The sequence below is a fragment of the Mycoplasma zalophidermidis genome (assembly GCF_024742155.1).
Taxonomy (GTDB): domain Bacteria; phylum Bacillota_I; class Bacilli_A; order Mycoplasmatales; family Metamycoplasmataceae; genus Mycoplasmopsis; species Mycoplasmopsis zalophidermidis.
The window spans coordinates 1-115343 of sequence record NZ_JANSFS010000003.1; the positions used below are offsets into that span (position 1 = coordinate 1).

General features: G+C 30.1%; 96 protein-coding genes, 1 tRNA gene and 1 other RNA gene (1 of these 98 running past the window's edge). 43 read left to right on the forward strand and 55 right to left on the reverse strand.

The genetic code is table 4. From position 1 onward, the window contains the following. Positions 1-2288 precede the first annotated feature (2288 nt). From NW238_RS01800 to NW238_RS01845, 10 genes are all read left to right on the forward strand, one after another. Positions 2289-2717 carry a hypothetical protein gene (locus NW238_RS01800; protein WP_216505494.1) on the forward strand — a complete coding sequence of 143 codons (429 nt, stop codon included), beginning with the start codon at positions 2289-2291 and terminating at the stop codon, positions 2715-2717. Continuing rightward, positions 2705-3469 carry a F0F1 ATP synthase subunit A gene (locus NW238_RS01805; protein WP_216505493.1) on the forward strand — a complete coding sequence of 255 codons (765 nt, stop codon included), beginning with the start codon at positions 2705-2707 and terminating at the stop codon, positions 3467-3469. The genes NW238_RS01800 and NW238_RS01805 overlap by 13 nt, the downstream gene beginning before the upstream one ends. 9 nt (positions 3470-3478) lie before the next feature. Further along, positions 3479-3712, forward strand: a complete 234-nt coding sequence (gene atpE / locus NW238_RS01810; RefSeq protein ID WP_171110806.1) for an ATP synthase F0 subunit C — start codon at positions 3479-3481, stop codon at positions 3710-3712. Position 3713: 1 nt separating this feature from the next. Continuing rightward, the gene (gene atpF / locus NW238_RS01815) at positions 3714-4259 is read left to right on the forward strand and encodes a F0F1 ATP synthase subunit B (RefSeq protein ID WP_258451704.1); all 546 of its coding nucleotides are present in this window, start codon (positions 3714-3716) and stop codon (positions 4257-4259) included. Further along, a complete protein-coding gene (atpH, locus tag NW238_RS01820) occupies positions 4259-4807 on the forward strand; it encodes an ATP synthase F1 subunit delta (protein ID WP_216505492.1) in 549 nt (182 codons plus the stop codon). The genes atpF and atpH overlap by 1 nt, the downstream gene beginning before the upstream one ends. A 1-nt stretch (position 4808) precedes the next feature. Then, positions 4809-6392: a F0F1 ATP synthase subunit alpha gene (atpA, locus tag NW238_RS01825; protein ID WP_216505491.1), complete on the forward strand. Its 1584-nt coding sequence runs from the start codon at positions 4809-4811 to the stop codon at positions 6390-6392. A 2-nt stretch (positions 6393-6394) separates the two neighbouring features. After that, positions 6395-7246, forward strand: a complete 852-nt coding sequence (gene atpG, locus NW238_RS01830) for an ATP synthase F1 subunit gamma (protein ID WP_216505490.1) — start codon at positions 6395-6397, stop codon at positions 7244-7246. 9 nt (positions 7247-7255) lie between these two features. Further along, complete coding sequence (atpD, locus tag NW238_RS01835; RefSeq protein WP_216505489.1) at positions 7256-8710, forward strand: F0F1 ATP synthase subunit beta; 1455 nt, start codon at positions 7256-7258, stop codon at positions 8708-8710. Beyond that, positions 8685-9125 (forward strand): ATP synthase F1 subunit epsilon, encoded by a 441-nt coding sequence (gene atpC, locus NW238_RS01840; RefSeq protein ID WP_216505488.1) that lies wholly within the window; start codon positions 8685-8687, stop codon positions 9123-9125. The genes atpD and atpC overlap by 26 nt, the downstream gene beginning before the upstream one ends. Before the next feature lie 106 nt (positions 9126-9231). Then, the gene (locus NW238_RS01845; RefSeq protein WP_216505487.1) at positions 9232-9627 is read left to right on the forward strand and encodes a hypothetical protein; all 396 of its coding nucleotides are present in this window, start codon (positions 9232-9234) and stop codon (positions 9625-9627) included. Positions 9628-9648: 21 nt separating this feature from the next. Here NW238_RS01845 and NW238_RS01850 read toward each other — a convergent pair whose 3' ends face one another. The 27 genes from NW238_RS01850 to NW238_RS01980 all read right to left on the reverse strand — a co-directional run bounded on the left by NW238_RS01850 (position 9649) and on the right by NW238_RS01980 (position 35615). After that, entirely contained in the window at positions 9649-10083 is a 435-nt protein-coding gene (locus NW238_RS01850) for a hypothetical protein (protein ID WP_216505486.1), read from the reverse strand. A 129-nt stretch (positions 10084-10212) separates the two neighbouring features. Beyond that, positions 10213-10286 (reverse strand) — tRNA-Trp (locus NW238_RS01855). Positions 10287-10304: 18 nt separating this feature from the next. Beyond that, on the reverse strand, positions 10305-11405 hold the full coding sequence (ychF, locus tag NW238_RS01860) for a redox-regulated ATPase YchF (protein WP_216505485.1): 1101 nt from the start codon (positions 11403-11405) through the stop codon (positions 10305-10307). Between the two features lie 193 nt (positions 11406-11598). After that, positions 11599-11877: RNase P RNA component class B (gene rnpB, locus NW238_RS01865), an RNA gene on the reverse strand. Between the two features lie 99 nt (positions 11878-11976). Beyond that, positions 11977-12930, reverse strand: a complete 954-nt coding sequence (holA, locus tag NW238_RS01870; RefSeq protein WP_258451707.1) for a DNA polymerase III subunit delta — start codon at positions 12928-12930, stop codon at positions 11977-11979. A 108-nt stretch (positions 12931-13038) separates the two neighbouring features. Further along, positions 13039-13398: an HNH endonuclease signature motif containing protein gene (locus NW238_RS01875; RefSeq protein ID WP_258451709.1), complete on the reverse strand. Its 360-nt coding sequence runs from the start codon at positions 13396-13398 to the stop codon at positions 13039-13041. Positions 13399-13675: 277 nt separating this feature from the next. Further along, positions 13676-14512, reverse strand: a complete 837-nt coding sequence (gene whiA, locus NW238_RS01880) for a DNA-binding protein WhiA (protein WP_258451710.1) — start codon at positions 14510-14512, stop codon at positions 13676-13678. A 7-nt stretch (positions 14513-14519) separates the two neighbouring features. Next, the gene (locus NW238_RS01885; protein ID WP_258451711.1) at positions 14520-15305 is read right to left on the reverse strand and encodes a thermonuclease family protein; all 786 of its coding nucleotides are present in this window, start codon (positions 15303-15305) and stop codon (positions 14520-14522) included. A 5-nt stretch (positions 15306-15310) separates the two neighbouring features. Continuing rightward, entirely contained in the window at positions 15311-16732 is a 1422-nt protein-coding gene (pyk, locus tag NW238_RS01890; RefSeq protein ID WP_216505475.1) for a pyruvate kinase, read from the reverse strand. Between the two features lie 148 nt (positions 16733-16880). Further along, positions 16881-18401, reverse strand: coding sequence for an MAG1430 family protein (locus NW238_RS01895; protein WP_258451712.1), 1521 nt, complete (start codon positions 18399-18401; stop codon positions 16881-16883). Positions 18402-18416: 15 nt separating this feature from the next. Continuing rightward, positions 18417-19019: a ribosome biogenesis GTP-binding protein YihA/YsxC gene (gene yihA, locus NW238_RS01900; RefSeq protein WP_216505473.1), complete on the reverse strand. Its 603-nt coding sequence runs from the start codon at positions 19017-19019 to the stop codon at positions 18417-18419. 2 nt (positions 19020-19021) lie between these two features. Beyond that, positions 19022-19456 (reverse strand): pantetheine-phosphate adenylyltransferase, encoded by a 435-nt coding sequence (coaD, locus tag NW238_RS01905; protein WP_216505472.1) that lies wholly within the window; start codon positions 19454-19456, stop codon positions 19022-19024. Then, positions 19456-20643 carry an acetate/propionate family kinase gene (locus tag NW238_RS01910; RefSeq protein WP_216505471.1) on the reverse strand — a complete coding sequence of 396 codons (1188 nt, stop codon included), beginning with the start codon at positions 20641-20643 and terminating at the stop codon, positions 19456-19458. The genes coaD and NW238_RS01910 overlap by 1 nt, the downstream gene beginning before the upstream one ends. A gap of 1 nt (position 20644) precedes the next feature. After that, positions 20645-21631: a phosphotransacetylase gene (locus tag NW238_RS01915; RefSeq protein ID WP_216505470.1), complete on the reverse strand. Its 987-nt coding sequence runs from the start codon at positions 21629-21631 to the stop codon at positions 20645-20647. A gap of 210 nt (positions 21632-21841) precedes the next feature. Then, complete coding sequence (locus tag NW238_RS01920; RefSeq protein ID WP_216505469.1) at positions 21842-22702, reverse strand: bifunctional 5,10-methylenetetrahydrofolate dehydrogenase/5,10-methenyltetrahydrofolate cyclohydrolase; 861 nt, start codon at positions 22700-22702, stop codon at positions 21842-21844. Continuing rightward, positions 22690-25194, reverse strand: coding sequence for a valine--tRNA ligase (locus NW238_RS01925; RefSeq protein ID WP_258451717.1), 2505 nt, complete (start codon positions 25192-25194; stop codon positions 22690-22692). Before NW238_RS01925 ends, NW238_RS01920 begins: the two co-directional genes overlap by 13 nt. 177 nt (positions 25195-25371) lie before the next feature. Beyond that, on the reverse strand, positions 25372-27801 hold the full coding sequence (locus NW238_RS01930; protein ID WP_258451718.1) for an MAG1360 family OppF-related protein: 2430 nt from the start codon (positions 27799-27801) through the stop codon (positions 25372-25374). A 177-nt stretch (positions 27802-27978) separates the two neighbouring features. Then, a complete protein-coding gene (gene rplQ, locus NW238_RS01935; protein ID WP_216505466.1) occupies positions 27979-28341 on the reverse strand; it encodes a 50S ribosomal protein L17 in 363 nt (120 codons plus the stop codon). Then, positions 28341-29360, reverse strand: coding sequence for a DNA-directed RNA polymerase subunit alpha (locus NW238_RS01940; RefSeq protein WP_171110754.1), 1020 nt, complete (start codon positions 29358-29360; stop codon positions 28341-28343). Before NW238_RS01940 ends, rplQ begins: the two co-directional genes overlap by 1 nt. A 24-nt stretch (positions 29361-29384) precedes the next feature. Further along, a complete protein-coding gene (gene rpsK / locus NW238_RS01945; protein ID WP_216505465.1) occupies positions 29385-29783 on the reverse strand; it encodes a 30S ribosomal protein S11 in 399 nt (132 codons plus the stop codon). A 12-nt stretch (positions 29784-29795) separates the two neighbouring features. After that, positions 29796-30161 carry a 30S ribosomal protein S13 gene (rpsM, locus tag NW238_RS01950; RefSeq protein WP_171110750.1) on the reverse strand — a complete coding sequence of 122 codons (366 nt, stop codon included), beginning with the start codon at positions 30159-30161 and terminating at the stop codon, positions 29796-29798. 8 nt (positions 30162-30169) lie between these two features. Next, entirely contained in the window at positions 30170-30283 is a 114-nt protein-coding gene (rpmJ, locus tag NW238_RS01955; protein WP_216505464.1) for a 50S ribosomal protein L36, read from the reverse strand. Positions 30284-30292: 9 nt separating this feature from the next. Next, positions 30293-30508 (reverse strand): translation initiation factor IF-1, encoded by a 216-nt coding sequence (infA, locus tag NW238_RS01960; RefSeq protein ID WP_171110746.1) that lies wholly within the window; start codon positions 30506-30508, stop codon positions 30293-30295. Next, a complete protein-coding gene (gene map / locus NW238_RS01965) occupies positions 30509-31258 on the reverse strand; it encodes a type I methionyl aminopeptidase (protein WP_216505463.1) in 750 nt (249 codons plus the stop codon). A gap of 157 nt (positions 31259-31415) precedes the next feature. Next, positions 31416-32075, reverse strand: coding sequence for an adenylate kinase family protein (locus NW238_RS01970; protein WP_246526083.1), 660 nt, complete (start codon positions 32073-32075; stop codon positions 31416-31418). Next, positions 32069-33544: a preprotein translocase subunit SecY gene (gene secY, locus NW238_RS01975; RefSeq protein WP_258451719.1), complete on the reverse strand. Its 1476-nt coding sequence runs from the start codon at positions 33542-33544 to the stop codon at positions 32069-32071. The genes NW238_RS01970 and secY overlap by 7 nt, the downstream gene beginning before the upstream one ends. Positions 33545-33656: 112 nt before the next feature. Beyond that, complete coding sequence (locus tag NW238_RS01980; protein ID WP_216505461.1) at positions 33657-35615, reverse strand: thiamine pyrophosphate-binding protein; 1959 nt, start codon at positions 35613-35615, stop codon at positions 33657-33659. 238 nt (positions 35616-35853) lie between these two features. Here NW238_RS01980 and NW238_RS01985 point away from each other — a divergent pair, with 238 nt between their 5' ends. From NW238_RS01985 to NW238_RS01995, 3 genes are read left to right on the forward strand one after another with little or no spacing between them, the layout of a single operon-like run. After that, the gene (locus tag NW238_RS01985; RefSeq protein ID WP_216505460.1) at positions 35854-36657 is read left to right on the forward strand and encodes an energy-coupling factor transporter ATPase; all 804 of its coding nucleotides are present in this window, start codon (positions 35854-35856) and stop codon (positions 36655-36657) included. Continuing rightward, positions 36642-37616 (forward strand): energy-coupling factor transporter ATPase, encoded by a 975-nt coding sequence (locus NW238_RS01990; RefSeq protein WP_216505459.1) that lies wholly within the window; start codon positions 36642-36644, stop codon positions 37614-37616. The genes NW238_RS01985 and NW238_RS01990 overlap by 16 nt, the downstream gene beginning before the upstream one ends. Further along, positions 37616-38494, forward strand: a complete 879-nt coding sequence (locus NW238_RS01995) for an energy-coupling factor transporter transmembrane component T family protein (protein WP_216505458.1) — start codon at positions 37616-37618, stop codon at positions 38492-38494. Before NW238_RS01990 ends, NW238_RS01995 begins: the two co-directional genes overlap by 1 nt. A gap of 18 nt (positions 38495-38512) precedes the next feature. Here the strand turns inward: NW238_RS01995 and NW238_RS02000 are convergent, their stop codons facing one another. After that, on the reverse strand, positions 38513-39319 hold the full coding sequence (locus tag NW238_RS02000; RefSeq protein WP_258451720.1) for an alpha/beta hydrolase: 807 nt from the start codon (positions 39317-39319) through the stop codon (positions 38513-38515). Between the two features lie 93 nt (positions 39320-39412). Between NW238_RS02000 and ligA the strand changes: the two genes are divergently transcribed. From ligA to NW238_RS02055, 11 genes are all read left to right on the forward strand, one after another. After that, positions 39413-41386, forward strand: a complete 1974-nt coding sequence (gene ligA, locus NW238_RS02005) for an NAD-dependent DNA ligase LigA (protein WP_216505456.1) — start codon at positions 39413-39415, stop codon at positions 41384-41386. 34 nt (positions 41387-41420) lie between these two features. Then, a complete protein-coding gene (gene tpiA / locus NW238_RS02010) occupies positions 41421-42167 on the forward strand; it encodes a triose-phosphate isomerase (protein WP_216505455.1) in 747 nt (248 codons plus the stop codon). 165 nt (positions 42168-42332) lie between these two features. Continuing rightward, positions 42333-43517 carry a phosphoglycerate kinase gene (locus NW238_RS02015; RefSeq protein WP_258451723.1) on the forward strand — a complete coding sequence of 395 codons (1185 nt, stop codon included), beginning with the start codon at positions 42333-42335 and terminating at the stop codon, positions 43515-43517. A 196-nt stretch (positions 43518-43713) separates the two neighbouring features. Continuing rightward, positions 43714-44340, forward strand: coding sequence for a uracil phosphoribosyltransferase (upp, locus tag NW238_RS02020; RefSeq protein WP_216505453.1), 627 nt, complete (start codon positions 43714-43716; stop codon positions 44338-44340). Further along, positions 44340-45026: an MPN527 family putative ECF transporter permease subunit gene (locus NW238_RS02025; RefSeq protein ID WP_216505452.1), complete on the forward strand. Its 687-nt coding sequence runs from the start codon at positions 44340-44342 to the stop codon at positions 45024-45026. The genes upp and NW238_RS02025 overlap by 1 nt, the downstream gene beginning before the upstream one ends. A 12-nt stretch (positions 45027-45038) precedes the next feature. Beyond that, positions 45039-47384 (forward strand): class I tRNA ligase family protein, encoded by a 2346-nt coding sequence (locus NW238_RS02030; protein WP_216505451.1) that lies wholly within the window; start codon positions 45039-45041, stop codon positions 47382-47384. Positions 47385-47502: 118 nt separating this feature from the next. After that, positions 47503-50310, forward strand: coding sequence for an endopeptidase La (gene lon / locus NW238_RS02035; protein WP_216567867.1), 2808 nt, complete (start codon positions 47503-47505; stop codon positions 50308-50310). 36 nt (positions 50311-50346) lie between these two features. Next, on the forward strand, positions 50347-52242 hold the full coding sequence (locus NW238_RS02040; RefSeq protein ID WP_216505449.1) for a M13-type metalloendopeptidase: 1896 nt from the start codon (positions 50347-50349) through the stop codon (positions 52240-52242). Positions 52243-52497: 255 nt separating this feature from the next. Continuing rightward, a complete protein-coding gene (gene rpsB, locus NW238_RS02045) occupies positions 52498-53400 on the forward strand; it encodes a 30S ribosomal protein S2 (RefSeq protein ID WP_216567868.1) in 903 nt (300 codons plus the stop codon). A 2-nt stretch (positions 53401-53402) separates the two neighbouring features. Continuing rightward, entirely contained in the window at positions 53403-54284 is an 882-nt protein-coding gene (gene tsf / locus NW238_RS02050) for a translation elongation factor Ts (RefSeq protein ID WP_216505447.1), read from the forward strand. A gap of 278 nt (positions 54285-54562) precedes the next feature. Then, on the forward strand, positions 54563-55072 hold the full coding sequence (locus tag NW238_RS02055; protein ID WP_258451727.1) for a hypothetical protein: 510 nt from the start codon (positions 54563-54565) through the stop codon (positions 55070-55072). A gap of 37 nt (positions 55073-55109) precedes the next feature. On the opposite strand, the gene NW238_RS02060 is transcribed toward NW238_RS02055, so the two are convergent. From NW238_RS02060 to NW238_RS02100, 9 genes are all read right to left on the reverse strand, one after another. Next, a complete protein-coding gene (locus NW238_RS02060; RefSeq protein ID WP_216505445.1) occupies positions 55110-55982 on the reverse strand; it encodes a DegV family protein in 873 nt (290 codons plus the stop codon). 61 nt (positions 55983-56043) lie between these two features. After that, positions 56044-57717 (reverse strand): MHO_4530 family protein, encoded by a 1674-nt coding sequence (locus NW238_RS02065; protein ID WP_216505444.1) that lies wholly within the window; start codon positions 57715-57717, stop codon positions 56044-56046. Then, on the reverse strand, positions 57717-59906 hold the full coding sequence (locus tag NW238_RS02070; protein ID WP_216505443.1) for an ATP-dependent helicase: 2190 nt from the start codon (positions 59904-59906) through the stop codon (positions 57717-57719). The genes NW238_RS02065 and NW238_RS02070 overlap by 1 nt, the downstream gene beginning before the upstream one ends. Beyond that, positions 59899-60570, reverse strand: coding sequence for an RDD family protein (locus NW238_RS02075; protein ID WP_216505442.1), 672 nt, complete (start codon positions 60568-60570; stop codon positions 59899-59901). The genes NW238_RS02070 and NW238_RS02075 overlap by 8 nt, the downstream gene beginning before the upstream one ends. Beyond that, positions 60570-61583, reverse strand: a complete 1014-nt coding sequence (locus NW238_RS02080) for a glycosyltransferase (RefSeq protein WP_216505441.1) — start codon at positions 61581-61583, stop codon at positions 60570-60572. The genes NW238_RS02075 and NW238_RS02080 overlap by 1 nt, the downstream gene beginning before the upstream one ends. A 9-nt stretch (positions 61584-61592) precedes the next feature. Next, complete coding sequence (gene asnS / locus NW238_RS02085) at positions 61593-62954, reverse strand: asparagine--tRNA ligase (protein WP_258451729.1); 1362 nt, start codon at positions 62952-62954, stop codon at positions 61593-61595. A 222-nt stretch (positions 62955-63176) separates the two neighbouring features. After that, positions 63177-64619, reverse strand: coding sequence for a magnesium transporter (gene mgtE, locus NW238_RS02090; RefSeq protein WP_216505439.1), 1443 nt, complete (start codon positions 64617-64619; stop codon positions 63177-63179). A 1-nt stretch (position 64620) separates the two neighbouring features. Next, complete coding sequence (locus tag NW238_RS02095) at positions 64621-65214, reverse strand: diadenylate cyclase (RefSeq protein ID WP_216505438.1); 594 nt, start codon at positions 65212-65214, stop codon at positions 64621-64623. 2 nt (positions 65215-65216) lie between these two features. Continuing rightward, the gene (locus NW238_RS02100) at positions 65217-65516 is read right to left on the reverse strand and encodes a hypothetical protein (RefSeq protein ID WP_216505437.1); all 300 of its coding nucleotides are present in this window, start codon (positions 65514-65516) and stop codon (positions 65217-65219) included. 193 nt (positions 65517-65709) lie between these two features. On the opposite strand from NW238_RS02100, the gene NW238_RS02105 reads away from it, so the two are divergent. From NW238_RS02105 to NW238_RS02130, 6 genes are all read left to right on the forward strand, one after another. Then, positions 65710-66201, forward strand: a complete 492-nt coding sequence (locus NW238_RS02105; protein WP_258451730.1) for a deoxycytidylate deaminase — start codon at positions 65710-65712, stop codon at positions 66199-66201. A 385-nt stretch (positions 66202-66586) separates the two neighbouring features. After that, positions 66587-71965, forward strand: coding sequence for an SGNH/GDSL hydrolase family protein (locus tag NW238_RS02110; protein WP_258451732.1), 5379 nt, complete (start codon positions 66587-66589; stop codon positions 71963-71965). Positions 71966-72102: 137 nt separating this feature from the next. Then, positions 72103-72336: a YneF family protein gene (locus NW238_RS02115; protein ID WP_171112014.1), complete on the forward strand. Its 234-nt coding sequence runs from the start codon at positions 72103-72105 to the stop codon at positions 72334-72336. A gap of 181 nt (positions 72337-72517) precedes the next feature. Next, the gene (locus tag NW238_RS02120) at positions 72518-74584 is read left to right on the forward strand and encodes a hypothetical protein (RefSeq protein WP_216505434.1); all 2067 of its coding nucleotides are present in this window, start codon (positions 72518-72520) and stop codon (positions 74582-74584) included. Position 74585: 1 nt separating this feature from the next. Continuing rightward, positions 74586-75599, forward strand: a complete 1014-nt coding sequence (locus NW238_RS02125) for an MAG5150 family histidine triad lipoprotein (RefSeq protein ID WP_216505433.1) — start codon at positions 74586-74588, stop codon at positions 75597-75599. A gap of 201 nt (positions 75600-75800) precedes the next feature. Continuing rightward, positions 75801-77720, forward strand: coding sequence for a coiled-coil domain-containing protein (locus NW238_RS02130; RefSeq protein WP_258451733.1), 1920 nt, complete (start codon positions 75801-75803; stop codon positions 77718-77720). Positions 77721-77846: 126 nt separating this feature from the next. On the opposite strand, the gene NW238_RS02135 is transcribed toward NW238_RS02130, so the two are convergent. Genes NW238_RS02135 through trpS form a run of 3 tightly spaced genes read right to left on the reverse strand, consistent with a single transcriptional unit; the run spans position 77847 to position 80990 of the window. After that, the gene (locus NW238_RS02135) at positions 77847-78245 is read right to left on the reverse strand and encodes an MAG3450 family membrane protein (protein WP_216505430.1); all 399 of its coding nucleotides are present in this window, start codon (positions 78243-78245) and stop codon (positions 77847-77849) included. After that, positions 78238-79986 (reverse strand): threonine--tRNA ligase, encoded by a 1749-nt coding sequence (gene thrS / locus NW238_RS02140; protein WP_216505429.1) that lies wholly within the window; start codon positions 79984-79986, stop codon positions 78238-78240. Before thrS ends, NW238_RS02135 begins: the two co-directional genes overlap by 8 nt. An 8-nt stretch (positions 79987-79994) precedes the next feature. Then, complete coding sequence (trpS, locus tag NW238_RS02145) at positions 79995-80990, reverse strand: tryptophan--tRNA ligase (RefSeq protein ID WP_216567923.1); 996 nt, start codon at positions 80988-80990, stop codon at positions 79995-79997. A 272-nt stretch (positions 80991-81262) separates the two neighbouring features. On the opposite strand from trpS, the gene NW238_RS02150 reads away from it, so the two are divergent. Next, positions 81263-81622 carry a PTS sugar transporter subunit IIA gene (locus tag NW238_RS02150; RefSeq protein WP_216505427.1) on the forward strand — a complete coding sequence of 120 codons (360 nt, stop codon included), beginning with the start codon at positions 81263-81265 and terminating at the stop codon, positions 81620-81622. A 91-nt stretch (positions 81623-81713) separates the two neighbouring features. Here NW238_RS02150 and NW238_RS02155 read toward each other — a convergent pair whose 3' ends face one another. The 7 genes from NW238_RS02155 to topA all read right to left on the reverse strand — a co-directional run bounded on the left by NW238_RS02155 (position 81714) and on the right by topA (position 91329). After that, positions 81714-82760: a ZIP family metal transporter gene (locus NW238_RS02155; protein WP_216505426.1), complete on the reverse strand. Its 1047-nt coding sequence runs from the start codon at positions 82758-82760 to the stop codon at positions 81714-81716. Further along, a complete protein-coding gene (locus tag NW238_RS02160; protein ID WP_216505425.1) occupies positions 82753-83322 on the reverse strand; it encodes a hypothetical protein in 570 nt (189 codons plus the stop codon). Before NW238_RS02160 ends, NW238_RS02155 begins: the two co-directional genes overlap by 8 nt. A gap of 2 nt (positions 83323-83324) precedes the next feature. After that, complete coding sequence (locus NW238_RS02165) at positions 83325-85232, reverse strand: MAG3240 family lipoprotein (protein WP_258451736.1); 1908 nt, start codon at positions 85230-85232, stop codon at positions 83325-83327. Next, positions 85222-87381 (reverse strand): OppA family ABC transporter substrate-binding lipoprotein, encoded by a 2160-nt coding sequence (locus tag NW238_RS02170; protein ID WP_258451737.1) that lies wholly within the window; start codon positions 87379-87381, stop codon positions 85222-85224. Before NW238_RS02170 ends, NW238_RS02165 begins: the two co-directional genes overlap by 11 nt. Next, entirely contained in the window at positions 87374-88465 is a 1092-nt protein-coding gene (locus NW238_RS02175; protein ID WP_216505422.1) for an ABC transporter permease subunit, read from the reverse strand. Before NW238_RS02175 ends, NW238_RS02170 begins: the two co-directional genes overlap by 8 nt. Next, positions 88453-89298, reverse strand: coding sequence for an ABC transporter permease subunit (locus NW238_RS02180; protein ID WP_216505421.1), 846 nt, complete (start codon positions 89296-89298; stop codon positions 88453-88455). The genes NW238_RS02175 and NW238_RS02180 overlap by 13 nt, the downstream gene beginning before the upstream one ends. Positions 89299-89517: 219 nt before the next feature. Continuing rightward, on the reverse strand, positions 89518-91329 hold the full coding sequence (topA, locus tag NW238_RS02185) for a type I DNA topoisomerase (RefSeq protein ID WP_258451739.1): 1812 nt from the start codon (positions 91327-91329) through the stop codon (positions 89518-89520). Between the two features lie 316 nt (positions 91330-91645). On the opposite strand from topA, the gene rpsF reads away from it, so the two are divergent. The 3 genes from rpsF to rpsR are packed head-to-tail and all read left to right on the forward strand — an operon-like array spanning position 91646 to position 92886. Then, a complete protein-coding gene (gene rpsF / locus NW238_RS02190) occupies positions 91646-92071 on the forward strand; it encodes a 30S ribosomal protein S6 (RefSeq protein ID WP_216505419.1) in 426 nt (141 codons plus the stop codon). 24 nt (positions 92072-92095) lie between these two features. Continuing rightward, positions 92096-92608, forward strand: a complete 513-nt coding sequence (locus NW238_RS02195; RefSeq protein WP_216505418.1) for a single-stranded DNA-binding protein — start codon at positions 92096-92098, stop codon at positions 92606-92608. A gap of 8 nt (positions 92609-92616) precedes the next feature. Beyond that, complete coding sequence (gene rpsR, locus NW238_RS02200; protein ID WP_171111979.1) at positions 92617-92886, forward strand: 30S ribosomal protein S18; 270 nt, start codon at positions 92617-92619, stop codon at positions 92884-92886. A gap of 70 nt (positions 92887-92956) precedes the next feature. On the opposite strand, the gene NW238_RS02205 is transcribed toward rpsR, so the two are convergent. The 6 genes from NW238_RS02205 to NW238_RS02230 form a co-directional block, all read right to left on the reverse strand. Continuing rightward, a complete protein-coding gene (locus NW238_RS02205) occupies positions 92957-93415 on the reverse strand; it encodes an L-threonylcarbamoyladenylate synthase (RefSeq protein WP_258451741.1) in 459 nt (152 codons plus the stop codon). A 16-nt stretch (positions 93416-93431) separates the two neighbouring features. Then, on the reverse strand, positions 93432-95801 hold the full coding sequence (locus NW238_RS02210; RefSeq protein WP_258451742.1) for a UU173 family protein: 2370 nt from the start codon (positions 95799-95801) through the stop codon (positions 93432-93434). Further along, a complete protein-coding gene (locus NW238_RS02215; RefSeq protein WP_216505415.1) occupies positions 95770-96615 on the reverse strand; it encodes an MAGa7180 family putative nuclease in 846 nt (281 codons plus the stop codon). The genes NW238_RS02210 and NW238_RS02215 overlap by 32 nt, the downstream gene beginning before the upstream one ends. A 159-nt stretch (positions 96616-96774) precedes the next feature. Continuing rightward, a complete protein-coding gene (locus NW238_RS02220) occupies positions 96775-98130 on the reverse strand; it encodes a hypothetical protein (RefSeq protein ID WP_216505414.1) in 1356 nt (451 codons plus the stop codon). Between the two features lie 159 nt (positions 98131-98289). Continuing rightward, positions 98290-98727, reverse strand: a complete 438-nt coding sequence (locus NW238_RS02225) for an MAG0130/MAG3770 family membrane protein (RefSeq protein WP_216505413.1) — start codon at positions 98725-98727, stop codon at positions 98290-98292. Then, the gene (locus NW238_RS02230; protein ID WP_216505412.1) at positions 98720-100258 is read right to left on the reverse strand and encodes a TrkH family potassium uptake protein; all 1539 of its coding nucleotides are present in this window, start codon (positions 100256-100258) and stop codon (positions 98720-98722) included. Before NW238_RS02230 ends, NW238_RS02225 begins: the two co-directional genes overlap by 8 nt. Positions 100259-100349: 91 nt before the next feature. Between NW238_RS02230 and NW238_RS02235 the strand changes: the two genes are divergently transcribed. The 9 genes from NW238_RS02235 to NW238_RS02275 all read left to right on the forward strand — a co-directional run bounded on the left by NW238_RS02235 (position 100350) and on the right by NW238_RS02275 (position 107459). Then, complete coding sequence (locus NW238_RS02235) at positions 100350-101027, forward strand: potassium channel family protein (protein ID WP_171111964.1); 678 nt, start codon at positions 100350-100352, stop codon at positions 101025-101027. Between the two features lie 175 nt (positions 101028-101202). Beyond that, positions 101203-101634, forward strand: coding sequence for a division/cell wall cluster transcriptional repressor MraZ (mraZ, locus tag NW238_RS02240; protein ID WP_216505411.1), 432 nt, complete (start codon positions 101203-101205; stop codon positions 101632-101634). Beyond that, on the forward strand, positions 101634-102536 hold the full coding sequence (rsmH, locus tag NW238_RS02245) for a 16S rRNA (cytosine(1402)-N(4))-methyltransferase RsmH (RefSeq protein WP_216505410.1): 903 nt from the start codon (positions 101634-101636) through the stop codon (positions 102534-102536). Before mraZ ends, rsmH begins: the two co-directional genes overlap by 1 nt. Before the next feature lie 21 nt (positions 102537-102557). Beyond that, complete coding sequence (locus NW238_RS02250; protein ID WP_216505409.1) at positions 102558-103712, forward strand: MAG3720 family protein; 1155 nt, start codon at positions 102558-102560, stop codon at positions 103710-103712. 12 nt (positions 103713-103724) lie between these two features. Next, positions 103725-104834, forward strand: a complete 1110-nt coding sequence (locus NW238_RS02255) for a cell division protein FtsZ (protein ID WP_216505408.1) — start codon at positions 103725-103727, stop codon at positions 104832-104834. A 135-nt stretch (positions 104835-104969) separates the two neighbouring features. Next, entirely contained in the window at positions 104970-105674 is a 705-nt protein-coding gene (locus tag NW238_RS02260; protein ID WP_216505407.1) for a 16S rRNA (uracil(1498)-N(3))-methyltransferase, read from the forward strand. Positions 105675-105678: 4 nt separating this feature from the next. Continuing rightward, complete coding sequence (gene mutM, locus NW238_RS02265) at positions 105679-106509, forward strand: bifunctional DNA-formamidopyrimidine glycosylase/DNA-(apurinic or apyrimidinic site) lyase (protein WP_216505406.1); 831 nt, start codon at positions 105679-105681, stop codon at positions 106507-106509. Further along, positions 106499-106732 carry a Smr/MutS family protein gene (locus NW238_RS02270; protein ID WP_216505405.1) on the forward strand — a complete coding sequence of 78 codons (234 nt, stop codon included), beginning with the start codon at positions 106499-106501 and terminating at the stop codon, positions 106730-106732. Before mutM ends, NW238_RS02270 begins: the two co-directional genes overlap by 11 nt. A gap of 133 nt (positions 106733-106865) precedes the next feature. Further along, the gene (locus NW238_RS02275; protein ID WP_258451748.1) at positions 106866-107459 is read left to right on the forward strand and encodes a variable surface lipoprotein; all 594 of its coding nucleotides are present in this window, start codon (positions 106866-106868) and stop codon (positions 107457-107459) included. Between the two features lie 88 nt (positions 107460-107547). On the opposite strand, the gene rpoC is transcribed toward NW238_RS02275, so the two are convergent. Continuing rightward, the gene (gene rpoC, locus NW238_RS02280) at positions 107548-111948 is read right to left on the reverse strand and encodes a DNA-directed RNA polymerase subunit beta' (RefSeq protein ID WP_216505403.1); all 4401 of its coding nucleotides are present in this window, start codon (positions 111946-111948) and stop codon (positions 107548-107550) included. Then, positions 111941-115343: the 3' portion of a DNA-directed RNA polymerase subunit beta gene (rpoB, locus tag NW238_RS02285; RefSeq protein ID WP_258451749.1), read on the reverse strand. The gene runs 221 nt beyond the window's last position; only the last 3403 of its 3624 coding nucleotides appear in the window; its start codon lies beyond the right edge, outside the window — the gene reads right to left on this strand; the stop codon is at positions 111941-111943. The genes rpoC and rpoB overlap by 8 nt, the downstream gene beginning before the upstream one ends.

Genomic DNA, 115343 nt, shown 5'->3' on the forward strand with positions numbered 1-115343 from the left:
GGCTGGATGTGTAAGCATAGCGATATGTTGAGCTGACCAGTACTAATAAATCAATAGGTTTAAAAGTAATGTGTATTTTATACATTTCAATGAGTTTTAAATTACTATTCAGTTTTCAGAGAATAATACTCCGGAGGGAGTTTTTTTTATATTTTTTTTAGGGTGCAGAACAAAATTTGTTTTAAAATCCTTAGTGAGTCAAACTCTTAAATTCAAGCTAAATTTAGCATGGGCCAAAAAGGTTTGTTTGTAGGTAGTTTGATTGTTATTTATAAAAATATAATAAAGCAGCTACGCGACATGCGTGGCTATTAAAAACAAAATATCAAGCAAATTTATGCTACGCTCGATATTCTAAATTAAATACCTTTTAGATACTGTTAAAAACTTAACTCTAATTAAACTAAACTGTTCAAATATAGTTTCGACATAAGTATTTGATGATTTAAATTTGTTCATTGTTTAAACTGCAGGTTTACGTTCGTAGCCTTATACATTCATTATCAAAACTAATATTAAATCTAATTAAAGTCGACTTGAAAGTATATCAACATAAATAACGTTTCATAGTTTTGATAAAGAACAATTACATAACATATACAATTAATAAACTTCAATTAATTTACTCCCCCGCGAGCATGACAACTATTTCATTATCCAATGGGTTCATTTTAGTGTGAGAATATCTCGTTTTATCTCTATATTCTAATTCTTGTTATGATTTGTAACATTCATTAGAATGTCAGCGAGCATAAATATTATCAATAATTAGCAACCAATCTATGTGTAATATCTATTTATCTATCTTATTTTTTTATATTTTGATATCAATTTTGCCAGATTTAAGTCACTCGTTTGTTTTGATCTAAGACAACTTGCGTGAGTAATTGTAAAATTGTCCATTTCTGGACTATCTGCTTCGTTTAATTTATAAGGTAATATATGGTTGATATCGATACCACTAAATTCGCAATCTATTTTTCTCCATATAAAAAATAACATTCGTTTTGGTTGTTATGTAATTTGTTAATTAATTTGGTTTTGTTGCTGGAAATACTACTTAAATAATCATCTTTTCTACTATTCATGAAACAATTTCCTTTTATAACTCTTTTTCTTATTCTCGTCATCATTCTTATCTTCATCATTTACAATTACAATTTTTTAGGTTTATTCTTAAGAGTACGAATATATAATATACCAAAGATTGCAGTAATTATAATAGCAGTGGTTAATATTAGAGGAATAATTATGAAAACCAGAATTATCAATGTATTTCGGCTATTTATTTTTTAATCTAGTTGAAAGAAATTGTTATTCTCTGACAAATATAATTAAATACTTCTTCGTTATTTTCTCAATATATTAACTGTATTTTATTTTAATAGTCAAATATGTATATTTTTGATTTCTTTAAAACACAGTGTTTTATATTATATCAATATACAAATTTTTAAGCTTTCTACTTTTTGTGTAAAATCTTATACCATCTTCTTCGATTAATGGTACATCATTGTATAAATGCATCAAATATAATCATGAAATTGTGAATCCAAAGGCAAAGCACATCTAAACTCAGATAAAATTACAGCTAATGGCTTAGGTAATTTTAGAATTTTATCGAATATTGGAGTAAATGCCATAACAATCCCTAAAATAAGCGGATAAACTATTATAGTGCTCACAAGTTAAAGTCAGAATCAAATAACTGGTTTATATTTTTTATATTTTATATTCATGTTTTTTGGGCAAAGGCCTTTCTTGTTTTGCTCTTTTTGTAAACTTAAAAAAAGAAAACAAAAATACATTTTCGGCCTTAATATTAACAATTTAATGGAAGATTCCAGTTTTTCTTTTAAATTCTCTTATTGAATTTTAATGTCTAATTTGATTACAAGTATCTTAAATTTATAATAATTTCTATATTTGAGTGCATATTTTTTGTGAATGACTTTAAATAAAATTTAAAATAGCGAAACATTATTATTTAAATAAGATTATTTTTTTAAAAATAAATTTTAATACCGGAAAAAAAGCTAGTTCTATGAATAAAACCTATTTAATTAATATTTATTTTTAAAAGTTTAATAATAGACAAAAAATCACCTAATACGGTATTTTTTGCTATAAAACTCAATTATTGGTAAATAGTTATTTTGCTAATAAATAAAAGATTATTCAAAAATAAAAAAACTTTTAAAAAATCTTGTTTATTTTCTTTTTTGTCTGGCTTATAGTATTAAAATAAAAGAAGTATTTAATACTAAGGTAACATATTAAGGAGCAAGATGCAAGATAGATTTCTAGGCAGGATTTACATATTGCACTGAAGTCTTTTCGCTGTTTTGACAGTTATCTTTAGTCTATGCTGTTTTTTTTATCAACCAACTTTGGTATTAGGATACGTAATCGGGGCTTGTGGTGCTTATCTTTGTTTTGAAATTAGACAGGCGTTTTTGACAAATTTATTTGCTAATAAACGCAGTGCAGTTTCAAATGCATTAGTAAATTGAGTGCTTTCAATTGCTCTGGTTGGGGTTTTAGTTGCGTCAATACTTGTTATAAACCATTATTTTGGTAGTAAACATTCAATGGCGCTATTCCCTATCAATGTTTTTACATTTTCTTTAGGTTTAAGCAATATAATGGTTGCTGTTATATTGAGCATGTTTTTTAATATACCTAAGAAAAGGAAAGGAGGTCCATGCAAAAGATAATTGAAGCATTTAGTATGTGGAATCAACCTCAACTATTTTCCTTGGCAGTGACGGTACTAATTATATTTATTGTTAGTTTGGTTGTGTTTATTAAGATTAAAAAACATTCCAAACCAAATAAAGCACCGGTTGCTACTGTGTTAATAGCTGAAAACTATGTCACAACTATTGATAACGCCTACGACGATACTGCTAGTGGTAAATTGCCAATTGCTCGTTTTTATATATTTGGTTTAGCAACATTCCTATTAGTGGGTAATATGCTTGGTTTAATTGGTTTAGAACCAATTGCCACATCATATTCAATAACATTTACTCTTGCAGCAGTTACGTTTATTGGAATCTATTTAGTTGGTTTTTGATATCAAAAACTTAGATTCTTTTTACGTTACATTAAAAATCCAGCCGAAATTCTTGGGCAATTCTCACCTTTAATTTCTTTAGGTTGTCGTATGTTTGGTAATATCACTGGTGGCGCTGTTATTGTTACTGCTGTCTATTTTGCCGCAGGTTGATTATGGGGGTTGATTTTCCCTGGTCCACAACTTTATTTCTTCGCATGTATTGTTACACCGTGAATGCACATGTTCTTCGATATCTTTGGGGCCGTCATTCAAGCGTTAATATTCACAGTATTAACAACTATTTATTGAACAAATGAAGTTGAAATACATACACGTAAAAACAAAACTTCTAAAAAACAACTTAAAAATCAACAAAATATTATAAATATATCTAAAAATATTTACTAGGAGGTAACTATGGATAAACAAGGATTAATCGCTATTGGTGCCGGTATCTGTATGCTTGGATGCTTTGGTACAGGTTTAGGGCAAGGTCTAGCTAGCGGTAGAGCCGCTGAAGCTGTTGGTCGTAACCCTGAGGCAGCAAGTAAAATCAGAACCATTATGATTGTTGGTATGGCTTTAGCTGAAACAGCCGCTATTTATTGTTTCTTAATCGCTATTCTACTTCTATTCGTTTTTGGAAACTAATATGTCAATAAATAACGTTATGCTATCTAGTGGCCCTTCAATTACTGAAGCTTTCACTGAGAAATTTGAAAAACTTTTCCCATCATGACCTATGTTTGTGGCAACATTGGTTTCACTTGTATTGGTGCTGATTATCTTGTGATACTTTTTATACAAACCAGTCAAAAAAGCTATTAAGCAACGTCAAGAATATATTCAAAGTAATATAGACCAAGCTGAACAAGCTAATGTCTCTTCACAAGAATTGTTGGCCAAAGCTAACATGAAATTATTAAATGCCCACGACGAGGCCAGAAATGTTGTTAAAGATGCTAAACACGAAGGTGAAAAAGTTTTAGTAACATATTTGGAAAAAGCAAAACGCGAATCTAAACGAATCATAAACGAAGCAAAAGCTGATGTAAAACTTCAAAAACAAGAACTACTTGAAGAGAACCAAAAACGTATTGCTGCAGCAGCAACGATGTTAAGTCGTAAAATTCTAAAAGAAGAAGTCAATAGTGATATCGAAAACAAAATTATTGACGAATTTCTTAAAGGTGAATAATGTATCAAAAAGCTAATATTGATGGTTATGCCATCGCATTATATGAGTTAGTCTCAGAAAATAATGAACTAGCACAAGTACATCAAACACTAAGTCAAATCTGACCAGTTTTTGAAGAAGAACAAAATTTCTTAAAATTACTCGCAAATCCTAATATTGAGAAGGAAACAAAATTTGATTTTATCGATCAAACATTCGCAAATATACCTAATACAGAATTACTGGCAAAGTTTTTTAAAGTTGTTGTGCAACGTCGCGCCACAACTTTGCTTGGTCGAATAATCAAACAATTTTTCCGTCTTTCTAACCAAACATTGGGCATCAAATTTGCGAAAGTTTATACTGCCTTTCCTTTATCTGAGGGACGTATGAACAAAATTAAATCTTTTTTAGAAAAGAAATATAATTCAAAAGTTGAACTAAATTACATTCTAAAACCCGAACTTTTATCAGGTTTTAGAATTGAAATTGATAGCGATGTCATTGAACAAAACATCGCATTAGATTTGGAGAAACTTTCATCATTAATCATAAAGAAAGGAGTCTAATATGAATAGTTATACAGAAGATATCAGTAAAATCATCAAAACTAGAATCAAAAACTTTAATTCTAGCGTTGATTATTCCGAAGTTGGACAAATCATTACTATCGGTGATGGTATTGCTCTAGTTAGCGGTTTAGATAACGCTAAAAATGGTGAAATTATTGCTTTCAAAGATAATATTTACGGTATGGTTTTAAACCTTGAAGAAGAAGTTGTTGGTATCGCTATCTTTGGTGATGCTGAAAAACTATCTGAAGGTGACGAATGTAAACGCACTGGAGAAGTTATTTCTGTTGGCGTTGGTGATTCATTGATTGGTCGTGTTATTAACGTTTTAGGACAACCAATTGATGGCAAAGGCCCTATTAAGACTGAAAATAGACGTGAAATCTTTAAAGTTGCGCCAGGTGTTATGACACGTCAAGAAGTTAATGTAACTTTAGAGACTGGAATCGTAGCTATTGACTCAATGATTCCAATTGGTCGTGGTCAACGTGAATTAATTATTGGTGACCGTCAAACTGGTAAAACAGCTATTGCAATAGACACAATCATTAACCAAAAAGGTAAAAATGTTAAGTGTGTTTATGTTGCTATTGGACAAAAAAACTCAACTGTTGCGCAAATTGTACACAAATTGGAAGAAACAGGGGCTTTGGAATACACAACAGTTGTTGTTTCTGCTGCTAGTGAATTAGCACCCCAACAATACATTGCACCTTATACGGGTGTTACTATTGCTGAAGAATGAATGGCAAGTGGTGAAGATGTGCTAATTGTTTACGATGATTTAAGTAAACATGCTGTGGCATATCGTACGCTTTCATTACTTTTAAGACGTCCGCCTGGACGTGAAGCATACCCTGGAGATGTTTTCTACTTGCACTCGCAATTACTTGAAAGAGCTGCACGTGTTAATAAAGAAAATGGTGGTGGTTCAATTACGGCTCTTCCTATAGTCGAAACACAACAAGGTGATATTTCAGCATATATTCCAACCAATGTAATTTCAATTACCGATGGGCAAATTTTCACAAGAGAAAACCTATTCCACTCAGGACAACGTCCAGCAGTTGATGTTGGTTTTAGTGTTAGTCGTGTTGGTTCAGCTGCGCAAATTAAAGCTATGAAGAAAGTTTCAGGATCCCTAAAACTTGAACTAGCTCAATATAATGAAATGTTAGCTTTTGCTCAATTCGGTTCTGATTTAGACTCATCTACTAAAACTATTTTGGAACATGGTGCAAAAGTATTTGAATTCCTAAAACAAGGCCAGTATCAACCAATTAATATGTATGCACAAGTAGCAATTCTACTCGGAAACAAAGAAAGAATTATCAACCCTCTACCTAAAGAATCAATATTAAAATACCGTGAAGACGTAATTAAATTTATGAATTCAGCTGAAGGTAACATTATTATTGATGAAATCATTCATGCGAATAATGATTTAACTGATGAAATCAAAGATAAATTAACTACTAAATTAGTAAAAATTGTGAAAGATATTGTGGCAGGTTTACCAAACTACAACCCTAACGATCACGCTCAAATGCCTGAAAAATATCGCCCCCAATATGAAGCTTAATTATGGCCAGTTTACAAAAAATTAAATCTCGTATTAACACAGTTGAATCTATTCGTAAAATTACTCACGCTATGGAACTTGTTTCGACATCAAAAATGCGTAAAGCACGTGACTACTTCAACTCAGTAAAATTATATGAGCAACAAGTTAGCGACATTTTTGGTGGATTCTATTCTTATTTGAGTGCTGAAGATTTAAGGGACTATTTTGCAGCCAAAACCAGTAAAAAACGTTTGTTTTTAGTCATAACCAGCGATTTAGGTTTGGCCGGAAGCTACAATTCAAACGTTTTGAAATTAGTTAAAAATATAATTACAGACCAAGATGAATTAATAGTATTGGGCAGTAAAGGTATTTCGATTTTGGAAGCTAAATATAAAAATCAAATTATTAAGTCTACAAGTTGAGCACATTGTGAAATTAAAAACATTGCTCAAAAATGCACTAAAGTCATGGTTGAAAAATACCGTAAAAATGAAGTTGGTGAAATTCATGTTTTATACAATGAATTTATTAATAACCTAGTCCAACAAGAACAAGATTCAAAACTCTTGCCTTACGAATATGACTTTAAAAAGAATCAACAAAAAAAACTTAATCAAGTTATTGAATTTGAACCTAGCGCAAAGGAAATTTTAATAAATACTGTGCCTTTATACGTGTCAGCTAAAGTAAACAAATGTTTAGCCTCAGCAGTTATTAGCGAATACGCTTCGAGACGTGCTGCAATGGAAACAGCAACTGATAATGCTGACGAATTAATTGACGATTTGAATCTAGAATACAATAGAAAACGTCAAAGTAACATCACCCAAGAATTGAATGAGATCGTGGGTGGGGCAAATGCAGTTTAAGGAGATATTATGAATAAAAATAATGGAACAATTGTACAAATTTTAGGTCCTGTCGTAGACGTTAAATTCCCTAAGGGAAAATTACCAAATCTACTAAACGCATTGGTTGCTGAATTCGATGGGGTTAAATTTACTTTGGAAGTCGCTCAACACATTGGTGACGATACAGTTAGAACAATTTCAATGGTTTCAACAAACGGGTTAGCTCGTGGGGTTAAGGTTGCTGATACTGGAGCACCTATTTCAGTACCAGTTGGTGAAAAAGTTTTAGGCCGTATGTTTAATGTTTTAGGTGAAGCTATTGATAATGGTGATGAACCAGATACATTAAAAATGCCTATTCATGCAAAAGCACCAAGCTACGAAGAACAAAAAACTGCTAGCGAAATTTTAGAAACAGGAATTAAGGTTGTTGACCTATTGATTCCTTACGCTAAAGGTGGAAAAATTGGTTTATTTGGTGGGGCCGGTGTTGGTAAAACAGTTCTTGTTCAAGAATTGATTAATAACATTGCTACACAACACGGTGGACTTAGTGTTTTTGCCGGTGTTGGAGAAAGAACTCGTGAAGGTAATGACCTTTACTATGAAATGAAAGCATCGGGTGTTCTTGACAAAACAGCACTAGTGTTTGGTCAAATGAACGAACCTCCTGGGGCACGTATGCGTGTTGCTTTAACTGGTTTGACTATGGCGGAATATTTCCGTGATAAACAAAACCAAGATGTGCTATTATTCGTTGACAATATTTTTAGATTTACTCAAGCTGGTTCAGAAGTTTCAGCACTTCTAGGGCGTATGCCAAGTGCCGTTGGTTACCAACCAACATTAGCTACTGAAATGGGACAATTACAAGAAAGAATCACTTCAACACACAAAGGTTCAATTACTTCGGTACAGGCTGTCTATGTTCCAGCTGATGACTTAACTGACCCTGCTCCCGCTACAACATTCAATCACTTGGACGCTAAAACAGTTCTAGACCGTAATATTGCAGCACTTGGTATCTATCCGGCTGTTGACCCTCTAGAATCAAGTTCTAAGTTGTTAGACCCATTAGTTGTTGGACAAGAACACTACAATGTTGCCTATGGCGTAGTTTCAATCCTACAAAGATTTAAAGAATTGCAGGATATTATTGCAATTTTAGGTATGGGGGAATTAAGTGAAGAAGATAAATTATTAGTTTCACGGGCAAGAAGAATTAGAAACTTTCTTTCTCAACCATTTACAGTTGCTGAAAAATTCTCTGGTAAACCAGGTGCTTATGTTAAATTGGCAGACACTATTAAGAGTTTTAAAGGAATTTTGGAAGGTAATTATGATGAAGTGCCTGAAGATTTATTCCTTTATGCTGGAGATATCAGCGAAGTTGAACAAAGATATGATGAATACAAAAAAGCTAATAACATTCAAGAAAATGTAGAGCAAACTGAAGATGAATCAAACAACAGAGAAAAATAATTCAAATCAAGTTGTAAGATTAAGTATTTCAACTTTAGAAGGTATATTTTATGAAGGGGATGTACGTTCAGTTAACCTTTCAACAGTAACTGGTGGAGCTATTATGCTTCAACCTAACAGAACTCCTTTCATCAGCAATATCGCAGTAGGTAAGTTATCAATTAACGAACCTAACGACCCCGACTACAAATTATGCGTAATTGGCGGTGGTGTTGTGTTTGCTGATAGCAAAAGAATCAAAATAATTACCGACGATATTATTGACAGTAAAGACATTGACATTAATAGGGCAAAACGCGATCGTGAAGAAGCGTTAGCTCATCTTAAAGAAACAGACAAAGATGATAAAGCGAAATTTGAATTACAACTACGTAAAGCAATTGCTCGGATTAACATCTCAAATTCTAATAAATAGCCTGTGGGCTATTTTTTTCTTATATACACATATTTGTGTATGTTACGTAATTTTAATATATGTTATTCATTTAAATAAAATTAGTATAATATGAAAAAGGAGAAACATGGAAAAAAATAAATTTGTAAAATATAAACCTCATGTAAGACCTTACTTTTGGACTGTGACGATATCATCAATATTAGCAGTCTTATTGGTTATGGGATGAAGTCAAAAATTTATCCCTTTTAAGGTAGATGTTAAGGTTGGTCATTTAGATTTTTGAAGTGTGATGTATTTATCTTTTACCATTTTCTTTGGCCTGATAGGCATCTATTCTTTGAGCGTAATTTTAGTGATTAACTCATTTGTTTATAAACTAGAAAGAATGAAGGAATTATGACAAGAAAAAGACCGTGAAGCGCTTAAAAAACGCATTAATCGCCAAGCAATTATTTTAGACATGTTTGCATTGAATAAATCTTTATCGTACAATTTATATCAAACTAGTAAAATTGAGTAAAAAAATCGCGTCTAGCGATTTTTATAAATTGGTTTTATCTAATTCAAACACTGGGTTATCTTGTTTAGATTCGTTATTATCATTATTATTGTTTATTGGTTTAACAACATATTTTTTTGTAAGTACCATTATTACACCTACAAGCGAAACGATTGGAACAACGAAACCAACAATTAATAAAATCATTATTGTTTGATCAAATTTACTTGCCTTAACTGCTAATATTATTTGTAAAACAACTCCAGCAATTCCACAACCTCATAGAAGTAATTGTAAAAATATTGTGTAAACACTTTGATATGTAACACCAAGATTATTGCTTTTATTTGTTGATGGTTGGGTATCCATCGCAAGCTTAATAACTAAACTATAAGCAATTATTCCTAAAATAACAGCAAGAATTTGTAACACCAATAGTGGAATAGCAATTTTCTTTGCTTTTTCTAATTCTTTCATTTTTCTCCTCGTCATAATTAACTCTTTTATTATAACATAAATAATAAAATTACTCAGCTGCGCTTAGAACCGCCATTATTTTATAAGTAAAATATAGAAAAAAAGCTGTTCTCACAGCTTTTTGTCAAATGGCAGGGGTTAAAGGAATCGAACCCTTGCAAGCAGTTTTGGAGACTGCAGTACTACCATTATACTAAACCCCCATTTAGCCTTAAGGCTAATTATTTTCCGAATTTAAAGTGACAAATGTCGCCATCTTTCATAACGTAGTTTTTTCCTTCAGAACGGATTTTTCCAGCAGCTTTCACGGCTTGTTCTGAACCTAATTCGACAAAATCTTCATAAGTTATTACATCAGCTTTAATAAATTTATTTTCAAAGTCGGTATGGATAATTCCTGCACATTGTGGTGCTAACATTCCATCATGAAACACTCATGCTCTAACTTCGATTTGTCCGACAGTGAAATATGTTTTAAGTTTCAATAAATCAAATGCCTCTCTAGTTAATAAATCTAATCCACTAAATTTAATTTCATATGTCTGTAGTCACTCTTGAGCTTCGTTTTCATCTAATTGTGATATTTCACTTTCTAATTGAACGCAAATTGGCAGGATTTTTTCTTCACTTGAACATGATGCTTTAAACATTTTAAATAATGTAGCATTTTCATAATCTGCAATTTGTTCGGCTGACATATTAGCTACGTAAATCATTGGCTTAAATGTTAAAAGGTGATAGCCTTTTAAAATTTTGGCCTCTTCTTCATTAATATCTTTTAATTCACGGGCTGCTTTGCCTTGTTCCAAAAGTTCCTGAATTTTTAAACAAAGATTTTGCTCAATAAGAGCTGTTTTATCTCCGGATTTTGCCTTTTTAGATATCCTGTTTAGCACGTTTTTAATTGTGTCTAAATCAGCTAAATTTAATTCCATATTGATAACATCTTTATCGTTTACAGGATTTACTTCATTTGCAACATGCATGATATTTTTATCGTCAAAACAACGTACAACATGAATAATTGCATCAACTTCGCGGATGTTACCTAGAAATTTATTTCCAAGTCCTTCGCCTCTTGAAGCGCCCTGAACTAGACCCGCAATATCAACAAAATCAAATGTTGCGGGCACAATTTTATTTGGATTTACCAGTTTTGCTAATTCGTATAATCTTTTGTCTTTTAAAGGTACTGAACTAACATTTGGCTCAATTGTGGTGAAGGCGTAATTACTTGCCTCAACTTGATATTTAGTTAATGCGCTAAATAAAGTGCTCTTACCAACATTTGGTAAACCTACTATCCCAGCTTTTAATGACATGAGACCTCCTTGATATATTGTTAATTTAAATTTTACCAAAAACTTAATTTTGCCTGCTAAAATCACTAAAAAACATAAATAAATTTTAATTTTCATAAGTCAATATTTAAACTAATTGTGTCAACGATTTTACGAATACACACATTTTTGTGTAATTTTGGTGCAAAAAAATATGCGTAACCGCATATTTTGCATCTATAAGCCACGTTTTGTTCCTTATAAATAATAAGGCGCCAACAATTTATCTAACCAGTAAACTGGTTTTCTCTCTTGATTCAATTCTCTCGAGAAAATTCCCCTACCAAAATTTGGGTTTCTAGCTCATGGAGTTTACCGCGTTTCACAATTCTCGTCTCTGTGGCACTAGTCGTCTAGGCCTAAGCTTATTGGGCTTAGCATGAACACTACTTTCATCGCAGAAAGTGCTAGCGTGGACTTTCCTCTACTTTAATAGCAGCTGTTGGCCAATGCGATTAGATTATATAACAAAATTTAAATTAATATAGTATCTTGTTAAAGATGAAATTCAAATAATTAGCTTAATCTTTTTTTGATTTTGAAAAGTGAATAATTATCTAAAATAATTAATCAAGAAACGTTCAAAACCAATTTCAGGATCAGTTTGCCCAGATTTAATTTCACGATCTAATTTAGCTAAATGCTTAATCATTGATTGTATACGTTTAATGCCTAAAATTGTGAGTAGTGAATAAACTTTTTTAACACGATAAAAATTTAATTTAAAGTCATCGGCTAAGTCGTTTAAATTCTTCTTAGCTAAAGAGTAACAGTATATTTCATTAGCTAAAATAAATAACTGACTTGCTTGAGCTATTAGCAATGATATATCAACGCCTTCGTTGATTTTTTCCTTATATTTAATTCAAATAAGATTAAAATTATTTGATTCAAAACTATTAGAAAAGCCAAACACATCCTCATTGAATGTTTCACCGATTGTTTGTTCAATCATATCAACTGTTATTATTTTATTTAAATTAACAAGTTTGATTAATTCTAAATTTATTAAATATAAGTCATTTGGAACTTTTCTTAATAAAGCATTGATTGAAATGTTATCTATTTGTCCGCCTAAATCATGTACAATTTGATTTATTTTTTTTGTTAAATCTGAACCTGTCAGTGTATTCGCAAACAGTAATTTGGGATTCAATTTCATTAAATATTTCGTAAAAATATTATTAGCAATTTTTTCTTGCTTTACTATGTTGGTATTTACGAAAACCACTGTATCTTGAGTATTTTTTTCAATAATTTTAGCTAATTCTTCAGCTAAAATTACCTCCTCTTTTGAAATTTTATTTTCAAAATAAGGGCAGTCATATACTACAATGATTCGAGATTCTTGAAATAATGAATTTAAACCAATTAAATTAGTTAATTCAACTGTTTTATTTTCGTCTGCGTAATAAAAATTGACTAATTCAGAATTATTATTTGCTTTAATTATTTGTTGTATATACTCATTAACAAAATACTTTTCTTGACCATAAATTAAATACATATTTTAATTATATATAACAATTCATTATTTAGATGAAAGTACTGCAAAATCAGTACATGTATGCTAATTGAATTTATAAAACTCGAATCATAAAAATTCGAGTTTTATTTAGTCTTGGTCAATATCAATATAATCGTAGGTTTTTACTAAAGAAGTTGAGCCATTGCTATTTTCGTATTCTGTTGGTTCTATTTTCCGAACTTGTCATCTTGTGTCTCCATCAGTTCAAGTAGTTTGACCTGCTTTTATTTCATTAGTCTTTATATTGATTGGATAACAATTGCCATATGTAGTTTTTCCGCCTTTTGTTATAGGGATTAAATGATCTATATTTCAACCATAAACACTGTTTTTATTGTTGTAAGCGCTCTTAACAATTCTGCGACCAGCAAAATCTTTATCCTCGGTTTTATTACCTAATCAAAATTCTCATATTTCCATTGCTTTTTTTTGATTGATTGATGCCATATTTGTCCTTTCGTTTTAGATACTAATTTATACTAACGGTGTACCGACTATTTAAGAACATGAATAGTGAATTTATAAATTAGCATTGTCAATTTTGTTCTCATTTTGATTTTAAATCACTCTAAAAAAAAAAAAAAAAATGGCTAGGCAGCGCTAATTAAACTTTAATTTTTAATTATTTTTCACATTTTTTCCATTTATCCTGATAATTTTTGTTTAAATGTAAAAAAAAAAAAAAAAAAATCACTACCGAGGTAATGATTTATGAAATATTTTACTAATTATTTTTATGTTTTTTTACAATCTCGCGAAGTTTTATCAATCAATGATTTAAACCGCTCTTAGATATTTTTATTTCTGATTCGTCTAACAGAATTTCACTGATTTTTGAAAGACTTTCATCTGGGTTGTTTTTAAGAATAGTAAAAAATTCTAATTGTTTTTCAGTAAAACATGATTCCAAATTATTGTGATAAATATAATCAATGTTTTTTAGATGTTGTTGGTTTGATTTAACTATTCTTTTTAGATTTGCTAAATCAATGTTGTTGATTCTATTAAATGTATTATCAAAGTCTCTTTTTATACGAGAATCCTCTAATTTGAACATTGAGTCGATAACATTAATAGCTTTTAAAAAGTCCGAAATTTTTTCGTGTTTTTTGATATAAATCAGAAATTTTTTTCTATGAAAAATTTTTTGGAATCCAAAATCATATTCATTCAATTTATTCATGAATATATCAATGAATTTTTCATAGTTTGAACTTAGTTGCAAATGATAAGATGATTTATCCAAATCTGAAATAGTGCCCCCTCCTACGAAAGCCCCGGCAAAAAAACTTGCAGGATCTTTAAAATTAACTTCTAAGTTAAAATCGTTTTTATTTATACATATTTGATTTTTGTCAAGAGAATAATTAATGTTTATAAAATTCAATAAAATCAAGATATAATCAAGAGTTTCATTGGACGTTATTTTTAACGTTATGAATTCATTTTGTGTGCAATTAGCAAAAATGAAACCCCTCAAAAATTCTGAGATTTCATCTTTATTTCTTTTCTTCGAAAAAATTTCGTTCTTGATTTTTTGAGTAAAGTTTGTTTTGTCCATTTTTGCCTTATCGTGGGTATATTTCTTCTAATGCCCCGTCCACGCTATATATGCCTAAACGGTTTTTGCGAGCAAATTCTTCAGAGGAATTTAATTGAGCTATATAGGCAGAATTAGGATTGTAATATTTACTTGATTTTGAAGAAGAAATGTAATGTTTTCGGCCGTAACCTAGGAGCACTATTTCGGAATTTAAGTTGTATCAGTTATTGTTATATTTAACATAAACAATGCCGACAATACGACCATAATGATCTGATATGTTTGTTTTTCCACCCTTAGTTGGCTGAGGAATTATGTAAATTTCGCCTCCGACTATTGTCAGTACACTGGTTGTAAATTTAGTGGCTAACATGCCGTATTCATATTGTTTACCGGTCGTTTTTTCTCAGTCGTCATTATCTGTTTTGTGCATTTTTTCTGGCGTATCAACCCCAGAAAAACGAACATTGTAGAGAACGTTTTTATGTTTAAATCTAAATGTATCACCATCCTTAATAAAATCCAAACTGACTCTAGTTGCTTTGTTTGGGGCTAATTCATCGGAAAAATCATATAATAATATGTCGCTTTTTAAATCAAAGATGTTGAGGTTGTTTGATTTATCGTGCGCTGAATTATTATTGTTGTTGTTTTGTTTCTTTAAATTTATTTCTTCATTTAAATTATTGTCTTTGGCATTATTGTTTTCATTATATGTGTTTTTGTTAATATTTAAAACACAGGCTGAGGAAAAACTTGTCGTAGTGATAATTGAGCCGAAAGTTAATGATAGAAAAAATTTATGTTTCATAGTTATTATTTAGTTTTTAGTTCTAATTTTTCGTTAACCAACGTTAGATATTTATCGCCATTAGCAATTTCTAATTGGTTTAGAACATTGTTTAAATCAGTTGGTTTTTGTGTTAATTCGTTAAATAATTTTGCTGTATTTGTAACGATTTTAACACCGGATGTTAAACCAAAACTTGTTGCTAATTTGTCATTATCTAAAACACCGATTATCATTGTATTCAATCTGAATTGTGAAAGTTTACGTAATAGTGAAGCATCTTTAGTTGCAACAATAGTGAATTTAGGATTGTTTTGTAAAACAGAGTTTACAATATTTTTAACTAAATCATCTTTTTTGTCTAGTTTGCTTAATAATGAATTGATTCAGTTCGTGTATGAAGGTGTATTGTAATAATCGTTTTCTGCTTTTTTGTTGATTGTTCTCATTACTTGAACAGCAGTTACTGGGTATTTACCAGCAGCAGTTTCGTTTGAAAGCATTGTTGAATCAGCACCATATGATGTTGCTCAATACACATCACTAACTTCTGCTCTTGTAGGTTGTGGGTTATTTTCCAATGAGTCAAGCATTTGTGTCGCAACAACAACTACTTTACCCGCTTTGCGGCATTTATCAATAATTTGCATTTGTCAGTATGGAACTTCGTAATAAGGGATTTCTAGTCCTAAATCTCCACGAGCCACCATGATACCATCGCTTGCTTCAATTATTTCATCAATATTGTTAATGCCAATTTGGCTTTCAATTTTAGAAATAATTTGGATTTGTGATCCACCATTTTCAACTAATAGTTTTCTTAGGTCATTAACATTTTTTGCACTGTTAACAAATGATGCGGCAACATAGTCTACACCATATTTAGCGCCAAATGTAACGTCTTGTATGTCTTTTTCACTTAGGAATGGAAGTGAAAAATCGACGTTTGGTAGGTTAATTCTTTTATTTGTTTTTAAAACATGAGCATTTGCTGTAACAACAGTAATTTCACCTGGTACAACTTTAGTAACGGTTGATGTTAGTTTACCGTCATCAAATAGAACTTTATCCCCAACTTTTAAATCTTTACTCATATCGTATGGTACGGTTACTTGTTTATAGTCACCAATGACATTAGCAAAAGCTTCAGGAGTGGTAAGAATTTTTAGCTCTTGTCCTTGAACAATCGGACATGCTCCATCCTTCATCTTTCCAACTCTAACCTCAGGTCCTTTAGTGTCTAACATCAGTGAAATATTAACACCTAATTCTTTGGCTGCTTTTTTAGCAGTTTCGAATTTCATGTTTTGTTCTTCTAGTGTGCCGTGGCTAAAGTTAGCTCTAATACATGTAGCACCCGCTTCAATAATTTGTTTAACTATTTCTAGGCTTGAACTCGCTGGGCCAGCTGTAATAGTAAGTTTTTCTTTGTGATTATTTAATTTCATCGCGTCTCCTTTTAATATTTATATTAATTTATATTATAAATTTATATTAGATAATTAATGCTTATTTTTAAAAAATGTCGTAAATATCGTGGAATATATTCCCTAATAAAAAAAACGCCCGATTTAAAGCAGGCATTATTTAAATATATTATTTACTCATTTTTTTAAAACCAGTTAATTCATAAGGTCAGTAATAAGTATTGATTCCGTTTGAAGAAGATATTTTGTCAGAACTTAAACCTAATGCAAATATGATTTTATCATCTTCTTGTTTACCAACGAATGGGGTATCGGAAATACTTTGAGTTCCATTTTTTGCATTGGGTTTATAGTAGTTATCTGTCACAAATTTCAATGAATAATTATTCAATGATTTTTCCGAATCAGATAAATTTTCATGGTTTGGTAACGTGTTAAAATCTAAATCTTCTTTAAATTTTAAATCCAGTTGGTCAAAATATCCGCCGCTAGAATTATTAGCATTATAGTTCGAATTACGGTAGAACGAAAGAGCACTTGATCCTTCTTGTGAATATTCTCCTAGATTAACTTTTTCTTTACCAGAAATTACTGCGTTTTGTGCTAGATTCTTAAGGTGGTAATAATTAAAGTAAACAACCTGTGTTTGTTCCGTTTCAACCGCGATTTGAGTATTTTTGGTCAAATTTGATTCTGATGCAGAAGGGATATTTCTTAGAACATAATAATGTAATAACAATTTATCTGGGTTATCTGTTTTAGTAAATCACATTGGCTTAGAATTATCAATTTCGAACAATTTATTGTTGTAATTAGTTCGTGAAATGTTTAAATATTTATTAACTTTTTCATTATTTTCTTTAATATTTTTTTCATCGGTCGCTTTCGATGAAGGTAACACATTTTTATCTAATAGGTCACTTACTTTCGAAATTTGTGCTTCGGTGTTGTCTAGAGTATTTTTATACTCGCCTTTGTTTAATAATTCTCTTAAAGAAGCGCTTTCAAGAATGCTGAATCCACTAAGCAATGATGTTTGTGTGGTTGAATTCATAGTTAGTTCAGACATCGAATTAATATCCATCTTTTTAAATCCAGTTATTTTAAAAGTTTTGATTTTTCATTTGTCAATTCATGCAGAATCACTAGTTGATTTATCCAAAATCGCTTTATCGCTGTTTTTGTCCTCTAACAGAACGCTCAAATAAAGTGTTCCGTCTAAATCATTCGCATAAGAATGGTAATAAATATTGTGTGTTTGTTTTAACACATCAATTGGAGCACCTGTTTTAATATTTTTTAATATGAAAAGCTTATTTAATTGTCTTTGTTTATAGTCTTCAACTGGAGATTTTTCGTAGTCGTAACCAATTTCTAACTGATAAGGTCAATAATGGTTGTCGGCGGTAGATGTGTTTTTTAATTTAGGTTGAAAAAGAAATTGAGAACTTGAGTATGATGTTCTTGAGTCGTAGTATGAGGCATAAGCAAAGTCGCTAGCATAATAGTTTTCAAGTTTGTTATGTTCATTGAAACCTGAGCCTAATATGAAAGAATAACTTGCTATTAATTTTGTTGCAGACTTTTTAGCGTGATTGAAGTTTGCAAAAACTGCTGTTAATACAACACCTGCGGTAGCACAACTAAGCGCTATTGAACTACCAATTATAAATTTACGATTTTTTTTCATTTTACCTCACTTTATTTACTCATCGGTCTCGAAGTCTGGATACAATATTGACTCAATTTCTAAGACTAATTCATCTAAATTTAATTTCTTTTCCGCTGAAACTCAATGTGTATTTAAATATGAATTTAATAGTTTTTTTTCAATTAATGAGTCATGTTTTTTAATTAATGTTGAGCGATCTTTTTGATTTAATTTGTCTATTTTTGTGTATATTATGGAAATATCTCAAGGAAGTTTTTGGAGTCAAGATAACGTTTCAAAATCAATTTTTGTAATGCCGGTTCTTGAATCTATTAATAAAAATATATGTTTTGGATTTTTATCAAGAGTCAAATAGTCTTTAATACATTTCAACATATGCTCTTGCTTTGTTTTACTCATTTCGGCATATCCATAACCTGGTAAATCCACGATATATTTATCATTATTGTCGGCAAAAAAGTTTATTAATTGAGTTCGTCCTGGTTTTTTTGAAACAAAAGAAACTTTTTGGCCTGTTAAAGCATTCAGTAATGATGATTTACCAACATTTGAACGACCTCAAAAAACAACTTGGTTGTTGCCATTAGTGTTATGTCACGATTGTTTTTCGAGTGAACTTGTTATGAATCTTCACATAATTAATTACCTTCCTTTTCCAAAGCCTTAATATGTCTTATTAAAGTTGAGCTTATACCTATCATTTCATAATCAGGAATTATCAATATAGTTTCAAGCTCAGGATTTACAGTGTGATTTCCTGCGGCTATATCAAGTTCAGTTTGATAATCAGCATCGTTGCGGGCAGATCTTATTAGCAAATTAATTTTGTAACGTTTAGCAATATTTCCAATTAATTCATTTTTGTTGAAAATAACTTCGACACTTTCATTATTTTTAAAATAGTTTTTTACATATTCAAATCTCTCTAAAAGATTATCTATATTATTTTTATCGGGATTGTTCGAGACCACTAACAATAATTTGTCAACGAATTTTAAAGCTTTATTTACTACGGCTATGTGACCAGTATGAAGCGGGTCAAATGAACCTGCATAAATTGCTTTTGTTTTCATTAATTAAACAATTTTATTGCGTTTTTAGCTATTAGTAATTCTTCGTTTGTTCTGATTACATAAACTTTGACGGCGCTGTCAGGAGTAGAAATTAAAGCAAATTCACCAATTTTAGAAGTATTGATTGAATGGTCTAGTTTAATATTTGCAAAATTGATTTTATCAATTACGCTTTGACGTAGTTCTGGAGAGTTTTCGCCGACGCCGGCTGTAAATACTATTGCGTCTAATGAACCGACTTTATTAGCATAGTTTGCGATAAAGTCAACAATTTTTTGTACATATAAATCTCAGGTGAAAATAGCACGTGGATTTTTTTCTTCAATAGCTTTTTCAATATCGCGCATATCTGAAGAAATTCCTGAAACGCCTAATAAACCTGATTTTTTGTTTAAAGCAGATGTTACCTCATCAACACTTTGGTTTAAATGGTGGCATAAGAATTCTACAAGCGCAGGATCGACATCACCAGATCTAGTTCCCATCATAACACCAGCCAAAGGCGTAAGACCCATAGTTGTATCAAATGATTTTGAGTTTTTGATTGCACAAATACTTGCACCATTACCAATGTGCGCATTAATGATATTTACTGAATCTTTATTCAATATTTCACTCATTTTTTCGGTTATGAATTGGTGCGAAATTCCGTGGAAACCAAATCTACGAATGCCGAATTTTTCACTTCATTCATATGGGATTGGATAAATGGCGTTAACATCGGGAATTGTTGTGTGGAATGATGTATCAAATTCTGCAGCTAGTTTTGCGTGAGGCATTACATCTCTAAAAGCATTAATTGCTTGTAAAGCCCCTGGGTTATGCAATGGTGCATAATCAGTACATTTTTCAATAACTGAAACAACTTCATCAGTAATTTCAGCTGTTTTTGAGAAAAATGTTCCTCCGTGAACAACTCTGAATCCTATAATTTCAATCTCTTTAATATCTTCGATTAATTTTGCTTCCGACATTAAAGATAGTATATTTTGCGCCGCAACTGTGTGGTTAGGCATATCGACATTTTTAATAAATTTATCAGTGTCGGTTTTGATTGTTATTATACCTTGTTGCAAGGTAATTCTTTCAGCAAGTCCACTTGCAACCACTTTTAATGAATCTTTTTCAAGTAATTGAAGTTTTATTGAGCTTGATCCTGCATTAATTACTAAAACTTTGTTTTGCATATTATTTTTCTCCTTCGCTTTGAATCATTGTAATTAAAACTGTGTTAACAACATCATTAACTTTAGCTCCTCTTGATAAGTCGTTAACTGGTTTTTTAGTACCAACAATAATAGGGCCAATAGCCCCGTAGCCAGCTAAACGTTGTACTAATTTATAACCAATATTTCCTGCTTCAAGATTTGGGAAGATTAGTGTATTCGCTGGTTCGTTAAAAGAGTCCAAAGTATATTTAGATTTTCTAACCCCCATATCTAAAGCAGCATCAAGTTGGATTTCACCAATTGCCGGTGTGCCTTGGTATTTATTATTGAAGTCTATTGTTGCGTTGTGAACCATTTCTGTTTCTGGTGTTTTTGCACTGTAGTTTGTAGAAAAACTTAAAAACGCAACTTTAGGGTCGATGCTAAAACTTTTAACAAAATTGGCGGCATTAATACCAATATCTGTTAGTCCTGCTTGATCGGGTTTTGGGTTTACTGAGATATCGCTAAAGAACAATGTTTGTTCTTCTTTGTGCATTACCATAACTGAACTTATAGTCTTAATTCCTTTAGCAGTACCGATTACTTTAAAAGCTGCTCTTAGCATGTCTGCGGTTGAATAAATTAAACCGCCAACAACACCATCAACCTCTCCAAGTTGCAACATCATCATTGCATAAAAAGGTCTTTGTGACATTGCTTTTTGACAAACTTCTAATGTGTCTTTATTCTCTTTGCTCTTAGCATCAGCAGCTGCTTGACGTTGTTTAAACATTTCGTTAGCTAAATGTTGTTGTTTTGCTAAGTCTGAATTAATGTTTATTACTTGTGCTTTAGTGTTTATATTAATGTCTTTTTCGACTAATAAAACAACTTCTAAATTTGAGTATTGTTCTAAAATTTGAGCTGCTTCTTGAGCTCTAATATCATCACCATCAACGATGATGATTCTTTTTTTATTCTTAATTTTTTCAATGTTGTGTTGAATTAAAGATGTAAATTTCATTTCTCTCCTTATATAAATATTTCTTTATTTTACCTTAAAACTAATATTTAATATAAATAATTAAATACAAATATTAATTCATATGACTAATATAAGTTATTATTTATACAATTATGGAATAATTGCCATTAATGCTGTTTGTGCACATGATTCGTTACAACTACAAAAAACTCGAATCTGAGTGATTCGAGTGTATTTTAAAGATTACTATTAAATGTTGTGATTATTTTTTAAAGCGTTTAATAAGTTTTGGAATAGACAAATTACTGTCAACGGTCCAACACCGCCCGGGGTAGGTGCTAGCGCTGATATATGTTCAGCTAAACCTTCTTGGTTAACATCTCCACAAAGAACTCTTTTATTATCTTTTTCGATTCAAGTAGTACCAACATCAATAACAACAGCACCCTCTTTAATATGTTTTTTGCAAATCAAGTTTGGCACCCCAGTCGCAACGACCAAGATATCAGCATTCTCAACTCCTTTAATTCCAGATTCACGGTTGTGAGTTGAAACGGCAGCGTTTCTGTTTTTAAATAATGCTGCTGTTGGTTTTCCGACTAAATTGCTTCTACCAATAACGGCAACTCTTTTGTCTGAGACTTCGATATTATAGTAATCTATTAATGTCATTATTGCTTGAGCGGTGGCTGGTGTAAAACTAAAATCATCAGTTTTGTTATAAAAGTTAAATGTGTTTCTAGTGCTTAGACCATCAACATCCTTTTCTCATCTTACAGCATCCAATATTGGTTGTGTGTAAGTACTCAATGATTCAGGCAATGGTAACTGTACAATAACTCCGTCTGCCTCATCGTTTATGTCATCTAGTTTTTTTAATAACGATTTATATCTGATCTTGTCAGGAAATCTATAAACTCTTGCATCGACGCCCAACTCTTGAGCTTTAGCTATTTTTTTCTCAATATATTTATCAGATGATGGATTTTCACCAACCTGGATTATTGCTAAAATTGGCTTTCTTTGTATTTGTTTGGTTATTTTTTCGAATTCATTTTTTAATTCTGCAGCCCTTTGTTCTGCTACGATTTTTCCGTCTAAGATTTTCATTTTAATTCCTCTCTATATTGCTCAATTTCTTTATTGAATTTAGCAAGTTTGTCTCTTTCCTCTTGAATTTTATTGGCAGGTGCTTTGGCAACGAAATTAGCATTATTTAACATTTGACTAGCTCGTTTTATTTCGCTTTCTAAAACGAGTATTTTTTGTTTAAGTTCACTAATATATATTTGTTTTCTTTCTTCACTTTCCTCAATATTGACGATTAAATCTCCGTCGACAAAAACAGTGTCTTTATTTTCTTTAATTGTGGCATTGGCAAGTTTATATATAGAATCTATAATGAATGAATTTTTGACAAAATTTATATCATATTTGATAGTTTCTTTTTTACTAATTCCGTTGTCTTCTCTGTATTTACGCAAAATTGAAACTGTTTTAATAATTAAATCTACTTCATTAACCATATTAGATTTTGAAAGTTTAAGACTTAGAGGCTCAGATTCCAAAATTTCCTCATTATAAAGAGTTTTATATAAGTAATCAGTTATAAATGGAAGTAGTGGGTGAAGGATTATCAACATTTTTTTAAAGTTGGCAAGAGCTGCTTTTTTATTAGGCATAATTTTAAGCATTTCAACATATCATGAAGAGAAATCATTGTAAATAAATTTGTTAAGTTCATAGCCTATAATTGTTAATTCATATTTTTCAAAAGCGTTATCAATTGTTTTATTTAATTTAACAAGTTTGTTATTAATTCAATGGTCTGCTTGTGATGGTTTTTTGTTATTATCTTCGGGCAGGTTTTGAATATATCTTGCTATATTTCAGATTTTGTTACATAATCCTCATGCGGATTTAATTTTTTCTGTTGAGTATCTAATGTCCAATCCCGGTGTTGTATTAGTTGTTAAAAATCATCTTAAAGCATCAGCTCCATATTCTTCAACTACTTCCATTGGGTCAATACCATTGCCTAGCGATTTGGACATTTTACGTCCTTGTTCGTCTCTAACCAAACCTGTTAATAGTAAATGCTCAAAAGGTTTATTGTTTTTGAATGCTAATGAGAAAAAGTACATTCTAGCAACTCAGAAGAAAATTATGTCATAGCCGGTAACCAATAGGGAAGTTGGAAAGTAGCGATTTAGCATATTCTCTGATTTTTTAAGCGGTCATCCAAGAAATGAAAATGGTGCAAGTCCAGAAGAGAATCAAGTATCGAGAACATCACTGTCCTGTACTCAGCCTTCGCCAGGACATGATTCTTGAACTTTTATATTTTCACCATTGTATCATGCTGGAATACGGTGCCCTCATCAAAGTTGCCGTGAAATGGTTCAGTCATAAGCGTTTTCCATTCATGTTTTTAAAGTATCTTTAAAACGTTTTGGGAAAAATTTAACAGAATCACATTTTTTTAAATGACTCAAAATTAATTTATTCAATTCTTCCATTTTAACAAATCATTGTGGCATAACCAATATTTCAACAGGTTCGCCGCTTCGTTCAGAGTAGCCAACGTTAGAAGTTGTTTTTTCAATCTTGACAATTAGGTCGTTATCAATTAAATATTGTTCAATTTTTTTACGAGCTTCAAAACGTTCAAGACCGTGAAAAATTGAGTCAGGAGCATTTATGAAACCGTCTTGATTAATCGTTTCAATAACATCTAAATCATGTTTTTTAATAATATCAATATCAACTTCAGCATGTGCAGATAATTTCATTAATCCGCTACCAAATTCAATTTCTGTATACTCATCTGCAATGAAAGGAATAATTTTTTTAGTTAATGGGTGGATTATTTCAATGTTTTTTAATTTGTTGTAACGTTTATCATTTGGGTTGTAAATAATCGCTACATCCGAAAGCATAGTTTCGGGTCTTACTGTGGCGATAGTTAAAAATTCATTTGAATTTGCAATTGGGTATTTGATATATAACATGTTTTGCTCAGTGGCTTTAGGCAGCACCTCAATGTTTGATAAAGCTGTTTTTAATTTAGGGTCTCAATTAATGGCTTTTGTGCCTCTGTAAATCAAACCTCTTTTGTAAAAATCTATAAAAGCTTTGTTAACGGCTTTGTTTGATTCTTTATCTAAAGTGAAACGTTCACGCTTATAATCAAGTCCTAATCCCAATGTTTCTCATTGTTTTCTAATTGAATCTGAGTATTTGTGTTTTCAGTCTCAAATTTTATTTACAAATTCATCTCGTCCAAAATCGTGTCTAGATTTTCCGGTTAATTTGTAAATATTACTTTCAACTTTACTTTGAGTAGCAATACCAGCATGATCCATTCCTGCAACATAAAAAACATCATAACCTTTCAGTTTCTTATATCTGATTATCGTGTCTTGAAGCGCTGTATTTAGCGCGTGCCCAATGTGCAATTTACCCGTGACATTCGGCGGAGGTAAAATTATAGTGAAAGGTCTTTTAGTTAAATCATGTTTGCTAAAAAAACCTTTCTGTTTTCATTTTTTTGAAATTTTTGATTCAAATTTATTCGGTTCATAAATCTTATTTAGTTTCATAATTCCACCTTCATTGTTAATATGTATAATTAATATATATTATTATATCAAAATAAGGGCTTTGTGCCCTTATATTGAGTTAAAATTTAGTTTTTTAAATATGGATTAAAATTATAAGTTTTTATGTGTTGTTTTTCCAAATTACGTGTTTTATAGTTGTGTTAGTATTTTGTCTAATTAGTAGGCATCTTCATTTTCTGTTAAATTAATTTCAAATGATGAGACATCTAGATTTTCATTATAAATCATGAATTCCTTGGTTATATTTTGTGTATCTATATCGATTTTGTTTAAATTTGTGGTATCTAAATTTACAATCATCGTGTCTGTTGAATCGGTATATGATTCTAAATCATTGATAGTTGTTAAATCTTGCTCTTGAGTTTCAATCATTGGTTGAATTTGATGTAATTCATCAGCTGATAATCGCTTAATTATTGAATTAGGAGCAACAATAAAATGGTCGTTGCTAAACTCGAATAAATCGCTAAAAGCATAATTTTCTATATCTTCTTTAGTTTGCTTTTTAAATGGAATATTATCTAATCAGCGTCTGAAAACAGGGTGAAGTGGTTGTTTGAATAAGTCTTTGGTTTTACCATATTCAATTAATTTATTGTCGTAGAAGACAAAAAGATTTTCAAAATCATTATCCAAAATTAAATCTCTGTTATTGGTAATAAATGTGTAAGTAATGCCAGATTTCGCGCAGAATTCTTTATTTATTCTTAAAAATTCGTTTTTCAAACGATAATCACTGTTTGTAATATCGTCAGCGATAAATAGAGTTGTTGCTCCATTCATAAGTTCAGATAAAAGACCCATTTTTAGGCGAGAAATTGGCGAAATGTTTGTTATAGGTTTGGTTAAACTTGCAGTTGAAAAAGAAACAGAGTTTAGAATTTCAATTAATCTGGCAAATAAATCGATATGTTTAATATTTTTAACCGATAAATCAAACTTATCAAAAATTAAATAACGAATTAATTCTAAATAATCAAACATGAAATTGATTGAAGAGTAAATTTTGTTTAAGTTATAAGTTGATTCGCGAATTTGATGCAATGCATCAATTTCAAATTTGTTGTTTTTGTTTGTTTTTTCAATATATTCGTCAAATTTAATAGTTCATTGTGTGTTAATGTATAAAAGATTTTGATGGATCTTAATTACTTGGTTACAGTTGTTATTTAACATAGTGTTATTTAAAATTGTATTTTTATATTCGCTACGATCAATTTCTTTTTTTCATTCTATTTTTGCTGAACTCAAGTCAATTTCAGTCTTTAAATAATTAATTTCTTCGTCAAAATTTTCAATACCAAAGACATTCATTTTTTTGTGTTTAACTCGTCTTTTTTTATTTTGAAGTGATTTTATTTCCTCGTGGTACATTGATTCATTGCTTAAACTTGTTTCTACGTACTGGTTCAAATCTAAATAGAATTCTTTTTTAATTATGCTGTTTATTTTTTTTGTTGAAAATTTATGTTGACTGATTGTTGTATTAGATAAGTTATTTGCAATAAAAAGTGACATTCTCGAGTCTAAATAAGTCTTTAATTCATCAAAATTAGATTCAGTTAAATATTTAATTCCTCTTTTGTTGTTTTTTAAGGTTTTGATAATATATTTTTTAACAGCTATTTGTTTCGCTAAATATCGATATTGTTGAGAGTTTTTTTGAAAATATAGCACCTTATTTCTTTGCAATTTAATTGCTTTCTTATATCAGGAAATAATGTTTTTTATTCTTTTTTGCGCAGTTTTGTATACTTCTGATCTGGTTTTTTTAAGTATAGATATTTCATTTTTGATATCGTTCAGAAATAATGTTCTTTTAACCATTTCTCTTGAAGTTTTATGCATTTTTCTCAGTAGTTCGAATCTTTTAATTAATGATTCTAAATGTGCCCTTCCCAAGTAATCATTGCTGCTGTAATACATATCAATAACTTCTTTGCAAGTGTGGTAAATTTCTCGATAAACATCTAGGAAGTTACCGATAGTTTGGTCAATAAAGTGTTCAAAAATGTCGTTATGCTTATATGAACTTCCTAATGCTTCAGAAATATTATTATCTTTAATTTGATTCATTGTTTCTTTTAATAAAAATTCATGTTCACGTTTAAAATTACTAATCTCAGATGCAATCGTGTTAATTTTAGTTTTAATTGTATTCAACAAAATATTTCTTATTTCATATTCTTTTACGCTCATAACAGATCTAAGGAGGTCTAATCTTGAATTAGTTATTTGATAGTTTTCTTTAATCCGTTGATATTCATGAACAATAGGGATCGAATTGGAATCCAATCTTAATGAATCAAGATTAAAAAAGGAAATATTATTTAAAATTTCTTTATTGTTTCAAACCTCTGTGGGTATTGAATGGTTATTATAAATTTTTAAAGTTTTAATATTTTTGTTAGTCATCAATATTCTGACAAATCCTTTACCAAACAGTTTTGATTCATGATCCAAAACTAAAAAAGCATTAGAAGAATTTTTGTCTAATGCAATCAACGGGATGTCAGTAAAGTTGTCTTTTGTTCTATTAGGTTTAAAATGTAATTCGAGTGTAAATATTTTTTTTGATTGCTCCATAATATATATATTTTATCTCAATAATTTAATATGGATACTATTTATAAAATTATGAATCAAAAAAATAATGGATTTTATTATGTTTTTTGATGAATTGATTGATTTTTCTATAATTTTGGTAAAACAAAAAATGGCATTAGCCATTTTCGTTGATTAGTAATTAAAGTTATTTGAATGTTAGACTAATTCAATAATAGCCATAGGGGCTGAGTCACCTTGACGAGAAACTAATTTGTAAATACGTGTGTATCCACCATTTCTTTCTGCGTATTTAGGTGCGATTGTGTCGAATAAGTGTTTTAGGACGTCTTTGCTACCTTCTACTAAGGTTGGACGTAGGAATGAGGCAACAGCACGACGGTTTGCAAGAGTTGGGTTTTTAGCTTTTGTGATCATTTTTTCTGCGTGACGACGCAATTCTTTTGCACGTGTTAAAGTTGTTGTAATACGACCGTGTTTGAATAATTCACTCACAAGTGTACGCATTACACCTTTTCTTCATTTAGTATCACGGCTGTAAATTTGTTTTGGATTAGCCATTATTCTTCTCCTTTAGTTAATTCATAATCGAATTCTTGTAGTTTTGAAATAATTTCTTCAAGAGATTTTTTACCCAAGTTTTTAGTATTTTCAAGTTCTTCGTATGTCATAGCAGCAATTTGTGATAATGATGTTTTTCCAATTTTTCTTAGTGCGTTTAGTGAACGAACAGAAAGGTTTAATTGAGAAATATCTAAATCATTTTCTTCTTTTTCAACTTCTTTTTCAACTTCTTCTTTTTTAAAAATAGAATCAATAACCATATCTTCAACTTTGCCAATAACACTAAAGTGAGCAACTAAAATTTCACAAGCTTGTTTTAAAGCTTCTTTAGCGCCGACGGTACCGTCGGTTGTTATATTAAATTCTAGTCTTTCTTCAATGTTGTTTGAAGCTGAGTTTAATTCACTAACTTTATAGTTAACATTTTCAATTGGACTAAAGTTTGAGTCGGTAGCAATTAAGATACCTTTTTTAATATTTGATTGAATTTGACTTAAAAAATTTACAGATGAAATAAGCTTTTTATTTTCTTCGCTTGAAGTATAGCCACGTCCAGCACGTAGATACATTTCTAAGTGCAGACTTCCTTTGGCACTAATTGTAGCTAAGTCAACTGATTTTGAGGTAATTTCAATATTTGAATTAACAACTTCAAGATTTCTTGAGGTTACTAAACCCGGTTTATCAGCATTTAATACAACTTTGATAACTTCGTCATCACTTACTAAATCTGGGTCATATTGGAATTTAACTTTACGTAAATTCATTATTAATGATGTAACATCTTCAACTACACCTTGCATAACTTCAAATTCATGCTCAACACCTTCAATCTTAACTGCACATAATGCTAATGAAGTTATGTTTGATAACAGAACTCTTCTTAAAGCAACTGCAACAGTTTGACCAAAACCTCTTTCAAGTGGTTGAATTGCAAAAGTCGTTGTGTTAACTTCTTTTGCGTTTGAATTGATGGTCTCGACTTGTGTGTAGTCTAATTTTGCCATTTTTTCCATATTTACTCCTTCTTGATATTATTTCTATCTCATTTTTTCACGTTTAAGAACACGTTTAGGAGGTCTTGTACCGTTGTGCGGTACAGGTGTAACATCCTTGATTTCTGTGACAGTTATTCCTGATACTTCAATTTGTTTACGAGCAGCATCTTTACCAGCTCCTAAACCTTTTAATTCAACTCTAACAGTTTTCATACCACGTTCTTTAGCTAATTCTGTAGCAGCTTGAGCTGCTAAACCAGCTGCATAAGGTGTTTTTTTCTTAGAACCTTTGTAGCCGATTGCACCAGAAGAAGATCATGCAACTACGTTACCTTGCTCATCAGCAAAAGTAACAATTGTGTTTTGGTTAGTTGAGTGGATGTGTGCAACACCGCTAACAACTAATCTTTTTTTAGTTTTTTTAGTAGTTTTTGTAGCCATTATAATCTCCTATTATTTCTTCTTACCAGCAACAGTTTTTCTAGGACCTTTACGTGTACGAGCATTACTTTTTGTAGATTGCCCTCTAACTGGAAGTCCTTTTCTGTGTCTCATTCCACGGTAGCATTTGATTTCCATTAAACGTTTGATGTTCAATGAAACTTCACGGTGTAAATCACCTTCAGTTTGGTATCCTCTTGCTACTTCACGGATTGCTGATAGTTGTTCTTCTGATAAATCTTTAACTCTTACGTTTTCATCGATATTTGCTTTTGCACAAATTTCTTTTGCTCTTGTTGGGCCAATTCCAAAAATGTATGTTAATGAAACAACAACACGTTTGTTATTTGGTATTTCAATGTTTAAAATTCTAGCCATTTAATTTCCTATCCTTGTCTTTGTTTGTGTTTTGGTAGGGCACAGATTATTCTGATAATGCCTCTACGTTTAATAACACGACAATCCTTACACATTTTTTTAACACTAGCTCTAACTTTCATTTTGTCTCCTTATCTGTGACGGTAGATAATTCTGCCCAAGTTTAAGTTATATGGGCTGATTTCTACGTCTACTGAATCGCCAGGCAAGATACGAATATGGTTAACACGCATCTTTCCTGAAATATGAGCTTTAATTACTAAACCGTTTTCAAGTTCAACCTCATACTCGTCGGTAGAGAAGGCTTGCTTTACAACGGCTTTAAATTTAATAGCATCTTTTGCCATTTAAATTCCTTTCGTCAATATAACACCCTTGCCATCCTTAATTAGGACTGTGTGCTCATAGTGTGCATTGTTTAAACCGCTAGCGCTAACAACGGTTCATCCATCACTTTTAATTTTTATACGAGCATTTTTTTGCATAATCATTGGTTCAATACAAATGACCATTCCATCAACTAATTTAGGACCTGTCCCTGGTTTTCCGTCATTGTGGACGTTAGGGTCTTCATGAACATCTCGACCGATGCCATGACCGCAATAATCCGATGGGGTATAAAGTTTGTTTTTTTTGATTACTTGACCAATAGCGTAACTAATATCTCCGATTCTGGCGCCCGGCTTAATAGCGTCAACACCTGCTTGGAAAGCTAATTTAGCTACTTTAATTAATTTTTGGTCAGTGGGAGTGATTTTGCCCACGCCTTTTGTGAAAGCACTATCACTGTTCATTCCGTTATAGGTGCAACCCATGTCGCAAGAGATTAAATCACCATCTTTTAACACATAGTCGCTAGGAATGCCATGGATCAATTCTTCGTTTACTGAGATGCACATTGTATTGGGGAAACCATACAATCCTAGGAAGGCAGGTCTAGCACCTCGTTTTATTGTTTCATTAAAAGCGATTGAATCCAGTTCTTTTAATGAGACCCCTGGTCTTATGGCGTCATAAACAACCTGTTTGACTTCAGCCAGGATTTGACAACATTTTGTTATATCTTCAATTTGCTTTTGCGTTTTGATTAGTATCATGTTGCTCTTCCTTAATTAGTTATTAACAAATAACTTTTTAAATTTTAACATAAATATATATATTTAGTAATAAATATTTTATTTTATTACATTATATAATTCTTCCTTTTACCTATTTTATTGGTTTAAATTAAGCGTATTAATAATAAAAAAAGACCTATTTTTGGAGTCTTTTTATAATATTATTTGCGATATCATCAGCGTTTCCGGATGCGTCGAAATCAATCATTTTTCCACTGGTTTCGTAAAAATCTAGTAGTGGTTTTGTTTCGTCATGATAGACTTTTTGTCTAACTTTAATTGCATCAATTGCGTCATCAGAACGAGTAATTAATAAACTTTGACATTTTTCACATCTATCACCAAGTTTCGATGGCATGTATTCAACGTGGTAACCCGTGTTGCATGTAGGACAAAATCTACGTCCTGATAATCTCTTTAGAATTAATTCTTCAGGTGCATATAGTGAAATAACAACATATTCAAAACCTTTGATAGTGTCTAAAAATTGTCCTTGGTGTAAGGTTCTAGGGTAGCCATCAAGAATTACTGTTTTGTTTTCTTTTTGTAGTTGAGTTAATTTATTTTTAACGATTTCATTTGTTATTTCATCAGGAACGTATTTACCTGATTTTACAATTTCAGATACTTTTAAACCTAGTTCACTTTTTTTAGTAATTTCTTCACGAAATATGCTGCCAGTTGATAAGTGAATAAATCCGTATTGTTTTGCGATTACGGAAGCAACTGTTCCTTTTCCCACACCAGGAGGGCCCATAAAGACCATGTTTAATTTTGCGTTTTTGCCGTCTATCATAATAATCCATCTCCGTTTGCTTTAATGTTTTTAGATTTTTTATCAGGACCGTGTTCACCGTAAGTATTTTCGTAGGCGATTTGGTCACTAATTTTACGTGATAATTGTTTTTGTTTTGCAAGATGTGTTGTTTTTAATCTTGCTTTAAATTGTCCAATGGTTTCTAATGCTACTGATACTAAAATCATAATACTTGTACCGCCGAATGAAATAATCGGGGGTCAATTAATTAGCAGTATTTGAAGATATTGAAATGAAGCTAATAAAACCAAATAAAATGCACTAAATGTCGAAAGTCTTAAAACTGTTGAAAATAAATAATCTTCGGTTTCCTCGCCTGGTTGTATACCAGGTATAAAAGTTGAATTTTTAGCAAAATCTTCACTGATTTTATCAATTTTTGATTGTTGTATTCCCATTAAATAACTGAAGAAAAAGGTAATTACAACTAATAATGATAGTCCAAGTGGAGATGTAAATTTTAAGTATTCTTCTATTCATGCCTTACCTGCATTACCGGTTGGCAAAATACGAGCAATCATAATTGGAAATGAAATTACCATTGTAGAGAAAATAATTGGCATAATACCACCAGGATTTAATTTGATTGGTAATTTTCCCATTTCTTTCACATTGCGCGAACGACCAGCACCTGTTTGTTGAATTGGAATATGACGTTCCGAGTTATAAATTAACCCTACAACGAATAAAGTTAAAGCAAATATAAATAAGTATCCTAAAAAGTTTAGTGCTCCAACAAATAATGATGAAGAAGAGCCAGTACCTACAAAGTAGTTAACAGCTTGTTTAAATTGGTTGGGTAATGCGAAAGCCATACCTGTAAAAATAATCAATGAAGTACCGTTGCCAATACCCTTATCTGTAATTTGTTCGGCAATAAATAATGAAAACAATGAGCCACCGATTAAGATCATGGGCACAATAAAGTATGTTGTGACGTTTAATGAACCCGAACCATATGCAGGAATAATTTCAATAAATGGATTGTCTCCCGAACCTAGGGATTTCGATAGTAATATTGCTTGTGGAAAGGCTATAAATAGAGTCAAGATTCTTGTCATGACATTTAGCTTCCTACGACCATGTGGACCTGATTGACTTAATTTTTGAATGGAAGGGAATAAACGTGTCTGTAACAGTGACATAATTAATGAAGCGTTAATAAACGGACTAATACCGAGCGCAACTAATGAAAAGTTTTTTAGTCCACCACCACCGATTAGGTTTAATGTATTAAAAAACGTATCTTGATTTAGAACATCCTGTGTTTTAATTTTTACAAACGGTGCTCCAATTGTAGTCATAATGACATAAATTGCTAAAAAACTTAGTGTAAATAAAAGTTTTTTTGTTACATCTTTATTCTCTCAAAAGTTTTTTGACCAATGAGACAGTCGATATCAAAGTTTGGAAATGTTATAACCGAGGTTTCCGAAAAATCTTTTCATATAGTCCTTTCGCACTGAATTTATAAATAATATTTATCATTATACTAAATAATAATAATTTTCGTCCATTTTTTGACTTTGTTTTTTTTCAATTTAAAAATAGAAAATATAGCTAGCTAAGTTTAAGGAGTTTTAATGCCCGCGAAATAATATTTTGAATATTAAAACCATTCATTTCATAAACTGTTTTAGCATCTGCTGAGGCACCAAAACTATTGGCTAAAACAACATCAAAATCATTGTATTGGGCAAATTTATATCACATACAATCATTTGATGCTTCGATTGCCAGAACTGGATACTTATCAATATCTAATTTCCGGATTATTTCTCTTTCTTCAGTTAGTTCTTGAAGAAGTGGTACTGAAAAAACTCTGACATTTATACCTAAATCACTATTTAATTTTTCAGCAGTCTTGTTTGCCAACATAACTTCAGATCCAGAAGCTAGTAATGTTAAAAAGTGTTTTGATTGACCTTGGAAAGCATTGATTAACCTTACACAATTGGTTGTATTTAATGTATTAATATCACTGTTAAATGATTCTAAATTTTGACGAGATGTTATGATGCTGATTTGATGGTCATTTTGGTTCATGGCGTAATTAAAAGCTCAAGTTATTTCATTTTCATCACAAGGTCTTAAAACTTTCATATTAGGTATTGCTCTTAGCATCGTGAGTTGCTCAATTGGTTGGTGGGAAGGACCGTCAGAACCTATTGCGTAAGAATCGTGAGAGTAAATATTTATTGCTGGTAATTTCATTAACGAAGCCATTCTTAAAGCCCCTTTTGCGTAATCACTAAAAGCTAGAAAGGTAGAAGCAAATGTTTTAAGGTTTGTTGTTAAATTTATACCGTTATTTATAGCGGTCATTGCATGTTCGCGAATTCCATATCTTAAATTATGGCCGCCATGTGTGAAGTCTTTCTTAAATCCTACATTTGTTGAAGAGGTTAAATCTGCAGAACCTCCAATATAACTTCAATAATTTTGTTCAATAAAGTTCAAAATTTGCTTTGTGTATTCGCGTGTTGATAAATTGGATTTTGTGTAATTTATTTTGCTGAAATCGTATTGAATTTTATTCTTCAGTAATTTGTCTAATTCGATTGATAATTTGGGATATTTAGTATTATAGTTTTCAAACATTTTGATTCAATTTTTGTATCTTAGATTTTTGTTATTTCAAAACGATTGTGCATATTCGTAATTTGAAATATTATATTTGAATGGTTCAGTAAAATTAAGTTTCAATTTGTTTTTAATTTCAATTGTTGTTTGCTCATCGAATACACCCGAGTGTCCTTTAACAGTACCTTCATTCGGTGTGTGTTGGGCAATTTTTGTGTGAATTTGAATATATATTGGGCCATTTATTTTTTTGATTTTATTAAATATGTTGTCAATATTTTCAGTATTTGAGTCAATTTTAAAAACATTAAAATTCATGGCTTCAAAATATTTCATTAAATCAGTATTATTAACGATTTTTACTTCTGAATCAAGCTGAATCTTGTTGAAATCATGAATTACAACGAATTTGTTTAATTGTAAAGTACCTGCTAACTGAATAGCTTCGTGAGCAATCCCTTCTTGTAAACAACCATCACCATGAAGAACATATACTGAGTGGTCGAATAGATTAAAATCCGGCTTATTGAACTTATTTGCAAGAAAATCTCTAGCAATTGCCATACCAACACCCATTGCGATACCCTGCCCAAGAGAACCAGTTGATGCATCAATGTATTCAAATGCATCAGTCTCAGGGTGAGCCGTTGTTTTTGAATTTAAATTTCTATAATTTTTCATATCCTCAAGAGTTAATAAACCCATAAAGTGCATGATTGTGTAAATTGACACAGATCCGTGACCTGCCGAAAGTAAAAATTTATCTCTATTTACTCACTTGGGGTTTAGGTTAGTAATGTTTAAATGCTTGGTAAATAGCGTTTCTGTTATTTCGGCTGCACCAAGCGCCATTCCAGAATGCCCTCCTTTTGCTTTGTTAATAGTGTCCAAAGCCAATCCCTGCATTGCTGAAACTAGTAATTTATCCTTATTCATATGACCACCTTTAATATTTATATTTTAGAGTATAAATTTTAGCATTTAATACAATAAACTGGTATTTATTATTAAATATTAATCTGTTAAATCGAAAACCAAAGTTACTCAGATAATAATTTAACTATATTTAGAAATGTCGCAAATAGGATATTAATGTAAGATATTAATTATTAAAAAACTAATATTTTATATATAAGTTTAAATATTATATGGTTGTAGGTTATAATAAACTATTATGATTAAAGTTAAAGATTTAGTATTTAAATACCCTGACGCTAACCGCAATGCAATTGACGGTATTAGTTTTGAAATTCCTGACGGTAAATACGTTGCCATTTTAGGTCATAATGGTTCCGGTAAATCTACATTTTCAAAATTGTTGGTAGCACTTTATAAACCTGCTGGTGGTTCAATTGAAATAAATGGTGTAGTTATTAGTGCACAAACACTTCGCGAAATAAGAAAACAAATAGGAATTATTTTTCAAAATCCAGATAATCAATTTGTTGGTGCTTCTGTTGAAGATGACATTGCATTTGGTTTGGAAAACAAATGCTTAAAACGTGAGGAAATGAAGCCAATTATTGATGAATTAGCTAATAGAGTTGGTATGAAAAATTATTTAACTCGCGAACCGCATCTACTTTCTGGTGGGCAAAAACAAAGAGTTGCGATTGCCTCAGTTTTAGCCTTAGATCCTAATGTGATAATTTTTGACGAAGTTACATCAATGCTGGACCCGGTCGGTAAAAATCAAGTTTTAAATATTATTCGTGAAATTCAGTCAAAAAGAGAAAAAACACTTATTTCAATTACTCACGATATGGACGAAGCTATTATGGCTGACTATTGTTTAGTATTCTCCCAAGGTAAAATAATTGCTCAAGGCGCTCCAAAGGATATATTAAATAATAAAGAAATAGTCGAAACTGCCAAAATTGACTCACCTTTTATTTATAAATTAAGCGACAAAATTAAGGGTGTAGAACCAACATACAATGAATATGAACTATTGGAGCAACTATGCAAATTAAAATAACTAAATTAAGCCACATTTATAGTCGTGGAACAAGAATGGAATTTACAGCTCTTCGAGATATTAACTTTAATTTAAAGCAAGGCGAATTTGTTGGTGTTATTGGTCAAACAGGCTGTGGTAAGTCAACATTTGTTGAACATTTAAATGGTTTACTTTTGCCTTCAAAAGGCGAAATAGAGTGGAATTTTTCTAATTTTAAAAAAGACAAAAAAACTGGACAAATAATACATTTTCAAGACGATTTCAAATTGAGGGCTTCTTGACTTAAACTAGTAAATCATAAGAATGGTCAAAAATCAATCAAATTAATCTCGAAAAACTTAAGAAAAGTTAAAAGAGCAAAAGACATTCGTAGAAGAGTAGCAATCGCATTTCAATTTGCTGAATACCAGCTTTTCGAAGAAACAATTGAAAAAGACATTATGTTTGGCCCTTTGTCATTTGGTGTAGATAAAGAAGAAGCCAAAATGCGAGCTAAAAAATATTTGAATCTTTGCGGACTTGATGATTCTTATCTTCAAAAGTCGCCATTTGGTTTATCAGGCGGTCAAAAACGTAGAGTTGCTTTGGCGGGTATTTTAGCAATTGAACCTGATATTATTGTTGCTGACGAACCAACCGCTGGTTTAGATCCGGTTGGTGTTGAAGAAATTCTATCAATTTTTACCAGATTACATAAAATGGGCAAAACAATAGTCATTGTTACACATGATTTGGATAATGTGTTGGAAGTAACCGAAAGAGTTGTGATGATGAAAAAAGGTACCATTATAAAAGACGGTCCAACTTATGACGTGCTAAAAGATACTGAGTTTTTATTAAAAAATAACATGCAACCACCAAAATTATTAGCTTTTATTTCTAAATTAGAATCACTGGGCTGAAATGTACCAAAAACAAAATCTATTGATGAGTTAGCAAATTTCATCAGTAAAAAAATTAATAAAGGAGGTCAATAATGTCTGCTACATCTCCAGTTGGATCATATGTTTATGATGATACGTTTGTTCATCGTCTTGATCCAAGAATTAAGTTAATTTGTAATATAGTTTACATTGTTTTAACGTTTATATCATTTCATTTTATAACGTTAGCTATTTTATTAGTGCCACTATTAATTGTTTATTTGATAGGTACAAAAAATTTAAAAGGTATATTCTCATTACTAAAAATGCCTTTAATAATTGGCGTAATAATACTATTTGTGAATGTGTATACAATGAAAATTAATGACCAAACCAGAGATATCTATCATGTGTATTTTTTTATAGGAACTTCCCAAACTTTTGCATTCAGTTATGGTGTAGTTGCTCGGACATTATCCTTGATATTTAGGATTTATATTATGATAATGGTTACTACTTTATTTGTGACAACAACTAAGCCAATACTTTTAACGAAAGCACTCGAAGATCTACTGATTCCGTTAAAATTACTATTCATCCCCACACACATTATTGCTATGGTTATTTCTATTGCTTTACGCTTCATCCCAACCTTGATGATTGAAGCCAAAAGAATTATGAAAGCACAGGCTAGCCGCGGTGTTGATTTCGCAAACGGAAAAATTAAAGATAAGGCAAAAGCTTTTACAACATTAATTATTCCTTTGTTTTCTACATCATTCGCTAAAGCTGAAGATCTTTCTAACGCCATGGAAACTAGAGGCTATGATCCTTACGGAAAAAGGACTCGTTACCGTCTACTTATTCCCACATGACGTGATGTGATTGTTTTTATCATTATGGCTGGATTAGTTGTATTGTGTGCGCTTATTAAAAATAATATTTTACAAATCCCAAACTGATATGAATTAACCAGCTTTGCACAATTTTAAAATCGTTTTGGCGATTTTTTATTTGTCCGAAACGATTTTATTGATTATATTAAAAGTATCCTTAAAGTTTTCTAACCACATTGAGTGTCCCGAATTTTTAATTAAATATGATTCAACATTTTTGTTGAGTTTTTTAAAATGTTTTATTGTTAATTTAACCGGCATTATCCTGTCTCGGGTACCATTAATTAGGTAAATTGGGTAATCAGCAACTGAAATTGCTCGGTCTATTTTAGCAAAATATTTTTCGTTGTTCAGTGTTAATCCAAAAGGATATAGAACATTAAATGTTTCTTGTTTATTATTAAAATAATATTTGACAGAATTCATAAATTTGTTATTTTTGAGAAAATTTTCTGGTTTTGCAAATATTATTTGAGCTAAGTTTTTATATTGATTTATATTGCGAGGATAAAAATATTCAAATTTATCTTCATAAACTAATTGCGTTCTATTCATCGGTGCTAACAAAATAACTCTATCAACGAGATGTGGAATTTTTTCAGCGCATAAAAGCGCCAAAGCGCCGCCCATTGAGTGTCCTAGTAAGGTAATATTATTCAGTTTCAGTCTCTGAATAAATTCTAATATGATATTACGAAAAACTTTAAAATCCATTCACTCAGGCTCATAACCGCTTTCTCCATGAGCGGGTAAATTTAAGGCGTAAATGTTAAATTTATCATTCAAATTTTCATATATGGATTTCATATGTTTAAAATTGGAAGCGAATCCATGAAGAATTAATAAATTTTGTTCACAATTGTTGTTTTTGGTTAAACATTCAAGCAAACTGCTGCCGTCATATTCGAATCATTTACTCATTTTCACCCCATAAAATTAATAAATAGTTGTACTATTTAAATTATAAATATAAATTTGCTATATTATTACTATATAAATTAGGCGGAGATAATTATGAAAAGAAGAATACAAGAATTAACAACATTAATTAATAAGTGAAATCAAGAATATTTTATTGATAATAACCCTAGTGTTTCTGATTTGGAATATGATAAAGCATTGAAGGAATTGGAACAACTAGAACTGCAATATCCTGAATTAAAACATCCTCAATCTCCAACTAACCACGTTGGTAGCGGGATGAATATTTATAATTCTAAATTCACCAAGGTTACCCATAAACAACCTATGTTGTCTCTTTCTAAAGCCTATAATTATGATGAGATAATTAAATATATAAACAACATCGAAAAAAATGTACCATTTGAATATATCAATTTTAGTGTTGAACCTAAAATTGATGGTTTATCTATTTCATTGCATTATAAAAATGGTTATCTAGTTCAAGCTTTAACTAGAGGGAATGGTATTGAAGGGGAAGATGTTACAGAAAATATAATGCAAATTAAATCAATTCCACATATTATTAATTATAAAAAAGATTTAGAGGTTCGCGGTGAAGTGTTTCTACCGAAAACTAAATTTGTTGAATTGAATAGCAAAATGAGTATTTTGGGAGAAAAAACATTCGCGAATCCTCGCAACGCAGCCAGCGGCACATTGCGACAATTGGATTCTGATATAGTTGCTCAAAGAGGACTACAATCATTTTTATATGAACTTGTACAACCTGAATTGCACGGAGTAAATACTCAACAAGAAGCATTAGAATTCATGAACGGTTTAAACATCCCTACTAATCCATTATCCAAGGTTGTTGAAACAGAAGAATTAGAAGAAGAAATAGAGCAATTTGCTGAAATCAAAAACAAATTAGATTATGATGCGGATGGACTTGTAATAAAACTTAATAATTTAAAATACTGAGTGAAACTTGGTAAAACTGCAAAATTCCCGAAACATTCCATAGCGTTCAAATATGAAGTTGAAAGTGCTACCAGCATTATTACAAATATAGTGGGTACCGTTGGCAGAACTGGAAAAATTACATATGTTGCTAATTTAGAACCAGTGGTATTGAATCAAACTACTGTCCAAAATGCCACGATGCACAATTATAATTTTATACAAGACATGAATGTAGATATCGGCGATGAAGTTACTATTGTAAAAGCTGGAGAAATAATTCCTAAAGTAATTGATATTGTTTCTAAAAATTCATTAAATGTATTTCCTAAAATTTTGAATTGTCCATCGTGTAATTCAATGTTGGTTGAACATGATGATATAGTAGATCAATTTTGCCCTAATGAGGAATGTCCGGATGTAAATATCAATAAAATTTATCATTTTTCTGCTCGCGAAAGCTTGAATATCAAAGGGTTAGGTTTATCCACCGTTAAAGATTTTTATAAAAACGGAATCATTAAATGTATTGAAGATATTTTCAAATTAGAAACCAAAGTAGATCAAATTTTAGAATTACCGCGCTACGGCTCAACAAAAGTCAATAACTTACTGAACAGTATTCAAAAAAGTCTTAATAGTGATTTTGATAAGGTTTTGTTCGCGCTTGGGATAAAACATGTTGGAGCTAGAGCAGCAAAACTAATTTCGAATAAATACAATAACTTCTCAGAATTAATTGATGATAAAGAACTTTTGGGATTGACGTATGTTGAAAATATTGGTCCAAAAATCATCGAATCAATTATCGAATACCTTAAAAGTGGAAAAAATGTGGAACTTTTAAGGTATTTAGACTCGGTATTTAATTACAAAAAACAATCAAAAATAATATCAACTAAGCTAAGTAATTTAACATTTGTTATTACTGGCAAATTATCAGAAAATAGAGATTTTTACAGTAAAATCATAGAAAACAATGGTGGAAACGTTTCTTCGAGCGTTTCGTCGAAGACTTCATATTTATTGTGCGGTGATGATGCGGGTAGCAAAAAAGATAAGGCAATTCAACTCGGTATTACTATTTTAAATGAACAAGATTTCAATAATCTATTAAAATAATCAGTATATTTGATAAATCAATTAAGGAGAACTAATGAATAAAATTGTTATCGCGAATTGAAAAATGAATAAAACATTTAACGAGAGTGCTCAATGATTAACAGAATTCAATAGAAAGTATAAGAAAAGATGTCGTGATAGTCGTTATCGGGATGCTACTTTAGCTAACGAATTTGGCATTGCTATGCCACCTATTAATTTGGCAGCGCATGTAGGATTTAATAAGGTAAAACAATTAATGTTAGTTGCTCAAGATGTTTCAGCATTTCCTTGCGGTCCATATACGGGAGATGTTTCAGCTGAAATGTTGAGTGAATTCGATATTAAATATGTAATTGTTGGTCACTCTGAAAGAAGAAGATATCATTACGAAACATGTGAGGATGTTAACGCTAAAGCTCGTGCCGCTCTTGAATATGGAATTACACCGCTAATTTGTTTCGGTGAAACCTTAGAAGAATTTGAAAAAGGATTATCTAAAGAAGTTGTTAAGAAAAAAATTGAGGATTCTTCAAGGGGTTTGGATTTTAGTAAAGTAATAATTTCTTACGAACCGATTTGGGCTATGGGAACCGGAAAATGCGCTACACCTGAATTTGTTCACGATATGGCAGTATTTATTCGTTCAATTACTTCGCCAGATGCTAAGATAATATATGGTGGATCGGTAAATGCTGAAAATATAATCGGTCTATCTAAAATTCATGATATTAATGGATTTTTAATTGGGAATGCCACCCTTGATTTAGACACCTTCCTTGAAGTTATAGCGGTTGAATAATACTCTAAATCACTTTGGTGATTTTTTGTTCGCCATTTATTTTCGGTGTCATTCGTAAATTCTGTAAATTATTTTTTATGGTAATAATAACATAGAAAATACAATTATTACTATATTAATGCTAAGTATTTTATATAATAAAATTATTAAAAATTAGGAGTGAAAATGAAAAAAACTATTAGAGATGTTGAACTAAAAAATAAAAATGTTGTTGTTAGAGTTGACTTTAATGTTCCTATTAAAAATGGGATTATTCAATCAAACGAAAGAATTGTTGCGGCATTAGAAACAATCAATTACGCAATTAAATCGAATGCAAAGGTGATTTTACTATCACACTTAAGCAGAATTAAAACTGAAGATGATAAACTTAAAAAATCTTTATTTCCAATTGCACAAGAATTATCTAAACTATTAAATAAGAAAGTTTTCTTTGTGCCTGAAACTAGAGGTGAATTACTTAAAAAAGCCGTTCAAAAACTTGAACCTGGACAAGTTATGCTTGTCGAAAACACGCGCTTTGAAGACTTAAACGATAAAGCTGAAAGTAAAAATAATCCTGAATTAGGACAAGAATGAGCGGCTATTGCTGATGTATTTATTAACGATGCTTTTGCCACAGCACACCGTTCACATGCATCAAATGTTGGTATTTCAACACGTGTTCCGGTTTCGGCAGTTGGATTACTAGTTGAGAAGGAACTTAATGCTTTTGATACAGCATTTGCCGGTGATACACGCCCATTCGTTGCTGTTGTTGGTGGTGCAAAAGTTAAGGATAAGATTTCATATTTAACTAAATTAACCCAAAAAGCTGACAAAGTTTTAATTGGCGGTGCTATGGCTTACACATTCTTAAAAGCTAAAGGTTTCGAAATTGCCAATTCATTAGTAGAAGATGATCAAATTGATTTTGCTCGTGATTTAATGGCAAATTGCAGATGTGAATTTATTCTTCCGTTAGATAATGCTATGGTAACTTCTTTTGAAGAAGGCAAAGTAAGTTATTCTAAAAATCAAAATGTAACCAAAGGTCACATGGGTATTGACATTGGTCCAAAAACTATCAAAGAATATGAGAAACATTTAGCAAACGCTAAATTAGTATATTGAAACGGACCATTAGGTGTGTTTGAATTACCATTTGGTGAAGCAGGGACTTCTGCAATCGGTAATGCAATGGTAAATTCAAATGCTTACACCATTATCGGCGGTGGTGACACAATTTCAGCTAGTGAAAAATTTGGATTTAAAGACAAAATTAATCATGTTTCAACCGGTGGTGGAGCTAGTCAACAATACTTATTAGATCATGAATTACCAGCGATAAACGCAATTCAAGATTTATAATTATTTAACACGGTTAAACCGTGTTTTTTACTTAAATTTAATCTTTTTGTAAAACGTGTATTTTGGTTTTATCGCTGATGTGAAAGAGAAAGCTAAATAAAATTGAAACGAAAATTTGAGTTGAAGATATTATCTAATAATGGCTTGTTTATATGTTATTATTTAATATATATATTTAATTCCTATAGGAGAACCGATGTTAAAAGTTATTGAACACCCTTTAATTTCAATCAAATTAACCAACATGAGAGATAAGAATGCAGACCACTCAGTGTTTAGACAAAATTTAAATGAAATAGCTTCGTTAATGGTTTATGAAGTGTTAAGAGATTATGAAACCAAACCTAAAAAAATTACAACCTCTTCAAATAAGGAATTCTCAGGCCAGACTTATGATAAAGATGTTGTTTTTGTTCCTATTTTAAGAGCTGGACTTGGAATGATAGAAGGTTTATTACAACTAGTACCAAAAGCTCGAGTTGGACACATTGGAATGTATAGAGATCATTTAACTTTACAACCAAGTACGTATTTTTATAAAATGCCTGAAATAGATAAAGACAGTTATGTCTTTGTTGTAGATCCAATGTTAGCTACTGGTGGTTCAGCAGTTGATGCTATCAATAAACTTCACAGTGATGGTTTTACGAACGTGAATTTAATTTGTTTAGTTGGGTGTCAAGAAGGAGTCGATAAAGTAATTAGCGCTTTTGGTTCTGATTTCAATATTTATTTAGCAGCATTGGACCCAATATTAAATAGAGAAAAATACATCGAGCCTGGTTTGGGCGATGCGGGAGATAGAATATTTGGAACTAAATAATGTATTGAAATAACCGAGTTACAATCAAAATCACATTAGCAGCATTGATGCTTGCGTTAGCTATTGTTTGTGATTTGATTGGACAATTTATGCCTTTTAACGGGTTTCTAAAATTTAATTTATCACTAATTTTTACACTCGCATCTTTTAGATTTATTGGAATATGGTGAGGAATATTAGTATTATTAATAATGATGTTTATAGGCCCTTCATACTCTACTTTTGGTTACGATGTTCTTGGATTATTAGGCCACGGAATGCTAATCTTATCTCAAGCAATATTTATTTTGTTTTACTTAATTTTTTATAATTATTCGACAAAATTACTTAAAAATAAAAAAGCTTTTAAAGCGGAATTAATAGCGAATTTAGCCAGCCTATCATTAGCAAATGTTTGTGCTACGATAGTATTAATAATTATTAATATTTTTATCGTGACTCCGCTATATTTCTATCTTTTTAAGGTAATTAAAATTCCTACTTTTACAGTAATGATGAATTCATACAATACGGTTAAAGGATTATTTTTTTACATACCTAATTACTTATTAGCTGGCGTTATTGTTTATGGAACATTCAACTTAGCTAATTTCGCAATAAATTCAATATTATTAACATCAATATTAAATTTCAATTTGAAACTCAGTTTTACAAAATATTTACAAAATAACAATAAAAAAAATTAAAAAGGAGTCTTTATGTCAAACTTCAAATACAACCAAAATGATATAGAATTAAAATGACAAAAATACTGAGATGAAAACAATTATTCTATTCCATCACAAGACCATAATTTACCTAAAAAATATATTTTAAGTATGTTCCCTTATCCATCTGGAAATATCCATATGGGACACGTAAGAAATTATTCAATTTCGGACGTTATGGCTCGTTATTATCGTCGTAAAGGATTTAATGTCTTACATCCATTTGGATGAGATGCTTTTGGTTTGCCTGCTGAAAACGCTGCCGTAAAAAACGGTATTCACCCAAAAACCTGAACTTATCAAAATATCGCTAAAATGAATCCTCAATTAAAAAGATTAGGGATTTCGTTTGCTTGAGGTGATTATGAATGTATTACTAGCGATGAAGAATACACAAAATGAGAACAAATGTTGTTTATAAAAATGTGAGAAAAAGGCTTAGTTTACCGTAAAAAATCTCCATTGAATTGATGTGCGAAAGACCAAACTGTTTTAGCTAATGAGCAAGTTATTGATGGTCTTTGCTGACGATGCGACGAAGTTGTAGTTCAAAAGGAAATGGAACAATATTATTTAAAAATAAGAGACTATGCAGACGAATTACAAAGTGATCTAGACACTTTAACGGGCCATTGACCAGAAAAAGTATTAACGATGCAAAAGCGTTGAATAGGTTACGAACACGGTTATAATGTTAATTTTGAAATTCTAAAAGATGATTTAAAAATTACTGATTTAGGTGTTTTTGTTAGAAATGCGGATGAATTAAAAACATTTGATTTCTTGGCTGTTAGTGCTTCTCATTCACTGATTAAAAAGATGCAAGAATTAAATTATATTACCGCAGAACAAATTAACGAAATTAACGAAATTAAAGCTAAAGCCACTGCCAAAGATTTCTCTTCGCAAATGTGCATAAAACTTAATTTAAGAGCCAAGGCTTCATTCAATGAACATTTATATTCGATTGTTGTTAGCGATTTTGCTTCAATTGGTTCCAATGATAAAGTTGTGCTAGTTGATAGTTCAAAATTAAAAAGCCATAAAGATTATGCATTAAAAAATAATTTAGAAATTGGTATCAATAATTTTGACGTAAATACTGATAAATTAACTAGTGATGTACAAATGAATCTTCAAGACTGAGGTATCTCTCGCCAAAGATATTGGGGCGCTCCAATCCCTATGATTCATTGTCAAAAATGTGGCATAGTGCCTGAAAAGATTAAGAATTTACCAGTCGCTTTACCTGAAAAAGTTGATTTCTCTGGAATGGGCAATCCTTTATTAACTAATAGCGAGTGATTGCGAACAACTTGTCCAAATTGTGGTCAAACAGCTCGTAGAGAAACTGATACTTTTGATACATTCTTTGAATCGAGCTGATATTTCTTAAGATACACAGTTCCGCCTGTAAAGCGTAACGAACTTGCAATCGATAAAGAAAATGTAGCATACTGAAATCAAGTTGATGAGTATATCGGTGGTGTTGAACACGCGATTTTACACCTTCTGTACGCCCGTTTCTTCACTAAAGTATTATCTGACCTAGGATTCGTTGATTTTAGAGAACCATTTGCTAATTTATTGACTCAAGGAATGGTATTAAAAGATGGATCGAAAATGTCAAAATCAAAAGGTAATACAGTAAGTCCAAACGACGCTGTTAAAGAATATAATGCCGATACCTTAAGATTATTTATTCTTTTTGCCGCTCCACCAGAAAAAGAACTTGAATGATCTACATCTGGAATCGAAGGTAGTCACAAATTTATTCAAAGATTGATCGAGAAGGCAAGCAATTTAAATCTAGATACCAATTTCAGAAATATTGATGTATCTAAGTTAAATAATGATGAAAAACTCGCTCGTCGAAAACTTCATTTAGGATTAAAAAAACAGGAAGAACTATTTAGTGATCGTCGTAATGGATATTCATTTAATACAATTATTGCTTGGTGTATGGAAACAATGAATGCTTACGATAAAATTACCGATGATAAGCTAAATACTGAATTTTTCTATTATATTTTGAACATTTTAGAACCGTTTATTCCTCATCTAGCATGAGAGTTATCCGAAAGATTTTTCAACCTAAAAAACCTGTATGATTTTACAATAGATGAAACTGCATTAGAATTAGACGAAACAACTTATGCTATAACAATTAACGGAAAAATGAGAGGACAAATTACTGTCTCAAACAACGATAATAAAAAAGATTATGTTGTAACCTTAGCGAAACAACAAGTTGCAAACTGATTAAAAGACCAAAATATCGTAAAAGAAATATTCGTACCTAATAAAATAATCAATATCGTAGTAAAGGCTAAGTAGGCCTTTATTTACATTGATGTGGTATTTCCACAATAAAAAGAATAATTTAATTAATTTTTAGCACTCTTATTGTCGTTGTGCTAAAATATATTAATAAAAACTTAGAAAGAGGTGTTAAATGACCGAAAAATTATTAGTAGCAATGATAGGGGACGAAGAGTTAAATACCGGTGTTATTTACGGGCATGAAACAAAAATCATTGAAGTTAAACCATATGGACAATTTTGAACTGAAAAATACTTAGATTCGTTAACAAAAAAATGGACTGTATCTAATGCAATTGATTTCATCGAAGATGATTCAATAATAGTTGATGAATTAGATTCATATGAACAATCTTACGATACTTTTGAACCAGTGGATTCGAAACAAGAATATTTAATGTTAGCATATCATTTTGTTGGTAAAAATGATAGTAATTACTCAAAGAAAAATATTGCTGATTTAACAGTTAATAATCTTGAGCACACAATGACATATTGTCGTATTAAACATGTTAAGAAAGAAAAATCTACTTATCAAATTACATTAGTTGGTATAGGAAGACATACCATTGAAAGTTTTAATTTTCAAGATGCTTCATCAAATAAATTAATTGATGTAATTTCTGTTAACACAAATAAATATCCATATAGAACCACTTCAACTGATTTTACTGCCGAAACTTCATTACTAACTCAGATTGAAGAGGCAACAACCCAATTGGCCCAATCAGAAGTATGACAACGTATCGCATATAATATGTTTGCAATTCACCCTTACAGTAGTAGAAATTCATTTGATAATGAATCTCAAAAATACCTTCCACCAATTACAGCTGATTCAACTATTGTTGACTTAATTTTATCTATTCTGTTTTTTACAATAGCAGATAATTTAACTAAATATAATGTTTTAAACGCTGATAAAACAATGGATCAATTACAAATTTTAAAAGAATATATTCTATCATTCCGTGACATGGAAAATTGATCTCCTAAAGAGTTAGCAACCTTTGATAGTATTGGTTTATTTAACGAAAGTGATTCTAAAACAAATTCAAAACGTAAAACCAAAAAAACTAAGTCAGGTGCTAAAGGTGATGCTGTATCAGATGCATTGGTTGAAAACGAAATCAATAAAAAGGTAAAAGATAATTTAGAAAAACAGCAACGCGAATTTCTATTGAAGGAAAAATTGCGTGCTATCAAAGAATCGTTACAAGAAAACGATTCAGACCCCGAAGAGGAAGAATCAGAGTATTCAAAAATAATGAAAGACAATATCAAGAAACAAATGTTTCCTGAATCAGTCACGAAATTAATTAAAACCGAAACTAATAAATTAAAAGGTATGATGTCAGGTACCCCAGATGCAAATATTAGTGCTTCATACATTAATATTCTTAAATCAATGCCTTGAAGAAAAGTTGAAATTGAAACACTTGACATCAAGAAAGCCAGAGAAATTTTAGATAAAAATCACTACGGATTAGGCGAAGTTAAAGAACGTATTATTGAATATTTATCATTAATCATTAACCATAAAAACGAGGCGCAAAAATCTAAAGGTAAATTACTCCTAGATTTTGACGAAAATCATCAAATTGATATGGAATTATTCAAAGAAGATGAACAAATTACTAAAGTCCAAAAGAATTTCAACAACGTGCCAATTTTAACGCTTGTAGGTCCTCCAGGTACTGGTAAGACATCATTGGCTAGAGCTATAGCGGAAGCGCTAAACAAGAGTTATGTAAAAATTTCGCTTGGTGGTGTTCATGACGAAAGCGAAATTAGAGGTCATAGAAGAACATATGTGGGTTCAATGCCGGGTAAAATAATCAAAGCAATTCAGAAGTCAGGGGTTTCTAACCCGCTTATCCTACTTGATGAGATTGATAAAATGTCATCAGATTATAAAGGTGACCCTTCTTCTGCAATGTTAGAAGTTTTAGACCCTGAGCAAAACACAAAATTCCAAGATAATTATCTTGAACACGAATATGATTTATCTAAGGTTATGTTTATTGCTACGGCTAACTACTACGAAAATATTCCTGCACCATTATTAGATAGAGTAGAAATAATCGAATTAAACTCATATACTATCAACGAAAAAGTAAAAATTGCACGTGAACACTTATTAGATATATGCACACGTCAAGCAGGTCTAAAACCTGAACAATTCCAAATTGAAGATTCTGTTATAGAAGCAATAATTAAACATTACACAGCGGAAGCTGGTGTACGTGCTTTAAAACGTCAATTTGATAAAATCGCTCGTAAAATCGTAACAAAAATTGTTTCAGGTGAAAATATCAAAACATTTGTTATTGATTTACAAACTGCTTTCTATTTATTAGGTACGCCCAAATTTTCTGAATTGGATAAAATTGGACAACCGCAGGTCGGAGTTGTTAATGGTTTAGCATATACATCAATTGGTGGTAGCACTTTGCAAATTGAAGTCAGTCAATATGAAAACAAAAATGGCGGTTTTAAATTAACGGGTTCTTTAAAAGACGTTATGAAAGAATCAGCTTCTATTGCTTATTCATTTGTTAGATCTAATGCAAAAAAATATGATATTAATTTTGATTTTGAAAGCAATGAAGTTCACATTCATGTTCCTGAAGGTGCGGTTCCAAAAGATGGTCCAAGTGCTGGTGTAACGTTCACAACAGCCTTGATTTCAGCTTTATCAAATAAACCAGTCCCTCAAGATGTTGCCATGACAGGTGAAATTACTCTACGTGGTCGTGTTTTAGAAATCGGCGGTCTAAAAGAAAAATCTTTCGCTGCCTTTAAGAAAGGTATTAAAACAGTATTTATACCAAAATCTAACCAAAAAAACTTAATCGATATTCCTGAGGAAGTTAAAAAAGCAATTAAATTTGTACCGGTTGAAAATTATGATGAAATTTATTCAGTGCTTTTTAAATAAAATAGCTGTATTTATTTCGTTAAAGAAGGAGTATTAATGAGAAAAGAAATAAAAGATAATTTATTTGAATCAGTTAATCACGACTGATTACAAAATGCTAAAATTCCGGCTGATCGCTCGTATTTTGGCCAATTTAGTGAGCTTGATATTAAAAATGAAAAAAGAATTGCAAGACTTGCTAAGCAATTAGTGAAAAGAGAACAGGAAAATAAATTAATTGACCAAAATTTAGTTAATTTTGCCAAATATTACTCATTAACCAGTGATTTTGAAAAACGCGAAAAAGCGGGAACTACCCCATTAACACCCTATGTCAACGAATTACTTGGTTTAAAAAATATTGAAGAATTTAATGAAAATTTCGCAAAGTTTGCGTTACGTGACTATGCATTACCAGTAATATTTCATATATCAACTGATTTTAAAAATTCAAATAACCAAATTTTACTGTGTTTAATTGCAAGCCATATTTTGCCTGATAAATCACATTATGAAAATGCGGAAACAAAATCTAAATTCTTAAAAGTTGCTAAAAAAATGTTTAAAAAATTATTAGCGCCTTTTATCTCTGATGTTAAGGAAGTGAATAATTTGATTAAATTAGCATTACAATATGATGAGTTAATTGCAAAATATTCATTGACATCTTTACAAAAAGCAAATTATATTGAATTGTATAAACCATATGTTTTTGAAAAAATTATTAAACAAACAGAAAACTTTAAGATCGAAAACATATTAAGTAAATTAATAAATAAGCCTATTGATAAAATTGTGTTTTTTGACGATAATTTTGCAAAAAATATTGATAAATTATTCAACCCTAAGTATTTTGAGAGATTAAAAGCATGATTGGTTGTTAATTTAGTTAAAAACTTTTCTGGTTACTTAGATGATAAAACAAGAGTTAACGCAACTTTATACAAAAGATTTATCTCTGGCCAATCAAAAGCATCAAATAAAAACAAGGATGCTCTGAATTTAGCTTTAGAATACTTTAAAATGCCTGTAGGTCTACATTATGGACAAAAATATTTCGGGGTAAGAGCCAAGAAAAATGTAGAAAACATGATTCAACATATGATTAAAATTTATAAGAAAAATCTTGAAAATAATGATTGATTAAGTGAAAAAACCAAAGAAAAAGCAATTATTAAGTTAAATAACCTTGGTGTACACGTTGGTTTTCCTAAGGAAATAGAACCATTTTATAAAGATTTAAAGGTTGTTTCAGATTCTATTATTGAAAATGTCTTTGAATTTAACAAAATTATAAATCAGTATTCGTTTAATAAATTTAACGAGAAACCAAATAAAAATTACTGATCTATGTCGCCGGCAACAGTGAATGCATACTTCAATCCATCAATGAATCATATTGTCTTTCCTGCTGCAGTATTAGACGGAGCGTTCTATTCTTTAAAACATTCATCGTCCGAGAATTACGGAGGGATTGGTGCTGTTATTGCTCATGAAATTTCACACGCCTTCGATAATAACGGGGCATTATTTGACGAAAATGGCGAAATGAACACATGATGAACTGAGGACGATTTTGTAACATTTAAAGAAAAAACTAAGTCAATGATTGAATTATTCGATGGATTAGACACAAAATATGGTAAATGTAACGGTACATTGACTGTTAGTGAAAATATTGCTGATGCAGGTGGTTTATCATGTGCTTTAGAAGCAGCAAAACAAGAACCAGATTACAATCCAAAGGAATTTTTCATGAATTGAGCTCGTATTTGAAAAGGAATTAGCAGACCGGAAATGGCTGTTAGATTATTAGAAACCGATACTCATGCACCTTGTGAATTAAGAGCTAATATTCAAGCTGCTAATACAGAAGAATTTACTAAAACTTTCAACGTCAAACCCGGTGATAAAATGTATATTGCACCAGAAAAACGTGTGAAAATTTGATAATTAATTAATTAATAATTAAAGGATTAGATTCAATCCTTTTTTATATTTTTTTAACCTTGATACACTATATTTATACTTATACTGAAATTAATTATTATATAAATAGTAATTTCATATATAATTTAAAAGAATTTTTAAAATTCAATTTGATATCAAATAAATACACTATTGCGGATTCGCTTGGGTGTGCCTTGAGAAGAGGTGCTAGGCGTTAGAAACAATAGGAAGACACAACAAACTAAAGGAAATATAAATATGACAGATAAAAAAGAAGTTTCAACTAAAAAAGTTGAAGAAACTCAAAACAAAAACCCAATCGTTTCTAAAGATAAACTATTGGAAGCGGGAGCTTACTTTGGTCACAAAGCAAGTTTATGAAACCCTAAAATGAAGGATTACCTATACCCACAACAAAAAAGAGGTATTCACATCATTAACACAAGCGTTACTATTCAACGTTTAGAATTTGCATACAACTTACTATACAAATTTGTATCGAAAAACCCACGTGCACAATTCATTTTTGTGGGTACCAAAAAACAAGCTAAAGACACAATTAAAGAAAACGCCTTAAGAACAAACAGTTTTTATGTAACTGACAGATGATTGGGCGGTACATTAACTAACTCATCAACAATTTTCAGTAGAGTTAGAACTATGGAAGAGCTTGAGGAAAAAGCTCAAAATGGTTTTGAAGGATACGTTAAAAAAGAAAAATTAATGTTCCAAAAACAATTAGACAAACTACACAAAAACCTTAATGGTATTAGAAAAATGCGTGGTTTACCAACATTTATGATCGTTGCTGACCCTAACGAAGATGAAATCGCTGTTAAGGAGGCACGTAAAAAAGGTGTTAAAGTTATCGGTATTCTTGACTCTAACTCAAACCCAGATGCAGTTGACTTTGGAATACCAGCTAACGATGACTCAGCTAAAAGTATTAACTTAATTATTACTATTCTAGCTGATGCCATCGCTACTGCTCGGGGTGGTAAAGCAAAATATGCTTACAGACCAGACTCAGAAGTTGAATTGCCTAAATTTGAACCTGAAACCAAAAACGTCACAAGAAAACCTTCAAATCGTAAACCTTTTGTAAAAAGAAATAACGAAGAAGTTGAAACCCAAACAAACGAAGAAGAAAAAGGAGAATAATTATGGCCAATCAATTAGCTCTAATTAAAGAATTACGTGAACGTACCGGCGGCGGTATGATAGATTGTAAAAAAGCTCTTGAAGCAAACGATTGAGACGTTGAAAAATCAATTACTTGATTAAAAAGCAACGGTAAAATCAAGGCCGCTAAAAAAGCTGGTCGTGTTTCAGCTGAAGGTTTAGTCGCAATAGCAACTAACGAAAATGAAGCAATCATGTTAGAAGTTAACTGTGAAACAGACTTTGTTGCTAAAAACGATGACTTTAAAAAATTAGTAGATAAATTTGCATCATTATTACTAAATTCTAAAGCTACAACAGTTGAAGAATTTCTAGATGTAAAAGACGACGGAGAAACTGTTGCAAACATTTTAGATGATGCTACCGCAACCATTGGAGAAAAATTATCAATTCGTCGTTTTGCTAGATACCAAGCTCAAAATGGTCAATCAGTAGGTGCTTTCGCACACGTTAATGGTCAAATTGCTGCTTTAGTTAAAGTCTCAGGATCAAATCCTGAAGTTTCAAGAAATGTTGCTATGCACATGGCAGCAATGAAACCAGAATACGTATTCGAATCTGAAGTTCCAGCTGACAAATTAGAAACACTAAAAGCAGAATTTGTTATTCCTGCTGGATTTGATAAAAAACCTGAAAATATTCAAAAAATGATTATTGAAGGTTCTTTAAATAAAAAACTTGCTGAAATAGTACTTGTTAAACAAGGTTTTATGATGGAAGAAAGTGTTTCAATTGAAAAATATTTAGCAAACCACGGTTTAACTTTATTAGAAGCTGTTCGTTTTGGAGTTGGTGAAGGTATCGAAAAACGTCAAGATGATTTCGCTGCTGAAGTAGCTGCTCAAATTGCTAAGAACGAATAATAAAACTAAAAGTTAGTCTCGGCTAACTTTTTTTGCCATTTTAATAAATATTGTGTTATTTCAAGGCGATTTATTCTAAAGAACTAAATTTAGACACATGTGATAAAGTCATTAATAAAAAATATTTATTAATAATCCACTAGTAATCTTTTTTTGTGTTATCAACATACTATATTTTACGTAATTAATGAATTTTCAGTAGTTTTTGTAAAATTATTAGTTAATCAACTTGTCTTTTATTATCATTTTTTGATTGATAAAACCATTATTATTATGACATGGAAAAAATAATATCAATAGAAACTGACAAAGCATGTTTACCTGTTTTAAAACCTATTATATTATTGTCGGATTTCGTTAGAAGAATAAAAGGAGGGAATTTGAAATCCGAAATAATAATGCTGGTTGCAGAAGACGAAGATTCTGTATTCTTCGTGTCTTGTTTAAACACAGCAGAGATTAATGAATCTAATAAAGATTTGTTAAAAATAAGACAAGATAGAGGTATCAGCAACGATGGCGAGACTGTCGAAATTAAGATTGCTAACTACATTGACCTTTCAACCATATATAAAATTAATTATGATGATTTAAAAAGAAAAATTGATTATACAAGCGGCGATATTGATTCATTACCTTATTTAGGCATTGAAAATCAGTTAGATGTAGTTAATAGATTAACAGAAAAGTTAAACAATTATAATGACTTGCCAAGGTTAATAGTTATAAAAAAGAATAAAAAAATTAGTAATCCTGAGTTAATTTCATCTTGCGGTGATACTTTATAAATAAAATGACGTTCTTAGGGACGCCATTTTATTTAATTTAGTCTAAATTGTCTAGTATTGGCATTATTGAATAAGCATGTGCTTCGGGGCCTGTGTGAATTGCTACAACTGTTGAATTGACTTTGGAACCGTCAAAATCTAACCCAGCATTTCTGAATGATTCAATAGCTAAATCATTAAATTCTTTATCAATTCCATTTATGGTAAATATTTTATATTTTGATTTTATGTTTTTACGGTCCAAACCAGTGAACTCTTCAAATTTACTTATAATTTGTTTAATCGCTCCTTTTGGGCCACGACCAATGCCACCAGTTGATGTACCCGTTTTATCAAATTTTACATAAGGAGATAGTTTTACTTTTGATAATGCTCCAAGTAGAAATTTTTTAAATGATCCGACACGCCCGCCTTTAACAAGATATTTTATGTTTAACGGCAAGATAAATACCAAAGAATTATCCGAAATTTCCTGAATTTTTTTAATCAATTTATCAATATTTTGATATTTTTCATAATGTTTGATTGCAAACTTAGCCACTTCTAACATTTGATCACCCACTAGAGAAGTATCGATGATATGTAGATTTGAAAATTCGTCTAAGAAGTTTGAAGCAGCACTGTTTGTTGATGATATTTTGGATGAAATTGGTAGGTAAATTACCTCATCATACTCATTGCAAACTTTACTAAATGTTTCTTCGAATGTCGACATATATGGCAATGAAGTTCGAATGTCATCAGTTTGGGTCATTTTTTGTAATAAATCAAAACGATCGACATCAACACCATCTAAGAATGATGTTCCGTCAATTTCGGTAATTAAGGGTACATAAGCGTATCCTAAATCATTAACTTCTTGTTTAGACATGCATACAAATGAGTCTAAAACGATTCCTAATTTCTTCATATTTAACTCCTTTTGAGGGATTTGATTTGTAATTTTATTTATTATATACACTATGCCAATATTATGAAATATATTTATTCGCATATGAATATTTAATTTTTAATTTATCTTTGTGATATTGTTGTGTATTTTCGGGAAGATTTTCTCAAAATACACGTGTGTTTTCAATTTGAGCTGTTGTTTTTGTTAGATTTAACAATTTTAAATAAATCTCAATATTTGTGGCGAATTTTTGAGATAGAGAGGAAGAAATAACAAAATTATGTATTGTGCCTGTCTCAATATAATTTAGTAATTTAGGTGTAATTTCTTCTATATAAAGACCAATTTTCATTGTCTTTTTGGGTATTTTTTTTAGAATGTTATCAATGATATTTAAATCAAAACTATTTGAATGCGGATGAAGAATGAATAAAGTATAAGCACGAGTCAATTTATCTAAATTTTTAGATAGAACTAAATCAGTAGTGTGCAATAGTAATGAAGTACCAGTTTCTGAAGCATCAATTAAATATTTATTTGCTGAAAATATGTATAACATACTGTAATATAGAAATTTATTGTAAAAGTTTATGTCATCGTTATTTACGCCGGCCATTTTGCCATAAATTACTTGTAATGATGTTTTTTTGTTGTTTCCAACATTTAATACTTGACTAACTTCCTTAATGAAACTAGCTGTCGATATTTTCGACTCATAATCCTTGATTTTAACTTTAAATTCTTCTAATTCATGATCGCGTGAATCATTAATATTTCATGATAAATACGACTTATTTCGATCAGTATGCATTTGATTATGTAATAAAAACTTAGCTTTGTAGATAAAGTTTTCTAACTCTTTATTATTATTAATTTTTTTTGATGCAACTACGGCCGCAAAGTCAATTAGGCCATTGAACTTTAAATCATTTACAATTGAAGCAACTACTTTATTAAATTTTTTTACTCTTCTGTGAAAACTACGTGAATTCGTTTTGGCGTTTATTAAATACAATACACCCTCATGGTGAATTAACTCTACCTTTGAAGCTCTTATTTTTAATAAATTACAAATTTTAATTCATTGTAATTTAGATGGACCTTTTTGAAATAAACTAACATTCGGAATTAAGGCGAAAGAAATTAAATTATTTTGATTCAAACCAATTAATTGTTCTATATTACAAATATTTAAGTTTAAAGCAGTTTTAGTATCAACTTCTTTAAGAATTCTTCATGAAATAGCTACATAGTAATTATTATCTGAATCTCCAGAAATTTTTATTTTTAAAGGTATTTCGTCTATTTTAATTCCAAAATTTTTAAGTGTTAAATTATTAATGGTGTTTTTAGTCAATTCATGATTTAAATAACCCTTGACTGAATATCTTTTTGAATCAGGCACTTTTTGAAGTATGGTTTCTAATTCAACCCGTGTTACTGAATCAAAATGCGATAAAAATCAATTTATCTTGTAAAATTTATTAGGTAGCATTGTATCCGCACCGGTGTCAAAAGTCAGACAAGAGCTTAACGACATCGGGGTTAAGCGCATTGCTCATTTTTGTTTTGTATTAATTTTTATAATTATTAATCCTTCATCGCTTGCTTTTTTAGATTTAACTAGCACTGTAATAGCATAAATTATCAAACATATAAAAACCGCTAAAGCTACCAAACACCCTGAAAGCAATAATCTAAAATCGATGTTTGATTTTTCGGTAACATCTATTAAAGAATTATTAGTGGGCATTAATTGGTACCTTCTTGACGTAGCAATCTAATTGACGGGTGATTTTTAGATAATGTTTTTTCTGAATTAGATGAAACAAAACGAACGACTATTGTATCACCTCTAACTTCAAGAACAGTACCTTCGCCAAAATGCGTATGAGCAATAATGTCACCAACAACCATTGAACGATTAATATCTTTGATTGATTTTTCATCAGTTAATTCGTTGAAATCTGTATCGATTATGTTTCTCTGCAGAATAAATTTATTAATATCTAGTCCAGTTTCCGCAATGAAGCGAGAAGGTTCTTTTTCAGTGTTAGTTCCTATTAGGTAGCCACGAGAATCAGAAATAAAAAGTCTCTGTTTAGCACGTGTTATACCGACATAAGCAAGCCTTCTTTCTTCTTCGAGGTGTTCATGATTACTTGAATTTAATGCGCGATGATGAGGGAAAATTTGTTCTGACATACCAACCATAAAAATATTGTCAAATTCAAGACCCTTGGCTGAATGCACAGTCATTAGGGTAACATAGTTGGTTGAGTTATCATAATCATCACCAGCCGATAATAGGGAAACAAATTCTAAATAGTCTTTGATATTTTTACCTTTATTATTGTTTTCTCAGTTTTTGATGGAACGGATTAGTTCATTAACGTTATCTTTACCAGTTCCTTTCAATGTAACATCAGTAGCTAAGTAATCAAAGTAACCAATAGTTGTTAAAAATTTTTCTAATACTAGGTGAATGGTATTTGTTTTTAGAGCCATACGGTATTTATTGACTGTCGACATTAAACGGGCAACATTCATCTTAACTTCGTTGGTAGCAGGCAATTCTTTAACGTAAGTATTAAGTACTTCATAAAGACTTAACGACTTAGATTCAGCAAACTTTTGAAGATTAGATAGTGTTTGTTTACCTATTTTTCTTGCCGGAGTATTAATAATCCTTAACAAAGATAAGTCTAACCCATCATAAATTAAACGCAAGTAAGCTAAAGCATCTTTAATTTCTTTGCGCTGGAAAAATTTTTGACCATTGAAAATTTTATGGTTTATGTTCTCTTTAATTAATTCTTCTTCAAATGGTCTTGAATAATAATTTGAACGGTAGAATATTGCAATATTTTTAAGTTGAATTTTTTGTTTTTTCAAACGGTTAATTGTTTGGACAACCCATCTGGCCTCTGCTTCATTGCTAAAAGCATGCATATATTCAATAGGTTCGCCTTTTTCGTTGTTTGTAATTAAGTCTTTGCTAAATCTGTTCTTGTTATACTTAATTAGATTGTTAGCAGCATCAAGTATAGTTTGTGTTGAGCGGTAATTTTCATTTAGAATTATTGTTTTTGTATTTGCAAAATCTCTATCAAAATTCAATATTAAATTAACATCAGCACCACGTCATGTATATATTGTTTGATCTGGATCACCCACAATTGTTAATTGTGTGTCAGGACTTGTTAATCTTTTGACTATTTCGTATTGCATACGAGATGTATCTTGAAATTCATCCACCATAATGTATGAATAATTATTTGCTCAAATTTTTGCAATATCAGGTTTATTAACAAATAAATTATGAACTTTAATGATTAAATCATCAAAATCCAAACTTTTTTGATTTTGTAAATATTCATTATAGCGTGTAAAAATTTTACCAATTGCCTCATTAATGGTTTGGTCTTCAGGAGAATCATCATTTAATTCGTGAACTAGTTCGTCGGCGGTGTAATTTTTGTTTTTAGCTAACGAAATCATTTTTAAAATTTCACTGGAATTAAATGCACCATCTATTTCACCAAGCTGTAATTCACTAAAAATACGTTTCATAATTGTCTTTTGATCCACTGCATCAATAATTTGAAAATCATTGTCCAAATTTAAATGAAATGCTTCTTTTCTTAAAATTCTAGAACATAGCGAGTGAAACGTTGAAACCTGAATTTTTGATGGTTCAACAGTTGTGTATTGTCTGATACGTTGACTCATTTCGTTTGCCGCTTTATTAGTGAACGTTAAGGCCAATATTTCAGCAGGAGCAATACCTAATTCATTGATTAAATAGGCAATTTTACGAGTTAAAACTCTGGTTTTACCTGATCCGGCACCAGCAATGATTCTTAATGGCCCATCGAAATATAATAAAGCTTCTTTTTGTTCTTTATTTAGGCCTTCTAGTATTTGGGTAGTCTTATTCATGTTCCTCCTCGTGAAAAATGATTTCAGTTTTCTTAACTTGATGCGGTATTAGTTTTATTTCATCCATCTTTTGTGAAACGGTGTAGTGTTTTATATATACGATTCTAAATCCTAGAATTCGGTCATAAACACCTCGTCTATTTTTCGATGCCAAGATAAAACAGTAATTTAAAAGATTTATAATTGACCAAAACCCAGATAATGTTGCGATAATTCTACCTATAAATCTCAGATTTAATGGTAAATTTGGGTCATTTATAAAGTTTGAAATATCCTTAAGTGATGATATAAAATCTATTTGGTAAGGCATTACACCACATATAAATAGCAAAGTAATTAATGAATACAAACCTCAGCTAGGGACATTCGTTCTCAAAATATTGAGAATTTTTTTGGTTGGTTTAGTATTCAGTATTTGAATTCTTAATATTATTTGACCCAGACTACGACCATTCCAAAAATATGGAATCATAATAAATAATGAATAATTAATTAACAACCCCATAACCAAAAAACTATATCAATCTACGACAGTTAGTTTTTGGTGTGAGATTATAAATGATTTGTATAGAAGAATTAAAAATGTAGAAAATAAACAAAAATCAATTATATTTGAAGCAAAACGATGCCAAAATGTAACATTTTTATGAAGTAATTTCGTCATTATAGAGATTTATAAACAGGTTCAGTTTTTTTAAATTCAGGTAGTTTCTTTAAATATGTTGATTCAGGGTTTTGAGTATTTAGATAAATGTTGGTTAAAAATACTTGCGGATTCTCATTGTGATATTTCGTTAAATATTTTTGTAAATCCTCTAAATATTTATTAGCTCTTTTCTCTGAGAAATCACTACGAGATTCAAATATGTATTGTAAAACTTTAAATACAGAGAATTCTCATGAATCTAAGAATCCTGCCAAGACTATTTGCAAGAAATATAATTGAGCATATGCTAGTTCTTGAGTTAACTTGGTATTGGTTGTTTGAAGATAATTTTCAATTATTCTAAATTGAGCAACAAAATTTCTCGGTGTAAATCAAGTGGCTGAAGAAATATTTTCTTTAACTAATTGAATATTCCAAAATTGATATGTAGTTGCATTAACCAACATAAAATACAATAATTCAGTAGCAAATTTTGTATCATTAAGTTCTTTGACTCGATATTTAGCAAATTGTTCAATAAATGATTTATTGAAAATTTTGTTAAAGATAAATGGAAAAGAATATGCTACAAATTTAGGGTTTGAATTGATATTAAATAAAACATCAGACTCTAATCTAGCCATAGGTTTTCATTTAATCGATCCTGTTAATATAGGTTTAAATTCAATAATATCGGCTTGAACATCATTAAGTTTGTTCGTTACTCTTCTAACAAAATTTTTCTTAATCACTGCGTCGGCATTCAAAACATATACGTAATTATTTTTGACTAAATGCAATGCCGCAACTATGTCACTTTGAATACTTTTACGTTTTGTATTCACTATAAACTTAAATCTCGAACCAAAAAACTGTAGAGCATTTTCAAGAATTTGATACATCTTTTTAGATGGTTTCGTAATAACACAAATTGTTTCAAAATCTTGATTATCCTGTATCTTTAATGTTTCTAAAAGATAATCTAATTCCTTTCAATCATTGATTGCTGGGGTAATAATTGATAATTTCATTTTTGCTCCTTACATTTTAATATTCCCTGAGGTACGTGGATATGGAATAACATCTCTAATATTGTCCATTCCTGTTACATACATTACCAATCTTTCAAATCCAATTCCAAAACCGCTTGATCCGCAGTCTCCGAAACGTCTTAAATCAAGATATCACTGTAATTCCTCTTGATTGATTCCCACTTCTTTAGTTCTTTCAAGTAATTTATCATAAATAACTTCACGTTGGCTTCCACCCACTAACTCACCGATACCAGGAACTAATAAATCAAATGATGCGACAGTATTACCGTCGGGATTTTGATGCATATAGAATGCTTTAAATTCTTTAGGGAAGTTAATAACTGCCACCGGACCATTAAAAACTTGTTCTGCTAAATATCTTTCATGTTCAGTTCCAAAATCCAAGCCGAATTCAATATTTTGTTCTTCAAATCTATCTTTTACTTTGTTTAATTCTATTAGTGCATCTCTATAATCTATAACGCTTAATTTTGTGTTAATAAAACTATATAATCTAGTTAATAAGTTTTGATCAACGTTTTTAGATAAATAATTGAATTCATTTGGATGTTTTTCGATCGTTCTTTTAATTACTGTTTTTAAACAATCATCTGCTAAATTGATAATGTCTTTTAAGTCAGCAAAAGCCATTTCGGGTTCAATCATTCAAAATTCAGCTGCGTGTTTTTTCGTGTTAGAGTGTTCAGCTCTGAAAGTTGGTGCAAACGTATAAACTTTTTTAAATCCAACTACATAACTTTCGGCGTGTAATTGACCAGTAACTCCCAAAGTTGGCTTTCTATCATCACCGAAAAATGGATTTTTAGAATTTGAATCAGAAACCTCAAATGTTTCTCCTGCTCCTTCGCCATCGTTAGAAGTAATAATTGGGGCGTTAAAGTATAAAAATCCGTTTTCATTGAAATAGTTATGCATTTCTAATGCCAATGCTGATCTAATAATCATTGTAGTTTTAATGATGTTTGTTCTGTGTCTTAAATGAGGTATTTCTCTTAAAGTTTCAAGATTTATTGATTGTTTTTGAATTGGGTAATCCAAATCAGTATCTCTTAAAACATTGATTTTTGATGCAATAACTTCTAGTGGCTGAGGTGCATTGGGTGTTAGTGATACAGTTCCTTCGATAGCAACCGCAGCACCAATATGTATTTGGTCTAATTCTTCAAAATCGAATTCTTCTCCTTTGAATATTACTTGCAAGTTATTTACAGTTGAACCGTCATTTAATTCGATAAAACGAATTTTTTTGTTACCACGGTTAGCCGAAACTCAAGCACTCATAGTAATTTGTTTATTGCTAAATTTATCTGGTTTTTCTAAAAATTCTCTTATTGAGTATTTATCCATAATTCACTTCCTTAAAATGTTGTGTGATTTATTTAAATTTAATATTCTAATTTAATTAATAATAAGTTAAATTATAACATAATATATAATTGCATTTTTTATAGATTGTGTGGTTTAATTATTTTTTTAAATGGCTTTTAACTTCATGAATTTATAATCGTGTAAATTCGTAAAATTTGGAAATAAAAAATAAAATCTAAGTAACCTCAGATTTTAAATTTATTAATGAATGAAAATATTTAAAAAGCCTATTGTGACTCCAAACACAATTAATGATGTTATAAGTTCAGCGAATGCATTCAACATTACTAATGAACTATTTGAAGGATCTTTGTGATGTTTAACATATAAAATAGGTATTAAAGCTGAAATAAATGAAAGTAAAGTCATGGCAATTAATAATGAAAAACTTGAACCAATTATTATTGCTCATGATGCTTTTGCCTTGTTTAATAAATCCCCTGTTGAAGCTAAAAATATAGATAATCTGCCAACATTAATTAGTGCTAAGGATAATCCCAGCATTAAACCAACAATAGTTTCTTTTAGTATAACTTTACGGAAGTGTTTTGTTTCGACTATATCCATCGTTAATACACGTTTTATAGTTATATTCGTCTGAGTACTACCGTTTCTAGCGACAGTATTTATTGTTGTTATAAACACTAAAAACGATAGGAATAAAGATATTGAAATTACAGTTGTTTGAAGTTCTCTAAATACTTCTTTAAAGAGGAAAAACCCAGCTATTTCTAATATAGTAGAGAATAAAAGTATTATTACACCCCATAGTATTCTGTGTTTAAGCAATTTATATCATGGGGTTTTTAAATAGTCATCAGCTTCTGAGCCTTTAGAACTAATTCCTGCCATTTTATATAAATCATCAGTAGCAGCATCATGAATAACATCAATCACATCATCACTTGTTATCATTCCAATTAATCTTTTATCTTGATTAATTACCGGCAGAACTGACATATCGTGTTCACTGAAAATTTTGGCCGCATCTTCTTGTTTATCGCTGGCCATAATTGAAGTCACAGGTGAATAAATGTTATCAATTTTATCGCTACTTTTAGCAAAGATAATTTCTTCTAAAGTTAATACACCAAGTAATTTTTGAGTTGCATCTACCACATAGTAATAATGAACTAATTCTGCTCGATTTTTAGAGTAGTCTTTTTTAATTTTGTATAGTGCTTGTTCACATGTATAAGTATTTTGAATAAATGAAATATCTATACTCATTATGCTTCCAACTTCATCGTCAGCATAACTTAAAATTTTATTTATTTCATTTCTTTTATCTTGAGGTGTATAGGCAATAATTTTGCTTGTTACATTCGCCGGCAATTCCTCAAGAACATCGGCTAGCTCATCGCTTTGTAATTCTTGAAGCATTTTCATGCTTCATTCCTCATTAAAATCAAGTGCAAGTTCCTTTTGTTGCTCAGTTTCTAAAAATGAAAAAACATCTGCCGCATCTTCGGTTTTAAGTAATCTTAAAAATGCGATTTGTTCTTCTTTAGAAAATTCTCCTAATGTGTCAGCAATATCTGCGTTTGGTATTTCATCAATCAGTGAATATGCCTGTTTATTGTTTTTGTTTTCAATAATTTCTTTAATTTTTGAAAAAAGCTGTTCTTCCTGTATATCTGTCATTTTAGTCCTTTAAATATTTAATTAATTGTTCTTGAAATTGTTCTATTCTTATTTTGAAAAATGTACCATTTTTTACAAATTTAACATCGCCGGTTTCCTCACTAACGATGATAGTTAAAGCATCACAAACTTCACTAATACCCATTGCTGCACGGTGGCGCGCTCCATAATGGTTATCAATTGATTTTTTTGATATTTTGTAAAAAGTTGCTGCATAGTGAATTTTGTTATCGCGTATAATTACTGCCCCATCATGAAGTGGTGATTCTTTGTTAAAAATCGAAATCAGTAGTGAAGATGATATATTAGCATTTAAAATGATTCCATCCGTACGTAACCTGTCTAAATTATCGCTATTTTCGATAGTAATCAATGCTCCAATTTTATTTTTAGAAAAATGTTCAACTGCTTCTCTTAGTTGATTAATCAATCTAATTTGTGAGCTACTTCCCATCTTGTCATATCTTCTTTTACCCAGTTTGCTTTTAATTGCGCTAACTGTACCAGGCAAAATTGATAATAAAATAGAAATAACCACTAAACATAGAACAATGTATAAAATGATATCATTTGGTGTTATTTTGGTTATTCCCATATTTATTGTCCTCCATTCCCGATTAAAATCGCAATGGCTAGACATAATATGATTAATGCTATAGATGCTACAATAGCTAAAATTTTTGCTCATTTAAGTTTTTTGTATGTGTTCAAATCAATAACTTTTTTATTTAGCAAACATTGTTCATTCGAGCAAATACTTTCCTTCATTGAATCATCGGAAACTAAGGCCGGGTTAGCCAAAATTAATTTGTTTTCTTCGTATTGTTCTATTAAAAATTCTCTTCTTTTTTGAATTCTTTGTTCACAAATTAACGGATCTCTTTCAATTGTTGCCATAATACCTCCTATTTGATGTATATATTATATACTAGTGATAAAAATTTGATATTAATTGGTTAATTTTAAGTAGTTTTTTATAATCATTTTCAAAAAAAGATTATCTTTTCTGACTATTTTTCTATTGTTTTAGCAAAATTACTGAACGATACAATGACATATAGCATTATGAAAAGAGTTGTATAATACTAACATGAAAAAAGAATCACTATATTGAAACGGTTACTTTATGGCTTTGGCCAAGGTGTCCGCTCTAAGGTCAAAAGACCCAAGCACGCAGGTTGGAGCTTGCATAATTGATAAAGATCGCAAAATTGTAGGTTTAGGTTATAATGGAATGCCTTTAGGTATTGATGATGCTTTTCCATGAGATAGAAAAGCAGATCATACAAAAGAAACCAAGTACCCTTACGTTGTTCATGCTGAAGTAAATGCGATTTTAAATGCTTTTGGAAAAACAAAGAATGCAACTCTTTTTACTTCCTTATACCCATGTTCAAACTGTGCCAAAACAATTGTACAAGCTGGTATAACAACCATTATTTATGAAAGCGATAAATATCACGAGACTGAAGATGGTGAAATTGCTCGTTGAATTTTAACAAAGTGCAATATTGAATGTATCCAACTAGATATTGAAACGAATGTTGAAGTCACTGTCGGTGACAAAACATTTTCTGCTTAAACGCTATATTAAAACCATTTTTGGTTTTTTTAACCTCATAATCAATTTGAATATTCCAATAAATAAAAATATATGGTATTCTTTCCATAAAATTTTTAAATAATATAATAATCACTCGCTAATTACTCCATTAATAAGTATAATAATATTGTAACAATACTTAAAAGGTAATGTTGCGAATCATAAAATATAAATAAGTTTAAAATATCATTTTTTTATCCAATTAAACACACTAACCCCATTAGTGTGAAACTCAATTTTATATAATCTAAACGCACAAAAGTGCGTTTTCTTTTGTTTTTTTTCATAAATTTTAACGCATGTATGTATTTAATATTAAATTTTAATTTTATAATATAATACGCATATTAAATATGGAGATAATATGAAAGTAAGAATTAAGAAAACAATCATTATTTTGTCTAGTGCTTTAATAGGAACTGTTGCTTTAGCAACAGGACTAAGTTTAATCCCCACTAAGGACAAGCAAGTAAAAAAATCAAGCGAAATAAACAAAAAAAATGCCGCTGATACAATTACTAATATTCCAGATTTGCCTAAAAAACAAAAAACAGAAATAATTAATCCTAACGTAGATATTAGTTCAATTAAACTTTCTAACCGCATTTTTTCTAAAAACGCAATTGAAGCAGATCAATCAATCAATTACTTAGCCATGGGAGATTCAATCACAGCAGGTTTTGTGGCTACCTTAGATAAAGATTATTCTGGAAAATTTGAAAATGGCGAAGTAAGCGGTATTAGCTATCCAGCATATTTAGCTAATTTTTTCAATAAAATTAAACGTTTAAATGCTTTTTCAAACCAAGCCGTTACCGGTTCTACATTTGCTGACTGAAACTTATTATTAAAATCGGAAGGCGATGAATCCAAATTAAATGAAATTGAGTTGAAATTAGTTAAATTCAGATTTGGCGATGGTTGAAAAAATAAATATCAAAGTTTGGTCAATGATTTATCAAAAAGCAATTTAATTACAGTGTCATTGGGTGCGAATGACTTCTTACACGCCATTGGTGAAAGCGCTTCTAATTTACCACTAAACGAAATTGTAAAATTAATTAATTCTAAACAAGTAAACTACTCATATATTTCTAGTTTAGTAAATGATTTATTCAATAATTTATTCAATAATATTCAAAAAAGACAAGAGGAATTTATTGATAGAATTCAAAAGTTTGCACCTAATTCTAATATTAACTTTATAGGTTTCCCTACTCCATTAAACACAATTATGAATTTAGTTGATCGTCATATAAATAAATATGATAAAGATGCTAAATTCAATTTAAGTACTATTTTACTAGACTTAATAAACAAGAAACTTAAATATACGGCCACAAAGAAAAATACATACTTCATCAATCCATTTAACCATGATTACTGAGTAAAAAATGCTGAAATTTTAACTCCGTCACTATTTGATATACACCCAGGTGAAAAAGGTTATAAAAAAATAGCTATAGATTTATTTATTAAATTAATTTCAACGAATCGTAACGCTAAAGAATTTTATAAACATAATATAAATTTTGGTTCAACATATCTTAATAGCGATCAAGATTCATTTTTAACTCAAATTAAATTAGATAAAGACCCATACCAAGTTATTAATGAAGTTTTTGGAGATGATTTAGATAAATTTCTACTTACCGAAGATAAACAATATTTAACTCTTAAAAATGAAAACAAATTTAATGAACAAAACTATTTTAATCGTGTGCTTGACAATGTCGGATTGGATGAAATTGTTTTTGATAAGGTATTACCAAACTTTTTTGAGTCTGACTTTTATCATAAAATTGACCCACAAAATACATTAAAGAATTTCTTAAAAAGAGATAACAATAAAAATTTATCAAGTCTTAAACATTGATTCAAAGATTCAAAAATAATCCCAAATTTATTAAAAAACGCTGAAGAAACATTCAAAAATTATGATTGAGATAATGATGGTAAACCAGGGGCAAAAGATAATAAAATCACCTATTTAATTGAAGCATTTAAAAAAGAATTATCAAACGAACCTAAAATAATCAATTTAATTTTTACATTGACGCAAACAACTGTTTTTAAAGATAATTTGATTGAATTCAAAAACATTGTTAAAAACATTTTTACCAATGTTGTTAATTTAGATATTACTAAGAAAGAAATTTATAAAGGTATAGATTTAATTTACGATAAGGAATCATCTAAAATTGCGCCTTATATTAGCAAAAATGATTTAAAAAATCTTGCAAATTTAATTTTAAATTCAGAAACTCTTAAAACCAATGTAGCTGATATTTTAGGAAACATTATCGAAGACAGCCCTAATTTTTCAAAAGCGAAATCATTCAAAGAATTATGATTTACATTTATCAAAAATCCAAAAAATTCTGATTCGATACAAAATATTTTCCACCATATTACTAGCGATTTAATTAAAAAACCGGAATTTAAATTAATGCTTCGCAACTTAGTTCAAAACTTAACTATTAATTATCCAGAATATTTTAAAAATGTAGATATTAATAATTTAGCTGACTTAACGAATGAAATTTTAGAATTTTGAACTTCGATTGATTCTGAATTAGGTATTAGTAAAGACATTACAACCGAATTAATAAATGAACTTAAATCTGATTTACCAAATAACTTCAATATAGGTCGTTTTGGTAAAAATGTAATTGAAAGACTGAAATCTAAATTTGATAAGGATAATTTAGAGTTAAATATTTTAAAATTAATAAAAAACGCATCTAAAATTAACCTTCCAAAATATAAATTATCACTTCAAGCATTAACCAAAAACGTAATAAAAATTTCTACGAAAAATAAAGAACAAACAACTAAATTCTTTGCCTCAATTTATCAAACATTAGGTACAGATATTCAAAAAATAATTAATGAAGATGATTTTTCAAGTTTAATTAACAAATTATTAAACGAACCAAAATTCGAAGACTTGATTGATAGTATTATTGAAGATGTAACACAAATTAACAGCGATAAATTAGCCGCAGCAACATCGTTATTTGATTTACCAAAGATAATATTTGAAAATATTGAAAATTCACGCACTCTAGATAATTTACTTCAACTTATTTCAAACTCTATAAGTTATCCTGAATTAAATTCAGTATTTTCTGAATTACAAAAAAAATTACCGAAAGATTATCAATCAATTAACACCGATACAATTCGTTCAATAATTAAACATACCATTACTTACCACGAATTAAAACCATTAATTGTAAGTTTTATTAAACACGGATTATTAAATACGAAAACTACCAAAGTAGACTTATCAACACCAACGACACTAGTTAAATACTGATTAGAAAATGATGGAGAAAAGCAAGCTGTCAAATTGAATTTAAAATCATTTGTAATTTCACTATCAAAAAATACTGATTTAATAGAAATAATCTCTAATATTATTTATATTGAATTAAATAAACACCAACCTTTAGGGGAAAATATTCAACTCCAACAGGTTACTCAGCTTATGACAGCTTTATTTAGGGATATTGAACCATGAAATGATAAGATAAAATTGATAGATTATATAGTTGAAGACTTAGTTGACAATTTGGAGATAAATGGTATTAATCTAGATATCAATAATTTGACAAATTCAATTGTAAAACGTATATTTGACAAAACACAACCAGAGGAATCAACACTTAAATTAATCAAAATATTTACTGAATCTAATATCATTGGTCAAAACCGTGATGTCATTAAACAATTGGTTACAAATGGATTAAATTTTGCTTCAAAAAATATGGATATTGCTGGTTCTATTTATGCAAAATTACCATCAAAAACTATTGATGATATTTCTAAATATATGACCAAAGAAGATTTTAAAATTGTGATTAACGATACAATTGAAAAATCGAAGTCAGATATTTCAATATTGCTTGACACAATTATTGATTCTGCGTCAAACAACCACGAATCATTGCAAAAAGCAACATCATTTAGAGATTTAATTAACTTATTATTTACACCTTCCGAAAATGAGAAAATTATTGCTCAAGCCTTAGAAAGAATTATTGTCAATGCTATTTCTCACCCTAATATATTCAGTTTATTGAAAGGATTATGATCTGAAAATATTAAACCGTATGGTGTAAATTCTGATGATGTAGCAAATACCAAGTTCGCTAAAGACTTGTTTAATGAATTGCCTAAACTTATTAAGGAAATAGGATTAATCGAAAAGGTTATTAAGTCGATTTCTCAGTCAGCAAAAAATAACGATTCTACTCAACTGCTTATTGAAAATATTGGCAAAGACATAATAAATGGACTACATTTAACGGATTATAAATTAGCACAAATAATTTTAAAATCAGATACATTGGTTCAAAATAAACAAACTCTAAAAGAGGACATTCTAACAATAGTTAATAAAATAACAACTGATGATACATTGACTGAAAAATTTGTAGTTGATTTCAAATTAGATTCTGCATTGACTAAACTAGGCGTCACTCAGCAATCAGCAGTAAAAACCTTACAGAGCGCATTCAAATCACAGGAATTAAAAAATATTTTAGAAGCATTTTTGAATGAATTATTCAATAATAACGAAAAATATGCCTCATTAGAATCATGGCCTAATGCATTAGGCGAATTCTTTAGATCATCGAATGCTACAACAATTAGAGATAGTTTAAAACATTGAATAAGAGAAATCTTCACAAATAATGAAGATGTGTCTAACGCATTAGGAAAAGGGTTAGCCAAACTAATGCGTTCGAATGGATTTAACTTCGCTGAAGAAAAAGACCATATTGTTCAAGATTTTATTAAATCTTTTGCAAAACAAGCTGTAAACACAAAAATTCTTGATGATATTGTCGATTCATTATTCTCTAAACTTAAAGAAATAGATAAGCACGAACTTTCTAAATTCCCTGAACTTATCCAAAACGCTTTTAAAGAAGGGGCGATGAAATTTATCTCCAGTGATGGTGTAGTTATGCTAAGTAAAATATTTGAAAATAAAGATGTTTTTAAATCAATATTTTCAAACTTAGATACGAAAGCATATTCAGATTTTATTAATTTATTATTTGAATCTTCCCCAGCTGATTTTAATAAAGGTATATACGCAATTATGTTTGCTAAACCTAATGAATCAAGCAACTTCAATGCTTCGAGTGGAATATCTGGAATAATTAAAGGAGAGTTTGGAGCATTTATTGAAATATTCGTATCACCTTTAGTTGATCAATTCTTTAAAGAGTTAAATGAAAGTCAAAAATACACCGATATTAATGAACTAAAGAAAAATACTCAGGCCTACCATAGTATTTGACGTTTTTATGCATTTCTAAGTCAAATTCTTTACACAAATTCTCCGGGTGGATTATTCTGAAACAGAACTGGTTTAACAGCTGAGGCATTCACGATGGAAGGTTTTATAGCTGCTTTCAAAAATAAAATTTCAAAATACCCTAATTTACTTGATAAGTATTCAAACAATTTAAGGATAATTGGTTTTGCCAACAAAACAACACCTTTATCCTACTATATATCAGGACAGCAATTATTGTCTAGCTGATTAGGAACATATAATTCGAGATCAGGCGGACTAAGCAGTACATTCTATGGACGTGACCACACATTGGTTTATATTTATTATGGAAATAATAAAGATTCAAAATACAATAATACCAAAACATTCAAACAAGTTTTACTTGAAGATATGTTAAAAGGATACCAACCCACCGAAACAAAATAACTCTTTAACTAGGTTATTTTGTTTTTTTTCGGAAAATTTATATTTTTATGAAAAAATAATTACAAAACTTCTGTTTAATTGAATTAAATTGTATTTATATGTTAAAATTAAAATCACATATGCAATAGGAGGTTATCATGGGTCTTACTGGATGAATATTAACAGTAATTTTTTGCTCAATAGCAATGGGTTGCGTTGGAGGATTTATTGGCTTTTTTATTGCTCGTAGTAAAATCCAAAAACAAATTAAAGAAAACCCTCCAATTACTGAAAAAATGGTTAGAGCGATGTTTCTACAAATGGGTAGAAAAGCTTCTGAACAACAAGTCAGAAATGTTATGCGTTCAATCTACGCCGCTAAAGATAACTAGATACAGATTGCTCTGTATCTTTTTTATTTAGTAGATTTAAAAATATTATTGTATAATAAGCAAGATTAACATATAACCATGTAACTTTTATATATTTTTTTAAATAATTTAGTAATAATAACTCCCTTATAAAGTACTTAGGGAATTTTAACATTATATTAATTATAATAATAGGAGCAAAATGAAAAAAATAACAAAACTATCACTAGTATTTACCAGTTTTTCAGCATCTGTTTTACCACTTGTATCAGCAGCATGCAATAATGGCAATTCAAATCAGATTAAACCAAATACTGGTACTCAAGAAAGCGACCAAAGCGCAAATAACAATCAATTAACTATTGACACAAATCTAAATTCACTGGGTAAAACAATGAACGCCTTAGAAATTAAAGAGCGTTTAGATTTAATGCTTGAAAGCGGAAAATCTAATGAAGAAATAATCAACTATATTAATTTATTTACTATTAAACCAATCAATGTACCCACTAGATCCTCACTTACTTATTTAAATGCCGAAACAACAGGAAAAGGTGATTTAATTTTAAATTTCAAATTAAAACAAGATAAAACCAAATCTGAAACTATTTCTAAAAAGTACACAAATTTTGAGTTATATAACGAAAAAAGCGGTGAATCGGGAAAAATTAGTGGCGGAATAGCTCAAGTCGGAGATTTAAAAATAAACACTGATGTCAATAGAAACGGGAGAAAAATTGGTGCAATGGAATTTAAAACTAAATTCGACGAACAATTTGATTCTGTTAATGGTGATGCAACAAAAATTTTAGACTGAATGAAACAATATATTGACATCGAAGGAGATTATTCCAAAAATTCAAAATGAGTATATACAGTTCATAAATCAACACACCATCATGGAGATTATAATTTGCACGCATATATTAGTGCAAGAGATAGAATTACTGGTCGAGTTTACAGAGCGTTTGACGGCGACGGAAACCCAGGTATAACTTTTTTAGGATGGAATAAAGTTAAAAAAATTGGGAATATTTTTATGGAAGAAATTTCAAATGTCTCACTAGAAGGTACAAAAATTAAAGCAGACCAAGTCGCAAAAGAAATCAACTCAGCATCGACAATCGATGAAAAATTAAACATTATTAAAAAATACAGCACAGAATCATTTGATGAATACTTTAAAGGTGATAATACCCAAGTTGACTACCAAATAAAAGCTGAAGAAAATAGCACAGATATTAACCAATTACATTTAATTTTCAATGTTAAAGGGAAGGCAGAACACGAATTCAACATTGAAAAAGAAACTAAAATAACATTGAATCGTTTCTTTACCAATCTAAAAGTGGGTGATTATACAATCAACACAGCTGACAGCAATTTTAAACACCACGCTAATGAATTGTTGGCTTGAATAGGCGGAAAACAAAACAACGTACATCCAAAAGAAATTGAATTAAAAGAATATTCAGACCAAATTATGACTATTTTCAATAGTGACAAATATACAGATTACGGCAAAAAAGTTGGAGTAGCTATCGATTTAATTGAAGATTTGGTTTTCGATTTACAAGACAAGTGAGAAGAATTAGATAATTATAAAAATATTTTAACCGAAGATGAAAAAGCATCTGTAACTAAAATGTTCAATAATTATGATTATGTTAAAAAAATTCGCATAAATGGTACACTTTCTAAAAAAGCTAATGAAATTGGTGAATTAACTGATCCGATTAAACAAAAACAAGGATTTCAAGAACTTGCAAAATTAATGAAAACACAATTGTTAAACGGATGATCTCTTTGTTTAAAAATGATATTAAGTGGGGCTGAAAAAAGAGCTTCTGAATATACTAAAAATAATATTAAACACATAATTTTAGAAAGAATGATCGACAAATCAAAAGAAATGATTGCAAATCAAAAGTATGATTATATTAATTACCAAAATATAATGGAAAATATCAACTACGAATTAGATAATTTTAAATTTGGTGACCTTGAAAATCTTAATTTCGAACAATTAGTTGAAGTTATGAGAAATATCTTGGAATATTCAATTACCAAGGATTCAACAAATGATAACTTTACTTACGAAATAGACAGGAATGCACATGCACCTAAAGTAAAAGACCATACAAATTCAGCAACAGGTGCTAAAGATTTTTCAGTTTTAACACTAACAATAAACGTAACTAATAAGAAAAATAATTCTGTTGAACCAATAACATTTAACATAATTTTTAAACACTCGGAGAATTGATAATATGAAGCAAAAATTTAAATTCTTTGTAGGGTTGTTATCTCCAATTTTACCAGCTACAATGCTAACAGCTGCTTGTTCTCAAACAACTAAACAAAATAGTGATTTAAAACAAAACTCCCATCAAAATTTGGAATTAACAGAAACTCAAAAAATTAAAAAAATATTTGCCGAATTTATTGAAATTATCAACAAAATCAAACAAAAATTTGGTTCAAACCAAGAACAATTTTTAAACAAGAATACTCGTTTTTCTAAGTTCAGTAGCGAATTTAGTTTGTTAAATAATAAAGATGATTCAGAATCTGTTTTATTATTAATTAAAAAATTTTCTGACATTACAACTGTCGGTAATTATATTTTGGCCAAAAATGAATATGCGAATTGGTCACACGATCATAAAGATTTATATGAAGAATGATTTAAATCTAATGCTGGTGTAGAATTAGTTAAAAATTCCCTAGGAATTATTGACGATGCCAAAATTCAAATCCAGACTAATACTAAAAAAATTTCCTTGGAAAATAATGCAAATTCAATTTGGGCTTTTGAAGACTATTTAAATGACCTTGGTAACAAAAATTTTGAAGATAAGACGATTCAAGAAAAATTAACTAGATTAAAAAACTTTTTTAATGACTATATTTACAACAATGATAAATGAGATGAGGACCAACACGACTCACTACATAATGAAGAAAATCATAGTTCAGACAATCATACCCACACCCATTCACACGCAACCTTGAATATAACTTTGAATTCAATCAGACAAAATAAAGAATTTGTTGAAGAATTCGTAAAAGTCTTAAACCTTAGAAAAGATTTCGAAAAATTATCAGATCAAAAGAAACGTGAATATTGACTAACTAATTTATTTGATAAAATCAAATTTGATAAAGAAAATCTTTTAAAAATTGCTAATGAAGCTGAACAAGAATTAGAACTTCAGAGACAATTAGCAATTAAAGCTCTTGATAAAATCAAAGCAATTGAAAATATAATAAATCCTAGTTAATAACTTATCACACCATCGGGTGTGATTTTATTTATAAAATTAATTCAATAAAGCAGGTTTTCAAATATTTTTTTTATTTATTTTGTGTAAAAATCATTATTTTAGCGATAATTTTGCATTTTTTAAAAAATGCCCGAATTCACCTTTTTTTTTTAATTAATTTGATAAAATTAGTATATATAAAAATAGGAGAAACATATTATGAAAAAGAAAGCAATTAATATACTATTGGGGGGGGGCATAGTATCAACAGTTTTAGCGACTGGTGTTTCAGTGGCACAATCCAACAGTTTTATATTAAATAAAACGGATTTTAAAAATAAAAAAAGTTATGAACTTTCCGTCAACGATGTTGACGTTAGATTTACCGGGAGATATATCGGTGCAAATAACATCAATATCAAACAAGGAAAAACAACAAAAGATAAAGATGGTAATCCGATTAGTTATGTTCTGGTTAATGTTGAAACAATAAAAAATGGTAAAAAAATAACTGGTGAATTTAAGATTGATAATTTCAAAACATCAAAAGATGATTTTTACAATAGTAATTTAAGCGTTAATGGCGATAAAACTAAAACACCAGAAGAATTTGCACATTTTATTAATCAGGATAAGTTTGTACCTAAATTAAACAATTTACACAATCCGCTTATTTACGATGTTGCATTTTCAGATGCTAAGGTCAGTCTAGGTGGTATTGATGTACTGGTTACTATCACTGACAAAAATGATCAAAACGACAGTTTTTCAGGTGTGGTTAGAATTAATAAAAATGAATTTAAAAATATTGAAAAATTAACAAAAGTTATTGGTGATGCTGAAGATACTAAGAAAAAAATTGATTCAATTGCTGGTGAAAATAGTAAAAAAACAGAAGTCGTTAATGCAAAAAAAGAACTAGATAAAGCTATCGAAGATGGTAAAAAAGTTAAAGATAATCCCAATTCAACTCAAGATGAAATCAATGATGCTGAGAAAAACATCAACGATGCAAACGCCAAAGCTAAAAAAATTGTTGAAACTGTTGATAATAAGAACAAAACAGATAAAACTATTTTAGACAAAGTTATTACTGATGCTGAAGATACTAAGAAAAAAATCGATTCAATTACTGGTGAAGACGCTAAAAAAGCTGAAGTTATTGATGCTAAAAATGAGTTAGATAAGTCTATTCAAAACGCAAAAAAAGTTAAAGATAATCCAGTTTCGACTCAAAAGCAAATCAATGACATGGAGGTTGATTTAAAACAAGTTAATAATAAAGCTAAGAATATTATAGATTCAGTCAATAATAAAAATATTTCACCGTTTGTGGAAGGTTTGGAAAAATTATTAAGCATGTTAATAAATGCTAATAACTGATTAGATGATAAATTCGCAAAATGATATCCATCAGCAGATCAATATTATCTAGAGTTCAAAAAAAGATTAACAGAGACAATAAAAGAAACAGAAAACTATCTGAATAAATCTAATAATTCCGATGCGAATACTCTATTATTAATTTCGGATTTATCAAAAATCAAATCTGAAGCAGATGATTATGTTCAGTATTGGTCAAATAAACATATTAAAAGACATGTTGAATTAATAGAAGAAATAAAAAGTCTAGATAGTTTTTATAAAGATAAAATTACATCAATAAAAACTAATGACAAGTATTATGATAAAGTAGCTAAAGCCATAAATGAAATTGAAATTTTTATTGAGAAAAATAAAAATATAGTTGTCGGAGAGCTTAATTTCCCTCAAATTGAAGAGAAAGACCATGAAATGGGGGTTCTTAAATATAATATCATGAAGATTTTTATGGATATCAACAAAGAAAAAGAGCCCTTGATTACCTCGATTTGATATTTATGATATGATAAATATCTTAAAGAATTATTGCCAAAGGTTTTAGAACTAAAAACCAACGATAACCTTAATGAAATTGAAGAATTTGTGCTTAGCGAAAAAGAAACAAAAAAATACGAAACAATTGCCGAAATTGGTAATCTTGCTTATCATGATTATCCTAATGACCCTGATATTAATACACTAGAGAAAGTATACAATGATTTAAATAAAATAATTACTATTGGTGAAAATATTTTAAAAAAATATTCACAAAAATAACTTAAATATTTTCAATATATCAGCGATATATTTTAAACCTAGCATTGAAATTAATTCAATAAATAAAAAAACAAATTACGCAGATAAGACTGCGTTTTTTGTTACACATACAAAAAAACAAGCCAATTAATTGGTTTGTTTTTTTGAATTCTTTACCCAAGTATTTAAGGCAGTAATTATAAAATGACTAATAATTGTTGATAAAATAGCCGCTGCAAGTGAAATAATTACTCTTAAAGAAATATTTAATGAAGTAAAGGAAGTAAAAATCATTGCTAAAAACATCAATCCTATAGGAACTATGTAAGTCATAGACTTCAAATTAATTATTCTAAAGTAAATCAAAATAACTCCTAAAGTTAATGCAACAATAAAAATAGCAAGAGGCACAAAAATGATAACTCAATGATTAAAAATCTTTTGACCTTGAAAATCATTAGTACCTATGAGTCACATAATTAATAAAGGTAATACCTCTAGCAAAGAAATGAAAAATATTGCTCTTAAAGGTGCGTATTTACTCATAATGTGCTTTTTGTTTGTTTAACATTGAAATAAATTCATCTAAAGTTACAGTATTGGTTTCGTTTTCGCCGTATTTTCTATATGAAATTGTTTTATCTTTAGTTTCTTGTTCACCAAGAATTACTTGATATTTAGATTTAGAAATTTGTGCTTCACGAATCTTTTTGTTCAAACGTTCATCGCGATCATCTAATTTTACGCGGAAATCGTGAGCAAATAATTCATTAGTAATTTGTTGAGCGTATTCAATATTTTCCTCTAAATTTACCGGAATGACCGTAATTTGTTTTGGAGCCAATCAGAAAGGTAATACACCTTTAGTTTGTTCTAGCAAGATGGCAACAAAACGTTCGTAAGTACCGATTAGGCCACGGTGAATCATTACCGGACGAGCGTCTGCTCCATTTTTATCTGTGTATTTAAGGTCAAATTTCATTGGTTGTAAAAAGTCCAGCTGGATTGTTGCTACAGTAATTTCATGACCTAACGCAGTGTGAATCTGAATATCAATTTTTGGTCCATAGAATGCCGCTTCGCCCGGGATAGCTTCATATTTAACATTTAATGAATCAAGAGCGTCTTTAAGCATCTTTTCACTCTTTTGTCACATTTGTTCATCATCGAAATATTTTTCTTTATCTTGAGGGTCTCTTAAAGAAAGAGAAATGAAACTAATTTGGGTTTTAAATAATTTTAATGTTTCATCGATTTGACTATACATACGAACAATTTCATCATAAATTTGATCTTCGCGCACATACAAGTGCCCTTCAGTTAGTAGCATACCTCTCACACGTTCTAAACCAGTTAAAGCACCTGATTTTTCATAGCGGTATAACATTGATTGTTCAGAAAATCTAATTGGTAAATCGCGGTAAGACCTTTTTTCCAAACCATAGCAAACGTTATGGTGCGGACAAGTCATTGGTCTAGGAATTAAACGTTCATTTTCAACTATCAACGGTGCAAACATGTCATCTTTATAGTGTGCTAGGTGACCAGAAATCCGATAAAGTTCCTCATTACCAAAATGAGGTGTTAAAACTTCAGTAAAACCGTATTTACGGTCCATTTTTAATACTAAGTTTCTAATTTCATTGTGAATATACATACCATCTTCTAATCAAATTGGAAAACCTTGACCTGTTAATGGGTGCAAGGCAAAGATTTTAAGGTCTTTACCTATTTTCCGATGGTCGCGTTCTTTACGATCTTTTAGCAATTCTAAATAATCATCTAATTCTTGTTTAGATTCTCAAGCCGTTCCATAAATACGTGTCAGTTGAATATTGTCTGAATTTCCCCGTCAATAAGCACCGGCCAATGATAATAATTTGAAATTTTTCAGATTCTTTGTGCTTTCAATATGACCTCCAGCACATAAATCTTTAAAAACTATTTCGTGATTCAACGGATCTTGCAAGGCATAAAATGTAATAGTTTCACCACGTTGTTTTAATTCATCATAAAGTTCTTTTTTATATGGTTTATCAGTAAAATCATATTCAGATTCAGGAATTTGAATAGTCACTAAATTTCGTGATGACAATTTTTTCATCAATTTCTCTATTTTGTTTAATTCTTGGTCGCTGATTGATTCGGGGAATTCAAAATCATAATAGAAACCTTCATCAGTAGCTGGGCCAAATCCTAATTTAACACCAGGATAAAGTTTTTCTACAGCTGCACCCAATAGATGCGAACAAGTATGATTTAATAATTTATTTGCTTGTATTTTCATTTTTACCTCTAATTAAAGCCCATCTTATGAGCTAGTTCTTTTAATATTGGACCACAAATTTCTTTAGCTTTCAGTGCTCCTTGTGTAGTAACCTCATCTATTTGTTGTTTAGCAATTTCATAATTTTTTTGTATCTTGATTAATTCTTTTTTAACAATATCAGCAACCGCTGTTTTAAATTCAACATAATTAGCATTGGCAAATTTTTCTTCTGCTTCTTTTAAAGTTATTTCAGCTAGTGATGCGTAAATATTTAATAGATTTAACACACCAGGCTTATCTTCTGAAATATAAACCTTATTTTCGGAATCGGTCACTGCTTTCATAATTTTTTTGTAGGCCAATTCGGGATCGTCATGTAAATATATTGTGCCTTTTGTTGATTTGTCGCTTTTAGACATTTTTGATTCAGGGTTGGTTAGTGATTTGATTCTGGCGCCAACTGGCGGTATCACACCATTTGGGATTTTGAATCTGGTTTTATATCTTTTATTTAATCTTTCGCCAATAGTTCTGGTTAATTCTAAATGTTGTTTTTGGTCTTCGCCAATAGGCACTACATCAGCATTATAAATTAATATATCAGCAGCCATTAAAACCGGATACATCAATAAACCAACTGGTATTTTTTCAGTACCATTATCTTGTTTTTCTAATTTCTGTGCTTTATCTTTAAATTGAGTCATACGATTTAATTCACCAAGAGATACTTCTGACGTCATCAATCATTGCGCGTATGCATGTTCATATAAATCTGACTGATAAAATATATTAGCTTTCTTTGGATCTAAACCACAAGCAAGATACATTGCCACAATTTCCCTACGAGCTTGTAAATTTTCTTTTGGATTCACTCCCCCAGTTGTCAGTCCATGTAAATCTGCTACAAAGTAATACGCATCGTAATCTTCTTGCATTTTAACGAAGTTTTTTAGTGCCCCGATATAATTACCAAGAGTTAAATCACCAGTTGGTTTAATACCGCTAATTAAACGTTGTTTCATCTGCCCCCCTTTTTTTAAATTAATAAATATAATTGGTAATTATATTACAATGTTACCATTAAGCTAATTAATATTAATATAAATATCAATAGTGTTCAAATATTATTCAAGAATCAATCATTACCAAACCGCTCAGTTATATATAATATTTATTAGTATAGAAATTTACGAATTATATTGAAATATGAGTAAATAAGTGTTAATACTAATCAAGATTTAACAAAATAATTCTTTATTAAGTCTTTAGATAAAACTATTGGTATAATAATTACATGACAAAGAAAGATAAATTTATTATTACAATGTTAACTATTTTTACACTTGGTTTTTGTTGACTATATTGATCTCAAAAAAACAAAAAACAAGCCCTTGTTTTACAAGGCAAAGAAAATGTAAAAATTTCGTTCAATCAATCTAATGAATTAGTTAATCTTTTAGGTGGAGATGGTAATATACTTAATCTAGAAGCTAAGGGCTCGAAATTAATAATTGAAGTTCTAAATAAAGAAAATGTTATGTTAGCTAAAATCTTAGAAAAAAACATTGCCACAGGTGCGTTCGTAAACACAAATAAAGTTACATTAATAATGGGCGAACATGCTACAGCATACGCTAAATCAATGTCAATTTAATAATTAATCTTGAATTACTTCAAGATTTTTTTACCAAAATACACATTTAACACTGAAAATAGAGAAATAAAAAGGACTATGTCCTATTAAATTATTTAAGATTTAAAGACCCATGAGTGTGGAAACAAAGAATTAAAATCGTAAATATGATTCCTAAGAAAAACATAATTAAAGTAATAATTCATTTATGTTTTTTCATATTATTGTGGTAAAACTCAGGTAAAAATTCAATCATAGCTGTAAATACCATTACACTACCCACGACTGACATAATAAACGCTTTCAATCATGGGATTGTATCGATTAAATCTCCTCCAAACAAACCAATAAAAATAAATGGAATTATTAACGATAGCGCACCAATCGAATTCAATACAGCAAAAACTGGTTTAATACCCATTTCACGTTGACGATAGAAAAAGACAACTTCTTCAGGTATTGTGTGTAAAACAAATGAAACGAAGAACGCAACCGATATAGCATTTACATTTGAGTAAACAATTAAGTTATTTAAACTGATACCAATTAATAATCCCTCAGGAATTCTGTGTCCCAAAAGTAGAATTAAGGCAGTTCATTTATTTTTAACTTTAGGGTTATTTTCTTGAACATCAGCAATATCATTTTTATTTCAAATATGATCTGCGTGAGTGTGTTGGTGTTGGTGTTCACCCACATGGTGGCCTTCTTCATGAGTGTGGACGAAAACAGAGTTGTTTAACTTATATTTTCTCTTAATTGTGTTGTAAACTACAAATTTGATTGTGAAAGCACTAATAATTCCTAACAAAGCACCGCCAACTATTACCAAAATATTGTATAAATAAATATTTTTGGGAGGAATATTAGTCCCTTTTAAACCAGCACCGGTGCTTGTTATTTCAATTGCTTCTCTTAGGTAACCGAAAGAACCAAGAATTATAAACATACCAGTAATAAATGAATATAAGTAAATTGAAAATTCTTTTTTAGGTTTTTTGATAATTAGAGGAACAATAGTAGCAACCAAAATCGGAATGCAAAGTAGAATTATTGAAACAATTAGACCAAAAATGAATTTTGATATTGACTCGCTTGCGTGAGTATAAGAGAGTACGCTGTTCAACCAATTATAGAGTTGATTTAATTTATTATCCATTATTTTTCTCCAAATCTAACTCAAATGTGTGTGTAAAGTAATAAAGTGGCTCATTAGGTTTTTTTGAATCAAAGTTTTTTGATGCAAATTTAGCTTTAAAAGTCAATTTATTATTTTGTAATTTTATAAAGGAATTATCACTTTCTATTAATTGCATTTCAAAACGCAACACTTTAGTATGATCTTTGAATACATCATTAATTATTTCTTCATGGATGTGATCATAGGCACCACCAGCAACATCTCATCCAGAGTGCGGACGAGTAGCAACAAGCGATATTCTGAGTTTGTTTTTGATAAATTTTTCAGTGTCTTGCTTGGTTTTAATACCTTTAATTGCAGGAATAATAATATTTTCTATAGCTTTACTTGAATAATTTTGTTTAAAAGTTACTTTAATAGTTTCGGTTTTAATATTTTTAGGATTTGAAATAGTTGTTTCAAAATCACTGAAATTCCAATCATCCGCATGTTCATTAAATGTACCATCTAAGCAACTCGCAGATAACGCCACGGGGCAAAAAATTGAAATTGGAGTTAAAAACTTCAGTATTTTTTTCATTTTTATTCCTTTCATTCAAAATAATCAATAATATTATTTTGATCTTTTAAATTCACTTGTGAATTTTTTAATAAATAATCAATATTAGCATTGACTATATTATATTTACTTATCTGTTTGTTAATCTTAGTGAAGTCAGTACCATTGAACCCATACCATTTTATGATTTTGTTGCGATTAATGTCATTTAGCATTGAATTTTTGTTTTTATCCAAGAAATCAACCTTAAGCAACACGCAACCAGGTTCGTTACTTAATCCCAAATATTTTACATCAATATCATCAATTAAATCATTCTTATTATTACTATTACCAATTAGATATTTAAATACATCAATTCCAAATTTAGTTTTTAATTGTTCAATTAAAATTGTATTATTATCTACATTGTGGGCCTCATATTTTGTCATAACTCTGTTGTTGAATAAAGTTAGATTATCTTTTAATTTGTAAACCTGTAAACTTAATAATTTTAACAGCATTTTTTCGTAGAACTCGTTAGGGTCAATAACTCTAGTTATTCTATTTATCTTTCCTTCGCCCAATTTCTCATCTCAGCCATATCCGTAAATATTATTGCTATTTCAATCAGTGTCTAGATTTGTTTTATATCCAGCAAAAGTATGGTAGTGCGAATTAATGTCGATTGAATATCATTTATAGAATTTAATTGAGCCGTCTAGTTTAGTAACCTTAATTTTCAACTCTATTAATGACAATGAATCATTAAGATATTCGTCATTTATTTTCTTATCAACGATTTCATATTTCAAATCAACATTTTTCCGGTGTTCTGGAACTACTATTTCAAAGTACTTTTCATCATTTTTCAAGAATCATAAAAATGATCTCGCACTAACTTTATTGTATAAGTAAGTCGGATTGACATATAATTCATATTGATTATTTTCCAATGATAAAGGATTAATATATTTTAGAATCGTAATATCATCATAGAAAACATTGACGTATTCATTAAATAAAACCTCATCATCGTCAATATCTAAAGTGTGTTTAAAATCACTAACTGAATTGTAATCTCTAAATAATGAATTATAGTTTTTTACATTATCTTCATTGTAAGGAATTAAATAATCCTGATTTAATTGTCCGATAATGAATTTTTTATTTCTAAGGTTTTTGCTAAGCAATGATTTACCATCAGAATCCAGAAAATCAATAGTTATAACAGGTGCGTTTTTGTGATATCTACCATCATTTGATTCAATAAAATTATTTACTGAAATTTTTACCTTTTGAATTGGTTTTAAACTGCCGAAGTCAAATCTCTTAAGCTCAAATAATATTAGGTCTTCTCAGTAACTAATTTGTTCTTTATTTTTAGCTCAAGCCTTCGCTCTTATTCAATTAGGAGTTATAAAATTTGGTATAGTGATGTTTAATTGGTCGTTAATTGTTGATGTAGAAATTCTTTTAATGATGCTATTAATATCTGGGAAGTCAATATTCAAATCTTGGTCAAAGATATAATCATAACGTTCGAATAAAAGATCATAATTATCAATAGTTGACTTGTTTTTGTCGACCATAATATATTTTCAACCATGTTCTTGGTCATTAATTAAATGTAAACCTAATTTAGCTGTTGGCTTATAATTTAAATACTTAGAAAGTGATAATTGTTTGTTTTTAGTTTTAACTAGAATATCATTGTCTTGAAAAGCTATATCAGATGAATTAAGTTCATTAGATTTCGCAATAAATAAAGGACGAAATTTATTTAATATTTTAAGTTGTTCAATAGTGAATTTATTTAAAATTGATTCATTAGTGTTCAAACCGTATTTTAATTCTTTATTAACTTTAATATCAAAATCATTATTACAGCTCGCTGCAATAATACAAGGACCGATTAAAAAAGGAAGAAAGGTTAAATTTTTAATTTTCATAATTTTCTTTCGATACTATGATATCCTCAAAGTATATTAAATTATCATCACGTGTTGGTTTATGTATTCACGATTGAATGAGTTCATATTTAAAATCGTCTAAATCAACATTATTTTCGGTGTTATATGTAGGAGTTAATAATATTTTTAATTCCGCAATCATATTAATGATGTCGTAGTAATTAAATTTAGAATGTAATTTAAAGGCGAACTCTCTCATATTTGATTCATAATCAGTCGGCAACCAATTATCAATAGTTTCTAAAATATATTGTGAATCCATTTTAAAATATTCGGCAAAATATTCTCTAAACTTTACCAAATATTTAAACTTCATATTATCAATATAAGGCAGTAAATTTATAAAATTATTATTATTCAGAGTTAGTAATTGAATAAAAAAGTCAATTGTATTTTTTGCATTAAAAGTTATTTTTTCATAATAATTCTCAACAGTTTTATCATTTATATCAACTATTTTTATAATTAATCTTTCGTCAATTTCTGAAAAAATTTCATTTATCACTTCTAATGTTTTGAAGTCGAATGCTTTAATATTAAAAGGTATAATCATTGTAATTGTTTGTTTAGAGGACAAATTATAATCATGATAAAACTTATTCAACAACAAGTTAATATTATTTTTTATTTCATTAAATCAACGAGATTTTAATTGAGTTTTTAAATCTAAATAACTATCTTTCTTGTAGTAATCCTCTTTTAACACTTGTGAATAATACTCAATTTTCTGCGATTCCGTAAAAATTACCGCTTTATTTAAATGGTCTATTGCATCCAGTATCCTAATATAGTTAGTATTTTTAGCATTAGAAATCAAAGCATTGGGAGAAATTAAATTATCATAATATTGTGTCTTATATAGGTTGAAATTCAAAGTAAACTTGTTTATTATTTGTTGTAAATTATTTCTTAACACAAAGCCTCTACCATTATAAAAAGTAGATTCGTTTTTATTGATTACGTCAGACTCATACATGAATTTATCATATAAATCTACATCACTAATATTTGATATAGTTTTAAATCTGGGTAATAATACATTTATCGAAGAATTGTTTTTAGTTTGGACAATATTCAGTTTGACACCATTGTTTTGCGATTTAAAATCTCGTATGTATTTACTTTGTTGTAAATTATCAAATTCATCTATAGTTTGAGATGTAATTAAACCCTGTTCATATTCATTCATCAAGTGAATTCTATGAGTTTGTAATTCAACACTTCCTACTGGATTATATTTTAAAATAACTTTTTTAAGATCTTGCTGGAAATTCGCAATATACTCAGTATGTTTTAAGTCATTAATTATTAAACTATATGCCCCAGCGGATCATTCATTATCTCTATAGGCCGTAAAGATTTTGTTGTTTGCAAACTCGTTTAATAATAAGTTAACATTAGGTACTTCTACTATATTAAACTTAAATTCACTATCAGAATAGTTATTATTAAAAGTTAAACTGTTTTTTGTGTCAAAACCTAATAATGATAAATGTTTAAGATTTTTATTTGTTAAAACAGCTGATTTAATTGATTTAAGTACATCTAATCCTGTAACTTTTGTATTAGTTTTTTGGCCTTTATCGTATCAAAACAAATCGGATTTAATATGAAAAATGACTTGTTTAGAATTTGATAAACAATTTGTGAAATTTTCTGAATTGATTGATTTAGGATTAGACGAAACTAAATCATAAATATAATTCTTATACCCACGGTTAATATCAACTTTTATTAACTTGCTAGGGTTCTTGAATTCATCTTCAGAGTCCGTATCAAAAAGATGTTTTTGGCCGTTTTTAGTTATTATTGTTATTTTGTCAATAATTCCAAATTTACGAAATTTTCCAACAATTCCATTTCTTGCGAAATATTTATTTAAGTAATCATATTTTGCTTCGCCGACAAACTTATATCTAAATATGTAATTACCAACCAATGAGTCATGTAAAGTATTTTTATAGCCTCAAACACCACCTGTTTTGGGTAGATTTAAATATGTATCATTGACGCCATTTTTTTCCAAAACATACACATTTTTAGCAATATTTTGTCTCGTTGTACATCCAAGAACAGTTAAAGGAGTTATACATAAAGGTAATATTGATGATAAATATCTTTTACTCATCTGACCCCCTAAAATTTACATAACTTTTATTTAAACTAAATGCTAGGAATTTAAAACCAAACATTAAGCCAGTTATTAACACAAATAACGTTACCAAATATCAAGGATTAATTGATATTAAATCTAATGCTTCTTTAATTACTGTTCCAAGGGTTAAGGTTGATGTATCAATTGAAAAAATTGATAACGCAGTATATGTTAAGAAAATCAAACTTAATTGCTCTGTGGCTTGAATTAATTGATAAAGCAATACTGGTTTAAAAACTGTTCTAATTAGTAGATCTAAGTTACTAAAACCGACGGATTTATCAGCATTTATAAATTCATTTTCTAGTATTTCGCATGTTTTTTGATAAGAACTAATAAATAATGTTATTGTTGAAATTACAGAAAAAATTATTATTGCATTTACAATAGTATTTTTAACTAATAAAAATACGATTACTGAGATAAAGACATAAGGTAGCAAAGCAAATGTTGAAAAGATTTTTTCAATAATTTGAGAAATAGATTTTTTGAAATAGATTGCAGTTAATGAACCTAAAATAATCGATAAGTATACTGATATAATTACAGCTGAAACTGAAATTACGATTAAACTAATTAATGTTGAAATCAATCTAGCGAAAATATCAATACCCTGTGAATTGGTTCCTAATAAGTGCAGTTTATTATCGCCAAATAGTTTATATGCGTTAAAGGTGACGGAATAAGATACTAGACCATCTTTATCATCAATTATTTTATCTATAAATACTGAATTATTATTATATTTAGCAAATTCTCGAAATACATTAAGTTCATCGCTTTCGGGCAAAATCAAAGTTTTTCATGGGCTTAAAGAACTAGGTAATTCCGAATTAAGCGAGTAGGCATTATTGATAGTTTTATATGAACTAGGACTATAAAACAATACGGATGAAATTAAGAATATTAACACCAATAATAATACTATCAAAGAAATAACCGAAAGTTTTGACGAGAAAAATTTACTTCAATATCTTTTGGCGGAAGAAACTGGGACAACTGTTCTGACTTGCGTGGATGAATGTTTAACAAAATCAAAATTATCTATTTGTTTCATTTTACACCTCCAATTCTATAGTTTTTAACTATCTTAGACGTATCCAAAAAATAAGTAGATAAGTCGCAAACAGCTTTAATCAAACCGATTACTGAAATATTAATCAAAATTGAAAACATTAATAAATTAAAATATTGCGGCTGACCTAAATATTGAAAAATAAATGATTGACCAGGAGCATAAAAGAAACGTTCAATAATCATTGCATAGGTCATTAAGAAAATATAGAATAGCACAATATTTTGAAGCGCTTTTGCGATTCAATTTCTTAAAACTACTGTAACAAAAATTTTATATTGACTAAAACCATTTGCTCGAGATCAAGTGTAATATTCGCTTTGTAAAATTTCTTTTAGAATTGGATAATTAATCGCAACCACCAATGGTGTAATAACAATAGTTAAAATTAATATTGGAACAATCAACGACAGGAATGTCAATCAAAAATTATTGAAATAAGTATCAATATAAATGCTTGGTAACCCAACTCATTTATTAAAGCTAATAGCTATCGGTCCTAAAATAAAAATAGGGATTGAACTAAATATAAAAATTATGATATTTAGAGAGCCGGTTATTGCGTTTTTATTATTTTTTGCTAATTTGTATGAAATTACAAAACCAATACCAAAGCTTATTACAAAACTTATTAAAACAACAAATAATGTGAAATTGAAGTAAGGAACGTAGACGTGAAAAACAGAAATACTTGAAGAATTTACTTCAATATTTCCATAATTAAAACTCAAAATACTTTTCAAAAATTCTAAACCAAAATTAGTTTGATAATTTGGTACCAAACTATAACCTAATGTTCAATGAATTAATAACATAGCAAGTACTATGACTATAAAGTTGATTGCTGCGTTCTTTAAAATATATATAAAATAATTTAGAAATTTCATTTAGCCCGTTTCTACATACATATTTTATATTAAATATTTAAATTTATAATCTATTTAATATTTATACAGTGATAAAAACCAACTAACAATTTTAATAAATTAGTCGTTATTTTTCCTAAAACTAAACAAAAATGAGTGTTTTGTAAATTATTTTTCATAATTCTTGGCGAATTTACATTTAGGGAAATTAGGGCAACCAATGAATTTGTTGCCATATCTATTTTTTCTAATAATAAGTTCAGTTCCATCTTGTGGACATTTTTCATTAGCAAACTCATATGAAATTGTTGTATGTTCCATTGTTTTTTCCGCTTCGTCATAAACTCTGTTAAAGTTGTCTCAAAACTCTTGCATAACGGGTTTCAAATTGACTTTACTTTGAGCAATTAAATCCAACTCTTCTTCAACCCGAGCAGTATAACCTTCTTCGATTATTTTTGGGAATGATTCGGTTAATTTATCCATAACAATACGACCAAATTCAGTAGGGTGTAATGCTCCGTTAATATTTTCAGCATATTCACGGTCTAGAACAATTTTTACTGTTGAAGCAAATGTTGAAGGACGTCCAACTTTTATATTATCTAAGGCTTCAATCAATGAACCTTCACTATATCTCGCGGGCGGATTAGTTTGGTGGTCAGTTACTTCGAATTTTTCAACTGGAACTACTTGACCTTCACCATAATTAGGATCTTCTACTTCTTCACGTTCACCTTTAACTACATAATAACCATTAAACAAAATTTTAGATGTTGTTAATCTAAATTTCAAACCTTGTTTATCAAAAACATAAGCTTTAGACATTCTAATAGGAACATTAATTAATGCTTGTAGTGTATGTTCATAAATTAATTTATAAACTTGATAGTCATAGTTATTTAATTTAAATTTATTTTTTGCTTCTTCAGGAGTTAAGGTAATGTCTGTAGGTCTAATAGCTTCGTGGGCGTCTTGATCCCCTGAAAAACCCTTAATTTCATCAGAAACATATTCTTTACCATATTTATTTTCAATATATTTACGTGCATTATCTATAAAATATTGACTTAATCTAGTTGAATCTGTACGTGGATAACTAATTAAACCGCCATCTCCATATCCCTCATATAAATTTTGAGCTGCTCTTTGCGTTGATTGTGAAGAAAATGGAGATTTTTTATATAAAACCGCTTGTTTTAATGGCATTATAGCGCCCATTTTTTTTCTAGTTTCTCTTATGCTTTCAACAATCAATGAATTAGGTAACGAAAATATTTTTTTGGATATTTCTCCCTTTTCTTCAGGATAAATTCAATCTTTTTCACCACTTGGGTTACTTTCATTATAATAATCAGCCTTGAAATTTTCATCAATGTAAGCACACGCTTTATGATAATCTCTTGGAACAAAAGCTTCAATTAATTTTTCTCTATCAACAATTAATTTTAATGCTATCGATTGAACTCTACCAGCTGATGGTTTTGTCGGAGAGTTAGAAAGTTTTTGTTTCATTAATTTGCTTAGTTTGAAACCAATAATTCTATCCAACATACGACGTGCTTTTTGGGCATCAATTAATGCTTCGTCAAGTTTTGCTGGGTGTGAAATTGCTTTTAAAATTGCATCTTTGGTTATCTCATTATATTTAATACGAGAGTATTTATCCTGAATGTCCAAATACTTAACCAAGTGATCTCCAATGGCTTCACCTTCACGGTCAGGGTCGGTCGCAATGAAAACTTCATCAGCTTTTTTCACAGCAGACTTAAGTTTTTTAACAGTGGTTTTTTTGGTAGAATCAATCACATATACAGGTTCTCATTCATCAATTTTAATGCCCATGATTGTGTTACCAATTGTTCTAGTAGAAAGTTTGGCAATATGACCAACTGAAGCTAAAACATCATAATCATCTCCTAAATATTTTTTTATGGTTGCCACTTTGTTTGGCGATTCAACAATAACTAATTTACTCATAATAATAAATTTACCACATAATTTAACTTTATATATTAACTTTGCTAAAAAAGCTTATAAATTTCTATAGAACTCCAGTTTAACCATTTTGAGATTAAACCTTATTAAATATTCAGTACTTTTACGAAAAATACAGAAAAATAACTGAATAAGTGTATTAAGATTTTAATAAAGAACGTCAAAAAACTAATATTAACAATAAAAATATTAATTATTAATATAGGTTTCGTTTTTTTAAATCTTAATATATAATTGCTATGAGTAAATATTAATTACTCCTTGGTCGTATGACCCGGATGTCCATAAGGAGGATAAAATGCATAAATATGAAATTATGATGCTCCTAGACCCTAAAGCTAACCACGAAATTGGATTCGAGTTAGTCGAAAGCGTCTTTGGAAAATCAAACATCATTAAGGCAGAAAAACTAGAAAACACAACTCTAGCTTATCCAGTAAACCATTCAACACAAGGACAATATCTTTTAATTCAACTAAACGGAGAAGCTTCATTAGTAGCTGAATTCGTTCGTCGTTCAAACATCTCTAAAGAAATTTGAAGACAATTAGTTATCAATTTAGATACAGAAAAAGGTTTAGGTAAAGAAAGAAAGACTTGAGCTGGTAAAAAAGTTTATAATCCAGCTGAAAAATCTGAAAGAAAACCTTTCAAAAAATCTTACGATGCAGAATCAAAAGTTGAAAGAAAACCCAGAACACAAAAAGCTGAAAAAGCTGAATAATTAACCAATTAGAAATGAGGAAATATGAATAAAGTATTACTGGTTGGAAGAATTGCTAACGATATTAGAGGCTTCACTACCCCTAGCGGTGTTAACTGATGCAGAACTTCTGTAGCAGTTACAAGAAGAACAAACTCAACCGAGCCAATTACAGATTTTATACCATTAGTAGCCTGAAGATCAACCGCTGATTTTATGTCAAAATACTTGACAAAAGGATCATTAGTGTCTATTGAAGGCTCATTTACGACGGGTTCATACAACGGCCAAAACGGAGTTGTCAGAACCTATGAAGTTACAGTTGAAACAATTAACTCTTTGGAATCACGTCAACAACGCGAAAGAAGAGCAACAGATACTCCAAATATGGATAATTCATTTAATCCTCAAAGAAATCAAACTACATTTAGTGGATCATCAAAACCCACATCAAATTATGTCGCTACAGATGCACAGGTATTTAATATACCAACATCTAACACAAATGAAGCAAAACACAATTTCGCTGTATTTGATGAAGATGATGATTTACAATAGGAACTAAAATGGCAAAATTCCGTTCAAAAAAACCTGCTTTCAACAGACGTCGTAGAAGCTTAATCGCTGACTTAAACCTAAACTACATTGATTACAAAGATATTGAATTGCTAAATAAATTTGTTACAAACACAGGTCAAATTAAACCACGTGCTTTAACAGGATTATCAGCAAAAGACCAACGAAAAGTTGCAATGGCAATCAAAAGAGCTCGTTTTATGGCTCTAATGCCTTACGCTAAAGAACGTGTACGTGTTGTAAACAACCCTACACACTAATATTTTAGTTAATGACACCAACATCTGGTGTCATTTTTTTAAAAAAATGTGAGTCGAACTCACATAAAAATTATCTAATTCACTCTTTGGTATCGACATTATAAATTCGACTTGCCTTACCTGAAACCTGACCAAAATTAAAAACATTTGTTATTTGAGGGAAAACAGTTTTAGCTTGATTAATCTGAATTGGTTCTTGACCCGAAATATTAGCACTTGTAACATACATTGGACCATTTTTTAACAAGAACTCATTAAGTTTTGGGTGATTGGGCATTCTGAAACCTTGGTTATTAACAACAATACTTACTGCTCCGGGCCAGCACTTTAATGCTACATCATTTGCTTCTTCGTTTCATTCCTTAAATTTTTGAGCTTGTTCCAATGATCCAACTAGAATCATTATTTTTTTATGAGCTGGACGCTGTTTAAGTTCATAAATAGTTTCCAAGGTTGTATCACTAATTGGTCCACCAATACCGCATACAGTATCTGTAGTAGTTATAAAAATTTTTTCGTACTTGTTCATATTACTTCCATCTTAATTATTTAATCGCTACTTTAATAAGTTTTTTACTATCAAAATCAACTGCTAATTTCTCATTTTTGTTTAATTCAAACTCAAAACCATAAATCTCTGGAAATACATCCGCAATAAAACCTAGGATGAATTCGTAAACAACAATCATTGCGACAACGTCATTATGACAATATTCTTTTAATTTTTCAACTTTAGCAGCTCACTCATTATCTTTAGTGCAATTGGCATTTCTATTTACGGCCAGTTCTAGTGCCATAGAACCATTTTTGATTTCTAATCCGGCATACTCTTTAATTTTTCAACGATATTGATAACCGCTTTTAGTAATTAATTTTTCAAGTTTTTTGATGCTGGTGTAACCCAGCAGTTCCATTATTCGAATAGTTTTTAATTCTTTATCAGCAAAGGTGTTGCGACGATACTCATCGCAGATTTTTTTATAATCATCTAGATTTCCTTCAAATTCTTTAAGATTTAATTTGAATGACGGTTTATGATACTCATTATATTTTATATATCGCGAGACATAAAACACTTGATCTGTTATATCAGTTTTGGTTGTAAAACACTCTAATAAATCGAATGTATTATCATAAATATGCTTAACTAAAATTTCAAAATCTAACCATGAATCAAATCCACGTGTTCTCATTTGATTTACAAATTCAACATCATCGGTATTATTTTGGTCAAAATTATCATAACGTTGTTTGACCATATCTCTGATTTCTAAATTTCTTGTGTTTTCGTAATTTTTATTGAAAACAACATATTTATCTGCCGAACTATGAACCCTAATTATGACATCAACCAAATCAATAAGCTCTAAGTTTTTAGGATCTTTAATAACATCCTCTTCTGAAACTACCTGACCATTTTGTGTAATAATCACAGAAACTTGATGAGGAACTTGTCTTCACGATTTTAACCCATCAAAAATTGGAATTAACGAGCTAACTCCTTCATAGTCATATCAGACAATTTTCAAATTCTTAACCATTAATTCACTGATTAATTCTAAAGCTTTATTGGTGAAATAATTCGGAAAGCTATACAACTTATCAACAATGAATTTATGTTTATCAATATGATTTTGGTCTAATATCTTTAATGAATTACCTGTGCCACCATTACCCGATGAATAAACATAGTTTGGTCCTAAATATAGATTTTTAATTGTATTTAACTCTTTATTCTTTCCTCAAGCGGTCGAATCAGTAGATAAATCGAAAATCAATTCACCATTTTGTTTTATCGAGTAAGCAGGTTTTGTAATTTTACTTGCATCAATTATTTTAGAAATAGATTGGTCAAATTCTTCATATTTTGCTTCTTTTAAATTAACAGTAAGGTCAGGGATAAATAATTCATTATTTCTAATATTATTTACAATTTTAGTTGAAAATTTTGTAACATCCTTGGATTTGGGGTTATCAAAAACATATCCTAGTTTAAATGAATTATAAACACTTGCCTTGAGCCCTTCATAATTGGATTGCGAATGGGCTAATCCAGAATTAATTAAATCACGAACAATCAATTTATTTGCTTCTTTAGTTAAACTTATTCCTTCTCTTTTCACTGATGAAGCACTAGCACTAGAATAAGACCCATCAACTGTGCGAAATGTAATTCTTCCTTTTTTGTCGTTTTCGAAGTCAAAAATAACGAATTTTATATTATTAATTTTAATACGAGATTTTAGCGCAACATTATAAGTAAAATAAGCTTTTAGATAATCATCTATATTAGTAGAGCTTTTCATTTTTTGGAAATATAAAGTGCAATGTTCTTTACAATATGCAAAGCAAGTTGCCTTAACAACAAAATTAGCATCACTTTTTTTTGCTAGATAACAAAATGTTGGATCAATTAGCAATGTTTTATTATTATCAACTAAAAAATCATTTAAAAATTCGTCAGCTAAATGTAGTTGAGTAACTGGAAAAATTCTTTGCATATAAGAAGTTGTCAAATTATTTCCATGGTATTTAATTAAATAATCACAAGCCTGTTTATACGCATTCGTGAACATGTTTTGATTTTCCATTTTGTAATTTCACTCGCTAGTAAAAAAACTTTTGGTCATGTCGCTTAAATATTTATTATCGTAATAAGATTCTTCATCTTCATCATTAAGTTCTTTTAAAAAATCAAACTGGTGTAATGCTTCATTAGTTGATGAAGACTCAATCATAGAATCCAAAAACAACTTGAAACCATTAATGTCAACATTCGGAATAATCGAATTCCCTTCAGAATCCTTTTCAGATCAAATGAAGTAAGGTTGACTTGTGTAATATGTTTTGAATTGGCTAAAAGAAATAAGTTTTGTATTATCTTTATTTAACTTGTCAGAACTCGATATCTTCATCTACATCTCCAAATCTTTTTCATTTATTGAATAATTCTTCTCATTCCTGTTCATTATGACACAATAAATACTCGACGACTTTTGCATCACGTCTAGCATCATATTTTGGACTTATACCAGTTCTTGAATAATATTTTCAAAATTTGACAATTGTCTCCAAGTCATCACGCGCTTTATTTTGGTCAACATCAAACATATATTGGGCAATATTTCTTTGATTTAAATCTATTAACTCAGGTTTTTCATAGTCTCCTTCCTCTAAATAAGTAGCAACTATTGAATATCTTGGATAACCTAATAAATAAGCATACAATTCTGCTTGTTTTCGATAATCTAAAGGAACATTAAGATTGTTGTTTTGTTCTCAAATCGCTTGTTTTTTAGCTTGTACCGCTTTCATTTCTAATACTATTTTTTTAGAAGGTATCAACCCATCAGGAACTCCACCGACGATGTCATGAGTTTCTTTAAAATAATCATATCCAACCTTTGCAGCTTCGATATGCTCGATATCAAGTTTCGGAAATTTCTTTTTCATTAAATCAAAAACCATTGGTTCAACGGTTTCACCAGCCCTTACATACTTTTTAACAAAAATTGGAGGAGCAAGTCGTGCCATATGTAAAAACGCTAAAAATTGTCCCTTAAATGAATCAGTTTCAAAAATATTTCCTATTGATGATCCTCCGAATTTTTTGAAACCTTTACCTGCAGGTTTGCTTAATAAATCTTCATGATATTGAGTTCTTAATTTAAGTGTTTGGTTAACCACATCTAAATCGTAATCTACACCATTATATTTTCTTTTCGCCATATTTTCTCCTATATATTTTATAACATAAAATATATACTTTTTTTTCGTATTTCAAAGCATATTTTAAACTATTCTTAGTTACCGAATAGCTTATTTTTTATATTATTTTTCAAAAAACAATAAAAATAAAAAATCGCGCATCGGCGATTTTGGACGTAATTAATTAACGTAATTAAATACTCAGTGTGCTATCACGTAAATTCCGCCCCCGATTATTAATAATAAAATAATCAAGAATAATCAGAATAAAAGATCGTTTTGTCTGTTTGGGGCAGGAGTTTTGGTCGGTTCAACATCAACTGTTCTTGTTCGAGTCATTGTTAAAGTTTGATTATCATTAAAAGGTAATAATTTAGTATCACCCAAAATTGATTCACCTAGGTCAAATTTAACTGAATTTGATTCAGATTTAAATTCACATTTTTCAAAATGGTAAGTTACAAAAGCAGTCTCTGAATTTATTATGTTGATTTGTTCAATTTTTACATCTAAAACAGAATCAGATTTGAATTGTTTAGTTTGAAATAGAACTGCATCGTTATTATCTGTAATATCTGCATAAATCGAAGATAATGATACTAGGTTATTGAATTCGTCTTCAGTGATTGAAGGTACAAATGATTCATCTGCATAGATAATTTCTGTATTATCGTCAACTTTCCTAAAATCGAATACGCCTGTAATATCGCTAGAAATTAAATTATCCTTTGAGAAGTGTCCTTTGAAAAATGCGTGTTCTAAATCTTGAACATTAATCTCTTCTACTTCGAAATTCAATTCTTGATTATCTGATTTGATACAGCACGAATGTAAATCTAATGCAGTCATGTTCTTTCTAGTTTTAGCGCAAACTTGTGCCGACTTAATCAATTCGCGGAATTGCTCTTCAGTAATTAAGTCTTCAGATTCATATAAAAATTCAGTTCCAGGAGTTAAATTAAAGTATATAAATTTTGCGATACGTGGTTCTGATACAAATTTATCTTTTTCTAATGTATACTCAACTGTTGCTTTTTTATCACTGTTAACAGCAATTCATAAAACATTTACACTAACATCAGCGGTTGATTTAATTGATTTTGAATTAATTAAAATAGGTAAGTTGTTTCCGTTTAATTCAATGTAAAGTTTTGAGTTATCGATTAACTTATTGAATTGTTCTAGTGATAGAGATTTAGTTTTCTTGGCTGGTGTCTTGTCAACTAAGTCTTCTCTGTTAATAAATTCAATAACATCTTTATCTTCGATTTTTTCTTCCTTAACACGACCTAGAATCACCAAACATTGCTCTACTGTGGCACTTCCTCTAAAACATCCGTCTCGATGGAATCAAACCTTAGCAGGTGATTTTGTTTTTGAAGCTTTTTCAATAAAAGCATTTAAGGCTAACTCAAATGTTGCAAAATTATTATGAGTTTTTAAATTTTGTTTTTTTAAGTTGAAAGACATGTTTCTATCTTTATCGAATTTTTCGGCTAAATAGTATTTAGCGAATAAAGTTTTTTTAGTAGCCATTTTTTCCCCTTTAAATAATAATATTAATAATATCATACAACAAATTACTATATTTAACATAAATATTAACATTTATTTCTGAATTTGTTTTTAATGCGTTTCTGAAACTGACTAAATTAACAACAAGAGCTGTAATTGCAAAATATTAAAAAGCAAACTCTAATTAGAATTTGCTAGATAATTTATTAGTTTAGATGAATCAAGTTTATTAATTTTACTAATCTTCTTACGGGAAATATTGTATGTTCAAATAGCAACTTTCGTATCAAAAATAATACTTAAATATCTTGGTTTGTACTTAACTCAAACCTTAGGATTATCTTGTTGATAAACACGTTCAATAATTAAACAAAAACGAACATAATTTAGGTAAATATTAATTATTATTGCGGGTAAAAATAATAAAAAGATTGAAATCAATGTTGCTCATCATGGAACAATTAATTTTACACACGAAATAAGCACTATAATAGAAATAATCAGTAAAACCAACATTACAAATAGAGAAATATTGAGTTTTTTACGACGTGCACACTTTAAAAATGACTCAGTAACATTCTCATCTATACCTAAGTCTAAATAACTTTGTTTAGCCAATCATTACCTCCTCATGAATATAATCATATTTATATGAGTAATTCTTTTTACCACCCCAAACTAAAACAGTTGAACTAATGCCGAATTGACCTATAAACATAATTAAAATTATCACGAGTTTTGAAACATCATTCATATTAGAAGTAACACCAACTGTTAACCCACTAGTACCAAAGGCACTTGAAACTTCAAATAATAAATGAGCAAAACCAAATTTATTATGATCTAATTTACCGCCATAAGTAAAGGTGCTTGAGGATACTATTAATGTCCCAACAAACACTAAAAATACCGAAATAGAGAAAATAATAAAACTCATTTTAACAGTATCATCATCAACTCTTCGTCTAAATGCTCGTACAGAAGGACGCCCACTAATTTTTGAAGCAAGAGCAAGTATTAAGATGGCAATAGTTGTTGTTCGAATACCACCCCCGGTAGAAACAGGGCCTGCTCCAATAAACATTAATATAGACATCATAACCACGCTACTCATAGTTAAATGCTGTATATTAATGGTACTAAAACCGGCCGAACGAGTAGACAATGTTAGGAAAAGTGATTGTCAAATTTTTTCAACTATATTTCCATATTCTGCTTTATTTCAAAATGTTAACATTTCGTTTTTAGCGCTGGCTTCAAATGTCAATATAACAATAAAACCAATTACTGTAGTAATTAGATAAGTGCTTGTTGAAATTTTTGTTATTAATTTAAAAACGTATTTTTTATTTTTGCCCCTGTATTTTATTTTAATTTTTATACAATTCAATAAATCGTAAATAACCGGGTATCCCAGACCACCAATAACAAATAGAATTACGAAAAACATTTGTAATTCTATATTGTGATAATAAGACATTAGCGAATTATCGCCAATAATGTCAAAACCAGCATTGTTCAAAGCTGAAATTGTATGGAAGAAACCATATCTAAATGATAATGCTCAATCTCCTTGCGAAGCAATAAAAGATCCGTGTAAGTTTATATCGCCGGCGACTTTAGGTTCAGCCAAATAAAAGTAAACACTTAAACCAAATCCAGAAATTATTGTAATGATTAATAAGGCTGAAACTGAATTAATTATTACACGTTTATTTTGGCCAAAATTATCTCCTCCGCGTTCGTGGGCTAAAATTTCCATATCTGTAATTGAATTTTTGGCTCTAGGAAACATTAAAGTAAAGAAAAATATCTTTAAGGCAAAAATGCCAATTCCACCAGACAAAATCAAAAACGCTATAACTGCCTGGCCGAACATATTCCAAGTATTTCAACTAGCTTTAGTCACCAATCCAGTATCACTAAAAGCGGATGCGGTTGTAAACAACGCATCAATGTATGATATTTTATCTGTAGTTTGGTGCGTAATTGGACTTCATAAAACTAAGCTTGCTAATATTATTATTGCTAAATAAGTTATCAAAATGATACGAACATTTGATACTTTTTTTAATCAATAAAAAAACGAAGTAAGATTTTGTTTAAACCTAGAATTACGCCAGCGTGTTTGTCAATTCGGTTTTTTCATAAACATATTTTAATACATTAAAGAATAAATATGCATTTTTAAACTATAATTTAGAAAACTTAATATTCATCACACAAGCAAGGAGAATAAAATGCCAAGAAAATCTATTCAGAATATCTGCGTTATTGGCGCAGGACGTTTCGGAGAAGCAGTCATCAGACAACTTCTAACAATGAAGGTTTCATTATTAGTTGTAGACAAAGACGAGGCAAATCTAAAAATGTTTGCCGATTTAGTTGATAAATTGGTTGTCGCAGACGCCGCTGATACCAAAACTTTAAAGGCTTTAGGAATCAATGATATGGATATTGTCGTTGTCGCTACTAACGACAATATTGAAATAGTTGCAGCTCTTACCGAATTAAAAGTTGACAACATTATTGCAAGAGCTAAATCAGCTCGTCACGCTAATGTTTTACAACAAATTGGAGTTAATGTAATTATTCGTCCCGAACAGGAAGCGGGAGTAAGAACCGCTCTTTTAGCTGCCAACCCAAACTTCGCTAAATATTCAAAAGGTTTACAAGAATTAGGAGACGGGTTTGTAATGGGTACTTCTTTACTGACTAATCCTTCACTAATTAACAAAACAATCAAAGAATGTAAATTCGTCGAAAAAGGCGTTAGCATCGTATTAATAAAACGTGGAGCTCAAAGCATCTTACCAAATGGTTTTAGTGTCTTGCAAGCCGGTGATATCATCACAATATTAGGAAAAGTACATGATGTTACACATGTTTTTGGTTTAATGAACAAAGTAACTAAGTAATTATCCCCACTTTTATGGAAATTTTCACATTTTATAAAAACTCGTTTTTCGATAAAAAACTGTACGAAAAACGAGTTTTTATTTTTTTTAATTTTTTTATTACAAAATTATTTAAATTTTATTAAATAACATGCGTGAATAATGTAAAATTGTGGTGGATAGTGGAGGAAAGTGGATGTACGGACAATATCAAAGAAATGTTGATTCAAAAAATAGAATTGCTTTGCCATCAAAATTGCGTGATGCATTAGGTAGCAAGTTTTATTTAACTGTTGGCATGGAAAATGTAATTGAATTACGAAGTGTTGAAGAATTCGAAAAATTAACTGCAGATTTAACTTCGCAAAGTCTTTACGATAAGAATGCGAGATTATTGAAACGTTGATGGTTGGGTAATACCCATGAAATCGAATTAGATTCTCAATCACGTTTTGTTATACCAAAATCTATTCTTACCAAAGGTGCTATCCAAAAAGATGTAGTCTTCATTGGTGTTGGTGACTCTGTGGAATTATGAGCTACCGAAATTTATGAAGAATACGAGTCAAAAATGAGTGTTGAAGATTTAGAAATGGCTGCCCAAGCATTGACACAAAGAGTTAAATAATGCACCAAGAACATTATTCAGTTTTATTGCATGAAACTATTGAAGTCATTAATGTTAAACCAGACGGTATTTACGTTGATTTAACATTAGGAATGGGCGGACACTCAAGCCTAATTCTGCAAAAACTCACCACAGGTCGTTTGATCAGTTTTGACAAGGATGTTTTCGCGATAGAAAAAAGTCGCGAGCGTTTAAGTAAAATTGGTCATAATTTCACACTAATTCATTCAGATTTTCAAAATATTACTGACGAATTAGCAAAACTTGGAATCGATCACGTGGACGGTATTATTGCAGACTTAGGAATTTCTTCACCACAAGTTGACAACGTTCAAAGAGGTTTTAGTTACAACAAAGATGCTAAACTAGACATGAGAATGGATCAAACTCAAACACTTGATGCTCATTACATTATTAATAATTATGATGAGAATGAATTATGTCGAATTTTGTACGATAACGCAGAGGTTAAGCTTGCTAAGCGAGTTGCGAATGCCATCATTGCAAATCGACCTATTGATACCACATTGCAATTAGCTAATGTAATCAGATCTAGCTTACCAGCTAAAATTGTTAAGGCTAAAAATCCTTGCAAAGCTATATTTCAAGCTATTCGCATTGAGGTAAATAATGAACTTGGTTCGCTACAAAACATGCTAGAACAAAGCATAAAATTGTTAAAACCAAATTCCTCTTTGGCAATAATTACATTTCATTCGATAGAAGATCGCATTGTTAAACGATTTTTCGGTAATTTAACAAAATCAAAATTACCTGTTAAAATGCCGATTTTAGAAAAGAAAGAATTTGGAGTCAAGGTTATTGACCCATCAAAAAACGAATTAGTTGAAAATAAGCGTTCAAGAAGCGCTAAACTAAGAGTTTTAACCAAATATATTTAAAAATAGATAGAGGAGTGGCTTATGAAGAATTTCTTAGTAAATTTTCAAATAAACAAAGAATTCGTACAAGCTAGTGTTGTAACTAATACATCACTAGGTTTTAGCACACTCTTAAATATTTCGAAACGTAACAATAATTTTACTGATTTGGTATGTTTAATCGATGAAATAAAACTATTCATCAATAAAAATGTAAACACTAAAAAAAGTAAAATTAAATACTCATTAATAATTCAAGATGCATTATTTAACGTTCAAGTTCTATATAATTCTCATTCACAAAAATTAAATGAAATAGTAGAAAATGATCACAAAATTGTCTTCGAGGACTACTTAACAACATCTAGAAATAATCCTGACTATTACACATTAAATTATGCTCCATACATGTTTGAAGTATTAAATAATAATGAAAGTAAGAAATATGCTTTCTTCCCAGCAAACAAATTGGGACAAAAACTAATTACTTACTATAGTCTGGTTTTAATCAAAAGAAGTGATGCTAATTTTACAAATGTTTTAAACCTATTCAATAGTAAGAATATTGAATTAAGTCAAATTATACTAGAATCACAGTCTTTAATAATTAGTCAAAATAAGAAAACACATTCGGTCTTAGTACAAATGAATTTAAATACAATTTCTATAACCGGATTCTTCAATAGTATCGTTTTATATAACGAAAATAAATTGTTAAATTTCAATGAAGTATTCAACAAAATTGGTCGTAGTTTAAATATGAGTAAAGATATGGCTTCTGCTTATTTTAAAGCAGTAATCGCTAATTGAAAATATTATTCAACGATTCAAGATATTGCGTCGACAGAATCAATAATTTTTGGAGTATGTGAAAAAATGCTTCGTAAAATCGTTGACGAAATCGAAAAACAGCATCAAATTCACTATAATAAAGAACAATATGTTGAATACGTAGTTTCAGGTTCACAAGGCGACTTATTGAAACATCTAATGGCCAAAGAAAAACAATATAATGTCAGCACATATGAACAAATTCCTGTCGAACAAAATATCTTGCCAGCAAGTCACTATGGTGCTTGTTTAATGATAGACGAAAAAATAAATACAAATTTAATCGAAACATTAAATGATATTGATGATTTTAAACAAAACAAAAATGTATTTCAAAAATTTATAAGCCTATTTAAAAATGTATAAAAAGGAGTCAACATGGATTTAAATACCAAAAAAATTACAATTAAAGTTATTGGTATTGGTGGTGCCGGTGGAAACATGGTTAACTCACTTGTAGATGAAAATCTAGAAAATGTTGAACTCTTTATTGCTAATACAGATAATCAAGATTTGATTAAAAACCGAGTAGAAAACAAAATTCAACTAGGTAATGACACAGCAGGTCTAGGCACCGGAGGTAACCCAGAAATCGGGGCCCAGTGTGCTGAAGAATCTTTGGAAGAGCTTGATAAAATAATTAATAATACTGATTTACTAATTTTAGTTGCCGGTTTAGGCGGCGGTACAGGAACCGGGGCTACTCCCGTGATTGCTAATTACGCTAAAAAACACGACATATTAACATTAGCAATCGTAACAACACCTATGGAAGAATTAGAGGGAAGTCGTATTTGCGCTGTAGCCAGTCAAGGCCTTAGAGAAATAAAAGACTCTGTAAATTCTTACTTGGTAATCTCAAACGAAAAGCTGATGAAACAAAATGTAAATCTCCCTTTAACAGCTTCATTCCAACAAGCAAACATCTGTGTACGTGACACAATCGAATTAATTAACTCAATAGCAAATTCAACTGGTTTTATAAATATTGATTTTAACGATATTAAACAAGTTTTATCCAAAGGTGGAAAAATAACTACTACTACCGGAAAATGCAACGGTGATCAACAAATACAAAAAGCAATGGATTTGGTAACAAATTCAAATAAATTTGTTGATAAACCGCAATCTTTTGGAAGTATCATATTACATTTTCAAGTTGGAAAATCAACATCGTATGGTGATTTATTAACGTTAAAAAAAGAAATTTTGAATCATTATGGAATTGATGAAACAGTCGATACTCAAATGGGAATTGACAACATTATGAAAAATGATTCACGTGATGAATATTTCAAATTTAGCATTATACTAACTGAATCAGACGATAATAAAGTTAATAAACTAGAACAAGATTCATCAACCAAAACCGATTCACTTGATGATGAAATTAATGAAATTACAAGCGGAATAACTATAATTGGTGATAATGATATCTATTCAACATTCGAAAATTCTAATAACGCTGATCCTCTTCCTGAATTTTAACTACCGGGTGCTTAAATGCATCCTTTTTTATTGCGTTTTCAGTAAAAAATGTTTAAAAATAACCGTGTTTACTCTGGTTATGCTTTATTTTTGTTCTATTTTATATATAATTAAATTTAAAACTAAAGGAGAAAAATGCACAGATTTTTTGTTAATGAAAAATTAGAAAATACATTTAAACTAGATGATCAAACATTGCACCACATCAAGGTTGCTCGTCTTAGCAAAGATAATTTTTTGGTAAACTATCAGAGTGAATTTTATGAATGTCAACTTGAAACCAATACAAATTTAGCTAAAATTATCCGCAAAGTTAATATAAACCATGAATTTGATAATGATTTGATTTTAGCTGCGCCGATAATTAAGCCAGAACGATTCGAATGAATGTTAGAAAAAAGTGTTGAATTAGGTGTAAAGAAAATCATTCCTATGATATCTAAATATTGTAATCACAAATTAATCGATTCATGTTTTAGCGAAAAAAAATATATGAGATACCAAACAAAAATAAAAGAAGCTGCTCAGCAATCCTTTAGAAATATTATTCCTGATATAACTAAACCTCAAATATTAGAACATATTATAAATAAGTATTTAATCCAAAACTACACAATTTATATTGCTTTGGAAATATTAGATGATTCATTACAAACCGATATTCTGGTGACTAATTCAGTAATGATAGCAGGACCGGAAGGTGGATTTAATGAAAATGAAATAGAATTTATCAAGAAATTAGCAAGTACAAATGAAAATATTAAATTAATATCGTTAGGAACAAGAATATTACGCGCTGAAACTGCCGCCATCACAATGCTTGCTAAAGTAAAGGAGTAAAACTATGCCAGAAATGCCAGAAGTAACAACTGTAGTTAACGCGCTTCGTCCAATAGTAAGTAATCAAGTAATTAATAAAGTAGATATTTATAAGGATAAATTATTTCAGAATTGTACTTCTGAAGAATTTAAAATTTTTGTTCAAGGCAAAACAATTAAAAATATTTACAATCTAGGCAAACACATAATTATTGAACTTAATAATGAATCATTTATTTTAAACCATTTACGAATGACTGGTAAATACGCTTTTTATCAAAAATATCACAAACCAACTCTACATGACCATGTTGTTTTTTACTTAAGCAATGGATATTTATATTTTAATGACGCTAGAGCTTTTGCTACTTTCCATATTAAAAATAAAAATGAATTAATGAACACAAAGCCATTATGTGATTTGGGAAAAGTACCCGATGAAACTGATATAGATTGGCTTTTTGAAAAAGTTAAAAAACGAAGCGTTTCAATCAAAAATATATTATTAGATCAAAGTTTAATTTTAGGAATAGGAAATATATATGCTAACGAAGCATTATGAGAATGTCAATTACATCCTTCAACACCTGTTAATCAAATCGATAAAATAAAATTGACTGAACTAATAAGATGTGCGGGTCAAATTATGAATCATGCAACTAAATTAGGTGGTTCAAGTATTCAATCATACTCTTCACTTAACGGTAAAAAAGGCGAATACCAAAATTTATTAAAAGTTCATAACCGTGAAAATTTAAATTGTTATAGATGCGATTGCAAAATACAAAAATATTGAGTAAGTAAACGAGGAACATATTATTGTCCGCAATGTCAAAAGGAGAGATATGATTTATAGTATTGATTTACATGGTTTTTCAGTTGAAGAAGCAACTAGTCGTATTTTGCTTGCGTTGCAATATGCAGAAGAACAAGATTATGACTACTTAGATATAATCACGGGTCACGGAACAGGAGCAATGAAAGTTACTGTCGAAAACCTTTTAAATGAAGAAAACTATGATTACTCAATCATTCGTGACGGATGCTATCGAGTCATAATTTATGACACATACTGATAAATTGTGTAAAAATATCCAGATTTTTTAGAAAATAAAACTATTCTGTAACTTCTAATGTTTTATATCTTAAAAATCGCAATATTTGTAATAAAATATATACGAAATATTTTTAATATTATTACTAAGGAGAAATATGAAAAGAAAACTATTCTTAATGTTGGGGGGGGTTGCCGCTACAATAACAACTTTACCGGCTATTGCCGCATCTTGTACTAAAGAAAATAAAAATTCAAAACAAGACGAAGGCAAAAAAACTAATGCTTCACAACTAGTAACCATGTTAGATGAAAACAAAAAAACTAATGATGAGCCAGTTAGTGAAAAATCATCAGCTCAATACGAAGATATGGTCGACGTAGATTTATCAACATTTAAATTAACAATTGTTGAATCTCTGACTGAAAGCAATCTAGGTGATCACAAAGGTGTTAAACAAGTATTTATCAACACTTTCAATGGTGAAACTAAAATCATTGGTAAATCTACAAGCAAAAAACCGTGAGAAGGTCCCACATTAGCTACAATGGAATTGCCAAAAGGTATTTCACTTGTGAACGCAGATAAACCACTATATATCAATAAAAAAGACAATTCAGCAAAAGGCAGCGGCTTTGTTACAGTTGTAAAGGACGCTAACGGATATTTAGCTAAATTTAGATTATTCAAATTCGATAAGGGTGGAAAACATAAAGTTTCAACCGCTGTATACTCAATGTACATTAAATAATTAGAATTTAAAACATCGGAATTTGATTTCGATGTTTTATTAATTTGAATTAAAAAATCAAGCATGATTATTAATGCTTGATTTTTAATTATTCAAATTCATGTTCAATATCCTCAGTAAAATTATCTTCAACTTGTTGAACATCTAATTCAGAAAAGATTTCCTCTAAGTCAGAATTAACTAAATCTAAATCCACAGAAGCAAATTTTTCTGTAATATCTTCGTGTTGAGGATCGTATTTCATTGAAAAGTATGATCTTGGGTCACGAATATCATATTTTTCTTTAGCTTCAAAATTGCTGTTTGTACCGGCAGGAATTTTGTGTCCTAGAATAATATTTTCTTTTAGACCTTCCAATTTATCTGTCTGAGACCCGATTGAGGCATTAACCAAAATTTTAGGAGTTTCTTGGTAAGAAGCTGCGGCAAGGAATGAGTCAGAAAGAAGTGGAGTTTGTTTAGCCCCTTTAATTTTAACTTCTCCAAATGGAGGTTTTTTACCTTCTGCTAACAAGCGAGCTGATTCTTTTTGGAAAGCAAAAATATCAACTAAAGAACCTGAGAAGAATTTAGAATCTCCAGTGTCTGTAATCATCACTTTTGATAACATTTGACGAATAATAATTTCGATATATTTATCCGCAATTGAAATACCTTGTAGACGATATAGTTTTTGAACTTCTTTTAATAAATAATTTTGCACTGCTCTTGTATCTGCATATTTTAATAAATCACCTAAAACTATAGGTCCTTCAACAAGTTTTTGGCCGGGGATTAACTTATCGCCTTCTTTAACGACAATTCTGCGATCAGCTTTGGTTTCAAAATCAAGGATTTCTCTTTCGCCTTTATCATTTAAGATTTCGGTAGTAATTATTTTAATGCTTCTATTTGTGATTTCAGTTGGAGTAGTGATAGAAATTACTTTACCATATCCGGGAGCAATAATTGCGGGTCTACCCCATGGTGAATCATAGGCGTCGATAAGTTCCATTAAACGACCGAAACCACCTGTAATATCTTCAACCCCTGCAACACCACCGGTGTGGAATGTACGCATGGTTAGCTGTGTACCAGGTTCACCAATAGATTGGGCAGCAACAACTCCGACCGCTTCACCAATGTTAACAACACGGTTTAAAGCAAGGTCTTTACCATAACATTTTTTACATACACCGTTGCGTGTGTAGCAAGATAAAACAGATCTAATTTCAACAGATTCAACACCAGCTTTAACTATTCTATTTGCAATTTCTGGGGTAATTAATTGATTTGCAGCAATAATTACTTCACCAAATTGGTCTAAAACAGGTTTGTTTGTGAAGCGACCCTCAATTCTTTCAGCTAATGATTCAATAACTGTATTGGTTTTTGAATCCTTAATATCTTTAACGACGAAACCATAATCGGTACCACAATCAACTTCACGAACTACAATACCTTGAGCAACATCGACTAAACGACGCGTTAGGTAACCCGATTTTGCCGTGTTAAGAGCAGTATCGGTTAGCCCTTTACGAGCCCCGTGAGTTGATGAATAAAATTCGTAAGCAGTAAGACCTTCTAGGAATGATGATTTAACTGGAATTTCAACTGTTGAACGAACAACACGTTCGTTTTCGGCATCAGCTTTAAGGATTTTAACGTTGTTATTCATTAAACCACGCATACCAGCCAGTTGAACGAAGTTACTTGAGTTACCACGCGCTCCAGATGTAAACATCATAAATAGAGGGTTATATGGATCTGATTTAGTAACTTGTTTTAGTTCATCTTCAATAGAATTTTTAATTTCAGCTCATTTTTTGATTGAAAGTGAATATCTTTCGTCATCTGTCAACATACCTTCTTCAAAAAAGGCTTTTAATCTTTCAATGTATTCTTCGCCTTCTTTAATTTTATCTTTAGTTGTTGGCAAGGTAATAACATCACTTACAGCAATAGTAGTACCTGAAATTGTTGAGAAATGGAAACCTAATGATTTAATTTTGTCAAGAACACTAGCAACAACATTAGTATATTTAAATCAAACAGTTTCTAATAATTTTGTGTAATCATTAATGGTTCATAAAGCATCCTCATTGTTTTGAGTCATAGTAACTTCATATTGAATCTTGTTAAATTCTTCGATAATAAATTTAGTTAGAATTTCGGCGTGTGAGGCACTAATTGTTTCACCATTATAGCCTTTTAATACAGCGCATTTTTCAAAGATTTTATCAAGTTCGTCTTTATTTATTTCATTTAAAACGACTGCTAAATCCTCCATGCAAACAACACCTACATATTGGTCATAAACTCTACGAACAATTTTAGCGATATCCTTTTTAGATAAAGGAAGGTTAATATCCATTTTTGCAATATGTTCTGGGAAATTTGTACCTTTTGGTAATAAGTATCTTAACAATTCATCTTCATTTGCAGAAGTGTGAACTATTTCCTTACCTTCAGGAGTGGTAAATTTACCAAAAACGAATTCAAAAGAATTTGGAAATGCACGGTTAAACATGAATTTACCGACTGTAGAAACAATGTAAGAATTTTGTTCAGAAGCATTGATTCATTTTTTGTTAGCTTGCTCAATAGGTAAAACAACTCTAGCGTGAACACTGACTGCTTTATTTTCATATGCTGTAACCATATCTTCATATGTTGAGAAGAATTTACCTTCACCTTTTGTACCGGCTTTTTCCATTGTTAGGTAGTATAAACCTAAAATCATATCTTGACCAGGGTTGATAATAGGTTCACCATCCTTAGGTCCTAAAATGTTTTTAGAAGCAAGCATTAACTCACGTGCTTCACGAGTTGCTTCAGGACTAATTGGTACGTGAACTGCCATTTGGTCCCCATCAAAGTCTGCGTTAAACGGAGTACATGAAAGTGGATGAAGTTTAATAGCTTTACCTCTAATTAGAACTGGTTCGTAAGCTTGAATACTTAAACGGTGCAATGTAGGCGCACGGTTCAATAGCACTGGGCGACCTTCTATTGCCTTTTCTACATACGGTCAAATAATAGGGTCTAAGTTTTCAACAGCTTTTTTCCCTGCTTTGATTGAATTTATATTATTTTTATCACATTTAATTAATTCTCTGATAATTCAAGGTTCAAATAATTTAGCTGCCATTTCTCTGGGAATACCAACTTGGTGCATTTTTAGTTCAGGACCAACAACAATAACTGAACGTCCCGAATAGTCAACACGTTTACCAAGCAAGTTTTGACGGAAACGACCTTTTTTACCGGTCAATGCATCGGAAATAGATTTAAATGGTCTCCCGTCTTTAGACGCAACAGGATTAGGTTTTTTACGAGCGTTGTCAATTAACGAATCCACTGCCTCTTGAATCATACGATACTCATTTTGTTTAATCAACATTGGAGCATCTGTTTCTTCTCATTTTTTCAAACGGTTGTTTCTAATAATAATACGACGGTAAAGTTCATTGATATCGCTTGTTGAATGACGACCACCGTCAAGTTGAACTAGTGGACGTAAATCAGCAGGAATAACAGGTAAGTTATAAATCAACATTGATTTAGGATCTTGATCTGATTTAATAAATGAATTAATTACAGTTAAACGTTTATATAGTTTTGCTCTTTCTTGAATTTTAGCATTAGCTGATGGGTTTTGAGCAATTTGTAAGTTAATTTCCGCAATTTCTTCTTCTAGTTTTGTTGCTTCCTCTTTTGGATCAACATGTTCTAGTAAGTATTCAATTGCTTTTGAACCAGTCGAGATACGAGCGTCAGAATATTCGTGAATAATATCGTTGTATTCATAGAAGTCTATACCATAATCTTGACCCATTTTTGATGTCGCCTGTTCTTTTAAGTCATTAATTGCTTCCTCAATAACTTCGTAAGCTTCAATGTCGAATTCATCTTCGCTTTCAGGATCAAATTTTTCTTTTAATTCCTTCAATGCCTCATAGTAAACAATAGCAGCATCAGAAATATCGATAATTGCATTCTTTTTAAGTGCTTTTAATCCACCATCTTCCAAAACAATGTGAGATTTATAGTAAATTAATTTTTCTAATTCAGATTTAGTTACCGATCTATTTGAATTAGCTACTTTTAAACCTAAAAGTTTCGAAATAATAGAGTGGTCAATTTTAAAGAATCAAAAGTGAACAACAGGGTTTTTAAGACTGATGTGTCCCATTCTACTTCTACGAGTGATTTTAGGTAGAATTTTTGGTTTGTATTTAACACACATTGGTGTACGAATACAGTCTGTATTTTCATCACTTCTTTTGTATTTTGTATTACATACTGGACATTTATAGTCAGTAGTAGGTCCGAAAATAATTTCGTCAAATAGACCATCACGTTCAGGTTTGTAGCTTTTGTAATTAATGGTTTCAGGTTTTGTAACTTCACCATTTGATCAAGATGTAACATCTTTATCAGTTGCTAAAGATAAAGTAATTTTATCGATTAATAATTTTGGTTCATCTTTATTTTGAAATCTACTCATTAAAACCTCCTATATTTGAATCGAAGTGTTGAATTGATAAATCTTCGTCATCAACTTCCACGTGATTAATATCTAATTTCATGCCTAAACCTCTTAGCTCGTATTTAAGCACATTGAATGATTCTGGAACACCAGGTTTTGGTAATTCTCTGCCAGATGCTAATGCGGCATAAAGTTGGTTTCTACCGTTAATATCATCTGATTTATATGTCAATATTTCTTGAAGAATATTGGTTGCACCATAAGATTCAATAGCTCATGTTTCCATTTCACCAAATCTTTGTCCACCGTTTTGCGATTTACCTCCAAGAGGTTGTTGGGTAATAAGAGAGTATGGCCCAACACTACGAGCGTGCATTTTATCGTCAACCATATGGTTAAGTTTCAACATATACATAACACCAACTGAAACTGGGTTATCAAATTTTTCACCTGTTATCGGGTTAATCAAGATTTGTTTACCAGTCGCAGGCAATCCCGCTTCTTCAATAACATCATAAATTTCTTCTTTTTTAATACCGTCAAATACACGGGTAACAAATTTTGTTTTTAGGCTTCTAGCTGCCATACCTAAATGAATTTCTAGTACTTGACCAATATTCATACGAGATGGAACCCCTTGTGGGTTTAACATAACATCTACTGGCGTTCCGTCCTCTAAGTGTGGCATATCTTCTTCAGGTAAAACGATTGAAACAACACCTTTGTTACCGTGACGTCCACTCATTTTATCCCCGACTTTAATTTTACGTTTAACCGCAATTGAAACTTTAACAATTTTATCAATACCATCTTCTAATTGGTCCTTATTTTCGCGGCTTAAAATTTCGACACCAATAACGGTACCACCATGTCCATTTTTAACTTTTAATGAAGTATCTTTAACTGCTTGTTGGCGTTGTTGAAGAACTGCTAACAACAATTTTTCTTCTTGTGTTGGGTTATCGTCGCCTTTAGGACTAACTCTACCAACTAAGACATCGCCAGGAGCAACATCACTACCAACACGAACAATACCATGTTCATCTAAGTGACGAGTTGAGAATTTAGACACATTTGGAATATCGGCGGTCAATTCATCATCGCCCGCTTTTGAGGTTCTAAATTGAACAGTTTGTTCTTCAATATGAATTGAAGTGAAGACATCATCTTTAACTAATCTTTCATTTAAGATGACGGCATCTTCATAGTTATATCCATTATAAGTTGAAAAGGCTACTAAGACGTTTTTACCAAGTGCTAATTCTCCATCTTTAAATGATGAACCATCAACCAGTAAATCTCCTTTTTTAACTTCTTGTCCTTCTCTTACAAGCGGTTTTTGGTGAACGACTGTATCTTGGTTAGAACGTTGGAAGTTTTTAAGGTTATATGTATCAATACCTTTTTTATCATTTCTAATTTTAATTTTTTTGCCATCAACAAATTCAACAATACCATCGTTACGAGCAACAAAGTTGCCTGAAGAGTATTTAGCAATTTCTGCTTCAATACCAGTAGCAACAAATGGAGCTTCAGTTTCTAATAAAGGAACTGCTTGACGTTGCATGTTAGCACCCATAAGTGCACGGTTGGCATCGTCGTTTTCAAGGAAAGGAATACATCCAGCAGCCACCGAAACCATTTGGTTTGGAGCGACTTCAATAAAATCAATTTCATCAGCAGTACCAATTTGATATGTGTAGTTGTGACGAATTGTTAATTGAGGGTCGATAATTCTATTGTTTTCATCAACTTTAACAGTTGATTGGGCAATTTTGTAACCCATTTCATCAGCCGCTGTTAAGTAAACAGGTTCAGAATAATCAACAATACCATTATCAACTCTAAAGTATGGAGTTTCTAAAAAACCAAATTCATTTACTTTAGCATATGTGGCGAAGTTTAGAATCAAACCAATGTTTGGTCCTTCAGGAGTTTCAATAGGACAAATTCTTCCGTAGTGAGTTGCATGAACATCCCGAACCTCAAATTGAGCAGTATCACGATTAAGACCTCCGGGTCCCAGAGAAGTGATACGTCTTTCATTTGATATTTCGGCAAGAGGATTAATTTGGTCCATGAATTGCGAAAGTTTTGATGAGTTAAAGAATGTTTTCATTTGGTTGGAAATTAGTTTGTTGTTTGTAACATTTTTTGGACTAACTTTATCCGGTTCTTTAGCACCCATTCTTTCACGAGTTGTTTTTTCTAATTTAGATAGACCTACTTTTAAGTTATTTTGAACTAATTCGCCTAACGAAACGATACGTTTGTTTGTTAATGCATCCGGATCATCATCTTGACCAATACCATCAAGTAAATTGAAGTAGTAGTTAATTGTAGCAATTAGGTCTGAAACAACTAAATGAGTTTCAACTGCTTTAGGATCAGTACCAATAACTCTGACTGGTTCTTTCCCTTTTTCCATTCATTTCTTACTTGGGTAAACCTTAATAGAAATTATTTTATCTCTTCTTTTCAATGATGAATTGGCAGGATCGTTAAGTAATTTAGCGTAAACAACTTCAGGTTTAATGCATTTAAGTTTTTCTGAAGGTAATTTACCGTTATTGAAGTTTCACTGAATCAATACCGCTAATTTATGAGTAATTGTTTCACCAATTTCCAAATTAATTTCCTCACCATCTTTGTTTTGGATTGTCAGCGGTTGTGCCAAAATAGTTCCCGAAATACGGTCAACTAAGTTTAGCTTAATGTTTAACATATAACGGCCAGTTTGACTTAAATTATAGTGTTTTTTGTGGAATAAAAGTCCTGGGATTAAGTTAGAGATAGATTCGTCAGAAACACGATCTCCTTTTCTGATAGTTCTAAATAAATCATCTTGACAATTTTTAATAACTTCTTCGTGTGGTAAGTCGGTTGTTAATTTCTTGTCTTTTTTAATAGACTCTTCTAAGACATCTGATTTTCCAAATAAATCATAAATATCTTCATGAGTTAAACCAAGAGCACCTAAAAATGTAATTATGTTGACATTTTTGTTTTTATCAATTTTAATTTTTACACTGTCAGGGTTTTTTGATGTAACTTTGTGAGAAATTTCAACTCATGAACCTACACGAGGCAAGACTTCAACTTTGTTAAATAAGTCATCTGATTGTTTATTACGAACACCACGACCAAAATATGCTCCAGGCGAACGTATTAGCTGACTAACGATAACTTTTTCACTACCGTTGATGATAAAACTACCACCCGAGGTCATTAATGGAATTTCACCTAAAAATACAGTATCTTCCTTAACTAGACCATCTGATGTAGTTATAGCTTTAAACTTGCCATACAATTTACCTGCATAGTTTGTTCCTTTTACTTTAGCTTTCGTAACTTCATCATATTCCTTGGCTGGGATTTCTAAAGTAGCACTATTGTGAATGTATTCAAGTGTT